The sequence below is a fragment of the Nitrosospira sp. Nsp11 genome (assembly GCF_900142705.1).
In the GTDB taxonomy this organism is placed as follows: domain Bacteria; phylum Pseudomonadota; class Gammaproteobacteria; order Burkholderiales; family Nitrosomonadaceae; genus Nitrosospira.
In genome coordinates, this window is the sequence record NZ_FRBV01000001.1 from 517262 (window position 1) to 631898 (window position 114637).

General features: G+C 52.3%; 95 protein-coding genes, 3 tRNA genes and 3 rRNA genes (1 of these 101 only partly in view). 56 read left to right on the forward strand and 45 right to left on the reverse strand.

The window, feature by feature from the left end:
• The 8 genes from BUA28_RS15315 to BUA28_RS02595 all read left to right on the forward strand — a co-directional run.
• Positions 1-116, forward strand: the 3' portion of a protein-coding gene (locus tag BUA28_RS15315; RefSeq protein ID WP_256598208.1) for a YezD family protein. It extends 112 nt beyond the left edge of the window; only the last 116 of its 228 coding nucleotides appear in the window; the start codon falls outside the window, past its left edge; the stop codon is at positions 114-116.
• Between the two features lie 189 nt (positions 117-305).
• Positions 306-1910: an alginate export family protein gene (locus BUA28_RS02565; protein ID WP_072766554.1), complete on the forward strand. Its 1605-nt coding sequence runs from the start codon at positions 306-308 to the stop codon at positions 1908-1910.
• 50 nt (positions 1911-1960) lie between these two features.
• A complete protein-coding gene (locus tag BUA28_RS02570; protein ID WP_072766555.1) occupies positions 1961-2962 on the forward strand; it encodes a sulfate ABC transporter substrate-binding protein in 1002 nt (333 codons plus the stop codon).
• Positions 2963-3006: 44 nt separating this feature from the next.
• Positions 3007-3393 carry a DUF2325 domain-containing protein gene (locus BUA28_RS02575; protein ID WP_083569850.1) on the forward strand — a complete coding sequence of 129 codons (387 nt, stop codon included), beginning with the start codon at positions 3007-3009 and terminating at the stop codon, positions 3391-3393.
• Positions 3394-3413: 20 nt separating this feature from the next.
• A complete protein-coding gene (locus BUA28_RS02580) occupies positions 3414-4268 on the forward strand; it encodes an EAL domain-containing protein (RefSeq protein ID WP_072766556.1) in 855 nt (284 codons plus the stop codon).
• 27 nt (positions 4269-4295) lie between these two features.
• Positions 4296-5123, forward strand: a complete 828-nt coding sequence (gene cysT / locus BUA28_RS02585; RefSeq protein WP_072766557.1) for a sulfate ABC transporter permease subunit CysT — start codon at positions 4296-4298, stop codon at positions 5121-5123.
• A gap of 10 nt (positions 5124-5133) precedes the next feature.
• The gene (gene cysW, locus BUA28_RS02590) at positions 5134-6018 is read left to right on the forward strand and encodes a sulfate ABC transporter permease subunit CysW (protein ID WP_072766558.1); all 885 of its coding nucleotides are present in this window, start codon (positions 5134-5136) and stop codon (positions 6016-6018) included.
• Positions 5999-7078 (forward strand): sulfate/molybdate ABC transporter ATP-binding protein, encoded by a 1080-nt coding sequence (locus tag BUA28_RS02595; RefSeq protein ID WP_072766559.1) that lies wholly within the window; start codon positions 5999-6001, stop codon positions 7076-7078. The genes cysW and BUA28_RS02595 overlap by 20 nt, the downstream gene beginning before the upstream one ends.
• Before the next feature lie 154 nt (positions 7079-7232).
• Here the strand turns inward: BUA28_RS02595 and BUA28_RS02600 are convergent, their stop codons facing one another.
• From BUA28_RS02600 to BUA28_RS02730, 27 genes are all read right to left on the reverse strand, one after another.
• A complete protein-coding gene (locus BUA28_RS02600) occupies positions 7233-7667 on the reverse strand; it encodes a cupredoxin domain-containing protein (RefSeq protein ID WP_143148418.1) in 435 nt (144 codons plus the stop codon).
• A 406-nt stretch (positions 7668-8073) separates the two neighbouring features.
• Positions 8074-8186, reverse strand: a 5S ribosomal RNA gene (gene rrf / locus BUA28_RS02605).
• 179 nt (positions 8187-8365) lie between these two features.
• Positions 8366-11255 (reverse strand): 23S ribosomal RNA (locus BUA28_RS02610).
• Positions 11256-11650: 395 nt separating this feature from the next.
• Positions 11651-11726, reverse strand: a tRNA-Ala gene (locus BUA28_RS02615).
• Between the two features lie 6 nt (positions 11727-11732).
• A tRNA-Ile gene (locus BUA28_RS02620) sits at positions 11733-11809 on the reverse strand.
• Between the two features lie 125 nt (positions 11810-11934).
• Positions 11935-13470: ribosomal RNA gene (locus BUA28_RS02625) — 16S ribosomal RNA — on the reverse strand.
• The 16S, 23S and 5S rRNA genes sit together here with 2 tRNA genes alongside, the layout of an rRNA operon.
• A gap of 294 nt (positions 13471-13764) precedes the next feature.
• Positions 13765-14970, reverse strand: coding sequence for a tyrosine--tRNA ligase (tyrS, locus tag BUA28_RS02630; protein ID WP_072766560.1), 1206 nt, complete (start codon positions 14968-14970; stop codon positions 13765-13767).
• 18 nt (positions 14971-14988) lie between these two features.
• Positions 14989-15606: a superoxide dismutase gene (locus tag BUA28_RS02635; protein ID WP_072766561.1), complete on the reverse strand. Its 618-nt coding sequence runs from the start codon at positions 15604-15606 to the stop codon at positions 14989-14991.
• A 716-nt stretch (positions 15607-16322) separates the two neighbouring features.
• Positions 16323-16754: a group III truncated hemoglobin gene (locus BUA28_RS02640; protein WP_072766562.1), complete on the reverse strand. Its 432-nt coding sequence runs from the start codon at positions 16752-16754 to the stop codon at positions 16323-16325.
• A 233-nt stretch (positions 16755-16987) separates the two neighbouring features.
• On the reverse strand, positions 16988-17941 hold the full coding sequence (gene rpoS, locus BUA28_RS02645; protein ID WP_072766679.1) for an RNA polymerase sigma factor RpoS: 954 nt from the start codon (positions 17939-17941) through the stop codon (positions 16988-16990).
• Between the two features lie 7 nt (positions 17942-17948).
• The gene (locus BUA28_RS02650) at positions 17949-18917 is read right to left on the reverse strand and encodes a peptidoglycan DD-metalloendopeptidase family protein (RefSeq protein ID WP_256598209.1); all 969 of its coding nucleotides are present in this window, start codon (positions 18915-18917) and stop codon (positions 17949-17951) included.
• Positions 18918-19024: 107 nt separating this feature from the next.
• Complete coding sequence (locus tag BUA28_RS02655) at positions 19025-19660, reverse strand: protein-L-isoaspartate(D-aspartate) O-methyltransferase (protein ID WP_371130253.1); 636 nt, start codon at positions 19658-19660, stop codon at positions 19025-19027.
• A gap of 87 nt (positions 19661-19747) precedes the next feature.
• The gene (gene surE / locus BUA28_RS02660) at positions 19748-20488 is read right to left on the reverse strand and encodes a 5'/3'-nucleotidase SurE (protein ID WP_072766565.1); all 741 of its coding nucleotides are present in this window, start codon (positions 20486-20488) and stop codon (positions 19748-19750) included.
• 107 nt (positions 20489-20595) lie between these two features.
• Positions 20596-20672: transfer RNA gene (locus BUA28_RS02665), tRNA-Pro, on the reverse strand.
• A 101-nt stretch (positions 20673-20773) separates the two neighbouring features.
• A complete protein-coding gene (locus BUA28_RS02670; RefSeq protein ID WP_072766566.1) occupies positions 20774-21154 on the reverse strand; it encodes a MerR family transcriptional regulator in 381 nt (126 codons plus the stop codon).
• The gene (locus BUA28_RS02675) at positions 21132-21440 is read right to left on the reverse strand and encodes an integration host factor subunit alpha (protein WP_072766567.1); all 309 of its coding nucleotides are present in this window, start codon (positions 21438-21440) and stop codon (positions 21132-21134) included. The genes BUA28_RS02670 and BUA28_RS02675 overlap by 23 nt, the downstream gene beginning before the upstream one ends.
• 342 nt (positions 21441-21782) lie before the next feature.
• Positions 21783-24161, reverse strand: coding sequence for a phenylalanine--tRNA ligase subunit beta (gene pheT / locus BUA28_RS02680; protein WP_072766568.1), 2379 nt, complete (start codon positions 24159-24161; stop codon positions 21783-21785).
• A gap of 273 nt (positions 24162-24434) precedes the next feature.
• Positions 24435-25460 carry a phenylalanine--tRNA ligase subunit alpha gene (gene pheS, locus BUA28_RS02685; RefSeq protein ID WP_072766569.1) on the reverse strand — a complete coding sequence of 342 codons (1026 nt, stop codon included), beginning with the start codon at positions 25458-25460 and terminating at the stop codon, positions 24435-24437.
• Between the two features lie 99 nt (positions 25461-25559).
• Positions 25560-25919 (reverse strand): 50S ribosomal protein L20, encoded by a 360-nt coding sequence (gene rplT / locus BUA28_RS02690; protein WP_072766570.1) that lies wholly within the window; start codon positions 25917-25919, stop codon positions 25560-25562.
• A gap of 11 nt (positions 25920-25930) precedes the next feature.
• A complete protein-coding gene (gene rpmI, locus BUA28_RS02695) occupies positions 25931-26128 on the reverse strand; it encodes a 50S ribosomal protein L35 (protein WP_072766571.1) in 198 nt (65 codons plus the stop codon).
• Positions 26129-26329: 201 nt separating this feature from the next.
• Positions 26330-26920, reverse strand: a complete 591-nt coding sequence (gene infC / locus BUA28_RS02700; protein ID WP_371130291.1) for a translation initiation factor IF-3 — start codon at positions 26918-26920, stop codon at positions 26330-26332.
• A gap of 20 nt (positions 26921-26940) precedes the next feature.
• A complete protein-coding gene (gene thrS / locus BUA28_RS02705) occupies positions 26941-28857 on the reverse strand; it encodes a threonine--tRNA ligase (RefSeq protein ID WP_072766573.1) in 1917 nt (638 codons plus the stop codon).
• A gap of 384 nt (positions 28858-29241) precedes the next feature.
• Complete coding sequence (locus tag BUA28_RS02710) at positions 29242-30213, reverse strand: PstS family phosphate ABC transporter substrate-binding protein (protein ID WP_256325421.1); 972 nt, start codon at positions 30211-30213, stop codon at positions 29242-29244.
• Positions 30214-30397: 184 nt separating this feature from the next.
• Positions 30398-31759, reverse strand: a complete 1362-nt coding sequence (gene glmM / locus BUA28_RS02715) for a phosphoglucosamine mutase (RefSeq protein WP_072766575.1) — start codon at positions 31757-31759, stop codon at positions 30398-30400.
• Between the two features lie 54 nt (positions 31760-31813).
• Positions 31814-32590, reverse strand: coding sequence for a dihydropteroate synthase (folP, locus tag BUA28_RS02720; protein ID WP_072766576.1), 777 nt, complete (start codon positions 32588-32590; stop codon positions 31814-31816).
• A gap of 145 nt (positions 32591-32735) precedes the next feature.
• Positions 32736-34631 carry an ATP-dependent zinc metalloprotease FtsH gene (ftsH, locus tag BUA28_RS02725; RefSeq protein ID WP_072766577.1) on the reverse strand — a complete coding sequence of 632 codons (1896 nt, stop codon included), beginning with the start codon at positions 34629-34631 and terminating at the stop codon, positions 32736-32738.
• A 161-nt stretch (positions 34632-34792) separates the two neighbouring features.
• Positions 34793-35413, reverse strand: a complete 621-nt coding sequence (locus BUA28_RS02730; protein WP_072766578.1) for an RlmE family RNA methyltransferase — start codon at positions 35411-35413, stop codon at positions 34793-34795.
• 30 nt (positions 35414-35443) lie between these two features.
• Between BUA28_RS02730 and yhbY the strand changes: the two genes are divergently transcribed.
• Positions 35444-35815, forward strand: a complete 372-nt coding sequence (gene yhbY, locus BUA28_RS02735) for a ribosome assembly RNA-binding protein YhbY (RefSeq protein ID WP_083569851.1) — start codon at positions 35444-35446, stop codon at positions 35813-35815.
• Between the two features lie 47 nt (positions 35816-35862).
• On the opposite strand, the gene greA is transcribed toward yhbY, so the two are convergent.
• The 5 genes from greA to BUA28_RS02760 form a co-directional block, all read right to left on the reverse strand.
• Entirely contained in the window at positions 35863-36339 is a 477-nt protein-coding gene (greA, locus tag BUA28_RS02740; RefSeq protein ID WP_072766580.1) for a transcription elongation factor GreA, read from the reverse strand.
• A 53-nt stretch (positions 36340-36392) separates the two neighbouring features.
• Positions 36393-39677, reverse strand: a complete 3285-nt coding sequence (carB, locus tag BUA28_RS02745) for a carbamoyl-phosphate synthase large subunit (RefSeq protein WP_256598210.1) — start codon at positions 39675-39677, stop codon at positions 36393-36395.
• 209 nt (positions 39678-39886) lie between these two features.
• Positions 39887-41026, reverse strand: coding sequence for a glutamine-hydrolyzing carbamoyl-phosphate synthase small subunit (gene carA, locus BUA28_RS02750; protein ID WP_072766581.1), 1140 nt, complete (start codon positions 41024-41026; stop codon positions 39887-39889).
• A gap of 160 nt (positions 41027-41186) precedes the next feature.
• On the reverse strand, positions 41187-42002 hold the full coding sequence (dapB, locus tag BUA28_RS02755) for a 4-hydroxy-tetrahydrodipicolinate reductase (protein ID WP_072766582.1): 816 nt from the start codon (positions 42000-42002) through the stop codon (positions 41187-41189).
• Between the two features lie 171 nt (positions 42003-42173).
• Positions 42174-42920 (reverse strand): outer membrane protein assembly factor BamE, encoded by a 747-nt coding sequence (locus BUA28_RS02760; protein WP_256598211.1) that lies wholly within the window; start codon positions 42918-42920, stop codon positions 42174-42176.
• 53 nt (positions 42921-42973) lie between these two features.
• Between BUA28_RS02760 and fur the strand changes: the two genes are divergently transcribed.
• The 20 genes from fur (at position 42974) to BUA28_RS02865 (ending at position 68879) form a co-directional block, all read left to right on the forward strand.
• A complete protein-coding gene (gene fur / locus BUA28_RS02765; RefSeq protein WP_072766584.1) occupies positions 42974-43429 on the forward strand; it encodes a ferric iron uptake transcriptional regulator in 456 nt (151 codons plus the stop codon).
• A 302-nt stretch (positions 43430-43731) separates the two neighbouring features.
• A complete protein-coding gene (locus tag BUA28_RS02770; RefSeq protein ID WP_256325418.1) occupies positions 43732-45453 on the forward strand; it encodes an acetolactate synthase 3 catalytic subunit in 1722 nt (573 codons plus the stop codon).
• A gap of 3 nt (positions 45454-45456) precedes the next feature.
• On the forward strand, positions 45457-45948 hold the full coding sequence (gene ilvN, locus BUA28_RS02775) for an acetolactate synthase small subunit (protein ID WP_072766586.1): 492 nt from the start codon (positions 45457-45459) through the stop codon (positions 45946-45948).
• 79 nt (positions 45949-46027) lie between these two features.
• On the forward strand, positions 46028-47044 hold the full coding sequence (ilvC, locus tag BUA28_RS02780; RefSeq protein WP_072766587.1) for a ketol-acid reductoisomerase: 1017 nt from the start codon (positions 46028-46030) through the stop codon (positions 47042-47044).
• Between the two features lie 267 nt (positions 47045-47311).
• Positions 47312-48085, forward strand: a complete 774-nt coding sequence (gene pssA, locus BUA28_RS02785; RefSeq protein ID WP_371915201.1) for a CDP-diacylglycerol--serine O-phosphatidyltransferase — start codon at positions 47312-47314, stop codon at positions 48083-48085.
• Entirely contained in the window at positions 48082-49722 is a 1641-nt protein-coding gene (gene pgi, locus BUA28_RS02790; protein ID WP_218587210.1) for a glucose-6-phosphate isomerase, read from the forward strand. Before pssA ends, pgi begins: the two co-directional genes overlap by 4 nt.
• Positions 49723-49969: 247 nt before the next feature.
• Positions 49970-52063, forward strand: coding sequence for a transketolase (gene tkt / locus BUA28_RS02795; protein ID WP_072766588.1), 2094 nt, complete (start codon positions 49970-49972; stop codon positions 52061-52063).
• Positions 52064-52137: 74 nt separating this feature from the next.
• Positions 52138-53823, forward strand: coding sequence for a phosphoglucomutase (alpha-D-glucose-1,6-bisphosphate-dependent) (gene pgm / locus BUA28_RS02800; RefSeq protein ID WP_072766589.1), 1686 nt, complete (start codon positions 52138-52140; stop codon positions 53821-53823).
• 204 nt (positions 53824-54027) lie between these two features.
• Positions 54028-54945, forward strand: coding sequence for a cation diffusion facilitator family transporter (locus tag BUA28_RS02805; RefSeq protein ID WP_072766590.1), 918 nt, complete (start codon positions 54028-54030; stop codon positions 54943-54945).
• Positions 54946-55037: 92 nt separating this feature from the next.
• A complete protein-coding gene (gene gnd / locus BUA28_RS02810; protein ID WP_072766591.1) occupies positions 55038-56057 on the forward strand; it encodes a phosphogluconate dehydrogenase (NAD(+)-dependent, decarboxylating) in 1020 nt (339 codons plus the stop codon).
• Positions 56032-57477: a glucose-6-phosphate dehydrogenase gene (zwf, locus tag BUA28_RS02815; protein WP_178297859.1), complete on the forward strand. Its 1446-nt coding sequence runs from the start codon at positions 56032-56034 to the stop codon at positions 57475-57477. The genes gnd and zwf overlap by 26 nt, the downstream gene beginning before the upstream one ends.
• A 181-nt stretch (positions 57478-57658) precedes the next feature.
• Positions 57659-58498 (forward strand): carbonic anhydrase family protein, encoded by an 840-nt coding sequence (locus BUA28_RS02820; RefSeq protein WP_072766593.1) that lies wholly within the window; start codon positions 57659-57661, stop codon positions 58496-58498.
• A 390-nt stretch (positions 58499-58888) separates the two neighbouring features.
• On the forward strand, positions 58889-59314 hold the full coding sequence (locus tag BUA28_RS02825; RefSeq protein ID WP_072766594.1) for a hypothetical protein: 426 nt from the start codon (positions 58889-58891) through the stop codon (positions 59312-59314).
• A 115-nt stretch (positions 59315-59429) separates the two neighbouring features.
• Positions 59430-59750, forward strand: a complete 321-nt coding sequence (locus BUA28_RS02830; RefSeq protein ID WP_143148419.1) for a hypothetical protein — start codon at positions 59430-59432, stop codon at positions 59748-59750.
• Between the two features lie 1023 nt (positions 59751-60773).
• Positions 60774-62363 carry a porin gene (locus BUA28_RS02840; RefSeq protein ID WP_072766596.1) on the forward strand — a complete coding sequence of 530 codons (1590 nt, stop codon included), beginning with the start codon at positions 60774-60776 and terminating at the stop codon, positions 62361-62363.
• Positions 62364-63125: 762 nt separating this feature from the next.
• Positions 63126-64193: a cytochrome c oxidase subunit II gene (coxB, locus tag BUA28_RS02845; protein WP_072766597.1), complete on the forward strand. Its 1068-nt coding sequence runs from the start codon at positions 63126-63128 to the stop codon at positions 64191-64193.
• 248 nt (positions 64194-64441) lie between these two features.
• Positions 64442-66463 (forward strand): cytochrome c oxidase subunit I, encoded by a 2022-nt coding sequence (ctaD, locus tag BUA28_RS02850; RefSeq protein ID WP_072766598.1) that lies wholly within the window; start codon positions 64442-64444, stop codon positions 66461-66463.
• Complete coding sequence (locus BUA28_RS02855; RefSeq protein WP_072766599.1) at positions 66456-67055, forward strand: cytochrome c oxidase subunit 3; 600 nt, start codon at positions 66456-66458, stop codon at positions 67053-67055. Before ctaD ends, BUA28_RS02855 begins: the two co-directional genes overlap by 8 nt.
• 67 nt (positions 67056-67122) lie before the next feature.
• Positions 67123-67521 (forward strand): hypothetical protein, encoded by a 399-nt coding sequence (locus tag BUA28_RS02860; protein WP_256598212.1) that lies wholly within the window; start codon positions 67123-67125, stop codon positions 67519-67521.
• 5 nt (positions 67522-67526) lie between these two features.
• Positions 67527-68879 carry a c-type cytochrome gene (locus BUA28_RS02865; protein ID WP_083569834.1) on the forward strand — a complete coding sequence of 451 codons (1353 nt, stop codon included), beginning with the start codon at positions 67527-67529 and terminating at the stop codon, positions 68877-68879.
• Between the two features lie 294 nt (positions 68880-69173).
• On the opposite strand, the gene BUA28_RS16165 is transcribed toward BUA28_RS02865, so the two are convergent.
• Together BUA28_RS16165 and BUA28_RS16170 are read right to left on the reverse strand one after the other, a co-directional pair.
• On the reverse strand, positions 69174-69896 hold the full coding sequence (locus tag BUA28_RS16165) for a sensor histidine kinase (RefSeq protein WP_256598213.1): 723 nt from the start codon (positions 69894-69896) through the stop codon (positions 69174-69176).
• Between the two features lie 17 nt (positions 69897-69913).
• Entirely contained in the window at positions 69914-70363 is a 450-nt protein-coding gene (locus tag BUA28_RS16170) for a hypothetical protein (RefSeq protein WP_256598214.1), read from the reverse strand.
• 71 nt (positions 70364-70434) lie between these two features.
• Here BUA28_RS16170 and BUA28_RS16175 point away from each other — a divergent pair, with 71 nt between their 5' ends.
• Positions 70435-70560 (forward strand): hypothetical protein, encoded by a 126-nt coding sequence (locus BUA28_RS16175; RefSeq protein WP_256325414.1) that lies wholly within the window; start codon positions 70435-70437, stop codon positions 70558-70560.
• A gap of 643 nt (positions 70561-71203) precedes the next feature.
• Here BUA28_RS16175 and BUA28_RS02875 read toward each other — a convergent pair.
• Positions 71204-71470, reverse strand: a complete 267-nt coding sequence (locus BUA28_RS02875) for a hypothetical protein (protein ID WP_072766602.1) — start codon at positions 71468-71470, stop codon at positions 71204-71206.
• 1232 nt (positions 71471-72702) lie between these two features.
• On the opposite strand from BUA28_RS02875, the gene BUA28_RS02880 reads away from it, so the two are divergent.
• A complete protein-coding gene (locus tag BUA28_RS02880) occupies positions 72703-74598 on the forward strand; it encodes an EAL domain-containing protein (protein ID WP_256598215.1) in 1896 nt (631 codons plus the stop codon).
• Positions 74599-74692: 94 nt separating this feature from the next.
• On the opposite strand, the gene BUA28_RS02885 is transcribed toward BUA28_RS02880, so the two are convergent.
• A complete protein-coding gene (locus tag BUA28_RS02885; RefSeq protein WP_072766604.1) occupies positions 74693-75493 on the reverse strand; it encodes a cytochrome c oxidase assembly protein in 801 nt (266 codons plus the stop codon).
• Positions 75494-75614: 121 nt separating this feature from the next.
• Positions 75615-76241, reverse strand: a complete 627-nt coding sequence (locus BUA28_RS02890; RefSeq protein ID WP_083569835.1) for an SCO family protein — start codon at positions 76239-76241, stop codon at positions 75615-75617.
• A 284-nt stretch (positions 76242-76525) separates the two neighbouring features.
• Between BUA28_RS02890 and BUA28_RS02895 the strand changes: the two genes are divergently transcribed.
• The 3 genes from BUA28_RS02895 to BUA28_RS02905 all read left to right on the forward strand — a co-directional run bounded on the left by BUA28_RS02895 (position 76526) and on the right by BUA28_RS02905 (position 79980).
• Entirely contained in the window at positions 76526-78058 is a 1533-nt protein-coding gene (locus tag BUA28_RS02895; RefSeq protein WP_072766683.1) for a 2-isopropylmalate synthase, read from the forward strand.
• A 118-nt stretch (positions 78059-78176) separates the two neighbouring features.
• Entirely contained in the window at positions 78177-79412 is a 1236-nt protein-coding gene (locus BUA28_RS02900) for a YihY family inner membrane protein (RefSeq protein ID WP_072766605.1), read from the forward strand.
• A gap of 31 nt (positions 79413-79443) precedes the next feature.
• Positions 79444-79980, forward strand: coding sequence for a TlpA family protein disulfide reductase (locus BUA28_RS02905; protein WP_072766606.1), 537 nt, complete (start codon positions 79444-79446; stop codon positions 79978-79980).
• Positions 79981-80106: 126 nt separating this feature from the next.
• On the opposite strand, the gene BUA28_RS02910 is transcribed toward BUA28_RS02905, so the two are convergent.
• Positions 80107-81816, reverse strand: a complete 1710-nt coding sequence (locus BUA28_RS02910) for a proline--tRNA ligase (RefSeq protein ID WP_072766607.1) — start codon at positions 81814-81816, stop codon at positions 80107-80109.
• 440 nt (positions 81817-82256) lie between these two features.
• Between BUA28_RS02910 and BUA28_RS02915 the strand changes: the two genes are divergently transcribed.
• The 10 genes from BUA28_RS02915 (at position 82257) to BUA28_RS02960 (ending at position 91602) form a co-directional block, all read left to right on the forward strand.
• Complete coding sequence (locus BUA28_RS02915) at positions 82257-82829, forward strand: RNA pyrophosphohydrolase (protein WP_072766684.1); 573 nt, start codon at positions 82257-82259, stop codon at positions 82827-82829.
• Between the two features lie 290 nt (positions 82830-83119).
• A complete protein-coding gene (locus BUA28_RS02920; protein WP_072766608.1) occupies positions 83120-84115 on the forward strand; it encodes a cytochrome-c peroxidase in 996 nt (331 codons plus the stop codon).
• A 365-nt stretch (positions 84116-84480) separates the two neighbouring features.
• The gene (gene hfq, locus BUA28_RS02925) at positions 84481-84726 is read left to right on the forward strand and encodes an RNA chaperone Hfq (RefSeq protein ID WP_072766609.1); all 246 of its coding nucleotides are present in this window, start codon (positions 84481-84483) and stop codon (positions 84724-84726) included.
• Positions 84719-85885 (forward strand): GTPase HflX, encoded by a 1167-nt coding sequence (hflX, locus tag BUA28_RS02930; RefSeq protein ID WP_072766610.1) that lies wholly within the window; start codon positions 84719-84721, stop codon positions 85883-85885. Before hfq ends, hflX begins: the two co-directional genes overlap by 8 nt.
• Positions 85886-86013: 128 nt before the next feature.
• The gene (gene hflK / locus BUA28_RS02935; RefSeq protein WP_072766611.1) at positions 86014-87204 is read left to right on the forward strand and encodes an FtsH protease activity modulator HflK; all 1191 of its coding nucleotides are present in this window, start codon (positions 86014-86016) and stop codon (positions 87202-87204) included.
• An 18-nt stretch (positions 87205-87222) separates the two neighbouring features.
• Complete coding sequence (hflC, locus tag BUA28_RS02940) at positions 87223-88083, forward strand: protease modulator HflC (RefSeq protein ID WP_371915203.1); 861 nt, start codon at positions 87223-87225, stop codon at positions 88081-88083.
• Between the two features lie 193 nt (positions 88084-88276).
• Positions 88277-88462: a DUF2065 domain-containing protein gene (locus tag BUA28_RS02945; protein WP_072766613.1), complete on the forward strand. Its 186-nt coding sequence runs from the start codon at positions 88277-88279 to the stop codon at positions 88460-88462.
• 46 nt (positions 88463-88508) lie between these two features.
• The gene (locus BUA28_RS02950) at positions 88509-89678 is read left to right on the forward strand and encodes an ATP phosphoribosyltransferase regulatory subunit (RefSeq protein WP_072766614.1); all 1170 of its coding nucleotides are present in this window, start codon (positions 88509-88511) and stop codon (positions 89676-89678) included.
• Positions 89679-89781: 103 nt separating this feature from the next.
• Positions 89782-91089 (forward strand): adenylosuccinate synthase, encoded by a 1308-nt coding sequence (locus tag BUA28_RS02955; RefSeq protein ID WP_072766615.1) that lies wholly within the window; start codon positions 89782-89784, stop codon positions 91087-91089.
• A gap of 66 nt (positions 91090-91155) precedes the next feature.
• Positions 91156-91602, forward strand: coding sequence for a GNAT family N-acetyltransferase (locus BUA28_RS02960; protein ID WP_178297862.1), 447 nt, complete (start codon positions 91156-91158; stop codon positions 91600-91602).
• A 65-nt stretch (positions 91603-91667) separates the two neighbouring features.
• On the opposite strand, the gene BUA28_RS02965 is transcribed toward BUA28_RS02960, so the two are convergent.
• From BUA28_RS02965 to ilvA, 3 genes are all read right to left on the reverse strand, one after another.
• Positions 91668-93020 carry a porin gene (locus BUA28_RS02965; protein WP_072766616.1) on the reverse strand — a complete coding sequence of 451 codons (1353 nt, stop codon included), beginning with the start codon at positions 93018-93020 and terminating at the stop codon, positions 91668-91670.
• Positions 93021-93703: 683 nt separating this feature from the next.
• Positions 93704-95029 carry a porin gene (locus BUA28_RS02975; RefSeq protein ID WP_072766617.1) on the reverse strand — a complete coding sequence of 442 codons (1326 nt, stop codon included), beginning with the start codon at positions 95027-95029 and terminating at the stop codon, positions 93704-93706.
• A 274-nt stretch (positions 95030-95303) separates the two neighbouring features.
• Positions 95304-96815, reverse strand: a complete 1512-nt coding sequence (gene ilvA / locus BUA28_RS02980; protein WP_083569853.1) for a threonine ammonia-lyase, biosynthetic — start codon at positions 96813-96815, stop codon at positions 95304-95306.
• A gap of 143 nt (positions 96816-96958) precedes the next feature.
• On the opposite strand from ilvA, the gene rpiA reads away from it, so the two are divergent.
• The 4 genes from rpiA to corA all read left to right on the forward strand — a co-directional run bounded on the left by rpiA (position 96959) and on the right by corA (position 101074).
• Positions 96959-97624: a ribose-5-phosphate isomerase RpiA gene (gene rpiA / locus BUA28_RS02985; RefSeq protein WP_072766618.1), complete on the forward strand. Its 666-nt coding sequence runs from the start codon at positions 96959-96961 to the stop codon at positions 97622-97624.
• 75 nt (positions 97625-97699) lie between these two features.
• Positions 97700-98407 (forward strand): phosphate signaling complex protein PhoU, encoded by a 708-nt coding sequence (phoU, locus tag BUA28_RS02990; RefSeq protein ID WP_072766619.1) that lies wholly within the window; start codon positions 97700-97702, stop codon positions 98405-98407.
• A 30-nt stretch (positions 98408-98437) separates the two neighbouring features.
• Positions 98438-99988, forward strand: a complete 1551-nt coding sequence (ppx, locus tag BUA28_RS02995) for an exopolyphosphatase (protein WP_072766620.1) — start codon at positions 98438-98440, stop codon at positions 99986-99988.
• Positions 99989-100003: 15 nt separating this feature from the next.
• The gene (gene corA / locus BUA28_RS03000; protein ID WP_072766621.1) at positions 100004-101074 is read left to right on the forward strand and encodes a magnesium/cobalt transporter CorA; all 1071 of its coding nucleotides are present in this window, start codon (positions 100004-100006) and stop codon (positions 101072-101074) included.
• A gap of 237 nt (positions 101075-101311) precedes the next feature.
• Here corA and BUA28_RS03005 read toward each other — a convergent pair whose 3' ends face one another.
• From BUA28_RS03005 to BUA28_RS03015, 3 genes are all read right to left on the reverse strand, one after another.
• Positions 101312-102076, reverse strand: coding sequence for a 3',5'-cyclic-nucleotide phosphodiesterase (locus BUA28_RS03005; protein ID WP_072766622.1), 765 nt, complete (start codon positions 102074-102076; stop codon positions 101312-101314).
• Positions 102077-102236: 160 nt separating this feature from the next.
• Positions 102237-103289, reverse strand: a complete 1053-nt coding sequence (locus tag BUA28_RS03010; RefSeq protein WP_072766623.1) for a glycosyltransferase family 2 protein — start codon at positions 103287-103289, stop codon at positions 102237-102239.
• Between the two features lie 43 nt (positions 103290-103332).
• Positions 103333-104652 carry a hypothetical protein gene (locus BUA28_RS03015; protein ID WP_072766624.1) on the reverse strand — a complete coding sequence of 440 codons (1320 nt, stop codon included), beginning with the start codon at positions 104650-104652 and terminating at the stop codon, positions 103333-103335.
• Between the two features lie 365 nt (positions 104653-105017).
• On the opposite strand from BUA28_RS03015, the gene BUA28_RS03020 reads away from it, so the two are divergent.
• The 6 genes from BUA28_RS03020 to BUA28_RS03045 all read left to right on the forward strand — a co-directional run bounded on the left by BUA28_RS03020 (position 105018) and on the right by BUA28_RS03045 (position 110439).
• Positions 105018-105776, forward strand: coding sequence for a 3-deoxy-manno-octulosonate cytidylyltransferase (locus BUA28_RS03020; RefSeq protein ID WP_072766625.1), 759 nt, complete (start codon positions 105018-105020; stop codon positions 105774-105776).
• 52 nt (positions 105777-105828) lie between these two features.
• Positions 105829-106590, forward strand: a complete 762-nt coding sequence (locus BUA28_RS03025) for an HpcH/HpaI aldolase family protein (protein WP_072766626.1) — start codon at positions 105829-105831, stop codon at positions 106588-106590.
• Positions 106587-107540 (forward strand): phosphoglycerate dehydrogenase, encoded by a 954-nt coding sequence (locus BUA28_RS03030; protein WP_072766627.1) that lies wholly within the window; start codon positions 106587-106589, stop codon positions 107538-107540. The genes BUA28_RS03025 and BUA28_RS03030 overlap by 4 nt, the downstream gene beginning before the upstream one ends.
• Positions 107533-108462 carry an NAD-dependent epimerase/dehydratase family protein gene (locus tag BUA28_RS03035; protein ID WP_072766628.1) on the forward strand — a complete coding sequence of 310 codons (930 nt, stop codon included), beginning with the start codon at positions 107533-107535 and terminating at the stop codon, positions 108460-108462. The genes BUA28_RS03030 and BUA28_RS03035 overlap by 8 nt, the downstream gene beginning before the upstream one ends.
• Complete coding sequence (locus BUA28_RS03040) at positions 108459-109100, forward strand: HAD family hydrolase (RefSeq protein ID WP_072766629.1); 642 nt, start codon at positions 108459-108461, stop codon at positions 109098-109100. Before BUA28_RS03035 ends, BUA28_RS03040 begins: the two co-directional genes overlap by 4 nt.
• Positions 109101-109650: 550 nt before the next feature.
• Positions 109651-110439, forward strand: a complete 789-nt coding sequence (locus tag BUA28_RS03045; protein ID WP_256598216.1) for a phosphocholine cytidylyltransferase family protein — start codon at positions 109651-109653, stop codon at positions 110437-110439.
• A 116-nt stretch (positions 110440-110555) separates the two neighbouring features.
• Here BUA28_RS03045 and BUA28_RS03050 read toward each other — a convergent pair whose 3' ends face one another.
• A complete protein-coding gene (locus BUA28_RS03050) occupies positions 110556-111878 on the reverse strand; it encodes a sugar-transfer associated ATP-grasp domain-containing protein (protein WP_072766688.1) in 1323 nt (440 codons plus the stop codon).
• A 406-nt stretch (positions 111879-112284) separates the two neighbouring features.
• Between BUA28_RS03050 and BUA28_RS03055 the strand changes: the two genes are divergently transcribed.
• Together BUA28_RS03055 and BUA28_RS03060 are read left to right on the forward strand one after the other, a co-directional pair.
• Positions 112285-112749 carry an HIT family protein gene (locus tag BUA28_RS03055; protein ID WP_072766689.1) on the forward strand — a complete coding sequence of 155 codons (465 nt, stop codon included), beginning with the start codon at positions 112285-112287 and terminating at the stop codon, positions 112747-112749.
• Between the two features lie 437 nt (positions 112750-113186).
• Positions 113187-113897, forward strand: a complete 711-nt coding sequence (locus BUA28_RS03060) for a 2,3-bisphosphoglycerate-dependent phosphoglycerate mutase (RefSeq protein ID WP_072766630.1) — start codon at positions 113187-113189, stop codon at positions 113895-113897.
• The last annotated feature ends 740 nt before the right edge of the window (positions 113898-114637 follow it).

Here is a 114637-nt window from a genome sequence, read left to right on the forward strand (position 1 = left end):
TCAAACAGCGGGTTCTGTTCGCGATCGCCAATATCGAATATGGCTCGGTAGAGGTAATCATTCACGGCGGCAAGGTGGTGCAGATAGAGTGTCGCGAGAAAATTCGCATAAGTTAAGGCGCGGGTCAGGGAAGAGGGCCGGCTTGGCCACGGTAGCGTAATTCCATGACCCCAGCCGTTGAATCGACCGGTAAAAATCAAGGCTCTGCAAGCAAAAAAACGCCGACCAAATGACTGGAGGCGATACACGACAAAACTAAAGCGGCACCTGACCGGAATACCGGAAGGGCGACTCAGGAGAGAGGAATGAAACTTTATTGGCGAATCATGCTCGCATCTGCAATTTCAATATTGCCGGTCGGTGTGATTCAAGCGGATGTGAATACCGGGAAATTTGAGGCGCCGGGAATGAGTAAAGAAGACGCCCGAATTGGCCGGAAAGATGAAGGCAAGGCTTTAGAGTCGCAACTTACTGAAACTATTAATAAAGCGGATGCGAAAAAACCATCCTCGCCGAAAGCGGAAAAGAAATCGACAAGCTACTTCAAGCCTTCCAGCAGCTATTCCACCCAACCGGAATCCGATCCGCCTCGATACGTGCAGACTCTCAGCAAAACCGGTATTGAAGCATTCAAGGATATCTACTGGCTGGATATCGGCCTGGACCACCGGACGCGTTACGAATTTCGCAGCAACGATATTCGGCGTACCGACATGAGACTCGACCAGCCTTTTCTGCTGCGCTCGCGCGCATATGTCGGGATAAGGGAAATTCTAGATCCATTTCGGGGCGCTGTCGAGTTTCAGGATTCGCGCCGCTACAACGGCAATTTTCCGCATGACGACCGTGATTTCAACGACTATGAACTGATTCAGGCATATGGCGAGCTCTACTTCAAAAGCGCATTGGGTGAAGACGACCGGAAACAACAGCGCCCCATCAGGTTTCGCGTTGGCCGCATGGCATATGAGGCATTGGATCGACGTCTGATCGGCCGGAACGAATGGCGTAATACCACGAACACGTTCGAGGGTTTTCGACTCAATCTGGGCCAGGAAGCAAACGACTGGGAAGTTGATTTATGGGCTTACCAACCTGTCAAGCGCCTGCTGACCGAGTTTGACGAGCGCATCGAGAATCAGTGGTTCTATGGTGCAATCGGCCATTGGCGGAAGTGGTCTGACATTATCACACTCCAGCCGTATTACATGGGCCTTACGCAGGATGGAAGCAAGACAGGGCAGATCGACCGGCATATTCACGCGCCTGCCCTGAGAGGTTACGGCAAAATAGGGAATACCGGTCTGGACTTCGATTTCAACCTGATCTATCAGTTCGGACGGAATGGCACAGAAGAACATGAGGCGCATGCTTATATCACTGAGGTGGGATATAACCTCGAGTACGGTTGGAAACCCCGTATCAGCGCGTTTTATGGGTATGCAAGCGGTGATCGGCATCCCAATGATGGTGTAAACAATCGCTTTGAGCGGTTCTTTGGTTTTGCGCGGCCCTGGTCGGCGGACGATTACATCGTTTTCGAAAACATCAAGGCGCCCAAAGTCAAGCTTGAGTTTCAGCCGACAGCGGACTTGCGTATAGATGGCGGTTACAGTTGGTTCTGGCTAGCCAGCAGTACGGATCGCTTTAACAATCTCCTTGATGGCAATACGAGTGCGCGCCCCAACCCCGGTTTTAATCGGGATATTACCGGAAGAAGCGGTGATTTCATTGGCCACTCCTTTGATATTCGTGCACGCTACAAGATTGCGAAACATATCAGCACAACTGTGGGTTACTCACATTTTACAAGTGGTGAGTTCACGCGTAACAGACAGGTAGCGGCACTTGGCAAAAGCCCCGGCAGTTCCGACTTTTTTTATGTTGAAGTGGTAGTCAGTGCTTTTTAAGCTTCTCAACCAAATTTTGGCTTATCCCTACTAACTCATTAGAGGAATTTATGAAACTCAAACCATGGCTGACAACAGGTCTGCTGATTGGAGGTCTCCTCACTGGCGGAAGCGCGTCAGCGGACAGAACGCTATTGAATGTTTCCTATGATCCAACGCGTGAACTTTATCAGGAGTTCAACGCGGCATTCGTGAAGCACTGGGAGACAAAGACCGGGGAAAAGGTCGCCATCAAGCAGTCCCACGGTGGCTCCGGCAAGCAGGCACGGTCCGTCATCGATGGCCTTGATGCTGATGTGGTGACACTGGCCCTGGCCAATGATATCAACGAAATTGCAGAGAAGGCAAAGCTGATTCCAGGAGATTGGCAGAAGCGTTTGCCACATAACGGCACACCCTATACATCGACCATCGTACTGCTGGTACGTAAAGGCAATCCCAAGAATATCAAGGACTGGAACGACCTTGCCAGACCAGGCATATCCGTAATTACCCCCAACCCCAAAACTTCGGGAGGCGCGCGCTGGAATTATCTGGCGGCCTGGGAGTATGGGAAGCGGAGCTATGGTAATGACGCCAAGGCAAAGGAGTTTGTGGCCAGGATTTACAGGAATGTTCCCGTGCTGGATTCCGGGGCACGAGGTTCTACCACGACTTTCGTGGAGCGGGGCATTGGTGATGTCTTCATCTCCTGGGAAAACGAGGCCTTCCTGGCCATCAAGGAGCTCGGTGTCGGTAAATTCGAGATTGTCGCGCCGTCGATCAGCATCCTGGCTGAGCCGCCCGTCACCGTGATAGACAAGGTCATCGACAGGAAGGGCACGCGCGATGTGGCGGAAGCTTATCTAACGTATCTCTACTCGGAACAGGGCCAGGAAATCGCCGCGAGAAACTTCTACCGGCCCACCGATTCGAAGGTTGCGGCGAAATATGCAGATCGATTCCCCGCCATCAAGCTGTTCAAGATTGATGACACGTTTGGCGGCTGGAAGAACGCGCATAAGCTGCATTTTGCGGATGGGGGCACGTTCGACCAGATTTATCAGCAATGAAAACTTTGGCTGGCTGGAGTAAATCGTATATCGGGGGCCCTGACATGACAGCATTAATCATCGGCGGAGATTACATTGAAATGTTAAAGCGGGAACTTCTCGCGCACGGCTTGAGGCGCGTCGAACACTGGGATGGCCGACAACCAAGAGTTACCAAGCGCGCGATTCCTGTTAGCGCCAGGCTAGTGGTGATACTGCATGATTATGTCAGCCATGGTGTGTCGAACGCTTTAAAGCAGCAAGCGTATAGAAAAGACATACCGCTGGTGTTCTGCCGCAGCTCGACGCATGACCTGCGCGAAAAGCTGAGGAGTCTCGACTTGGCGGAGAATTCCTGTCGCAGCTGCGACGCACTCGGGTCCGGATTCATGAACGGATTGACACGCTGGCATCCAGGCAACTTTACCGGGATGAACCGGATTCATGCCTGAAGAAGGAGAGGCACGTGAATATGGAAGCGACAAATAAACATTATGAATTTGAGCAAATCCAGGCAGTTACCGATCATCTTTTACAGCGCGCGGAAGATGGCGGGGTAGCTGGCTATTTTTTCAACAATGAGCTATCCAGCGTCTTTCAGCCAGTATTCGATGCAATTAGACGCCGTGTGGTGGGGCATTCTGCTTACATCCGTTCCAAGCCGGACCGCGATGCTGTGTTGTCGCCCTGGGGAGTTTTCGCACTGGCTTCCGAGGACACTTTACTGGTCAGCCTGGATCGCCTCTGCCGTACGCTACATGCGATCAATTATTTCAGGGTTGCCTCAGGGCAGGGCAGTCTTTTTGTCAGCGTACAGCCTCGCCTTCTGGAGAGCGTCAAGGACGATCACGGACTAGCGTTTGAGAACATACTGAATCTCATCGGAATCAGAACCTCGCGCGTGGTGATCGAGATTCCGAGCGAGGTGAATCGCGACTTGAGGTTGCTCAAGCACGTCATCGGAAACTATCGTTCGCGTGGGTATCGCGTCGCAGCGAATCACAGCGGCGCAAATGACGAGAGCATGACGGAGCTGGGAAGCCTATATCCGGACATCGTAAGGCTGAATGCTTCCACGCTGCTGCAACATGATGGAACAGATACGCTGCTGGACACAGCCCATCGCTTGGGGGCTGCCATCCTGGTAACTGGTATCGAAACCAGGCAGCAGGTGATTTCCGCGGTTCGCACGGGTGCTGATTTATTGCAAGGTCGCTTTCTTGGGGAACCAGCCCGGATGCTCGAAGTGGATGAGCCAGACGCTGCCGGGAATGTGCATCAACCTGCAGAAGGCCGATCGACGGATGCGGGTATAAATTTCAGCTAACCGGAAAACCGGAGTGCAAGGTTGAGTATGTTCAAACGACATAGCGTTCTGCCGGGGTTCAACCTGGCACTTGGATTTACCCTGGTTTATCTGAGCCTGATCGTGCTTATCCCACTGTCGGCTGCATTCATCCGTACGTCTGCGCTCACATGGCCGGAATTTTGGGCCATGGTCACGACTCCACGGGTAATGGCATCGTACCGATTGACGTTCGGCGCTTCATTTGCAGCGGCGCTGGTCAATGCCGTATTCGGTTTTCTGGTGGCGTGGATACTGGTACGTTATCGCTTTCGGGGCAAGAAACTGGTGGATGCATTGGTAGACCTTCCGTTTGCGTTGCCGACAGCGGTGGCGGGCATTGTACTGACTGCACTCTATTCCGGAAATGGCTGGATCGGCCAATATTTCGAACCGCTTGGAATCAAGATTGCTTTTACGCCAATTGGTATTTTTATCGCACTGACCTTCATCGGTTTGCCTTTCGTCGTAAGAACGGTACAGCCGGTACTCGAAGACATCGAATGGGAATTGGAGGAAGCAGCCGCTACACTGGGTGCATCCCGGCTGCAAACTTTCGTTAAAGTCATTTTTCCCACGATTTTTCCGGCCCTGACAACCGGCTTTGCGCTCGCCTTCGCCCGCGCCATCGGTGAATACGGTTCGGTAATTTTTATTGCCGGCAATATGCCGATGATATCGGAGATCACGCCTCTCCTGATCGTTACCAAGCTTGAGCAATACGATTATGCGGGCGCCACGGCATTGGCAGTGGTAATGCTCGTAATTTCGTTTGTGATGCTGCTGATCATCAATCTGCTGCAGTGGTGGAGCAGACGCCGGAGCGCCGCCATATGAGGATGCGCCGATGAGTGCAACCGCCCTTCCAATTCCCACCGGCAAGCGTCGGGTGGCCACGGACGAACCTGGCTGGGTACGGTGGGTTTTGATTGGGCTGGCGCTCGCCTTCCTGGCGCTGTTCCTCTTCATCCCCCTGATCCTGGTCTTCTACGAAGCCCTGAAAAAAGGCGTGGATGTCTACGTGGCCGCCATCACCGAACCTGATGCAGTAGCGGCGATCGAGCTTACCCTGACCGCGGCGGCGATCGCCGTACCACTCAACTTGATATTCGGCGTAGCGGCCGCTTGGGCTATTGCCAAGTTCGAGTTCCGCGGCAAGAGCCTGCTGATAACGCTTATCGATTTGCCTTTCTCGGTTTCGCCAGTGGTAGCGGGACTGATCTATGTGCTTATCTTCGGCCTGCAAGGCTGGTTGGGACCCTGGCTGGCGGAAAACGACATCAAGATAATTTTTGCGATACCCGGCATCGTCCTCGCCACTATCTTCGTAACTGTCCCCTTTATCGCCCGTGAGCTTATCCCATTGATGCAGGCACAGGGCACCGAAGAGGAGGAAGCGGCGGTGGTACTGGGCGCCAACGGCTGGCAGATATTCTTCCGTGTGACGCTCCCGAACATCAAATGGGGTTTGTTGTATGGCGTCATCCTCTGCAATGCCCGGGCAATGGGCGAATTCGGCGCGGTATCCGTGGTATCGGGCCACATTCGCGGCAGTACCAATACCCTGCCGCTTCATGTCGAGATCCTCTACAACGAATATAACTTTGCTGCTGCCTTTGCGGTCGCGTCGCTGCTGGCGTTGCTTGCATTGGTGACGCTTGCGCTGAAGGCGTTCGTTGAATCCAGAAACAAGCAGCAAACGGAGAATGCCAATGAGCATCGAAGTACGTAATCTTTCTAAGCAATTTGGAAATTTCGCTGCATTACGAGACGTCAGCCTTGAGGTCCGCACGGGTGAATTGCTTGCATTGCTCGGGCCGTCGGGCTCCGGAAAGACAACATTACTGCGTGTAATTGCGGGGCTGGAGGCTGCCGATGCCGGCCATGTTCTGTTCCAGGGCGAAGACGCAACCGGACAGCATGTGCGTGAGCGCCGGGTAGGTTTCGTATTTCAGCACTATGCGCTGTTCCGGAATATGACCATCTTCGAGAATGTCGCATTCGGCTTGCGCGTCCGTGCGAAAAACGTCCGCCCGACCAATACAGAGATCAGCGACCGCGTGCATAATTTGCTGAAGCTGGTACAACTCGACTGGCTGGCCGACCGCCACCCGCACCAGCTTTCTGGGGGCCAGCGCCAGCGCGTCGCCCTTGCGCGGGCTTTGGCCGTCGAACCTAAAGTATTGTTATTGGACGAGCCTTTTGGAGCGCTCGACGCCAAGGTACGTAAGGAACTCCGCGCCTGGTTGCGAAGGCTACACGACGAAATGCATATCACCAGCGTGTTCGTTACCCATGATCAGGAGGAAGCGCTGGAAGTGGCTGACCGGGTAGTGGTTATGAATGAGGGCCGCATCGAGCAGATCGGCACGCCGGATGAGGTGTATGAGCAGCCGGCAAGTCCGTTTGTGTACGAATTTCTAGGCAAGGTGAATCTGTTCCACGGCCGGTTACATAAGGGGCGAGCCTGGATAGACGGGATCGAGGTTGACGCGCCCGAGCACATAGAAGCAGAGGAACTGGCGGCGATAGCTTACGTGCGTCCTCATGATATCCACGTGGACCGGGTGGTTAACGGTAGCGGCGCGCTTGAGGCGCGCGTATCTCATATTCTCTCGGTCGGCCCCGTAGTGCGTCTTGAGCTGATCCGCGACGGCGACGGCAACAATAGCAAGGAACTGATTCAGGTCGAAATCAGCAAGGAGCGCTTTCGCGAATTACAATTAATCCCGGGTGATCAGGTTTTCATCAAACCTTCACGCTTCGATCTATTCCCGGCTCGGATACACTGAGAGGTTTGCCAGCATCGATGTTTTAGTAGCAGAAAAGGAAAACGAGAGTTCGTTCGAAACACTATCTGAGTTTTTGAGAAGGAATATCGCCACATTTAGACCCTTCCGGGCCAAAAAAAGCAAAACAAGAACGCCAAGTCGCGATCAGTGCCAGCTACTCAACAACTTCTAGAATGCCCTCCATCCCGTGTTCCCTGTGGCTTTTGAGAAAGAGCAGCTTTTCGGGGCAATAGAAAGCATACGTGCCAGGCGCGCTTGGGGTGAAGGTGAATATTTTGGACTCCCGGCTCAGATTTTCATCGATCGAGATATTCGCTCTGGGCGCCCTGAGTACAAAGCCATGAGGAATGATCCCCGGTTCCACGCGAACCACGAACATTACAGGCATATTAACTTTGACGATGATGTGCTTGGGCCTGAAAAAATAGTCTCCCGCCAGGATATTCACGTGTTGCACCCCATCGACGCCAACTACTGCCCGATAAGGTTCATTGCCCGGTTGCGCGACGGCACGTCCCGTTGCGAAGCAGAAGACCAACGCCAGCATCAGGGACAAAAAACAGGGGGATAAAAACCGCTGTGGGTTCATAATGAATCTCCTTACCATTCGCCTTGAAATCCAGCCTGGCGCAAGATTGGCTTAGTCCCCTCCAAATAGCGTTAAGGGAGCGAGCGCAGACGTCTAGCACGTAGCATTCAATAACGAGGTCCTTGAATATTTCCCGTGGTTCAGCCCTTCTCCCTTGTATCGGCAGCTACTATAGCTTCTTTTAACTTCTCGCCCAGGCTCTGCTTGACAGCACCTTCTATCCGATTCTGTTCCTCGAGTCATTGCTTCCCTCCACGCTTCCGCCCCCGCATTCGGCTAGCCTCATGCAGTTGCGCTTTGCTTCGCTCGCTGTGAACAACATACGGCGGGACTTGCACCACAGGAGTGCGCCCATGCTGGGCGAAAAAAAAAAGCCCCGTTCCAAGAACGGGGCTTTTTATAAGGTGCCTGGCAGTGACCTACTTTCGCATGTGAAAACACACTATCATCGGCGCGACTTCGTTTCACGACCCTGTTCGAGATGGGAAGGGGTGGGTCCAAAGCGCTATGACCGCCAAGCGTAACTTTTAATGACAAACAATGGAAGCCATGACTATAAGTCTTGGGCTTCTATCGAAAGCCACTGATCTGGAAGAAGTAAATCTGGATTAGTTTGTATTGGCGAAACAACTTACACGACATGAAAATGTATGAATTGATTTTTTATTCTTCATATTTCATGCCTTGCTTAAGGTTATAGGATCAAGCCTCACGGTCAATTAGTATCGGTTAGCTTAACACATTACTGCGCTTCCACACCCGACCTATCAACGTCGTGGTCTTCGACGAACCTTTAGGGGGGTTTTACCCCCGGGAAGTCTTATCTTGAGGCGAGTTTCCCGCTTAGATGCTTTCAGCGGTTATCTCTTCCGCACTTAGCTACCCGGCGATACGACTGGCGTCATAACCGGTACACCAGAGGTGCGTCCACTCCGGTCCTCTCGTACTAGGAGCAGGTCCCCTCAAACTTCCAACGCCCACGGCAGATAGGGACCAAACTGTCTCACGACGTTTTAAACCCAGCTCACGTACCACTTTAAATGGCGAACAGCCATACCCTTGGGACCGGCTACAGCCCCAGGATGTGATGAGCCGACATCGAGGTGCCAAACTCCCCCGTCGATATGAACTCTTGGGAGGAATCAGCCTGTTATCCCCGGCGTACCTTTTATCCGTTGAGCGATGGCCCTTCCATACAGAACCACCGGATCACTATGACCTGCTTTCGCATCTGCTCGACTTGTCAGTCTCGCAGTCAAGCACGCTTTTGCCATTGCACTATCAGCACGATTTCCGACCGTACCTAGCGTACCTTCGTACTCCTCCGTTACACTTTGGGAGGAGACCGCCCCAGTCAAACTGCCTACCATACACGGTCCCCGATCCAGATAATGGACCCAGGTTAGAACCTCAACAATACCAGGGTGGTATTTCAACGTCGGCTCCATGAACTCTAGCGAGTCCACTTCAACGCCTCCCACCTATCCTACACAGATATTGTCAAAGTCCAATGTAAAGCTACAGTAAAGGTGCACGGGGTCTTTCCGTCTAGCCGCGGGGAGATTGCATCTTCACAAACATTTCAACTTCGCTGAGTCTCAGGAGGAGACAGTGTGGCCATCGTTACGCCATTCGTGCAGGTCGGAACTTACCCGACAAGGAATTTCGCTACCTTAGGACCGTTATAGTTACGGCCGCCGTTTACCGGGGCTTCGATCAAGAGCTTGCACCCCATCAATTAACCTTCCGGCACCGGGCAGGCGTCACACTCTATACGTCCACTTTCGTGTTTGCAGAGTGCTGTGTTTTTATTAAACAGTCGCAGCCACCATTTCTTTGCAACCCCCATCCGCTTCACGCGCAAGGCGCTACACGTACCGGGGGCACACCTTATCCCGAAGTTACGGTGTCAATTTGCCGAGTTCCTTCTCCTGAGTTCTCTCAAGCGCCTTGGAATTTTCATCCCGCCCACCTGTGTCGGTTTTCGGTACGGTCTTCATTCAACTGAAGCTTAGTGGCTTTTCCTGGAAGCAGGGTATCACTCACTTGGCGCCCCGAAGGGCGTTTCGTTATCACGCCTCAACTAAGCCGCCCGGATTTGCCTGGGCAGCACGTCTACACGCTTCAACCGGGACGTCCAACACCCGGCCGAGCTAACCTTCTCCGTCCCCACATCGCATTGAATAAAGGTACTGGAATATTAAACAGTTTCCCATCAGCTACGCATTTCTGCCTCACCTTAGGGGCCGACTCACCCTGCGCCGATGAACGTTGCGCAGGAAACCTTGGGCTTACGGCGAGGGAGCTTTTCACTCCCTTTATCGCTACTCATGTCAGCATTCGCACTTCCGATACCTCCAGCAGCCTTCTCAAGCCACCTTCGCAGGCCTACGGAACGCTCTCCTACCATCTACACTTGCGTGTAAATCCCTAGCTTCGGTGCACAGTTTGAGCCCCGTTACATCTTCCGCGCAGGACGACTCGATCAGTGAGCTATTACGCTTTCTTTAAAGGATGGCTGCTTCTAAGCCAACCTCCTGACTGTTTTAGCCTTCCCACTTCGTTTACCACTTAACTGTGTCTTTGGGACCTTAGCTGAGGGTCTGGGTTGTTTCCCTTTCGACACCGGACGTTAGCACCCGATGTCTGACTCCCACGCTCGCACTCTTCGGTATTCGGAGTTTGCCATGGTTTGGTAGGCCTAAACGGCCCCCTAGCCATAACAGTGCTCTACCCCCGAAGGTGATACGTGAGGCACTACCTAAATAGTTTTCGGAGAGAACCAGCTATTTCCAGATTTGTTTAGCCTTTCACCCCTACCCACAGCTCATCCCCTAATTTTTCAACATTAGTGGGTTCGGACCTCCACGAGGTGTTACCCCCGCTTCATCCTGGCCATGAGTAGATCATCTGGTTTCGGGTCTACACCCAGCAACTAATCGCCCTATTAAGACTCGCTTTCGCTATGCCTCCCCTATTCGGTTAAGCTCGCTACTGAATGTAAGTCGCTGACCCATTATACAAAAGGTACGCAGTCACGGAACAAGTCCGCTCCCACTGTTTGTATGCATGCGGTTTCAGGATCTATTTCACTCCCCTCCCGGGGTTCTTTTCGCCTTTCCCTCACGGTACTGGTTCACTATCGGTCGATTACGAGTATTTAGCCTTGGAGGATGGTCCCCCCATATTCAGACAGGATTTCTCGTGTCCCGCCCTACTTGTCCCAATCCTAGTTCCACATTCAAACTTTCGCCTACGGGGCTATCACCCACTATGGCCCGACTTTCCAGACGGTTCGGCTAGTTCAGATGCTAAAGATTGGAGGCTCCTCCCATTTCGCTCGCCACTACTCTGGGAATCTCGGTTGATTTCTGTTCCTCTGGCTACTTAGATGTTTCAGTTCGCCAGGTTCGCCACGATTGGCCTATATATTCAGCCAACGTTGACCCTTGCGGGCCGGGTTTCCCCATTCGGACATCTCCGGATCAATGCTTGTTTGCCAGCTCCCCGGAGCTTTTCGCAGGCTACCACGCCCTTCATCGCCTGTAATCGCCAAGGCATCCACCACATGCACTTATTCGCTTGATCCTATAACCTTAAGGGCTTAGGAAGCAGTCGGAAGCCGGCCTGAAACCCGGAGTCTTCGTTTTATCTTCCAAACCATCTGGTTATAGTTGTTTGCTCACATCGCGTCCGACTAAAAACGCGATGAGTCGATACAATCTAACCCATTATTTCGTATCCTCGGAATACAAGCTCCAATTAAGGGCGCACGTATTCATCGGATATGAAATACTTTACTTCTTCCAAATTTTTAAAGAACGTCGAGAAACAGTTTGGTAAAGAATCAGGGAGTGATAATATAACTACCCGGATACTTTCCGCGCTATTCCCGAAATACAGCCGCTGGTAAAAACCAGAAGTAAACGTTGTCGTTTACTTCTACTTTCTAAGTAGATTCACGTGAGTTCCGATTTCTGAACTGGTGGAGGTGAACGGGATCGAACCGATGACCCCCTGCTTGCAAAGCAGGTGCTCTCCCATCTGAGCTACACCCCCTTTAGTTGGTGGGTCTGGGTGGATTTGAACCACCGACCCCACGCTTATCAAGCGTGTGCTCTAACCAACTGAGCTACAGACCCTGAACAGAGCCTGGAAACAAAGAGATGGGCTTTTGTCGTCACTAGCCTATGGCTCCTTAGCCCCCTAGCTTTGCTTTTTTAGACAACCGATAGGTTGTGAGCGCTTGAAACAGGAATTTCTCTAGAAAGGAGGTGATCCAGCCGCAGGTTCCCCTACGGCTACCTTGTTACGACTTCACCCCAGTCATGAATCTCACCGTGGCAGGCGCCCTCCTTGCGGTTAGACTACCTGCTTCTGGTGGAACCCACTCCCATGGTGTGACGGGCGGTGTGTACAAGACCCGGGAACGTATTCACCGCGACATGCTGATCCGCGATTACTAGCGATTCCGACTTCACGGAGTCGAGTTGCAGACTCCGATCCGGACTACGACGCGCTTTCTGAGATTGGCTCCCCCTCGCGGGTTGGCAACCCTCTGTACGCGCCATTGTATTACGTGTGAAGCCCTACCCATAAGGGCCATGAGGACTTGACGTCATCCCCACCTTCCTCCGGTTTGTCACCGGCAGTCTCATTAAAGTGCCCAACTGAATGATGGCAATTAATGACAAGGGTTGCGCTCGTTGCGGGACTTAACCCAACATCTCACGACACGAGCTGACGACAGCCATGCAGCACCTGTGTTACCGCTCCCTTTCGGGCACACCCACCTCTCAGCGGGCTTCGGTACATGTCAAGGGTAGGTAAGGTTTTTCGCGTTGCATCGAATTAATCCACATAATCCACCGCTTGTGCGGGTCCCCGTCAATTCCTTTGAGTTTTAATCTTGCGACCGTACTCCCCAGGCGGTCAACTTCACGCGTTAGCTGCGTTACCAAGCCCGTTAAGACCCGACAACTAGTTGACATCGTTTAGGGCGTGGACTACCAGGGTATCTAATCCTGTTTGCTCCCCACGCTTTCGTGCCTGAGCGTCAGTGTTAACCCAGGGGGCTGCCTTCGCCATCGGTGTTCCTCCACATCTCTACGCATTTCACTGCTACACGTGGAATTCCACCCCCCTCTGCTACACTCTAGCCTTGTAGTTTCAAACGCAGTTCCCAGGTTGAGCCCGGGGATTTCACATCTGACTTACAAAACCGCCTGCGCACGCTTTACGCCCAGTAATTCCGATTAACGCTCGCACCCTACGTATTACCGCGGCTGCTGGCACGTAGTTAGCCGGTGCTTCTTCTTCCGGTACCGTCAGTGATCACAGGTATTAGCCGTGACCGTTTCGTTCCGGCTGAAAGAGCTTTACAACCCGAAGGCCTTCTTCACTCACGCGGCATGGCTGGATCAGGGTTTCCCCCATTGTCCAAAATTCCCCACTGCTGCCTCCCGTAGGAGTCTGGGCCGTGTCTCAGTCCCAGTGTGGCTGGTCGTCCTCTCAGACCAGCTACTGATCGAAGCCTTGGTAAGCCTTTACCTCACCAACTAGCTAATCAGACATCGGCCGCTCCAAAAGCGCAAGGTCTTGCGATCCCCTGCTTTTCTCCGTAGAGATTATGCGGTATTAGCACACCTTTCGGTGCGTTATCCCCCACTTGAAGATACGTTCCGATGCATTACTCACCCGTTCGCCACTCGCCACCAGGGTTGCCCCCGTGCTGCCGTTCGACTTGCATGTGTAAAGCATGCCGCCAGCGTTCAATCTGAGCCAGGATCAAACTCTTCAGTTTAATACTGGTAAAACTCTCGCTTGACGTATTTCATGATTCCAGTTTTTATTCCTGGTTAGAGGAATATTTGCCAGAATCTTATTACATTGTGCGAGCACTCTGAATCTTGAATTTCCGGCTATTTCGCCTTAAAGACGAAGATAACCGGATGTCCCGATTCAAGCGCCCACACCTATCGGCTGTAAATTTTTAAAGAGCGGTCTGTTTAGCGAACTTAAAGCTTCACAGGGAAAGGCGGCATTATACGGATACTAAAAACAGAGTCAAGGGTTTTTTTCAAACTTCTTATTTTTACTAAGAGGAGATCGTTACCCTGGCGAATTTTCGCTTGCCTACTTGCACTACTGCGGTTTCACCACGACCTAATTTGACGGTCTTGTCGCTGACTTTTTCGCCATTCAACCTTACGCCACCCTGTTCGATCAAGCGTAGCGCCTCTGTCGTACTGGCGGTTAGTCCGGCTTGCTTAAGTAACTGTGTAATTTGCAACCCTTCAGCGTCAGTATACAACATCTTTTGAGGCATGTCATCTGGTACGCCACCGCGCCTGAATCGCGCCTCAAAGTCGACTAACGCAGATTCTGCGTCGTGTGTGCTGTGGAAGCGGGCAACGAGCTCTTGCGCGAACATCACTTTGACATCGCGCGGGTTGCGGCCGCCTCTCACTTCCTGCTGCCACTGACGAATGATGCTGACAGGCTCAAATGATAATAGCTCGATATATCGCCACATCAACTCATCGGAAATCGACATGAGCTTGCCAAACATATCAGTGGGATTCTCGGTAATGCCAATATAGTTGCCAGCTGACTTGGACATTTTGTTGACGCCATCCAACCCCTCAAGAAGCGGCATGGTAATAATACACTGCGGTAATTGTCCGAAGTGCTTCTGCAATTCCCGCCCCATCAGCAAATTGAATTTCTGATCGGTGCCGCCCAGTTCGATATCTGCCTTAAGCGCAACTGAATCGTAGCCCTGAATTAGCGGATACAAAAATTCGTGGATAGCGATGGCCTTATTACTTCGGTAGCGTTTGCCAAAGTCTTCACGCTCCAGCATGCGTGCAACAGTATGCGTCGCCGCCAGTTTGATCAGATCGGCTGCATTGAGCTTATCCATCCAGCTGGAATTGAATACCACCTCGGTCTGCTCGGGCCTGAGTATGCGAAAGACCTGGTTCTGGTAGGATTTGGCATTCTCAGCCACTTGCTCGCGAGAAAGAACGGGGCGCGTCGTATTCTTTCCGCTGGGATCGCCGATCATGCCGGTAAAATCACCAATCAGGAATAGGGCGCGATGCCCTAAATCCTGTAAATGGCGAATCTTGTTGAGCAGAACGGTATGACCCAGGTGCAGGTCGGGTGCCGTGGGGTCAAACCCGGCCTTGACCCTGAGCGGGCGATTTAAAGCAAGCTTTTGCTCCAGTTCGTCTTCGGGCAGAGTCTCGCTGCAACCATGTTTGATGATTTCCAGCTGTTCTGAAATTGGTATGGTCACAGGAACGCCGGGAGTATATTACCTACAATTATCCGCTGCAAAACCCCAATTGATCAGCTTGTCCAGCACAGCATTGACATAATCCACACGACGATTCTGATAATCCAGATAGTAGGCGTGTTCCCACACGTCAATCGTCAATATTGGCTTTATCCCTTTGGTCAACGGCAGATCCGCATTGCCGGTCTTGCTGACCTGAAGCTTATCGCCATCTTGTACCAGCCATGCCCAACCGCTGCCAAACTGGGTTGTCGCCGCAGTCGCCAATTCCTTTTTGCAAGCTTCGACGCTACCAAAAGAGGCTTCTATTTTTTGCTTCAGCGCTGCCGGAGGCTCGCCGCCGCCTTTAGGCGTCAGGGAATTCCAGTAGAAAGTGTGATTCCAGACCTGGGCTGCGTTATTGAAAATTCCGGTTTTGTCCGCTTTGCCGGCTACCGAAGCAATGATCTCCTCCAGGGATAAATCCTCGAGCTCCGTCCCGGCTATCAGTTTGTTGAGGTTGTCGACATAAGTCTTGTGATGCTTGCCATAATGAAAACTCAGCGTATTTGCGGAAATGACGGGGTCCAGCGCATTATCCGAATAGGGTAAAGGCGGCAGAACATGCGGCGCACTTTCAGTCTTTTGGTTGCTCATGATTTTTGCTCCTGTGTGGTGACATAAAATCCGATCCCTTCCCGTTTGCGAAATACGAGTAGTAAGTTATTTCCGGGGAAATAAATAAAACCGATCGATACGCTGTTACCAAGATCACTCAAGAACAACGTATTCCGATTCAGTTACGGGACCACTTGAACGACGACCGATCGAAAAGAGAAGTCGAGGTTGGCTCCGGTATAGCTGGATCAGGCGATAACACTTATAAGCAGTATATCCGAAATAAGCGGAAAATAGCGCACTGCTGTTGGGCGGCATACGGAGTTGGAGCGCAGACGGATCAGTCCGCCATCTCACTTTCCGGTCTGTTGACCCGATGGTCAACACTTGCTGAGAGCAGGTAGCGATCTAATGCTTCGCGCAAACAATACTGCCCCAATCCGCTATCGCGCGCCAGAGGCGAAATCAAATACACTGAGAGAAGCCCAAATCAGATCAGGAGCGCATCACGCATGGACGCATGGTCGATGGACGCAACAGAAGATATGTGTGGTGTGGAGATTTGGAAAGATGAATCATTCGAAGGCTTGAGATCAAGCCGAGAATGGAAAAGTCTAAGCTTGAACCATGAGAACTTTAATCAATACGCTGTGGTGAAAGCCGTCCCGAAATCACATCGTCACATCGCAATGAGAGGTCATTGCGATTACCTCACCCGTGCCGGATGTGCGTCAAAAATCCAACCCTATCAAGCGCTATGCGCCATCGAGTTCAACCAGTTGCTTGTCGGGGTAGCGCTCCATCTGATATCTCAACCACAGCCTGCTACCGATATGCAGTGCCAGCGTATCGGCATTGAACTGCAGATCCCGATTTTCCATCTCACTTGTGGTTTCGCGAAAAAGTTGGATCCACCGCTCAAATAATTTGGAAGTGAGGCCGGGCAGGGCCACATGCTTGGGCATGGGGGCACCGCGAAAATGGCTCGTTCCGCGCAGCTTCATCGACCAGAAATTGATCATCTGCACAAAATGTGCGTCCCAATTGGTAACATGCGCTTCAAAAATCGGGCCTAGCAACGGATCTTTTCTGGCTCTTGCATAAAAAGTATGAACCAGCCGAGAAATTTCCTCTTCAGTACACAAGTCAGGATAGGGTGCTATAAACTCTGGTTGTGGCGTAGTCATAGTTAGTCAGAAAATAATAAAGTTATTACCGCAGCGATATGGCAGGGGTTGCTGGCTTAGGGCGCCCGGAAAAACTAGCGCAATGGCTGAAATTGCAATTTTCGTACTTTAGGCAGTATTCTATGTGACAAGTTTGCCTGAGTAAAGAGTCAATGCAGGTTTACCACATCTTTAAAAAGATCCTGGTCCTTCAATCTAAAAAATACCAGAACTGGAAAAACTGAAATCTAGAACTAGAACACCCCATCCCTGGATACCCCATCGCACCTTAGCATTACCCGTAATGTCTGCAGTGCTTCCAACTGAATCTGGCGCACGCGTTCCCGCGTGAGATCGAGATTCGTCGCCAGTTGTTCCAGTGTCTGGATTTCGTATCCGTTAAGGCCGTAGCGCTTTTCAATGATGAGTCTTTGCTTGTCATTCAGCCGGTTCAGCCATTCCTGGATGCGACATTTGATCTCGGATTGTTCCATCATATGGTCGGGGCCGGGATTATTATCGTCGGCGATGGCATCACCAATGGACAATGATGGATCGACATCAAGAGGCGCATCCAATGACATCATGCTCATGTTCAAGGACAACATTCTTTGCACTTCCTTGATCGGCCGTCCTAGTAAATGCGCTATATCCTCCGGTTTGGGTTCCTTTCCCGTATGCGCTTCCAGATGACGAGCGGCGTGTAAAATGATATTCAAGTCTTTGATGACATGCACCGGCAAACGGATAGTTCGCGACTGATTCATAATGCACCGTTCGATGTTCTGCCGTATCCACCACGTCGCGTATGTCGAAAAACGAAATCCACGCTCCGGGTCGAACTTGTCCAGTGCATGCATCATGCCCATATTTCCTTCTTCGATCAGGTCCAGTAACGCGACGCCATGCTTGGTATAGTGTTTTGCTATATTGACCACCAAGCGCAGGTTGCATTCGATCATTTTCTGACGCGCATCAAAATCATTCTGCCTGACCAGGCGTGTCAATTTCGCCTCTTCCTTCGCACTCAACAGCGCGTTGTGGCCGATATCATTGAAGTAGATCTGGGTGACATCAGTCAGGAGGAAGTCGCTGGGAGGCTCGGCGGCAGCGCTGGAGGGCGCTTCGGAAATCTCAAGGGCATCATCGGGGTCCGCAACATCTGTCTTGTCATAGGACTCCTCGTCGGGATACTGTAGCTGATTCATCATGGGCTCATCCTGATATTCCGGGTAAATGCTTCAAGGGGTCAACCGGTTTTCCATTCTTGCGAATTTCAAAATGAAGTTTCACCAGACTCGCATCGCTATTTCCCATCTCGGCGATTTTCTCGCCTTTTACTACTGTTTGTCCTTCTTTCACCAGGATTTTGCTGTTGTGAGCATAGGCGCTGAGATAAGTATTGTTATGCTTGATAATGATAAGCTTGCCGTAACCGCGCAACCCGGCGCCGCTATAGACCACCTTGCCATTAGCAGATGCGGTTACCGCTTGTCCGGCAGTGCCTGAAATATCGATCCCTTTGGAACTTTCCGAGAAAACGCCCAATATCTTGCCCCTGGTTGGCCAGATCCAGTCGACGCGATCGCCGTCATTGAGTTCTTCTGAAGCTGGAGGTATCGGATTAATTTCGGTACCGGTATTCTTCTCGGTCATCGGATCGGCTTTTACCGGCGCCACCAAGGGAGGTGCGCCCGGTAAGCCTTTCAATTGCGCGACGGCCTGATCCGAATAAGGTAGTTTGAACGCCCTGGGTTCTGTTTTCAGCTTATCCGTGTTGGCCTGAGGTTTTGCTCCGATTGGGGAGACGATGAAAGGTGTGGTTACGGCCCGGGATGGCAGCGTGGTTTCCCGGATGGGAAATAACGATGGCTGTGCCAGCAGGGAAGGCGAGGATAAGTAAAGTTGCTGTCCAACATGAATGGCGCCCGGATCCGTAATGTCATTCCATTCCGCCAAACTCTTCTGGTCGATGCCATGGCTCAGCGCGATGCTGTATAGCGTGTCACCTTTTTTTATGATATATGCATCGGGTCGACGAACGGACACCTCGGGCTTGGCATTTTCCGCTTCTACCGTGGCGCTATCGACTACCGGCGCGCGATAAGGCGTGGATTCACAACCCGTCATTAAAAGGCATAAAACGAGAAGCGAGCAATAGGCTGAAGAAAAAAAACTGCTCATACAAAATGAACGACATCCCCTGAAAATTTCGCGGCATGATGAATCACTGTTCAAATGCTTCTGCCTGATCCTGGCATGCCTCATTCCCGTCTCTTATTTTGCATCGTTTAACGTTTCCAGATTCCGGGTAATATCGGGACAAACCTGACCTCGTCAAGCATTGTCTCAGTATAACCCTGCAAATTACGTTCGATAACGCACAGATACTGATCCTGGCTTCCCTTGGGAAAAACTATTCTGCCGCGAATCGCTAATTGTTCAAGTAACGTTGCTGGAATATGCGTAGCCGCAGCGGTAAAAATAATGCCATCGAACGGTGCGGACTCGGGCAACCCGAGCAAACCGTCAGCATGCTTCAGGCGGACATTGTTGAGGCGCAATTGCCGTAAACGTGTGCGGGTGCGGGTAAGCAAGGGCCCGACTCTCTCGATCGAATAAACCTCGCGGGCAAACTGCGCCAGCACAGCCGTCTGGTAGCCGCAGCCCGAGCCAATCTCAAGCACCTTGTCTATGCCCGAACCCGCGCGCAGCAGCTCACTCATGCGCGCTACGGTAAATGGACTCGAAATGGTCTGACCAAAATTGATAGGCAATGCCACATCGTCATAAGCACGGTTTGCCAGGACCTCCTCGACAAAGATGTGGCGGGGGACGACGTTCATTGCCGCCAGCACCACTTCATCAACGATGCCTCGCGCTCTCAGACGCTCGATCATGCGCGCACGAGTACGCGCCGACGTCATGCCGATACCGGAGTAGTGGATGTTCAAATTAGCTATACCTTGAACAGGCGGTGTTCAACCATGCACAATAACCAAAACGCTGCGCTGCTATTTCAACCACTCTTTTACTGCATCCAACTGCCCATATCGTGTCAAGTCGATTTGCAGCGGAGTCACCGATACACGGTTACGCTGAATGGCAAGAAAATCCGTGCCCTCTCCCGCATCCTGAGCAGGCCCGGCTGCGCCTACCCAGTAGACTGTATTCCCGCGCGGGCTCTGCGATTTGATTACGGGCTCCGCCTTATGCCGGCGGCCAAGCCGGGTAACCTCGATGCCTTGCAATTCATCGTACGGTATGTCGGGTACATTGATGTTAAGCAATACTGTCCCGTGAAGCTTGTCGTTTTGGAAACGTTGTACTACTTCAGTCGCTATACGTGCGGCGGTGGAGAAATTACCGGTGGAAAAGCTGGCAAGAGAAATGGCAATAGAAGGAATGCCCAGCAAGAACCCCTCCGTGGCAGCAGCTACGGTACCGGAATAAATCGTATCGTCACCCATGTTGGCGCCATCATTTATCCCCGACACCACCATGTCCGGCAATGTGTCGAGCATGCCGGTGACCGCCAGATGCACGCAATCCGTTGGCGTACCGTTGACATAAAAAAACCCATTATGGGACTTGCGGAGACTCAGGGGCCGATCGAGCGTAAGAGAGTTGCTGGCGCCACTCCGGTCGCGTTCCGGCGCAACTACGATGATATCTGCAATAACGGAAAGCGCTTCGGCGAGACAGGCGAGGCCTGGCGCAAAATACCCATCGTCGTTACTGAGCAATATGCGCATTCGAACAGTTACCCAAGTGATTTTTTAGCTTATCGGGAGAAAAACATTCGCAAACGGTGCTGATAAGCCCGTAATATCCGACAGAATCAATCAATCCGTAACTTGATTGGTCGGGGCGAGAGGATTTGAACCTCCGACCACTTGCACCCCATGCAAGTACGCTACCAGGCTGCGCTACGCCCCGAACGTGGAATTATAACAACAAGCCACGAGGTAAGGAACCTTAGAAATTGCTATTGCTGTTTTGTGAACCGTAGAGCGAGAGAGCGGGACTACGGAAATGGATCAAGATCGAAGTAAAGACACAACACTTTTGATTTCGTCTCTCAATAGCGCCAGATCGACTGATGAGGAATGCGGAGCAACCGAATCGGGAACAGAAAGGGCTGCCTCGACCATATTTTGCCCCAAACGGCTGCGAGCCCCATGAATGGTGAAGCCGTGCTCGTAGAGCAACTCCCGGATGCGGCGAATCAGCAACACCTCATGGCGCTGATAATAGCGGCGGTTGCCGCGCCGCTTGACGGGCTTCAGCTGTGTAAATTCCTGTTCCCAATACCGCAATACATGTGGCTTGACGCCACATAACTCGCTAACCTCGCCAATGGTGAAATAACGCTTAGCCGGAATGGGCGGCAAAGCGTTACTCGGCGTTACGTTTTCCATCCTGATTCTTTTCCACCATTGCCTTCAATTTCTGGCTGGCGTGAAAAGTGACGACTCTTCTGGCGGTAATAGGAATCTCTTCACCTGTCTTGGGGTTGCGACCAGGACGTTGCGGTTTGTCGCGCAGCTGGAAATTGCCAAAACCGGAAAGTTTGACGCCATCGCCGTTTTGCAGGGCGACGCGAACCTCCTCGTAAAAGGATTCCACCATGTCTTTGGCTTCGCGCTTGTTGAATCCAACTTTTTCAAAAAGCAAATCCGCCAGCTCGGCCTTTGTTAAGGTCATAGTCTCCCTCACCTGTTTAGTTACTTTCAAACCTGGTAGCCTCTGAATAATTTCCGGGGAGCACTCAGTTGCCAGCTGAGTTGGCAAAAAGAAGATCACAAGACGCCATGATGGCCTATGGCCTGCAAGCATAACAGCGAGTATTCGCTTCACTGACGCAGGCTCGGACGGCTCGGCCTTATATGGCTGTGGTGAAGCCGAATCATTCGCACACTCCGCCTTCGGCCATCGTCTCTCCACCTCGGGATCTCTACGAATTCGGCACCACTGCGGATCACTACCGTCTCGCTGGCGCCGCAGTCGCCGGCTGATACATAGCCCCTGATAATTCTCCTGCTTTTATCAGCTGCGGAGCTTTGCCCCGAACTGATTCTGCAAAACATTTATCAACTGTGCGACAACCCGATCTGCTTCCGCATCGGTTAACGTTTTTTGAGTATCTTGTAATAACATACGGAATGCAAGACTTTTTTTGCCGTTTTCCATACCTTTGCCATGATACACATCAAACAGGGAAATTTCCGAAATAACGGCCAATTTCTCGGCGTACATGCAGTTCAGCATTGCCTGAACGCGAACATCCTCCGGTACCACCACGGCAATATCCCGCCGTATGGGTGGATATTTCGAAATCTCTGCCGCGTTCGGCAGGGTTCGTGCCATTATGCTTGCCGCCTCCAACTCGAACAGCACAACCGATTTGGGCAAGCCAAATTTTTGCTGCCAGCGAGGGTGAAGCTCTCCCACATAGCCGGCGATTTTGCTATCCACGCGGATCAGAGCGGATTTCCCGGGATGCAGCGCCGGGTGGGGCGCCGCTTCGACTTCAACTGCTGCTGGGAAAAATAGCGCTTCGATATCTGCTTTTACATCATAAAAATCCACCGCGCGCGCGCGCTCGCCCCACTGCTCAGTCATTGCATCTCCGTAGCAAAGGCCGGCTAATTTTTCATGTTGCGCGTAGACCTCGCCGCTTTTTTCGAAGCAACCTCCAATTTCAAATAGACGTATTCTTGTCTGCTTACGGTTGAGGTTGAATTGCAGGTTCGATATAAGGCCGCCGATCAGGCTGCTGCGCATTACCGCTAACTGATTGGAAAGGGGGTTTTTCAATGCTACCGGCGCGGTGTTGCCTGCCAGCTCCAACTCCCAGGAGGCATCTACAAAAGCATAATTGATGACTTCCTGGTAATCCCGCCCTGTCATGCTTTCCCTCAACCGTGCGAGGGATTTTAACATTTCAGGCGCAGGCAGCATGCCCAGTTTCATCTGGGGCAAGGTAGCGGGTATAAAATTGTAACCGTGTATGCGCGCCAGTTCTTCGATCAGGTCTTCCTCGATGGCAAGATCGAAGCGGTAAGTCGGGGGCGTAACCTGGAAGACATCGCCCACCACGGAAAAGCTGAATTGCAGGCGGCGAAATAATTCGGCGATTCTGGCTTCACCAAGATCTATGCCCAGAACTCTTCGGGTCCGTTCCACGCGAAGGCGGATGGGGTCGCGTTGCGGCAACTTGCCTCTGATCTCGGTAATCGGCCCCGTCTCACCGCCGCAAATATCCAGGATCAAACCCGTTGCGCGCTCCATCGCGTCGCGTGTCGCGCCAAAATCGACGCCCCGCTCAAAGCGATACGCTGAATCCGAACTAAACCCGAGGGAAAATGATTTGCCGGAGATCACCTCAGGGCTGAAAAAAGCGCTTTCCAGAAATATATCGGTTGCCCCTTGAACCACTCCACTTTCATCCCCACCCATGATACCGGCGAGCGCCAACGGCTTGACCTCATCCGCTATGACCAGCATGCCGGGTTGCAGCATAAGGTCTTCGCCGTTCAATAATTTGAGCCTTTCGCCGGGCTTGGCATAACGTACATGAATTGAGCCCCTGAGGGCACCCGCAATCTTTGCGAGATCGAAAGCATGGAGAGGCTGACCGATCTCCAGCATTACGTAATTGGTTATGTCCACCACAGCGTTGATCGAACGCAGGCCGCTACGTTCCAGGCGACGAAGTATCCACTGAGGAGTGGGAACATCGAGAGAAACGCCACGTACCACTCTGCCACAATAAAGCGGGCAAGCGTCCGGGGCGTCGACTTGTATCGTCAGGGCGTCATTCAACTGACCTTTAATCGGCTTGATCGTTAACGGCTTGAGATCTTCGGAAGTAATGGCGGCCACTTCCCGAGCAACACCACCTAACCCAAGGCAATCTCCGCGATTGGGTGTCAGCTTGAGTGTAAGGAGTTTGTCCTCGAGTTCGTAATGATGCCGAAAATCCATACCGGTTGGCGCACTATCCGGAAGCAGCAATAAACCGGCAGAGACTTCTTCCAAGCCCAGTTCCTTCGCTGAACATAACATTCCGGCGGATTCAATTCCACGTATCCTCGTCCGTTTAATGGTAAGACCCGGCAGTTCCGCGCCCTCCAGCGCACATGGCACCTTTACTCCGGAATGGACATTCACTGCACCACAGACAATCTGTAGCGGCTCAGCCGATTCCATCGAATCCGTGTTGACCTTGCAAACATAAAGATGATCTGCATCCGGATGTCTATGCACGGATAGCACTTCAGCCACCACTACCTTGCTAAAGGCCGGCGCGACCGGTTCAATAGCCTCAACTTCCAGGCCGGCCATGGTTAGCGCCTGAGCAAGGTTGCCTGTCGATAACGGCGGGTTAACGAAAGTGCGAAGCCAATTTTCTGAAAATTTCATTTGAATTTATTCTCTTTGCGGAAGAGGCAGATCCGATGTCCTTGAGGTTGTCTTTCCTGAATCAAGGACCACGAGATATCCTGTTGGGCGATTATCGCTTATCCGCTTTCGCGCTGTTCATGCTTTGCGCCCAAGGGCTCGCGTAACTTTCCCGCTATTCAGTATATTCGCAGGGGTATTCGCGCCGTAAAGCGGGGTTCGCTTTCGTGCCTCTCAGATTGGATTACTAATTTGAGGCGTGCAAAACGCTATTTCGGTATTCCCGTTGTTCTTTTAATTAAACTGTTTCAAAAATCGTAAATCATTTTCGAAAAACAACCGTAAATCGCTCACACCATACCGCAGCATTGCCAATCGCTCGACCCCCAACCCAAATGCGAAACCAATATATTTTTCGCTGTTTATGCCAACATGCTCGAGAACGTTAGGATGCACCATTCCGCACCCCAGCACTTCCAGCCATCCGGTATGACCGCATATGCGGCAACCGTTTTCGCATTTCACGCAGCGGATATCCATTTCAGCCGAAGGCTCGGTAAACGGAAAAAAAGAAGCACGGAAGCGCACCGGCAAATCGTCCCGTTCAAAAAATTGTTGCATGAAATCGGCCAGCACTCCTTTTAACGCCGAAAAGTTGGCATTTTCATCCACCCATAGGCCTTCCACCTGATGGAACATGGGAGTATGAGTCAAATCAGAGTCGCAACGATATACTCTTCCTGGCGCGATCACCTTTAGGGGCGGCTGCTTTTTTTCCATATAGCGGATTTGAACCGGCGAAGTATGTGTACGCAGCAAATGCCTGCCGGCCCCATCATCGACGTAAAAGGTATCGTGCATGGCACGCGCCGGATGATTCTCCGGAATATTAAGCGCGGTGAAATTGTAAAAATCGGTTTCGATCTCGGGACCCGTTGCTACGGTAAACCCGATGGAATGGAATAGTGACTGGATGCGTTCCAGGGTCCGCGTTATCGGATGCAGACCACCCATTCCCAAACCGCGCCCTGGCAGCGTCACATCCAGCGCTTCTTCAAGTAACTGCGCCTCAAGTTTTTTTTCTTGTATCGTATCCCGGCGAAAATTAAGTGCCGCTTCCAATGTTTCCTTCGCCTGGTTTATGCGATGTCCCACGGCAGGACGCTCTTCCGGCGGGAGCTTGCCCAATCCCTTCAGTAATTCCGTCAGGCGGCCATTCCGGCCCAAATAGCGTGCCTTGGCTTGCTCCAGCTCGACAATTTCATCCGTACCATTGAAGAGATCAACGGCTTCACTGATAAGGTGATCCAGATTAGTCATAAGCAATCGAAATGGGATGGGTTACCGAATCCAAACAAGAAAAAAGGAGGCAAGGCGTCTCTGCCTTTAACCTCCTCGCAGCGGTTTTTGCTACTATTGTTATACGGTCAGGCTGGCTTTGGCCTGCTCAACTATTTTCGCAAAAGCCGGCTTATCAAATACAGCAATATCAGCCAGAACCTTGCGGTCCACTTCAATCGCGGCTTTCCTCAAACCGTTCATGAAAACGCTGTAGGATAACCCGCATTCCCTGGCAGCAGCGTTGATACGAGCAATCCACAAAGCCCGAAACTGGCGTTTCTTCTGGCGGCGGTCGCGGTATGCATATTGCCCCGCTTTCATCACCGCTTCCTTGGCAATACGATAAACGTTTTTTCGGCGGCCCCGATAGCCTTTCGCCAGATCGAGGACTTTTTTGTGACGAGCGTGAGCCGTTACACCACGTTTTACTCTTGGCATCTCAGTCTCTCCTAGGCGTAAGGCAACATGGCACGCACGGATGGCGCATCACTGCAATGAACGCCCACGGTTCCCCGCAACTGACGTTTGCTTTTCGTGCTTTTCTTGGTAAGTATATGACGTTTGAACGCTTGCGCACGCTTGACGCTGCCGCCCGCTCGCACCGTGAAGCGCTTTGCGGCCCCACTTTTTGTTTTCATCTTTGGCATTGCATTACTCCTGCTTTAACATGACGCCGGGTGTTTCCTGATCGGAACACTTTAAACCCGGAGATCACTTGTTTTTCGAATGGCGCAATATCACACCGGTGCCCACTTTTGCGTTATCTGATTCACGCTTGGATAAGCGGTCCTGCTATCCTCTCTCCAACTTCCTGCTGCTGCGCTATACAGTCAGGCGAGTTTCTGCCCTTAATCGGGGGCTACATCAGTTTCCGTAGCCACCTTTGGCTTTGCTTCCTTTGGCTTGACTGCTACTTCTTTCTTTCGGGGAGACAGCACCATCACCATTTGCCGTCCTTCCATCCGGGGAAACTGCTCAACCACCGCATGCGGCTCCAGATCATCTCTGACGCGCTCAAGCAGACGCACACCAAATTCCTGATGCGCCATTTCACGTCCGCGAAACCGTAACGTGATCTTGGCCTTATCGCCTTCTTCAAGAAAACTGATCAGGTTACGCAGCTTGATGTTGTAATCGCCCTCGTCCGTGTTGGGCCGGAACTTGACTTCCTTGATCTGGATTTGCTTCTGCTTGAGCTTGGCTTCGTGTTTTTTCTTGCTCTCCTGATAACGAAACTTGCCATAATCCATCAGCCGGCACACGGGGGGACGAGCGGTGGGGGCGATTTCAACCAAATCGACCTCGGCTTCCTCCGCCAAAGTGTTAGCGGCCGCCAACGCGACTATACCTATTTGCTCTCCATCTACACCAATCAAGCGCACTTCGGGCGCGTTAATCTCCTGATTGATACGGGCTGCTTTTTCTTGAACTATAGTAATTCCCCAAATGTGTTAATAAATTAAACCTCACCCGCTCTCAGGCATATCTCTGCTTTAAGCCGTTCTATCAGCATCGGCAAAGACATCTGACCGAGATCGGAGCCTACCCGTGTTCGTACTGAAACCGTTTGTGCAGCCACTTCCTTCTCCCCCACGATGATTTGGTAGGGTAACTTTTGTAAACTATGTTCTCGTATTTTATAAGTTATTTTCTCATTTCTCAAGTCCGCACACGCCCGTATGCCATTATGCTTGAGCTCGTCGGCTACTTTCCGGGCATATTCTGCTTGTCCCTGAGAAATATTCAATACTACCGCCTGGTCCGGCGCAAGCCAAAGTGGCAAGGCGCCTGCATAATTTTCCAGAATAATGCCAATGAAACGCTCCAATGATCCGAGAATCGCCCGGTGAAGCATGACTGGAACCCGACGGGAGTTATCCTCGGCCACAAATTCGGCATCTAATCGCCCCGGCATTGAAAAATCAAGCTGGAGAGTACCGCACTGCCACAAACGGCCGATGCTATCCTTGAGCGAAAACTCGATTTTAGGTCCGTAGAAGGCGCCTTCGCCAGGTTGCAGCTCCCATATGAGCTTCTTGTGATCCAATGCAGCTTGCAATGCGGCTTCCGCCTTATCCCACTGCGCCTCCGATCCCACGCGTTTTTGAGGACGGGTTGAAAGCTTGACCAGAATCTCATCAAAGCCGAAATCGGTATAAACCTTTTGCAACAGGTCAATAAATTGGATCACCTCATCCTGTACCTGGGCCTCGGTACAGAAAATGTGCGCGTCGTCCTGAGTAAACGCTCGCACTCGCATAATGCCATGCAAAGCGCCGGATGGTTCATTCCGATGACACGAACCAAATTCCGCCAGACGCAACGGCAGGTCCCGATAGCTTTTCAGTCCCTGCTTGAACACTTGGACATGCCCAGGGCAGTTCATGGGCTTGACCGAAAATTCACGCTCTTCCGATTGGGTGATAAACATATTTTCGCGGAAATTTTCCCAGTGCCCTGATCGCTCCCATAGACCTTTATCCAATACTGAGGGCGTGCGGATTTCCTGATAACCGTTATTGCGGAATATTTCCCGCATGTACTGCTCTATCTCCTGCCATATGATCCAGCCCTTGGGATGCCAGAATACCATACCCGGTGCTTCTTCCTGAATATGAAACAAATCCAGTTGCTTGCCGAGTTTACGGTGATCACGCTTTTCCGCTTCCTCAAGGCGACGCAGATAGGTGTCCTGATCTTCCTTTTTGGCCCAGGCGGTGCCATAAATTCGCTGTAACATCTCATTGTGCGAGTCGCCGCGCCAATAAGCTCCCGCAAGCTTCATCAGCTTGAAAACCTTGAGCCTTGATGTGGCAGGCACATGCGGGCCCCGGCATAGATCGGTAAAGTTTCCCTGGGAATAGAGCGAAACTTCCTCATTGCCGGGAATGCTCTCGATGATCTGCGCCTTGTAGTGCTCGCCCTGTTTCTTGAAAAAATTGATTGCCTGGGGACGCTCCCAAACTTTACGCTCAACTTTCAGGTTGCGTGCGCTGATTTCCCCCATACGTTTTTCAATTGCTGCCAGATCATCCGGCGTGAATGGACGGTGAAAGGAAAAATCATAATAAAAGCCGTCGTCAATCACGGGTCCAATGGTTACCTGCGCTTCCGGAAACAACTCTTTCACTGCATGCGCCAGCAGGTGGGCGCTGGAGTGACGGATAATTTCCAGCCCTTCCGCGTCCTTTTCAGTGATGATCGTCAAGTCGCTATCAGTTTCGATGGTGCTGGACATATCCACCAGCTTGCCATTCACTTTGCCGGCCAGCGCGGCTCGAGCCAGTCCTGCACCAATCGATGCCGCGACGTCGCCAACCGTCACCGGGTGGTCATACCTGCGTTCCGATCCATCCGGTAAACGAATGACAGTCACGACTTATTCCTTTTTAAAAGATATGAAATTACACAAACGATAAAAATTTTACAGGAATCAAAGTTCTTTCACTGCTTATGGCTCCAAGAGCCTATTTTCCCATATATTTGCGTCCGCGCCCAATTTGCCTCATGCAATAAGACAAAGTCGTAACGAGTGGAATAAGTGAGCTCCAGCCCTGGACGCAGGGCAATTTCCGTAGAGGAACTGCTCCAGTTCCAGAGCTTGGGAAAACCGGGAAAGAGGGGAAAACGAAACGCTAGGACAGGTGCGGTTGGGCGGGTACCAGTGATGTTCAGCAAATCCGTTTGTTTCTACCGAATCTGCCGCGGGTCTTACATCACCTCAACCCATCCGCGATCTGATGCTCCACTATATGTGGAATTATAGACTGGTCTCGCGATTGAGTACTTCTTCAATTCTGAGATTCACTTCGGGTTTGCCCCCAAACACAGTTCCTACCTTCTTTTCGGCAAAATGCTTCAGGTTGGTGGCATAGGCCTGAGCCGGCAGGGAAAAGAATTTAACTTCCTGCACCAGCGCAGGCGCATTTTTCATGTAAAACTCAATAAGCTGTCTGACTTCAGGCCGCTCTGCCGACTTGATGTTCACATAGATGAAAACAGGGCGGGACAGCGGCTGATAAGTTCCGTCCTCCACGGTCTGGGCGGATGGAACGACAGCGCCCTTACCTGCGTCAATGGCGACTACCTTGAGTTTTTTCTTATTTTCGGCGTAGTAGGCAAAACCAAAAAATCCGAGGCCGTTCTTGTCGCTAGCTACTCCTTGCACTAACACATTGTCATCCTCGGATGCGGTAAAATCCCCACGGCTCGACTTGGCTTTACCAACAATGGCTTCCGTAAAATAGTCGAAAGTACCCGAATCGGCGCCCGCACCGTAGAGCTTTATCGTTTCATCGGGCCATGTTGGATTCACCTGGCTCCACTTGGTGATTTTGCCCTGCGCCGCAGGCTCCCAAATCTTCTTTAACTCTGCGACAGTAATCGTTTTACTCCAGTCGTTCTTGGGATTCACTACTACAGTCAGCGCATCAAATGCGATCGGCATTTCGACATATTGGATGCCCATTTTTTTGCAGTCGTCCATTTCCTTTTTCAGAATTGGGCGCGACGCGTTGACGATGTCCGTTTCACCACGGCAGAATTTCTTGAAGCCCCCACCAGTCCCTGAAATGCCCACCGTCACTTTAACCGCACCTTTTCTTTCCTTCTGAAAATCTTCGGCCACTGCTTCAGTAATGGGATAGACAGTGCTGGAACCATCGATTTTCACGATTGCATCGGCCCCCGCAATACCGTTGATACTGATCAATCCGGCAAATACGACAGACATTCCCAGTTTATTACTATTCGGTAAGTTCAACATTTCCCCCGTTCACTTGTCGGATGATCAGATATTAGTCTTGAAGTATCGTCATGCTAGATCATTAGTATTACGGTCTTGTGACATTCCTTGTAAACCTCTGGATAAGTCCGTGCATGTCCGCGGGAATGTCTTGCACTGATTTATCAGCTTTTCATTCCGCTGCAGCGTTTCGCACAATATCCGCTATTTTTTCTGCCCAATGCTTAACCTTCTGCTTAGACTCACCCTCCACCATCACTCGTACCAGGGGTTCTGTGCCTGATGGGCGCAACAGCACGCGGCCGCTATCGTCAAGATCGCGCTCGGCATCCGCCTGGGCCGCCCTGATCGCGAGGTTGGCGCGCGAATCGAAGCCCTTGGGGACCTTGACGTTAATCAACCGTTGAGGATAAAGCGTGACGCCATGCGCAAGCTCCGGCAGCGTTTTGGCGGAGTCTCTCATGGCATATAGCACTTGCAACGCGGAAATAATGCCATCACCGGTGGTATGCTTGTCGATGCAAAGAATATGGCCAGAGCCTTCGCCGCCCAGTTGCCAGCCTTCTTTCTGCAAGAGCTCCAATACATGGCGGTCGCCGACGTTAGCGCGAGCAAACGGAATATTTAGTTTCCTTAAACCGTTTTCTACCGCCAGATTAGTCATTAATGTTCCCGCTACCCCACCCTTGAGCAACCCCTTCTGCTGGCGATGCTTGGCGATGATATAGATCAGCCGGTCACCATCGTAAAGCACGCCTTTTTTGTCGGCCATGATTACGCGATCACCGTCTCCATCAAGCGCAATGCCAATATCAGCTCGATGCAGCCGGACCGCTTCCTGCAGGGCGGCACTATGCGTCGCGCCGCATTCAAGATTGATATTGAGACCGTCGGGCTGCGCACCGATGGCAACAACATCCGCGCCCAGCTCATGCAGCACTGGGCCAGCAATTTGATATGTCGCACCATGAGCACAGTCAACTACGATGCGCAAACCACGCAAATCGAGATGATTCGGAAAGGTGCTCTTGCAGAATTCGATGTAACGCCCTCTGGCGTCATTGACCCTGCGCGCTTTCCCAAGCTGCGCTGACGGCATCGATTTGATGGGCGCCTTCAGTCCTGCCTCTATCGCATGCTCGGTCACATCGGGCAACTTCGTGCCCGCTGCGGAAAAAAATTTGATGCCGTTGTCTTCGAACGGGTTATGTGAAGCGGAAATGACTATGCCCGCCTGCAGTCGCAGTGCGCGAGTGAGGTAGGCTACCGCCGGCGTCGGCATAGGCCCGGAAAGCAGCACATCCACTCCTGCGGCGGAAAGCCCCGCTTGTAAAGCTGATTCAAGCATATACCCTGATATGCGAGTATCCTTACCGATCAGTACCGCTGGACGTTCGCCCTTGGATAGATGCCATTCCGACGACGCCAGGACGTTACCGGCAGAATAACCGAGGTGCATAACGAATTCGGGCGTAATAGGCATCTCTCCTACACGCCCGCGTATGCCGTCAGTGCCAAAATATTTTTTTGTCAATTGAATGTTCCGTGGATAGTTACTATAGTGGCAGCGCAAGCGCCACCCTGCAGTTTATTGTCGTTGTTCGATAATATTATAAACCGCTAGCGCATCCCTGGTTGCTTTCACATCGTGCACCCGCACAATTGCCGCACCCCTCGCCACTGCCAGCAAAGCGGCGGAAATACTGGCGTGAACGCGGTCATCCACCTGGTTGCCGGTTATTTTCCCCAACATTGCCTTGCGCGACAATCCTACCATTACCGGTACATCAAGATCGGTGAAGCGGTCGAGGTAGCGCAGCAACTGGATATTATGGTCGTGGGTTTTGCCAAAGCCAAAGCCAGGATCTATCACCAACCGCTCACGCGGGATACCTGCGGCTTGCGCCGCATTGAGGCGCTGCTGCAGAAAGACTTTCACTTCCGCCACCACATCATCGTATCGAGGGTTGATTTGCATGCTCTGCGGAGCGCCGCGCATGTGCATGAGGCATGCTGCCACGCCTCCGGCGGCAACCGCTTCAAGCGCGCCTGCTGCCTGTAGCGCATTGACATCGTTAATCATGGTGGCGCCCGCCTTTATCGACGCACGCATAACCTCCGGCTTGGATGTATCGACCGAAACAGATACATTCATGCCAGCCAAAGCCTCCACTACCGGAATGACGCGGCGCAATTCTTCTTCCACACTGATGGAGGTGCTGCCGGGACGAGTAGACTCGCCGCCCACGTCCAGCCAGTCCGCCCCCTGTTCAATCAGGCGTGCCGCATGGCGGAGCGCATGCTCGGTCGAGCCGCACAAACCTCCGTCAGAAAAGGAATCTGGCGTTACATTGAGGATCCCCATCACGAGGGCGGCGCGAGGATGATGCGCGTTAAATTGCGGGAATGGGGGCACGGAAATTTGGCGGTGTAGCCGTCAATTGGAAAAAGAAAAAGGCGGGACGAGCCCGCCTAATTCATTTTGTTCAGCTCGGAAATACCTTCAACGCTTAAACTTCCTGAGCTGGCGTCGCTGTTGGTGCTGGCGCCGTCGGCGGCGTATTGTCCCTGGGCGGCGTCGGCGTGGATTTGCTAGGCTTCGGGGCCCGGGGTGGACGGCCTTCCATTATATCGCCGATCTGATCAGAGTCTATGGTTTCCCATTCCAGCAGGGCTTTGGCCATCACCTCGATTTTGTCGCGATTTTCCTCGATGAGCCCTCGCGCCAGTGTGTACTGCATATCAATGATACGGCGAATTTCTACGTCCACCTTCTGCATGGTGGCTTCGCTGACGTTCTTGTGGGTGGTAACGGAGCGGCCGAGAAAAACTTCTCCCTCATTCTCCCCATACACCATCGGACCGAGGGAATCCGACATGCCCCATTGCGTGACCATGCGCCTTGCCATTTCCGTAGCACGCTCAAAGTCGTTGGATGCGCCCGTGGTCATCTGCCCCATGAATACTTCCTCGGCAATACGTCCACCAAACAAGACTGCAATGTTCTGCAGAATTTCCTCGCGATCCATGCTGAAACGGTCTTCCGTCGGTAACTGCATCGTCACGCCTAGCGCACGTCCTCGCGGAATGATGGAAACCTTGTGCACCGGATCGGTTTTGGGCAGCAACTGCGCCACTACCGCATGTCCGGATTCGTGATAGGCAGTATTGCGCCGTTCGCGCTCCGGCATCACAACGGAGCGTCGTTCCGCACCCATGAAGATCTTGTCCTTCGCACGCTCGAAGTCGTCCATATCCACAAGTCGCTTATTGCTACGTGCCGCAAACAGTGCTGCCTCGTTCACCAGATTGGCCAGGTCGGCACCGGACATCCCCGGCGTACCTCGCGCAATGATTTCCGCATGCACATCGGGCGCGATCGGTACCTTGCGCATATGTACGTGCAGTATTTGCTCGCGGCCACGAATGTCGGGGAGCGGTACCGTCACCTGCCGGTCGAAACGGCCAGGACGTAATAGCGCCGGGTCAAGCACATCAGGCCGGTTGGTAGCTGCAATCACAATAACGCCGGCGGTTCCCTCGAAGCCATCCATCTCGACCAGCAGCTGATTCAATGTTTGTTCCCGCTCGTCGTTCCCGCCGCCGAGGCCCGCGCCGCGTTGACGGCCGACCGCGTCGATTTCATCGATGAAAATAATGCAGGGTGCGTGCTTCTTGGCTTGCTCGAACATGTCACGCACTCTTGCCGCACCGACACCGACGAACATTTCCACAAAATCAGAGCCGGAAATACTGAAAAACGGAACTTTGGCCTCGCCCGCAATTGCACGAGCCAGAAGAGTTTTACCCGTACCCGGACTTCCCACCATTAATACACCGCGGGGAATCCGCCCGCCCAACTTCTGGAACTTGCTGGGATCACGCAAGAATTCGACCAGCTCGAAAACCTCCTCTTTGGCCTCCTCGCAACCCGCCACGTCAGCAAACGTTACCTGATTGGTGGACTCGTCAAGCATGCGTGCCTTGCTCTTTCCGAAAGAGAATGCACCACCACCCCGGCCGCCACCCTGCATTTGGCGCATAAAGAAAATCCATACGCCTATCAGTAGAAGCATCGGAAACCATGAAACGAAAATGTTCATCAGCAGCGAAGGCTCTTCTTCCGGCTTGGCATCAATGATGACGCCGGCCTTCAGCAGGTCGCTTACCATCCAGGGATCCGAAGGCGTGTAAGTGGTAAAACGCCGACCATCGGATTTGGTGCCTTTCAGCGTTCGTCCTTCAATGGTCACCTTGGCAATCCTGCCCTGCTTCACTTCGTCGATGAACTGCGAGTATTCCATCGGCGCCTGTGCCGCCTGTCGGGTGCTGAACTGATTGAACACCGTCATCAGCACCAAAGCAATCACAAGCCAGATGGCCATGTTTTTAATGAGATTGTTCAAGATAGCTCCTTGGCTTGCGCCGTCAAAATCCTTGAATGCTTCATTCTAAACCCATTTCGAGATTTATAATAGCCAGCATGCCCGCCATGGCTCTTATAGTGTTTCGTAAACTTGGTGTTTCGTAAACTCGCCTGCATATCACTTGCTTTCGGTTCAAGTACTCATTTCCGCTTCCCCATCCCCAGCAAATAGATTTCACTGCTGCGACCCCGGGATGCCTCAGGTTTACGTGTTATCACCCGACTGAATGCAGCACGCATTGCGCGTAAAAATTCCTCAAAACCGGAACCTTGAAATACTTTGACGAGAAAGTTACCATCAGAGTTCAATCGCTCCACGGAAAACTCCAAAGCAAGCTCCGCCAGATACATGCCGCGCGCTTGATCCGTTACTCCTATGCCCGTTATATTAGGTGACATATCCGAGATTACAAGGTCAAGAGGACATTTCCCGAGATGTATTTTCAATTCCGCCAAAATGGACGCTTCGGTGAAATCGCCTTGAATGAATGTGACGCCGGGCAAAGCCGCCATTTCCAGCAGATCCAGCGCAATCACCCTGCCTTTTCCAGCCAGTTTTTCTGCTGCCACCTGCGACCACCCACCCGGTGCCGCACCAAGGTCTACCACTGTCATGCCTGGCCGAAGCAGATGATCACGCTCGGCAATCTCGATCAGCTTATAGGCAGCACGTGAACGGTAACCTTCTTTTTTTGCCTGCTTTACAAAAAAATCATTCACATGCTCTTTCATCCAGGCTTTGCTGGTTTTGGAGGATTTCATCGCGTAAAATGGATGCTTTTCGGAAAACTTATGCTAGAACTCGCACTCGCGCGACGGCGAGCACTCAAGGCGCTTGCACATGCCATCAAGCCAATTGTCTGGATAGGCGGAGCAGGTTTGTCGGAAAGCGTTATCCATGAGCTGGATCAGGGGCTCAAAAGTCACGAGCTGATCAAAGTCAAAGTGTCCGGGGATGAGCGCGAAACAAGAAACGCCTTGCTGGTTGAAATCTGCGAGCGCCTCGGAGCCGCCCCTATACAGCATATCGGCAAGATATTGGTAATCTATCGTCCCAGGCCGGAAAAGATAAGTTCGCCCGGCATTACCCCTGGTCGCAATGACAAGAAGTCACGCCGGACCAGACCTGCCAGACATGGTTTACCGGGCGGCGCCCCGAGCTGATACGTTACTGCACATAGCTTATCGGAAAGATATAGATATAGCGATGCTCAAACATATCTCACGTCAAGAATCTCATACTCCCGCAATCCACCCGGCGCCATGACTTCGGCCACATCCCCGGGATACTTGCCGATCAGCGCGCGAGAAATGGGGGAGCTGATGGAGATTTTTCCCTCCTTGATGTCGGCTTCGTCGTCCCCGACAATCTGATAAGTTACCGTCGTCGCGTTGGCCATGTCCTCCAAATCGATAGTTGCGCCGAATACACAGGCGCCATCCGCATCGAGCAAAGCGGGATCGATGATCTGAGCATTGGAAAGCTTACTCTCTAATTCGGCGATGCGTCCCTCGATAAAACCCTGTCGTTCCTTGGCGGCTTCGTATTCCGCATTTTCGGAAAGATCACCGTGAGCGCGGGCTTCCGCAATCGCCGCGATAACGGCGGGACGCTGCACGGTTTTCATTTCTTGCAATTCGGCGCGCAGTTTTCCGGCGCCGACTACTGTTAAGGGAATTGTGCTCATAAGACTTTTATCACCACCTGTTTTGTTTTCGATTCGTTGACCGATCTATTTCGCTAAATTTGCGGCAAGTCCGTTCCCTGCGCCTCAAACCGGACATCCCCATCTCCATCTGCATGAAAGGATGCCGGCATCGCTCCTCGCAATCCGTGGAGTGTTTGCAAACTGTAGGCCTGCAACTCCTGCATACTTGCCATGCCGATGCAGGCAGCGCGTGCGCCTGCCAGCGTAGTGTAATATGTTACCCTTGCCTGCAACACTGCATGACGGATCGAGTAAGAGTCGTGAATCGCGCTCCGCTTGTCTTCCACGGTATTGATAATCAAAGACATCTCACCGTTTTTGATCATGTCCACTATGTGCGGACGCCCTTCCGCCATCTTGTTTACCGGCGTTACGGCCAGTCCGGCCAAGCTCAGGACCGCTGCAGTACCACGGGTAGCATAAAGCGTGAATCCCAGTTGTGCAAGATTGCGCGCGATTTCCACCACACGGGGCTTGTCCGCCTGGCGGACGCTGATGAAGACTTTACCCGAGAGCGGAAGTTTTACTCCCGCGGCCAGTTGCGACTTCACAAACGCTTCGGCAAACGTTTGCCCCACTCCCATCACTTCGCCGGTCGACTTCATTTCGGGTCCGAGTATGGTGTCTACGCCAGGAAATTTTATAAAAGGAAAGACAGCTTCCTTTACGGAATAATAGTAGGGAATGAATTCCTTGACTACACCCTGGCGTGCAAGCGTTATTCCCGTCATACAGCGCGCAGCAATTTTTGCCAACTGCAATCCGGTGGCTTTGGATACGAAAGGGACGGTACGAGAGGCTCTCGGATTTACTTCGAGTACGTAAACGGTACTACCCTGAATGGCAAATTGCACATTCATCAATCCTACAACCTTGAGCGCGCGCGCCATTGCCGAAGTCTGACGACGCAGCTCATCCTGGATTGGCGCTGGCAGGTTGAACGGCGGCAATGAACATGCCGAATCCCCTGAATGCACACCGGCCTGCTCGATGTGTTCCATGATTCCCCCAATCAGCACGGCTTCGCCATCGCAGATCGCATCCACATCCACTTCCACGGCGTCGTTCAGAAAATGGTCCAGCAGCACGGGGGAGTCGTGCGAAACCTTTACCGCCTGGTGCATATACCGTTCGAGATGCGCTTGCTCATGGATGATTTCCATGGCTCGCCCTCCCAATACGTAACTGGGACGAACCACCAGGGGATAACCGATTTCGCTGGCAGCGGCAATCGCTGCTTCCGCATTTCTCGCGATGCGGTTTGGCGGTTGTTTCAGCCCAAGCTGATGCAGCATTTTCTGAAAACGCTCACGATCTTCGGCACAGTCGATCATGTCCGGGCTGGTACCGATAATCGGGACGCCATTAGCCTCGAGATCGCGTGCAAGCTTCAGCGGCGTCTGCCCGCCATATTGCACGATTACACCCAGCGGCCTCTCCACCGCGACGATTTCGAGTACGTCCTCCAAAGTCACGGGCTCGAAATAAAGCCGATCCGAAGTATCGTAATCGGTCGAAACCGTCTCCGGATTGCAGTTGACCATGATAGTCTCGAAACCATCCTCACTTAAGGCCAGCGCTGCGTGAACACAGCAGTAATCGAACTCGATACCCTGGCCGATACGGTTGGGCCCACCTCCCAGTACCATTATCTTTTTCCTGTCGCTCGGCAGCGCTTCACATTCCTCTTCGTAAGTGGAATACATATACGCAGTACGCGTAGCGAACTCGGCGGCGCAAGTATCAACCCGTTTGTACACCGGGCGCAGGCCGAGATGATGCCGCCGTGCGCGGACCGCCTCCTGTGTAGCATTCATCAGCTTCGCCAGGCGCCGATCTGAAAAACCGCTGCGTTTCAATTTACGCAATGCATGCAAATCAAATGTATCCAGAGATTTTCCGACAACGGACTGCTCCTGCCTTACCAGATCTTCGATCTGAACCAGGAACCAGGGATCGATATGCGTATGCTCTTGAATTTCATCAAAAGCCATGCCGCAACGAAACGCATCGGCAACGTACCAGATCCGATCCGGACCCGGATCAGCCAGTTCGGCCGCGATCGTTTCGATATCTGCTGTTTTCTCATCCAATCCGTCTACGCCGATCTCCAGCCCGCGCAACGCCTTTTGAAGAGATTCCTGAAAAGTTCGTCCAATCGCCATCACCTCGCCCACCGACTTCATCTGTGTGGTGAGGCGATCATCGGCCTGTGGAAATTTCTCGAAAGCGAAGCGCGGTATTTTGGTGACGATATAATCTATGGATGGCTCGAATGACGCCGGCATTGCCCCGCCAGAAATATCGTTCCTGAGTTCATCCAATGTATAACCTACCGCGAGCTTGGCCGCCACCTTGGCGATGGGAAATCCAGTCGCTTTCGAAGCCAGCGCGGAGGAGCGCGATACCCGAGGGTTCATCTCGATTACGAGCATGCGCCCGTCCTGCGGGTTGATAGCAAACTGTACATTGGAACCGCCTGTTTCCACCCCTATTTCGCGCAACACCGCTATTGATGCGTTACGCATGATCTGGTATTCCCTGTCTGTCAGGGTCTGTGCCGGGGCTACGGTGATGGAGTCCCCAGTGTGCACTCCCATGGGATCGAGGTTTTCAATGGCGCAGATGATGATGCAATTGTCTTTCTTGTCGCGTATCACCTCCATCTCGAATTCTTTCCAACCGATGACCGATTCCTCGATCAGCAATTCCCGCGTAGGCGAAGCTTCCAGGCCGCGTTCGCAGATATCCAGAAATTCCACGCGGTTGTATGCAATACCGCCGCCGCTGCCACCCATGGTAAATGACGGCCGAATAATAGCTGGATAACCCACCATTGCCTGTACTTGCAGCGCTTCCTCCAGACTATGGGCAATGGCGGAACGTGCCGAACTCAACCCGATACGGGTCATTGCCTGTTTGAATTTCTCGCGATCCTCAGCCTTGTCGATAGCCTCGCGCGACGCGCCAATTAGCTCGACGCCGTATTTTTGAAGCACGCCATTCTTGGCGAGGTCGAGCGCACAATTCAACGCCGTCTGTCCGCCCATCGTCGGCAATAGCGCATCCGGGCGCTCAATGGCAATAATTTTTTCCACCATAGACCAGATAATGGGCTCTATATAGGTGGCGTCCGCCATTTCCGGATCGGTCATGATGGTTGCGGGATTGGAATTTACCAGGATGATACGATAGCCTTCCTCCCGCAACGCCTTGCACGCCTGGGTACCGGAATAATCGAACTCGCATGCCTGCCCGATAATAATGGGCCCCGCACCGATAATGAGGATGGATTTTATGTCGTTACGTTTAGGCATGGATGCAGTGAAATTTTTGGCGTGATATCGGTACGCTGCTTCAGGAAATTCTGGCTAAATTCCGTAAGAAGCACGTTCAGAAAAATCGGGATAATCACACGGGCATTGCAGGCCGCAGCCGCATCATTCTTCCTTTGGCGATGCCAGGGAATTCTATGCAGTGAGCGCCCGTGCCGGACCTATTCCGGAGTCCCTTTCATATTTGTATTTCAACCGTTTCTTTCCATCAATCCGATAAATTTATCGAATAAATAATCCAGATCGTGAGGTCCCGGACTCGCCTCAGGGTGTCCCTGAAAGCAGAATGCGCGCTGACCGGTCAGTTCGAATCCCTGCAAGCTACCATCAAATAACGACAGATGCGTAATGCGTGCATTCTTTGGCAGGGTATCGATATCCACCGCGAAGCCGTGGTTCTGGCTGGTAATCGCTACCGTTCCGCTGTCCAGATCCTTCACAGGGTGATTGGCGCCGTGGTGGCCGAATTTCATCTTTATGGTTTTGGCCCCACTTGCCAACCCCAGCAGTTGATGCCCCATGCAAACACCAAAAATGGGTACTTTTTCTTCAAGTAATCTTCTGATTGTGGCAATTGCATAATCGCAAGGCTCCGGATCGCCAGGTCCATTGGAAAGAAATACGCCGTCGGGCCGTAATGCCAGAATCTCGTCAGCGGTAGTTTGAGCAGGAAATACCGTAACCTTGCAGCGGCGGTGCGCCAGTTTGCGCAGCATGTTGCGCTTAATACCAAAATCCACCGCGACAACATGAAAGCGAGGGTTCTTATCGACCTGGTAATCGCACCCCAACCTCCATTCGCCTTCGTTCCATTCGTAAGGCTGAGTGCAACTCACCACTTTAGCCAGATCCATTCCCATCAGTCCGGGAAATTCCCGAGCGCATTTCAGCGCTTCAGCCTCATCGGGAAAACCTGCCATGATACAGCCTGACTGCGCACCTTTTTCGCGCAAGATACGCGTAAGCTTGCGCGTGTCAATATCTGCAATCGCCACTACCCCATGTTGCCTGAGGTATTCCGGTAAGGTCTGGGTCTGCCTCCAATTACTTGAGACGAGGGAAAGGTCCCGGATCACAAGGCCGGCGGCATATACGCGATCGATACAGCCGGATTCTGCGTCCTCCGGATTAGTACCTGTATTGCCGATGTGTGGATAAGTCAACGTAATGATTTGCCGGCAATAGGAAGGATCAGTAAGTATTTCCTGATAGCCGGTCATGGAAGTGTTGAATACGACTTCGCCCGTACTGACGCCTTCGAGGCCGATAGATGTGCCGCGGAAAACTGTGCCGTCGGCGAGTGCGAGAACGGCATACGGGCGTTGTGACACGGGAGACTCCTGCGAACGAGACAAGACATGAAAATGGGACAAGCTTCCCATTGTCCCATTTTATAAGTGCGAGATTATACTTCGAAAAGCTGCCTGCTTCAATGAAACCCCGGCAGTAACCCCCGATCGCGGAGGTGTGAACGGCATACCTGATACATGATTACTCGCGCAATCCCAGCACGTCCTGCATATCGAACAATCCGCTTTGCCTATCGGCAAGAAATCGCGCAGCACGCAGCGCTCCCTCGGCGAAAGTTGCGCGACTGCCAGCCTTGTGTGAAATCTCGATGCGCTCGCCTGTCCCTGCAAACATCACGATGTGATCACCGACGATGTCTCCGCCGCGCACAGTGGCAAAACCAATGGTGCCGGGCGCGCGTTCTCCGGTATTGCCTTCGCGTGCGTAAATTGCGATTTCGGAGAGCTCTTTGCCGAGCGCTCCCGCGATCACCTCGCCCATCTGCAACGCAGTGCCGGACGGTGCATCAACCTTGTGCCGGTGGTGCGCCTCAATAATTTCTATGTCGTAACCCGTGTTCACGTTTAATGCCTTGGCCGCCATTTCCAGCAATTTGAAGGTAACGTTCACACCCACGCTCATATTGGGAGCAAATACCATTGATATGTCTTTTGATGCAGCCTTGAGCTCTTCTTTTTGTTGGGTCGAAAAACCGGTTGTGCCGATTACCATTTTCACCCCTGCCGCACGGCACGCCGCCAGATGCGCGAGCGTTCCTTCAGGCCGGGTGAAATCAATCAGTACATCGGTTGCCCGCAACCCGGAAGCAACATCATCGGTAATATTAACGCCGCACGGCGCACCCGCCAATTCCCCCGCATCCCTTCCGAGAAATGGGCTACCGGTACGCTCCAGTGCAGCGCTCAATTGCATGTCCGGGGCTTGGGCGATAGCCTCGAGCAAAGCGCGCCCCATCCGGCCCGAGCTTCCAGCGATGGCAATATTCAATGTCGTCATTTATCCTAAATCCGCCCTTGTAGCGAGCGCGCCCCGGAAGGTGAAGCTCATGGAGCATGAGAAATCTTTTTTAGTTATAGCGCTTAATTGAAAAGAGCTGAAAAATGAGTGGTCAGCTGCCGGATTCAGGTTTATCCAAGCAATATCTTTTTCGGATCGCCCAAGGTGATCCTATTCTTTCTGCAGGTCTGCTTCCTTATTGCCCAAATCCGCCGATGGAGATGGCACCAGCTTGGGGCCGCGTTTTTCCGGCTCCGGCAAACCTGAAGCCTCACTCACATATGGAATTCCACTTGAGGCAGCCATACTGGCGGCAGCCGGCGTTTCGCGCTGGGCGGCGATATCGCTGGAAGCTGGAACACCGGATACTTCTTTATTGGAAGCGGGAATATCGGTCACGGCATGAGTCTCGGGGTAAGAAAGGCCTTCCTCTCTACTCGACGCAGGGATATCGGCGGGTATTTGATCAGCGCCCTCTTTCTTGGTAATTTGAGTGCTGCTTTCGTCCTTTACCATGGGCCTGGTTGACTCACCCGGCATGGAAGGCTCGACTGACGGCGGCTGAACAAAAGCAAGCGAAGGCGTAAAAGTGCCATTCGTGCGCACCAGTTTATCGCCTTCAAAAAAAACTGCCAGATGTCTTTGCTCGACCAGCTTGCCCTTCTGCTCAAGGCGATATACATAATCCCAGCGGTTTTCATGGAAAGCGTCACTAATCATGGGGGAACCCAGCGCGAAGCGTACCTGCGACCGAGTCATGCCGGGCTTTAGTTTGTTCACCATTTCCTGGGTAATGACATTACCCTGCTGGATTTCGATTTTGTAGAGCAAGGATGGAATAGACGAACATCCGGCGAGCAATAGCAAACCGACCAACGTGAGTATTCTTGCGCGCATCGCGACGACGTAGGTTTCCAAAGCGAACTCAACGTTATATGATACAGCAAATAACCTTACGGATGAATATAGCTATGAGCAAGCCAAACAATCTCAAAACCATGGGCTTGAAGGCCACGCTGCCCCGCCTTAGAATACTCAGCTTGTTTGAAAGCAGCGCGGTACGCCATCTCTCGGCCGAGGATGTTTACAGAACCCTCATCGGAGAAGGGGAGGACATCGGCCTTGCCACCGTATACCGGGTGTTGACCCAATTCGAGCAGGCAGGATTGCTCGAACGCCACCACTTCGAAGGCGGCAAGGCAGTGTTTGAACTTGCCAGCGACAGTCACCACGACCATCTGGTTTGCCTGCAATGCGGCAGAGTGGAAGAATTTTACGACGCTGAAATCGAGAAGCGTCAAATTAAAATTGCCAAAGATCGAGGCTTTGCCATACATGAACACTCGCTTTCACTTTACGCGGATTGTATTAAACATGCTTGTCCCTATCGAAAAACCGACGAAAAGGGCGGGAACGTGAAAAGCTGAGCTTAATTTTTTTCTGAAGCGTGCAGATTCAGGCTATAGTTATGCACTTGAATGCTCCGGATATCGATTCTTTAACCCGGAAAACGCTTAGATTCGGCTTGCACCATTTACGGTCCGCCGAATTTACCGTGCTCCTCGTTCTCAACTGATTGGGGCAATCTGTTCGATAAATCGACTTCCCGGGCATACGCGGCTATCAACCTGCCATGTCCCCGCTGACCCCTTATCAAAGCAGTTGACCAAAGACCACCTAAACATTACTGTTCAGCTTTTATTCATATATTTTTTGCTGTCACTCAACATTGGAAATTCAAGGAAGCATGAGCACGGAATTGACGGGCGCTGAGATTGCAGTGCGTTGCTTGCAAAAGGAAGGGGTAGACTATATTTTTGGTTACCCTGGCGGCGCCGTGCTGTTCATTTATGACGAATTGTTCAAGCAGGACAAGGTCAAGCACGTGCTGGTGCGGCACGAGCAAGCGGCGGTGCATGCAGCGGATGGCTACGCTCGCTCCAGTAATAAGGTAGGGGTGGCGCTGGTGACATCCGGACCCGGCGTGACGAACGCCGTAACCGGTATCGCCACCGCCTATATGGACTCGATTCCCCTGGTCATCATCAGCGGGCAAGTGCCAACCCATGCTATCGGATTGGATGCATTTCAGGAAGTGGATACCGTAGGCATCACACGTCCCTGCGTTAAACATAATTTTCTGGTTAAAGATATCACTGAACTGGCTGCCACTATCAAAAAGGCGTTCTATATTGCTTCCACCGGCCGCCCGGGGCCGGTGCTGGTGGATATTCCAAAGGATGTGAGCCAGCAGAAAACAGAATTTGATTATCCCGCGAGTGTCACCATGCGCTCCTACAACCCGGTCACCAGGGGGCACGCCGGACAAATCAGGAAAGCGGTACAGCTGATACTGGAAGCCAAGCGTCCGATGATCTACGCGGGCGGCGGCGTCATCCTGAGCGACGCGGCGGCGCAACTGACCGATCTGGTACGAATGCTTGGGTTCCCATGCACCAACACACTGATGGGATTGGGCGGTTATCCGGCAACCGACAAGCAGTTTGTCGGCATGCTGGGCATGCACGGCACCTACGAAGCCAACATGGCGATGCAGCATTGCGACGTATTGGTGGCGGTGGGCGCCCGCTTTGATGATCGAGTCATAGGCAACCCCAAGCATTTTTCCAATGAAGACCGAAAAATAATACACATAGATATCGATCCTTCCTCCATTTCAAAACGGGTGAAGGTGGATATTCCCATTGTCGGCAACGTCTCCGATGTCCTGGACGAGCTGATAAAATTAATCAGGGCGCGCAAGGAAAAGCCCGATCGGGTTGCTCTTGATGCGTGGTGGACGCAGATTGATTTATGGCGCGCACGCGATTGCCTCAAGTATGACCGCGCAAGCTCGATTATCAAGCCGCAGATGGTGGTGGAAAAGCTATACGAGGTGACCGGAGGTAACGCATTCATTACTTCGGATGTCGGCCAGCATCAAATGTGGGCAGCCCAGTTCTATAAGTTCGACCTGCCGAGGCGGTGGATCAATTCCGGCGGTTTGGGCACCATGGGTTTTGGTCTTCCGGCAGCGATGGGCGTGCAGTTTGCCAATCCGGGGGAAATGGTGGCTTGTGTCACTGGCGAGGCCAGCATCCAGATGTGTATTCAGGAACTGTCCACCTGCAAGCAGTACAACCTGCCGTTGAAGATCATTAATTTGAACAACCGTTACATGGGGATGGTGCGGCAGTGGCAACAATTTTTCCATGGGAATCGTTATGCTGAATCCTATATGGATGCGCTGCCCAATTTCGTCAAACTGGCGGAGAGCTACGGCCATGTAGGCATGCAGATCGACCAACCCGGTGACGTGGAAAGCGCGTTGCAAGAGGCCTTCAAACTCAAGGACCGGTTGGTATTCATGGATTTCATAACGGACCAGACCGAGAACGTTTTCCCCATGGTGCCCGGTGGAAAAGGTCTCTCCGAGATGATTCTGGTATAAACAATGCGACATATCATTTCTCTTTTGATGGAAAACGAAGCGGGCGCGCTGTCTCGCGTAGCCGGCCTGTTCTCGTCACGTGGCTACAATATTGAATCGCTGACCGTCGCTGCCACCGAAGACCCGACCCTGTCTCGCATGACGCTGGTTACCGCAGGATCGGATGACGTGGTCGAGCAGATAACCAAGCAACTGAACAAACTCATTGAAGTGGTCAAAGTGGTGGATTTGAGCGAAGGCGACCATATCGAACGCGAACTTATGTTGATGAAGGTGCGCGCGGTAGGAAAGGACCGTGATGAGATAAAGCGCATGGCTGATATTTTTCGTGGCCGTATCATTGATGTGACTGATAAATCATACACGATCGAACTGACCGGTACCGGTTCCAAGCTTGATGCATTTCTTGAGGCAATGGAACGGGGCGCCATCCTGGAGACCGTGCGGACGGGGGCCTCCGGCATCGGTCGTGGTGAAAGGATATTGAAGGTGTAGCAGCGCTCTGCGGAATGGCGAAATATTTCCGCTATCGCCTGACCCTGGTGTATTTCTATTTTTGTGCAGAAAGGAAACTATGAACGTTTATTACGATAAAGATGCCGACTTGGCGCTCATCAAAGACAAGAAGGTTACTATTGTGGGCTACGGCTCGCAGGGCCACGCCCACGCCAATAATCTAAGCGATTCCGGCGTAACGGTGACGGTCGGCTTGCGCAAAGGGGGAGCCTCCTGGAGCAAAGCGGAGAAGGCAGGTCTTACTGTAAAAGAAGTGGCGGAAGCCGTGAAGGCGGCCGATGTAGTAATGGTGCTGTTGCCCGATGAGCAGATCGCCGCCGTTTACGCATCGGAAATCGAGCCCAATCTCAAGGAAGGCGCCACGCTTGCGTTTGCTCATGGCTTCAATATTCATTATGGCCAGGTCTCGCCAAGAGAAGATCTCGACGTCATCATGATCGCTCCCAAAGGTCCGGGCCACCTGGTGCGATCGACCTACACACAGGGTGGCGGCGTACCGTCACTCATTGCCGTGCATCAGGACAAGTCAGGCAGGGCGCGAGATCTGGCGCTATCCTATGCCGCAGCCAACGGGGGCACACGCGGGGGAGTAATAGAAACCAATTTCCGCGAGGAGACCGAAACCGATCTCTTCGGCGAGCAGGTCGTGCTGTGCGGAGGCCTTACCGCTTTGATCCAGGCTGGCTTCGAAACCCTGGTTGAAGCAGGATACGCGCCGGAGATGGCCTATTTTGAATGCCTTCACGAGGTGAAGCTGATCGTCGATTTAATCTACGAAGGCGGCATTGCCAATATGCGCTACTCCATCTCCAACAACGCCGAGTACGGAGACATTTCGCGCGGCCCACGCATCGTTACCGATGCCACCCGGGATGAAATGCGCAAGATTTTGCATGAAATTCAGACGGGTGAATATGCGCGTGAATTCATTCTGGAAAATCGTGCCGGAGCGCCCATGCTAAAAGCCAGCCGCCGCCTTGCGTCAGCTCATCAGATTGAAACGGTTGGAGCGAAATTACGCGGCATGATGCCATGGATCAATAAGAACAAGCTCGTTGATCAGGCAAAAAACTAGGGAACGAAGAAACAACGGGTAGATCAATACGGATTTTTGACAGCTTCCGCTTTGCTTGAGGCTTGCAAAGCGGAAGCTGTCAGTAAAGCGGCTGTCGCCTAGCTGTCGAATTCGGGGGAAACTCATGAAAAGCTGCCGGATTGGTTGTAATGCGGATAGCCGGGCGCTTAACGTTGGGAATCTCCCGATTTCGGGTCCCGCGCAGCGACTGTTTACCAAAGGCTCATAAGCGCCTAACATGCATCAGTCTCCTATGGGATTGCACACATGATGCATGATCCTCATTCACGCCTCATACTCAAATCCAAACTGCGCCGTCGCGGCATTTATTTACTGCCCAACCTGTTTACCACTGCGGCCTTGTTTGCGGGATTTTATGCCATCGTGCAGGCGATGAACGGCCGTTTTGAACATTCCGCGGTCTCCATTTTCATTGCAATGGTGCTGGATGGGCTGGACGGGCGGGTAGCCCGGTTGACTCATACTCAAAGTGAATTTGGAGCGGAGTACGACAGCCTGTCCGACATGGTGTCATTCGGCGCTGCACCCGCGCTGGTCATATACGAATGGGCCTTGAAAGGCATGGGCAAACTGGGATGGATTGCAGCATTTATTTATTGCGTCTGTGCCGCGCTTCGCCTGGCGCGTTTCAATACTAACATAGAGGTCGTCGATAAGCGTTTTTTTCAGGGGCTGCCCAGCCCCGCCGCGGCTGCGCTGATTGCAGGACTGGTCTGGGTAATGCTAGACTTTGGCATAGCGGGTACGGATATCAGATGGCTCGCCTGGTGTATCACCCTATTCGCGGGCCTCACAATGGTCAGTAATATCCCCTATTACAGCGGCAAGGAAATCAATTTACGCAAAACCGTGCCATTCGTCACCGTTTTGCTACTGGCGCTGTTTTTTTTCGTTTTGATCCCGAGTCATCCACCGGTTGTGCTGTTCTGTCTCTTTTTACTTTATGCCTTGTCGGGCTATGTCATGTGGATGTGGCGGTTCACCAAGAGAAAAAGAATACCTGATGGGCCGCAACCGTGATTTCATTCGCGACACCGACTCTGACCGGGCGTCCCGCCTGGAAAGCGCTGGAAGTGCACTATCAGTCAATCAAAGCCCTGCATCTGCGCCAGCTTTTCGCGAATGATCCTACCCGCGGCGAACGATTTACAGCCGAAGCCGCCGGAATTTATCTGGACTATTCAAAGAATCGGATAACCGACGAAACGCTCCGGCTACTTGTCCAGCTTGCCGAGGAATGCAACTTGCGTGGTCGCATTGACGCAATGTTCAGGGGCGATCCAATTAATTTATCCGAGCAGCGTCCCGCATTACATATTGCCCTACGCGCCCCGAAGGGCGAACGAATTTGCGTCAATGACATTGACGTTGTACCCGAGGTGCAGGCGGTTCTGGACCGAATGGGCGATTTCGCTGACGGTTTGCGCACTGGGCAATGGCGTGGATATACCGGCAAACGAATTCGCAATATTGTCAACATCGGCATAGGCGGCTCGGATCTTGGTCCGGTGATGGCCTATGAAGCGCTACGTTATTACAGCTTGCGCGACATGAACTTTCGCTTCATATCCAACGTGGACGGCACGGATTTCAAAGAAGCCACGAGGGATATCGATCCCGAAGAAACGTTATTCATCGTCTGCTCGAAGACTTTTACTACGAAAGAAACGCTCGCGAACGCCAACTCGGCGCGTGAATGGGTTCTGGATAAGGTAAAAGACGTGCGCGCGGTGGCCACGCACTTCGTCGCTGTTTCGACAAACGCGGATGAAGTGGCCAAGTTCGGTATCGATACGGGCAACATGTTCGGTTTTTGGGATTGGGTAGGTGGCCGCTACTCGATGGATTCTGCAGTCGGCCTCTCGACGATGATCGCCATCGGGCCCGAGAATTTCCGTGCCATGCTGGCAGGCTTTCACGCCATGGATCAGCACTTCCTCACCACCCCGATCGAGAAAAACTTGCCCGCTCTCATGGGGCTGCTTGCCATCTGGTACAACAATTTCTTCCAGGCGCAGACAATTGCTGTGCTGCCGTATGAGCAATACCTCAAGCGGTTCCCGGCTTATCTGCAGCAACTCGCAATGGAGAGCAACGGCAAGAGCGTTACGCTCGACGGCGCTCGCGTTAACTACCAGACATCGCCCATTGTCTGGGGCGAACCGGGCACTAATGGCCAGCATTCTTTCTATCAACTCATACACCAGGGCACCCGCCTGATCCCGTGTGACTTCATTGGTTTTTGCCAGACTTTGCAGCCGCTGGGTAATCATCACGACATGCTCATGGCCAATCTGTTCGCACAGACTGAAGCACTGGCATTTGGAAAGACCCCGGACGAAGTGAAAGCGGAGGGGGTCCCGGATTGGTTATGTCCCCACCGAAGCTTCGAAGGAAACAGTCCAACCAGCACCATCCTTATCGAGCGCCTCACGCCTTACGCGCTGGGCACATTGGTAGCCCTTTATGAACACAGTGTTTTTACACAGGGATCGATCTGGAACATAGACTCGTTCGACCAATGGGGCGTCGAATTGGGCAAGGCGTTGGCTAAGCGCATCATGCCGGAACTGGAGAGTATCAGCGAGTTACCGCTGAAGCATGACAGCTCAACCAATGCACTGATACGACGCTACAACCGGCAAAAACTGAAATAGTTGCACGTCGCCCGTCGCGCGACCCTTACCTTGCCCCGTTCTTTATATATGGAATAATATCCGTCTCAAACCTGTTTTTTAATAACTCTGCAATTCAGGGGACTGCAATACTTTCATAGAGGATAGCGATACGCCGGGGCCTGCAAACGACAGACACAAGGGCAGACACAAGAGCGGGAGATTAAAAGTTTAAAGGGGCAAATCTTTTTCAGGCAAGCGTAGTGGCTTGCTCCACTGGAACCATGCCATGACCCAACAAACGCAATCAGACCAGCTTTGTATCAATACGCTTCGCACGCTGTCGATCGACGCGGTGCAACAGGCAAACTCCGGTCATCCCGGAACACCGATGGGCGCGGCGCCCACAGCATATTGCCTCTGGCAGCGCTTTCTTCGCTACGATCCGAACGATCCCGAATGGCTGAATCGCGACCGCTTCGTGCTTTCGGCTGGCCATGCCTCGGCCTTACTCTACAGCCTTCTCTATCTGACCGGTGTAAAAGCGACCAGTCCTCGTTATGACAAAGCTGACAGGCTGGCTGTGATGCTTGATGACCTTAAGAGCTTCCGGCAGGCGGGAAGCCGCTGCACCGGCCACCCTGAATACGGCTGGACCTCCGGTGTCGAAACCACTACCGGCCCGCTCGGGCAGGGCGCGGCCACGAGTGTTGGCATGGCGATCGCGCGCCAATGGCTGGCGGCAACCTATAACCGGCCCGGTTTCCAACTGTTTAACAATAATGTTTATGCACTCTGCAGCGACGGCGACATGATGGAGGGCATAAGCAGCGAGGCCGCGTCCCTCGCGGGGCATCTCAAGCTGGCGGATCTTTGCTGGATTTATGACGATAACCGGATCACCATCGAGGGATCAACCGATCTCACGTTTTCGGAAGATGTGGCCGCCCGTTTTGCCGCCTATGGATGGCATGTTGCGCGTGTCGGAGACGCCAACGACCTGGGCCAGCTGTCTCATGCTTATGAGTCATTCCTGAATACATCGGATCGCCCCACGCTTATTATCGTGCGTAGCCACATTGGCTATGGCGCACCTCATAAGCATGATACAAAGGAAGCGCACGGCGAGGCGCTTGGCGCTGAGGAGGCACGGCTGGCGAAAGAATTTTACGGCTGCGACCCCAATAAGCAGTTCGATGTACCGGAAGGTGTTCGGGAACATTTTAAAGCACAGTTCGGCGAGCGCGGAACCGCGGCACATGCGGCCTGGAAGCTGCTGCTGGAGGCCTACCGGGCACAATATGCCGATCTGGCCGAACAGATAGATTGCATGCAACGGCGCGGCGTGCCGGTGGGCTGGGATAGCGCATTACCGACATTTCCGGCGGATGCAAAAGGCATCGCGACGCGTGATTCATCAGGTAAGACGCTGAATGCGATTGCAGAAAAAATGCCGTGGTTACTAGGCGGTGCGGCAGACCTGGCTCCTTCGACAAAAACGGAACTGAAAGGGAAGGACACGTTCTACGGCAATTTTCAAGCGCCGGGGCAGGACGGAAAACCGGATAACAGTTATTCAGGACGAAATTTTCATTTCGGACTTCGTGAGCACGCAATGTGCGCTATCGCCAACGGGATGAGCCTATCGAAGCTGCGCCCCTACGCTGCGAGCTTTCTGATCTTTTCCGATTATGCCCGCGCGGCGATCAGGCTAAGCGCAATGATGGAAATCCCGGTTATCTACATCTGGACTCACGACTCGATCAGCCTGGGAGAAGATGGCCCCACGCATCAGCCAATCGAGCAACTTGCGTCTTTACGGGCGATGCCGGGGATGACTGTGTTACGCCCGGCGGATGCGAATGAAGTCGTCGAGGCATGGCGCGTCATCATGCACTATACAGATCGGCCGGCTTGCCTGATATTGACGCGGCAGGCCATACCCACGCTGGATCGCTCACGGTATGCTTCTGCAAGCGGGCTTTCTCGTGGTGCATACATACTGGCCGACGCGGAAAATTGCAAACCTGAAGTGCTGCTGCTGGCTACCGGCAGTGAAGTCTCGCTGTGTGTTACGGCTTATGAACAACTCAAGTCGGCAGGAATCAAGGCCCGCGTCATCAGCATGCCATCGTGGGAACTATTTGAGAATCAGAGCCAGGAATATCGTGACAACGTTTTGCCGCCCGAAATTCCGGCGCGTGTTGCAGTTGAAGAAGCTTCCACCTTTGGTTGGGAGCGTTACACCGGTGTAGCGGGATGCACTCTCGGCATGCGCAGCTTCGGCTTGTCGGCGCCAGGCAAGGCCGTTGCACAGCACTTTGGATTCGAGCCTGGGCACGTTGTTGCCGCAGCCCGGGAACAAATTGCACGTCATGCGTAGAAGAGTAGTTTCAAGGAAAACTGAATTCCGGTTGACGCTCTTGCGTCGGTTACCGCACGGTGAAGAGAGGCAGCATGGCCGCTGAAAAAATTACCGAAAAGATCAGTCCGCTGGCAGGGAAACCTGCCCAGACGGCAATGCTGGTAGACGTGCCCAAGCTTGTTACTGCTTATTACGCACTGATTCCCGATTGGACGGTGCCGGTACAAAGGGTCGCATTCGGCACCTCGGGACATCGCGGGTCCTCACTGGACGCAAGCTTCAATGAATGGCACATCCTGTCTATGACCCAGGCGATCTGCCTCTATCGCCAACGGCAACACATCGATGGTCCACTATTCCTTGGAATTGACACGCACGCGCTTTCAGAGCCGGCATATACCAGCGCACTTGAAGTGCTGGCCGCGAATGGCGTTGAAGTCATGCTGGCAAAAAATGGCGAATATACGCCTACCCCCGCTGTTTCCCACGCCATATTGACGTATAACCGGGGACGGACGGACGGATTTGCCGATGGCATCGTCATTACGCCTTCTCACAATCCGCCGGAGAGTGGCGGCTTTAAGTACAACCCGCCACACGGTGGCCCGGCGGGCGTTGAAATCACTGGCTGGATCGAAATCAAATCCAATGAGTTCCTGGAAAAGAATCTGGCAGAAGTGAAAAGAATGCGTTTTCAAAACGCGTTGCGCGCCTCTACAACACATCGGCATGACTTTCTCAACACTTATGTGAATGATCTTCATAATGTAATCGATGTAGACGCCATACGCAGCACGAATATCAGCATGGGAGTCGATCCGCTTGGCGGCGCGGGGGTCCACTACTGGAGCGCGATTGCTGACCACTACCGGCTCAATCTCGCGGTGGTGAACAATGTTGTCGACCCAACCTTCCGCTTCATGACAGTCGATTGGGACGGCAAAATTCGCATGGACCCGTCGTCGCGCTACGCCATGCAAGGCTTGATCAATTTGAAGGATCGCTACGACATTGCCTTCGCTTGTGATACCGACCATGATCGGCATGGTATCGTAACCCGAAGCGCAGGCCTGCTGCCAGCGGACCATTATCTTTCGGTGGCTGTTTATTATTTGCTCCAGTATCGCCCAGAATGGGGTAGTGGCATTGCGATAGGCAAAACAGTGGTAAGCAGCCAGATAATCGATAGGGTGACCGCGAAACTGGGCCGGAAGCTTTACGAAGTGCCGGTCGGTTTCAAATGGTTCGCAAATGGGCTGTGCGACGGCTCGCTCGGTTTTTGCGGTGAGGAAAGCGCGGGAGCATCTTTCCTCCGCCGGGACGGCACGGTCTGGACGACGGACAAGGATGGGATCATCCCCGCGCTACTATCGGCCGAGATCACCTCGCGCATGGGTCGGGACCCCGGTGAGATATACCGCCAGCTCGAAGGGGAATTTGGCCATTCTGTCATTAAACGCATCGATGCGCCCGCCACCCGGGAGCAAAAAGGGCTGCTGGCTAAACTTTCTCCACAGCAGGTCCACTCCTCGGACCTGGCCGGTGAAAAGATAAAGAATATTCTCACCCAAGCGCCAGGGAATCATGCACCTATCGGCGGGATCAAGGTTATCGCTGAAAACGGATGGTTCGCAGCGCGCCCGTCCGGTACCGAAGATATCTTTAAAATTTATGCGGAAAGCTTTCGGGGAACCGATCACCTGCATCATATCGTGGAGGAAGCGCAGGCAATTGTCGGTGACGCGCTTGCCGCAGCGTCCGATTGCAGACCTGCCTGAGATTATTGATGAATGCCAGGTTCTACGGCGCCGCAGCGTCCGGATACGGCCGAAAGGAACTGAGTAGAAGATACTTATCGGTTTGGCAGGCGTACATTCAAGCAAGGGAGCGACCTGAAATGTTTGGCTGAAGCGCTGAATTCGAAAAAGCGATTATTCGCCTGCTCATCAGCATTGTAATACCCAATCGTGGGCGGCAACGATATGGCTACCAGTTCGCCAAAAACGAAACTCGTCATTTATGTGGCCATTGCTGGCAATCTTACGATTGCCCTCATGAAATTCCTGGCAGCTGCACATACCGGCAGTTCGGCCATGCTGTCTGAAGGCATTCATTCCATGGTCGACACAGGCAATCAACTATTGCTGCTCCTCGGCGTCAATCGCAGCCAACAGCCTGCGGATTCGGGGCATCCTTACGGATATGGCAAGGAGCTTTACTTCTGGAGTCTGATTGTCGCCATGGTGCTCTTCGGAGTCGGTGGGGGGATGGCAATTTATGAAGGGACTATTCATATCGCGCATCCAAAGCCTCTTGAAGAGCCATTTTGGGCATACGCGATACTCGGTATCTCCGTATTACTGGAAGGAATCTCGTGGTCTTTTGCATTACGTGCGCTTCTGGCGGAAAAAGGGAAACATACTTTATGGCAGACCTTGCGTCGCAGCTACGACCCTTCCGTGCTGACAGTATTGCTCGAGGATACAGCTGCGCTGATCGGCCTGACAGTCGCCTTTGTCGGCGTATATCTCGCCCATCGTTTCGGCAATCCCTATTTTGACGGCGCGGCATCGATACTGATTGGTATAACCTTGTGCATCGTATCCGCGATACTGATCCGCGAGAGCAAAGGACTCCTGGTAGGCGAAGCAGCAACACCGGAGGTTGTGGCAAGTGTAACCACATTGGCCCTCCGCGATCCTGCGGTAATAGCAGTGAACCAGGTTCTAACTCTGGTGTTCGGCCCGGAGGAAGTATTGTTGAATATTAAAGCCCAATTTGTTCCTTCGTTGTCAGTGAATGAACTGGCGGAGATTGTTTCCCGGCTGGAATTGGCAATCCAGCGTTACCACCCGAGCATCAAGAGAATATTCATCGAGGTGGCACCGACGACTCAATGACAATTGAGGGGGGCGCAGGCGGAAGATATGCCGTACGTTCGAACCAGCTTAGCGTGCACGAAATTCGATTCTTAACTGCAAGGAGGATCAAGATGCAAATCGGGATGATCGGACTAGGACGTATGGGTATCAACATGGCGGCTCGCCTGATACAAGCTGGAAGTGAATGCGTGGTTTACGACCCCCGCACCGAAGCTGTCCAGGAACTGGAGCAAAAAGGCGCCGTCGGAGCAGACTCACTGGAAGATTTGATCACTCGTCTGGCCAAGCCGCGCGTAGTGTGGTTGATGGTACCCGCGGCCGCGGTTGATGCAATTCTTTCAGAACTGGTACCTATTGTGGAGGAGAATGACATTATCATCGACGGCGGTAATTCCTATTACCACGACGATATCAGGCGTGGCGCCGAACTACAGTCCAAGGGGATTCATTACGTCGATGTGGGAACAAGCGGAGGCGTTGCCGGCCGTGAGCGCGGATACTGCCTGATGATTGGCGGGGAAAACCGGATTGTCGAGCACCTCGATCCGATCTTTGCCGCACTGGCGCCCGGAATCGCGGCAGCGCCACGTACCTTCGGCCGCAACAGAACCGGCAGTACTGCGGAGGAAGGCTACCTTCATTGTGGACCATACGGCGCGGGGCATTTCGTCAAAATGGTCCATAACGGAATTGAATATGGCCTCATGGCAGCTTATGCCGAGGGTTTGAATATTCTGCACAGCGCCAACGCCGGCAAAGCAGCACGCGACACGGATGCCGAAACGGCACCGATGCGCAATCCCGAATTCTACCAGTATGAACTGGATCTTCCGGAAATCGCGGAAGTCTGGCGTAGAGGCAGCGTTGTGGCGTCGTGGCTACTTGATCTGACAGCGGAGGCTTTGATTGAGGATGCAGATCTCACCAAATTTTCGGGACGCGTGTCGGATTCGGGCGAGGGACGCTGGACAACCCTGGCGGCCGTTGACGAGGGCGTGCCGGTACCGGTAATCAGCGCCGCGCTTTTCAGCCGTTTTGAGTCCCGGGGTAATGCCGATTACGCCGATCGGCTGCTCTCCGCAATGAGAAAGCGGTTTGGCGGACATGATGAGAAAAAAGGAACCAGCTGAGATGGCCGGGGGAAATAAGGCAAACGACGGAGAGACTGCATCCGATGCGCTCGTGCTGTTCGGCGTGACGGGCGACCTTGCTTATAAGAAGATCTTTCCGGCGCTTTATGCAATGGTGAAACAAGGCTCTCTGAATGTACCCGTAATCGGCGTGGCCTCGTCGTCATGGGATATCGCCCAGCTTCGCGACAGGGTAACGGATGCTGTAAAACGCTCCGGAAAAATCGATGACCAGCCAGCGCTTGACCGTCTTCTTTCGTTGTTCCGATACGTTTCCGGCGATTACAATAATCCGGAAACTTTCAAAGTACTCAAGCAGGCGCTGGGAAATGCACGGCGACCAACACATTACCTCGCCATACCCCCTGCTCTTTTCGCTACTGTTATAAAAAACCTGGATGCCGCCGGCCTGGCCGATGGTGCCAGAGTCATTGTCGAGAAGCCGTTTGGACGCGACCTAGCCTCTGCGCGCAAGCTCAACCGCACCGCGCGCGAGGCATTTCCGGAAAATTCCATTTTCCGTATCGACCATTTTCTGGGGAAGGAGGCGATAATGAACATCCTCTACTTCCGCTTCGCCAACTCATTCCTGGAACCAATCTGGAACCGGAACTATGTAGCCGGCGTCCAGATAACGCTGGCCGAGGATTTTGGCGTAGAGGGGCGCGGAGGATTTTACGAATCCGCGGGTTGCCTGCGCGACGTAGTTCAAAACCATATTTTTCAGATCGTTGCGCTGCTTGCCATGGAACCTCCAACCTACAGGGGCTTCGGTGCGGTACAGGGCGAAAAAGCTAACGTGTTCCGCGCAATGCGGCCGTTAAGCCCGGATGATCTGGTGCGAGGTCAATATGCCGGTTATCGTGAGGAACCAGACGTAGCAAAGAATTCCGACGTCGAAACATTTTGCGCCTTGCGTCTATTTATCGACTCCTGGCGCTGGGGCGGGGTGCCGTGGTATTTGCGCTCGGGCAAATTTCTCGCCGAAACAGTCACGGAAGTTCTTGTCCAGCTAAAACCCCCGCCGCAAAAGCTTTTCGCCGACTCGGTACCTGACCTTCAAACTTGCGGCGCCAACTACTTGCGCTTCCGGCTTTCCCCTATTTCCACCATCGCTATCGCCGCACGCGTTAAACGTACGGGAAAAGAGTTTATTGGCGACGAGCGAGAGCTCTGCCTGGTCGAAGAACATTTCGGACAGGAATTGCCTTACGAACGGCTGTTGCATGACGCGATGATAGGCGACGGAGCGTTGTTTACGCGGGAGGATACAGTAGAGGCCGCTTGGGCAACGCTCGATAATGTCCTGAAGACGCACCATCCGGTCCTTCCGTACGCACGCGGGAGCTGGGGACCCGAAGCCGCGGATACATTGATAGCACCCGATAATTGCTGGCACAATCCAAAGTCGGGAATCTGATATGAAAAAAGCAACCAAGCCCTTCTGCAGTGACAAGCGGCTTAATACCTAAGCAAGTAGGGTTAACACATTCTTAACATTTAGGCGATTGTTTTTTCACACCGGGCATGTTATTTTTAAATCGCATAACGTCATACCCATGCCCTTCATTTCGAGCATCACACTTTTGAGGATACCTACTATGATCACACCATCGACTCGGTTACTACCGCTGGCATCGATTGTTTCCGCCCTTTTCCTGTCCGGCATGCCTGCTGCGCAGGCGGCTCCCCAGCAAAGTCCTATTGATATCACTGCCCAGAATACAAAGTTCCAGCAGCTATCACCGATGCTATTTGACTTGAGCTCTGACACCACGCTAAGCGTTATCAATAATGGTTCGCCTGGTGTGTTCAAAACCGCTGCCAGAGCTAATGTCGACGCTGGTGCCGGATCGGTAACCGTTGATGGAGATACCTATCAATTGGCCCAGTTTCACTTCCATACCCCCGCGGAGCATCTGGAGAATGGCAAGGTGTTTCCGATGGAAATGCATATGGTATTTGAAGACCCAAGCAAGAACATTCTTGTCGTCGGGAGGTGGGTCGAGGAAGGCGCGTCCAATGCCGCGCTTGAGCCCATTTTCTCCGATTTGCCCAAGACCACAACGCAGACACATGTTTTCAACCACTTCGATTTGAACGCCCTCCTTCCGTCCAACCTGGAATCTTTCCGCTATGATGGCTCATTAACGACACCTGATTTCAACGAGGGTGTAAAATGGATCGATCTGGCTCAGCCGATGCAAATGTCCGCGGCTGAAATCAATGCGTATAGTTCGCTCTTCCCGAATGGCGATGCGCGGGAGATTCAGGACCTTAACGGGCGAATCGTGCTTACGGATGTACCGGGCTTCGCTTCAGCGGTTCCCGAGCCGGAAACCTATGCAATGTTGCTAGCCGGACTGGGCTTGATAGGTTTTGCCGCACGCCGCAAAAATGGGCGCTTGGGCAAGCCGGGGCTTGTCGGGTCTATAGCGTGAGCGCCAGAGTCAGTTAAATACTATATGCATCCGCCATCGCGAGATGGTGGATAGCCAGCCTTCTTCCAATCCAATTTCTTGCCGACAATCTGATTTTCGCACTAGCCCGGGACGAACGGCTCTGTTCGTCACTCAATCCCGCTCGTCTTCTTTTCCTGTTTATCTTTGAATCTTTCGCCCATACGAGGAAGCAGGAACGCATCAACCACTAATGATGGAACCCGCATGCTCCTCTTTTGTCCAAACCCCCGCATTCACCAGTTGTTCATTGTGGCGTAATGGAGCAAAATTTATGAACATGAAGCTGCCAGTTGGTCTACTTTGCGTTAACATTTGAGAAATGGGTGTAATTTCATTGTTGTCTTCTCCCGACCTGAATAAAAGGAGCATATGAAACATACTTTCATTCTGAAAAATTCAATCCAGTCTTTAATATTTGCCGGGACCCTTATTTTCGGCGCAGTCGGAGTATCCCATGCACAGCCTGGTATGGCCGCACAAGGTGGAGCCCATTTGCTCGCGCAGGCTGGTTCAGGCGCCGAGCAGCAGGCTTCCGGCTGGAAAGACCCTGTAACAGGCCGGTCTGCTGCTCCCGAGGATAACACCGGTGCGCTTACCCAGGCTGCGCCGAGCCAAACGGATCCCTCGTCAGGCTGGTCATCAGGTGGGCAGACATCGGGCTCATGCAAGCACGCCACTCCTGAGCAGGAAAGTTTTCTCTGTAAGGTTGTACGGATCCTGTATCGAGCTGAGACGCCACGCGGGCCGAACCGTGACATGGACGAAAACGTCTCGGCTGGCGGTGCTGGAGGTTGATTTTGCAGTCAGGGATATAATCAGACACGTCGGCGAATAAAGGAGAGCAGACATTAAACATACTTTTTGTGCTGAAAAAAACGCGGTGGTTCGCTTTATATTGTTTGTTGCTATCATGATTTTCCTTCCAATAGGCCCACTCCAGGCGCAGGCCGGCGGAGAGCCTCCCACCTCCCAAGACGAGAAAGGCAAGGTCATCTTTCAAGATATTCCCCCGTCGGGAAGCGGAAACTCGACATCCGCGAAGAACGCGCCTGATCAGGCAAGCGCAACAAGCAAGATATGTGAAGAACAGGCAGCCGCAAGTTGGGCTGCGCCTCCGAAGGAGAGCCTGTTAAGAAAAATTCTAAGGGTTCTCTACGGACCTAATACGCCCCCTGGACCCAATACCGAGGTGGATACGAATATTTCAGCCGGAGGAGCGGCGGGAGGGTAATTTCCGGGTAAGTTTACAACTTGAAAAAAACGAGCGGGATTGGCCTGCTTGACGTAGGGCAAGCAGGCATTACGAGGACGAGCGCCCGCGAAGACTTCGGTTAAATATTGCTATTAAAGTCATGCGACGATTCGTTGGGGGAATTCTCGGCACCGCGTCCCGTCTTGTCGCGTATTCAATGCTCGAGCTACCGAGCAAAGCTGGCTGACAGCAAAAGAGCAAAATGCCACTCCCTGTCGCGGCAGCGGAACAGATTTCCATTATTTTATTTCTTCAGCGTCGTGACCTCGTCGACCTTATTGTCCTGATCGTATGAAACCTCGTATGCCATCTCTTCGCCGCTGAAGATTGCTTCCGTGGGCGTTGCGACAACCTCCCACAGCCCGAATGTGGCTACATCAGCAGCGCCATGAACTAGCGCCTGTCAGCTTTTGCTCCCGTGCTGTAACCTTGAATGAACTTGAAAATTTCGTATTTCCTTCCACTTCGCGTTTCTGACACGGCCGGCGCGCCAAACTCACCAAGAAGCACGCTTCCAGGGGTTCCTACCCTGAACAAATCCACATTCTTCTTGCCTGGCTGATCAATCGCCATGAACACGGAACAACCTGAGCTAAAAAACAGTATTGCCGTAAAAAGAAATCTTGCCTGATGATTGCATATCATGGTTTCAAATTCTCATGGCCGATCCGCGTTCTGCATTCGCCGATGACGACGATCGTATCAGGTAGATCTATCCGTGACGCGCTATACCCACCGCAACATGATAACCCCTTATGCATAGTGGTTTTGCATAACGCCTTGACTAACTCGTCACTTCTATTTAATATTCCTCACGCTTTTTTCACATTCCCGTAACGTTTTTTTCATGGGCACAGTGTTACTTTTCAACTCAGGCATAAATCCTAACAACAGCATCAACTGAGCGATTCCCATCTGACGGAGATAGTTTTACAAATAAAACATGGACATTTTTTGAATCTTCAAGTCTTTGCCGTTCAACTTTGATATCGGGAGTAACTGATGAAGTTTCGCTTTCCCCTAAGTCTTTTGTCCTGCTGCCTGTTTCCAGCTTCTCTATATGCCCAAGCCATTGATCTGTATGTAGATACCAAGACCAAGCAGATCTATGCCGAACCAGGAGTCGATCGCGTCCGCATGGGCTCTTTCGAAAGGGTTTCAGATAAACCCGCAAAACCCGCCTCCAGCGCAGAAGCGGGTCCATTACCTCCCGGTGTACAGATGGGCCCGGGAGCTGGCCAAGCCATTCCCATGGGGCCGGGGGCGACGGTAGCAGGCGTGAAAAAGCCGGAGGGCGGTTTTGGCTTCGCAAACTGGAAGGATAAAGATCCGTTCAAATGGAACCTGAACGGCGATGGAAGCCAGTACATCAAATTCGGCCTTCTTAACCAGGTTCAGTTACGGTACGAACAGAATAATCCAGGCTCCTTGATACAAGACCAACCTGTGGATGATTCAACGGATATTGGCCTGCGCCGGACCCGTCTTGTCGTACAAGGACAGCTTACCGATAGGGTGTACTTTTACACCCAATACGGGATGAATAATCAAAACTTCCTGACTCAACAGAACGGTAATCGACACATCGCCGCTTATTTTCATGACGCCTTCGCTGAACTGCGATTGACCGAGGGAAATCAAATGACCATAGGGGGGGGACTTGGCATGTTTAACGGCCTGTCCCGCTTCAGTGCGCCCAGCGTCAGCACCATCATGACACTGGATGTTCCGCTTCTTGCTCAATACACGACGGAACGGACATCCTCGTTCAACAGGCAATATGGCGTCTATCTTCGCGGTCAGATCAGCAAATTTCGCTATATGATAGCCGCGAACGATTCGTTTCCGATAACAACCGACGGAATAACGAATGACGGAGCCATCAACGCGTCGGTGGCCAATTTTGCCCAGGTTGGTCATAAGAAAAATTACACCGGGATGTTCTACTGGAATTTCTGGGATACGGAACCAAATACCAACCCCTACATGCAAGGAACTTATCTCGGCAAGAAGAGCATACTGAATCTTGAAGCAGGTTTTGCCACACAGAAAGCCGCCATGTGGACGGGCACTTTGGATAATCCGCAGTTTCATGACATGACCCACTGGTCGGTTGCCGGTTACCTGGATGCACCGTTGGACAAGGAAAAGGAAACCGCCATATCCGCTTACGTTGGGTACTTCCACATGAACTACGGGCCCAATTATCTTCGCATGAATGGAAATGGCCAGAATTCGGCTAACGGATCAGGCCTTGGCGTCAGTCGAAACGGTCCCGGCAATACTTACCCAATGTTTGGCACGGGCGACATGTGGTACGCGCAGGCGGGATATCTGTTGCCTAAAAGCTTGCTTGGGTCAAATAATGGCCAACTGCAGGTCTACACGTCGATAACAAGCGCAGGCTGGGACGCACTCCATGATCAGATGAACGTGTTTAACGGTGGCGTCAACTGGCTGCTACACGGTCATAATAGTAAAATCACCTTTGATTACCAGAACAGGCCAATATTCCGCGCCAACTCTGCCGGCGATATCGTCAAAACTTCCAGCAGAGGACAGTTCGTATTGCAATATCAGGTCGCCTTCTAAGTTAGTTAATTTTTCCCTCCTTCACTCAGCCCCAAGTGCAGCCATGATGGTTCAGGCTCGCTTGGGGTCATCCTTTCAGTATATTTCTTCTGGTACTTTTCCCGATGCTTAAAAAGCAGACTCCACCGAACGCTGCTCACTCACACCCGTAATTTTTTCGCTGCTTAGAGTAAAGACAAAGCACCCGCCCGTTTATTCTCCCACTTTGCCCTCGATTCGAAACTCACCTGAATCGGTCCTGCAACTCCGCTTCTCTTCTCGCTCTTTGTTCTGATTCACTCGCTTGTAATAAGTTCAATAATCAAAAACCGCTTACTCACTCGTCCAACTGCCGGGTTCACGATTATGAATAGCAAAATTGAGTCGTGAGTGCGATGGCGAACAGAAACATTGCGTGCAGAGCGTAGCATTTAACCATTCTCCTCGGCTCGGCCGAAAGGTTGCAGCAAGACGACGAAATCAGCGATGGGGTCGCCTATCCAGACCACAAGATCAAACAGGACATTGCGAAATGAAGGGAAATGTCAGCGAACCTACCCGTCTCGATTCCCGCCAGCCATCGCTGGCACTGATGAGTACAACAGCCTATCCACTAGGCACTACATGATGAGCCGCAACGCATGTCTGCCAACTTCAGCTGCAATCTGACCACCCCGACGACTGGGCTGCCACACTGCTGGGAGCACACCGTCGGAGGTCCGTTCCCATAAGCCTTATAGCCATTAGCTGGAGAATGATCGTTTTTTGTTGCCTAGCCTGAAAATGAAAATTATCAAGTCAGGATTTTATTCTCATGCGGCCTTAAAACAGGCATCAGGCCTGGCTGCACGGCTGGCTGTGATATCCGCCACAGTGGTAATAATGACACCTGCGGCCGACGCAGTGGAGGCGCCGCTAAATTATTTCCTGCACAGTTATGGGCCCGCATCCAGGCCGACAATGTATCTCGGATGGGTGCTGGCCGGGCTATCGGGGCTGGTATTCCTCGTTATCACGCTACTGCTGCTGGGAGCTTTGCTCCGCAAACGTCCAGCCATGGACCCTCGCACAATTGGGCGCGAAGGCGAAGGGCTTCGATGGATATATATCGGAACGGGAATTTCCACCTGCATATTATTCGGCCTCGTTATTTACGCGATGATGGTGCTGAACGCGGTCGCCAAGCCGGCGCAAACCCCGACCGTTACGCTGACTGTTACGGGGCATGACTGGTGGTGGAAAATCGAATATGACCATGACGATCCTTCGCAACGCTTCATCACTGCTAACGAGCTGCATGTTCCTGTAGGCCAACCTGTCCTGATCAAGTTGAAAAGCGCCGATGTTATCCACGCCTTCTGGATACCGAAGCTCGCCGGAAAAACGCAGATGATCCCGGGACTGACGAATCAGCAATGGATCCAGGCTGATGTGCCCGGTGTATATACCGGGCAATGTGCCCAGTTTTGCGGCGCCGGTCATGCTCACATGGGTTTCGAGATCGTTGCGGAAAGTGCCGGCGATTTTAAAAAATGGCAGGATGCCCAGCGACAAACCGTTTCGCTCGCGCCGGCGGCGAATGTAATTCCTGGCCACAAACTGTTCATGGATCGTTGCGCTGGCTGCCACACGGTCCGGGGAACCCATGCTTCCGGCCAGCACGCTCCCGATCTGACCCATTTGAACTCACGGCGTCGGCTTGCGGGAGGACTACTAACGAATACGCCTGAACATGTGATGAAGTGGGTTGTTAACGCACAACAACTCAAACCGGGATCGCGTATGCCCAGCATGGTGTTATCGGAATCTGAAAAGTCCGCACTCGCGTTATTTTTGTCGAAACTGGATTAAACCTAAATCCAGTAGTTGGACGGGGTGAAGTGTATGGTTTTTGGGGTGCAGGGCAAGGCGCAACGACGCGGAATGGTCGTTCCATTCCAAGGAGTTGCAACGCAGCCATGTGCCGCAAAAACTGTGCAATTCTTCCAGTAGCGCCCTCACCCGGAAGGTGAGCGTCAAATAAATTGAAATATTGTTATTAATCATAATGTTGATCTATCAAATGAGCGGTCAACTACCGGATTTAGGTTAAAATATTTATGGCTATCTCTGACTTGACCCATAGCCCAGCGGATGTCAGCCCAAGCGACCCTCCTGGCGACGATCGCCTGAGCCGCGTGCCGGACTTTGGCCGTGCACCGGTTGGTTCGGCCGCCGAAACGCACCTCGTCCATATCTGGGAAGCGGCCCCAGGCTGGCGCGGCTCGCTCTCCACGGTCGACCATAAGACGATCGGCCTCCGATATATCGTCACGGCATTTATTTTCCTACTGATTGGCGGCATCGAGGCGCTGATCATGCGCTTGCAGCTCGCTGGACCAAGCCTTACGCTGCTGACGCCGGAACAATATAGCCAATTGTTCACGATGCACGGCGTAACGATGATCTTCCTGTATGCCTTGCCGATATTGTCCGGATTCTCCAACTATCTCTGGCCGCTGCTGCTGGGCTCGCGCGATATGGCATTTCCCCGCTTGAATGCACTCTCGTACTGGATATTTTTATTTGCGGGCATATTCATGTATGCGAGCTTCCCCATCGGCCAGGCACCGAATGCCGGCTGGTTCAACTATGTTCCCTTTGCGGGACCCATCTATAACACCGGTCCCAATATCGATGTTTTCGCGCTCGGCATGGTGCTGCTGGGAATATCGACAACCGTCGGATCGGTCAATTTTGTGGTTACGCTATTCCGGATGCGGGCGCCGGGCATGACAATCAATCGCGTACCCATTCTGGTCTGGGGCACGCTCACTGCATCCGTAGCCAATCTCCTGGTTATCCCCGCAGTCAGCCTGGCGTTTTTTCTTCTGTGGCTTGACCGTCAGATGGGCACCTACTTCTTTGACGTGGCCAATGGCGGTAAGCCGCTGCTGTGGCAACATCTATTCTGGATTTTTGGCCACCCATGGGTTTACGCGATAGTGCTTCCCGCCATGGGCATTGTTTCGGATGCTTTACCCACGTTTTGCCGCCGCCCCCTGGTGGGTTACGCAGCCATGGCCCTTGCTACGATGGCGACCATGCTGATTGGATTCGAGGTATGGATTCACCATATGTTCGCTACTGGCTTGCCGACTGTCGCCCTATCCATTTTCGGTGCCGCCAGCATGGTGATTTCAATCCCGAGCTCAGTCGCCGTGTTTTCGTGGATTGCAACTATCTGGCTTGGAAGGCCGGTGTTCAAGACGCCATTTCTGTTTTTTGCCGGGTTTGTCATTCTGTTTGTAATCGGCGGCTTATCGGGTGTGATGACGGCAGCCGTATCGCTCGATTGGCAGCTTAACGACACCTACTTCATCGTCGCACACCTGCATTATGTGCTGCTGGGAATCAACGTATTTCCGGTCATAGGCGGCATCTATTACTGGTTCCCCAAATTCACGGGACGCATGATGGATGAGAAAATGGGCAAATGGAGCTTTTGGGTCATGTTCATTGGTTTCAATGCAGGATTTTTTCCGATGCACATATCGGGTCTACTGGGCATGCCGCGCCGTGTCTACACCTATTCATCGCGGATGGGATGGGATACGGTCAATATGATCACCTCCATCGGATCTTTCGTATTTGCCATTGGTGTCCTGATTTTTCTCGTCAATGTCGCGATCAGCCTTAAGCGTGGGGCTCGGGCAGGCGCAAACCCATGGGATGCCGCCACGCTGGAATGGTCCGTACCCTCGCCGCCCCCCGCTTATAACTTTGCCGTTATTCCCGTTGTCGCAAGCCGGCATCCGCTATGGGAGGATCGCATTGGCGAAAGCGGGAATCGTTCGAGTCTTGAAGAAGGCTACCTTCTGATGGAAGGCCGGGAAACGATTGGCACCTCTCCGATCGATGCGGTACCGGAAATCATCCTGAAGATGCCCGATGACTCCTATACGCCCTTCTTTGTCGGGCTGTTCGTTTCACTGGTGTTCGTCGGTATGCTGCTTCACTGGTGGAATTTCACCGGGCTGATGATTATATTGACCATTGTCGCGCTTATCGTCTGGATGTGGCCCAGAAAAACGCTTGTTCAACGCTTGCCTGACGCACCACAGCGAGAAGCCCATGGTTAACGCCGATCAATTGCTGGTACAGCCACTACCCGTAGGGAGCAAGGACAAACTATCGGGGGGGTGGTGGGGCGTTCTGGCGCTGATCGTGACGGAGGGATCCCTATTTGGATATCTGCTGTTTGCTTACTTCTATCTGGCATCTCAAGCCGAGCAGCATTGGCCACCGGCAGGTTTGCCTGATTTGCTCCTGCCCAGCATAAATACAGCGATTTTGCTTGCGAGCAGTGTCTGCGTTTGGGCAAGCGAACGCTGCATCCGGAAAAAACAAACCCAGTGGGCCATTGCGGCGATGGCGCTCGCAATCGTGCTGGGCGCTTTTTTCGTCGGAATTCAGCTCAACGAATGGGATAAAAAGACTTATGGCATGAGTTCGGATCTGTATGGGTCGCTGTATTTTACGATCACGGGATTTCATTTGCTTCACGTCGTCATCGGATTGGCCATCCTGTCGCTCCTATTGGTATGGATATCGTTCAGCTACTTTAACGAGAAGCGCCATGTCGCCATCACCATCGGGGGAGTTTATTGGCACTTTGTCGACGTTGTCTGGCTGTTCGTTTTCGCTACCTTGTACCTATTTCCTTACCTCTAAAATTCAAATGAGCTCTACCGGCAAACAGGACATGGCGAAAGAACATCGTGCTCCTCCTGATAGTTCGGTGAGTACATATAGAACATTGCTGGCACTTTTTGGTGCGCCTACCTCTTGGGTAGGCCAGATGTCTTTAAGCGAACCGCTTGCCGCCTATGCTTGCTATCCACATCAGGTTCCGCTCCCCGCCCCATTGTGGGCGGACCTGTCGGTAATTCTGGCAATGATCAGCCTGATTTGTCTGGCGGGTGGCTTGCTTTCGGGATACGTTGCGTGGAATCTATGGCGACAAGCGAGCCCTCGGCCAGTCGTGACAGGAGCAGGAGAACACGCCTTCGAAGCAGATGGGGGACAGACACGCTTTCTCGCAAGGCTGGGGACAATGTCGAGCTTCGTGTTTATCGTCGCAATTTTATTTACCGGGTGCGCTGTTTTATTGGTGCCACCTTGTAGCGCATGGATTTAACAGGGATGAAGATATCAGGAAGGGTATTCAGGGATTGGATAAGCCGGGTTTTAGCTGCAGGTCGTTCATGGGTTGCATGGATTGCCCGGGTTGCCGTAGGGGGAATGATTGTCGCAAACGCCCAGGCTGCCGATCCCGAAACCATCGCCCTCGGCGAATATCTTGCGAAGGTGGCTGATTGCGCCGGTTGCCACACGGCCGGACCGCATCATCCGCCTTTTGTGGGCGGCTTACCGATCAATTCACCTTTCGGGGTTATTTATTCAACTAATATCACGCCAGATCCGGCCACCGGCATTGGTCAATACAGTTATGCTGATTTTAGCCGCGCCGTTCGCGAAGGCATCGCCAAGGACGGCAGACGCCTCTATCCGGCAATGCCTTATGCCTCGTTCGCGGCGATATCGGATAGCGATATACAGGCGTTATATGCCTACTTCATGAAAGGAGTGAAGCCGGTTCGCCACACGCCACCCCAGACCAGACTTGTTTTTCCTTTCAGCCAGCGCTGGGGCCTGATGTTCTGGAGCGCGGCATTTGCCAATCAGAAAACGTACCAGCCGCGCGCCGATCGTGATACGCAGTGGAATCGCGGCGCTTACCTGGTGCAATCATTGGGCCACTGCGGCGCCTGCCACACGCCTCGCGGCCTGGCTTTCCAGGAAAAAGCATATTCGGAATCATCGCCGGACTACTTGACCGGCTCAGTGATAGATAACTGGTTTGCCGGGAACCTGACTGGAACGGATGCATCGGGTCTGGGCAGATGGTCCGAGTCGGAAATTTCCACATTCCTGGAAACAGGCCATAGCGGACATAGTGTCGCCTTCGGCAGTATGGTCACCGTTATCGAAAACAGCACCCAGCATTTACGTAAGGCTGATCTGGATGCCATTGCGCGCTATCTAAAATCCCTACCGGCGAAGAAGGGAAAGACGTCCTACAAACCACCCGCCATGCAAGGCCAGTTCGTCCTGACCGGAACCGTTGCGAGCAAATTTGAACGTCCCGGCGCGGGCCTCTACTCAGGGTTTTGCGCCAAATGCCATCGAGATAATGGCACAGGCAAGTCACCGCAAATTCCACGGCTCGGCGGTAGCGCGATGGTTCTCTCCGAAAACGCATCCTCCCTCGTTCGCCTCATGCTGGAAGGAGGAAAAGCGCCGCTAACGAAAAATGGGCCGAAACCGAAAAAGATGCCGGCTTATGAAAAAAAGTTTTCTGACCGCGAGATAGCGGACGTCCTTACCTTCGTACGCAATAGCTGGGGGAACGCGGCGCCCGCAGTGACACTGCGCGATGTATCCTTATTGCGAAAAGCGCTGCGCGATGATCGGCTCCCGCAATCCGCACTGTGACGGGGTTCCATCGCTTTTTCGATGGACGCAACGAGGATAAGTTGGTGATACGAGCGCAGGAAATCGATTGCTGTAATTGCTTATCCAATGATCATTTGGTCCTCCCACGGATTAAAGATGCTGTGATAGACGATCAATCAAAAATCAGATCGGTATCTATTGAGAGGATTGTGGGAGGTTTAAACTATCTATCACTAGGGCTAGCCCTAAAGAAAGATAGGTGCGGACAGACCCTTCCTACCTTTCATGCAACCACCGGGGAGTAAAAAAGACTTCAAGCCTGAAGTCGAAAAGTTATTCAACTTTACGTCTGACTCTGCTATGCAGGATCACTCCCGTTTTCCCTCGAGTGTTGGGGCATGCTGATAGGGCCTTGCATCCGCTGGCATGCTTATCAGGAAAGTTGTTCCACGCTGTTCTGCAATCAACTTCAATACTTCCGCCATGGCTTTCCGCAACACTGCGGACGTACGGCAGGCCTATGCCCCAGCCGTCCCTGTTCCCCTCTTTTGCAGCGGCTGCTCTTTGGAATACCTGGAATAGGCTTTCGATCTGTTCCGGAGGAATGGGCTCTCCTTCGTTATGCACGGTCAGCATCACACGCCCATGCACTGGATCAATTTTGATCCTTACAGGAGCGTCAGGAGTGCCATATTTAAGGGCATTGCCAAGAAGGTTTTCCATTGCCCTTTTGACGGCCTCCCGGTCCCACCAGACTCTGGCCGATTGGGCAATGAGTTGAAAACGCGGTCCATGCGCGAAGGTGAATTGTTCACACACTTCCTTCGCAAGCTCCTGCATGTCGAATTCCTCGAGACGAAGTTTTAGCCGTTCTCCGCTCTGGAATTTGGCAGCATCGAGCAAATCCTGAATCATTCCATCCATACGCTCGAGGCTTGCAACAATTTGTCCCGCAAATTCCTTTATCCTGTCGGGATCTGATGACCGTTCAATCAATTGGGCAGCAAGTTTTGCATTTGATAATGAGTTTCTCAGATCATGCGTCAGGGCGGCCATGAATCTTTCGCGCAGTGCTAATGCGCAAGAGCGAAAGCATTTACGGCCTCACGCACTGATCCATCGATGGAAGCATTGATCCGATAAATTTCGTTGTCGTTAAGCTGAACATCATTCGCCTTTAAAACATCAAAGATCGTCCATCGCAGTATTTGATATTCAAATATGACTGAATGGACGTTGTAGTTCGTCAGCCTCGCGCGCTCGCCGCCATGCTCACTCGCTACCGTGTTGCTTTCATTACCTGTTGCCCTAGGGTAGCCCGGTGTAATCGCTTCTGCGATGTTGTCGTATAGGGACGGGAAGGTATTGATCAGGATCGGGTGGGGCAGCTGTTCAGCTTTCTTGAGGGATTGCCGAACCCTTTCTGCCCATTCCCAAAGGACATCATCCCGGAGCTCCAGCATTCTTCTGGCAGTTGGAGAAAGCCTATGGGGATCGAGATTCTGGTCGGTTGCTAAAGTCATAAATGATTGCTCTTGTCTGTAGGGATTTAAAAAACAGCATCTGACAGGTAAGGTCTTTCAAGGGCTGTCTTATGTCGTTTCCAAATGTGCAATTCGAGGTGTGGCCGCTGCGGCTGCCATGTCTGCCTGTGGATATCAAGGGGAAACAAATTGGGCTTTACCACGTGCTGGATCAGGGGTACGGGGTGGGTGACTGATGGAACGGCGCGCATTTTAGCGTCCCGTCAGGGGCTTGGTCTAGGAGATTGTGAGATTGCCAAGGACATTCGTGAGCCGGCGCGCGATGCTTCTGCAAAAGAAAATGTTCTCCCAATAGTATGGCACTTACTTTATCTGGTAGTGGGCGACATTCAGTGTAGGTAAATCAGCCATAAGGTTCCTGTAATGAAAATACCGCGCCGAGCCCTGGCCTTGAAATTCGCAGCCGGCGCAAGTAAAGGGAATGAAGTGTTTACAGCAAACCTAATTCCATTTTTACCCCTTGCCCCTTCCAATAAACGGTCTTTTTGTGGAGATATAAACAAAAGGGCCGAAGGTAACTTCTGCTTTCCATCTGTTGAGCCAAGGTTCCCCAGCTGTTTGCTCCGCCTATCGGGAGCAGATCAATGGGCTAAATATCGACCTTTTATCGCATCTTATTCTCGGTTTGACACTCAAGGAGACCAACTAAACTCAGTCAACTCTTAAGATCCAAAAAGTGATCAAGTGCCCCAGAGAGGAAATAAAAAACATTAACAAAAACGAAAGGAAGAGCTGGGAAAACGCAGCAACCTCCAGCGTCAACGCTTCGGGAAGCGTCGAGTACATCATTACCGACACAGAAGTAGGGACATTTGGTATTCAAGACGAGAATCTCAAGAATGCCACCCGCCGCCTGGATTTCGTGCATTGATCCTTCAGCGCACAGTCACCACAGGCCTTGGTGGTGTAATCCTTCTTCTGCGCGGTCAATGAAACGCTGGATCGGGTCAAGGTTGCGCCGGCCGGGCAGCGCCAGCTGTCCGTTTTGGCATCGTAGGCGAACTCATCGCGGCTAAAGTGTACCTTGCCGCGCTTGTTGACGATCCTTGGCCGCGGCACGATGGCCGTAATGCGCCCTGCTCGCATTGGCTGCCTTGTTCCCCATTTGAATAACCGGAATCTGCAACGACTGTCGCACTCTTGACTGCAGGAGTGCGTGGTCCAAACTGTATGAGCTAGCAAAAAGTATTAATCTGATTTCCCGGACGCGACAAGCTTTAAGCAGCTTTCCGATATTTTCCATCTCAAACCCGCTTCGGCTGGTCTTTTGTTTTGCTGGTCTTTTGTTTTATTGGCTCCTTTTTAGCCTTGTTCTTTTTCTACTTTGACCTGTTTCAAATACACTCTGCCCTTGGCACCCGTTGGTACAAATGTAGGCGCCTTTAATCAAGAGGGACCAATATTCGTGGCAATAAGGTAAGGAAGGCGCCATTTCTTGAGTAGTAGGCGACTTTCTTTCCCTCCGGTGTTGGTGTTGCCGCACCCAGCCCATCGATTTACTGTTCGCGCGAAAATTGCTTAGGAGCCCCTCTTCTATTCTGCTTTACAAAAGATCTTATAGCTATCAAAGCTCGAGCATGTAATCGCACCTAGGTTGAGCTTTTTTTTGCCGCTATGTTACTTTGCCATGCAAACAAGCGGTAAGGAGCAATAAGCGTTTTTTGCTTAAATTGGATTTGTTCGAGAGCGTCAAATGAGTATTTCATAGAGTACCTAGACTCTGTGCCTACCTAAATTCGAATCTTGAGCGCCTACATTCTGGCTCAAGAAGCCTTCTTAAGGAAAATCAAATGAGCAGTCAAATGGATGATCTTTTCGGTCATGACGGGTTTTACTATGGGCATGACCATCTTTGGGGGTCTGACGTTTGGCTGCACATTATCTCCAACGCGATTTCTGCTCTGGCATATTTTTCCATTGTTTTTTTGCTAGCTTGTTTCCTAAGACGCCGCCCTGATTTAGGATTCAAATCTGCGTTTATGATGTTCGGGCTATTTATTATGTTGGGTGGGGTTAGCCATTCAGCAAATATCGTAACGCTTTGGACGCCGACATATTGGCTGGGAAGCGTCATCAAGGTTTTAAGCGCCTTTACCTCACTTGCCACCGCGGTAATGTTATGGCCATTAATAATCAGGGCCCTAGCTCTTCCCAAGCCGAGCGAGCTGTTGAGGCATGCTTCGGAGATACAAACAGAACTCCGCCGTAATACTGCCGAGGGCAATGCAATAGAAATTGGGCTCCGTCTGAACATTAAGAACGGCCATGAAATACAAATTGGGCTCCGTCGGAACATTACGGAAGGCAACGAAACACAGATGGGGCTTCGGCGCGATATTACCGAGGGGAACGAAATACAGGCAGGGCTCCGCCGAAACATTACGGAAGGCAACGAAACACAGATGGGGCTCCGTCGCGATATTACCGAGGGGGATGAAATACAGGCGGGACTCCGCCGGAACATTGCGGAAGGTAATGAAATACAGACAGGACTCCGTCGGAAAATTACTGCCGGCCAGTTTGCAGAAAAGGTGCTATTTGAAGAAAAGGAGCTCTTGCGCATTACATTAAACTGCATTGGGGACGCGGTTATAACAACGGACACTTCCGGCACAGTTACTTATCTAAACCCGGTCGCCGAATGCATGACCGGCTGGACTTCAGCAGAAGCTAATGGCCTTCCGCTGCGCGATATTTTTCATATCATAGACGCATACACACGTGAACTCGCTCCGAGCCCGGTCGAGTTGGTTCTTCAGCAAGAGCAGTCTGTGCGTCTGGCAATTAATACGGTCCTGATACAACGCGGCGGCACGACTTATCCTATTGAAGACTCGGCGGCGCCGATACGGGACCAAAATGGAAGAATCGTAGGCACAATTCTTGTGTTCCATGACGTAACGGAAGCGAAAGAAATGGCGGCCCAGGTAACTTATCAGGCATCGCATGATGCGTTGACCGGCCTTCTTAACCGGCGCGAGTTTGAACGACGCGTGGAGCACGCATTGCTGACGGGCAAACAGGACTCTAAGCAGCATACGTTGCTGTATCTCGATCTTGATCAGTTCAAGATCGTGAACGATACCTCCGGCCACGTGGCTGGCGATGAATTATTGAGACAACTAACCGGCATACTGCAAGCCAAGCTCCGCAAAAGCGATACGCTGGCTCGTCTAGGTGGCGATGAGTTTGGCGTGTTGCTGGAATCTTGCCCCACGGAAGCTGCCTTTAGGGTGGCGGAGCTACTGCGAAAAACGGTGCGAGAATTTCGTTTTGTTTGGGAAGAGAAGGTGTTCCAGCTCGGTTTAAGTGTCGGACTGGTTACTTTCAGCGACGGCAAAGAGACACTCGGGGATGTCCTACGTATGGCTGATGCGGCCTGCTATCTTGCCAAGGACAAGGGCCGCAATCGCGTGCAGATCTATTCACCGGAAGACACAGGACTCGCGCTACGTCATGGAGAAATGGGATGGGTAGTGCGGATTCAGAAAGCACTGGAAGAGAATCGTTTCGTCCTGTACTCGCAAAAAATATTGGGATTGAATAGTTTAGAGGATGGCGATCACTATGAACTACTACTTCGAATGCAAGGCGAGGACGGAACACTAATACCGCCGATGGCATTCATCCCGGCAGCGGAGCGCTACGGCTTGATGCCTCAACTCGATCGTTGGGTGGTCACTACCGCTTTTTCGCAATACGAGGGCCGGCATCCGCCGGGTACTTCTGTCGGCACATGCTCTATCAACCTTTCCGGCGCATCAGTCTGCGATGAAAATTTTTATGAATTCGTAATCGAGCAATTCGCCCTGTATAAGGTTCCGCCTGAGGGGATCTGTTTCGAAATCACGGAAACCTCGGCAATTGCAAATCTGACTCAAGCGGTTATTTTGATGGGAAAATTAAAAAAAATTGGCTGCCGGTTTTCCCTTGATGATTTTGGGAGCGGGATGTCTTCATTTACTTATCTCAAGCGTTTGCCAGTCGATTATTTAAAAATCGACGGCGGGTTCGTAAAGGGCATGGTGGATGATCCCATTGACAAGGCAATGGTCGAGGCAATCAATTCCATAGGGCATGTCATGCATATCAAAACGATCGCTGAATTTGTGGAGAACAGTGCAATTTTGGATCTGTTACGACGTATGGGCGTGGATTATGCCCAGGGATATGGAATCGAAAAGCCGCGTTTGAATTGTCTTTCAGAAACCTAATGGAAATTTGACGCTGGCTTTCCGACGGATTTGTTTTCCCCGCCTCGCTCGGATGGCAGGAACCACTGTTCTCATCTCATATCTTCTCGTGCCATCAGTGTTTTTGCTGCATCAATTCCCCGCGCACCACAATCAAAATACCAATCGCGCTCATCATCGCTCCATGAATCCATAGAATTATTCCGCCGATCTGCTGATCCGCTATCGCGCCCAATCCCCCGATCGCGCGGCCGCAAATCGTGTATATCGGGTAGAGTTCGCTGGAAGCGAAGAATATCATTGCGCCTATCACGATTTGTGGCGGAATGACTGCGAGCATCATGGCAATGCGCGAACCTGGCGATAGCCGGACCGAAAATATGGGCCCACGATGGAGAACGATCCCCCAGAAGAATAAACCGTTTATAAACATGCTCCAGTTCATCAGGCGATACAAGCGCCAGTCGATCATTGCGGTAAAGTGGACGGAAGGCAATAACCAGAAACCGATGAGCCCACAGAACAGGGTGACGGCTACAACGGGATTACATAAGGCAGACAAGAGATATTGAACCGGTTTCCACTCCGCGATGAGACGGCACGCTCGCTGCCCAGCCTCAGGCATGCCCGCCCGGAGCGTAGCCACGGGACTGCTCAGCACGACGAGAAACGGTCCAAGGTGGTGCAATACGAGATGCTGAAGCCGATGAATGAAGAATTGATGTTCGGCGTAATAATCGAACTGCGTGTGAGAAACCAGATAGATAAAGGCAAGTCCCGTCCAGAAATATAGTTTCTGTTGAAATCGTGGATTGCTTCTGGCGCGACCTCTCAAAAACAGCGCCGCCACAACAACCGTGGCAATAAAAACGGGCGCTGACTCTTCCCAAGGTGTGAACCAATACAACAAATCCATTACCGGAGAGGTTCCAAAGGTGGCGTTCGGCGCACTCTCGCAATAAAACCGAGCCTTATTCCAGCGTCAGTCTTATTTCAAGCCGGTGCAGTTATTTGGCGTTACTTGGTTTGGGTTTTACCTAATGAGCAGTTTCAAGCAAGCGCCGCACGTCTTGCGCCAAGTGCTCGTCGGAATCGGCGGACGTAGCAAGCAAGCGCGCTCGACCTTGTGAATCAAAAATATATACCGCATCACCATGATCGATACCGCCGGCTTCGCCAATCTTTGACCGAGGACGATAAGCTGCTCGATATTGTTTCGTAAGACGTTCGATATCGCTTGTTGTCCCGGTTAGTCCGATTGCACGGTCAGGATCAAATTGCGTGACATAACGGTGGAGGACTTGCGGCGTATCGCGTCCCGGATCAAGTGTGACAAACAGGATGCGCACTCGGTTCGCATCGTTTCCCAACAACTGCATTACGCGCGCGAGGCGAGCCATTGAAACCGGACACTCGGAATCGCAATTTGTAAACCCGAAGTACATCAATAGTAAATGCCCTTCATAAGTCGTTGGAGTTACAAGCCTGCCGTTATCGGCAGTCAGGGAAAACTTCAGGTCCGGCAGATGTCCGGTCACCTCTTCCACATGCCAGGGCTTCTGGGAAATGCATGCATTCAGGGCAAATGCGGCAAACGCTATCATCAGCGCCAAAATAAACCGGCCTGATACGAAACATTCCATTCTGATTACACTCTTGTTCATCGATAATTTTTTCAGGAATTATTCGTGGTGGAGTTGGCGCGCCTGATTTAATATAGCATTCAATATCGCTATTGCACGAATCGAGGAAACCCTTTATATTTCTCGCATGAAGCAAACAAACTACATTTCCCCGCTCCGCCTTTTACACCGCCCGCAGCTTCTCGCACGGCCGCTGCTGCGCTTCGCGCGCTAATATTATTCCCCCTCTCTAGTTTTTATCCTGCGGAATCGGTTCCTGGATTCTGTATCGCACTTCAAGTATGCTTCCAGAAACGGAGAAGTCATTGAAAGATCATTTAATTATTTTCGACACCACGCTGCGTGATGGTGAGCAGAGTCCCGGTGCGTCCATGACCAGAGAGGAAAAGGTGCGTATCGCACGGCAACTGGAGCGCATGCGCGTGGACGTAATTGAAGCAGGCTTCCCGGCCGCGTCCAACGGTGACTTCGAGGCGGTGAAAGCGGTAGCGGATTCGATCAAGGACAGCATTGTTTGTGGCCTCGCCCGCGCGACTGAAGCCGATATCAACCGCGCTGGTGAAGCTTTGCGGGGTGCGAGTTCGGCACGTATTCATACTTTTATTGCCACCTCACCCATTCATATGGAGAAGAAATTGCGCATGTCTCCAGACCAAGTGGTGGAACAGGCCGTAAAAGCAGTGAAATGGGCACGTCAATATACGGATGATGTGGAATTCTCACCCGAAGATGCAGGCCGCTCGGACATCACGTTCCTCTGCCGTATTCTGGAGTCCGTTATTAATGCGGGCGCCACCACCGTGAATATACCGGACACCGTTGGCTACACGATGCCGGAGCAATTTGGAAAGCTCATTCATACTCTGCGCGAGCGTATACCCGATTCCGATAAGGTGGTGTTTTCGGTGCATTGCCATAACGACCTCGGGTTGGCGGTAGCAAATTCCTTGTCGGCAGTCATGAACGGAGCGCGACAAGTTGAATGCACTATAAATGGCCTGGGTGAGCGTGCCGGCAACGCTGCGCTGGAGGAAATTGTGTTGGCGGTACGGACTCGCCAGGATTTTTTCCCCTGCGATACACGCATAGATACGGTTCATATTGTACCCGCAAGCAAACTGGTATCAGGCATTACCGGTTTTCCGGTTCAGCCGAACAAGGCCATCGTCGGCGCCAACGCGTTTGCTCATGAATCCGGCATACATCAGGATGGTGTACTCAAGCACCGCGAAACGTACGAAATCATGCGGGCCGAGGATGTTGGCTGGGGCGCCAACAAATTGCTGCTCGGCAAACATTCCGGACGCAACGCATTTCGCCGCCGTTTGGCGGAGCTCGGGATCGAATTGGAATCAGAAGAGGTGCTCAACGCCACATTTATGCGTTTTAAGGAGTTAGCGGATAAGAAGCACGACATCTTTGACGAAGATCTGCATGCGCTGGTTTCGGACGATGCCATGGCCTTACATGAACACTATAAGCTTCTGTCGCTCACGGCTCACAGCGAAACGGGAGAAACGCCCCATGCGAGTATCGTGATTGCGGAAGAAGGCAGGGAATCACGCGCCGAATCGGACGGAAGTGGGCCAGTCGACGCCACCTTCCGGGCGATTGAAAAAATCCTGGCCAGCGGCGCCGAGCTGCAGTTATTCTCTGTCAATGCCATAACGAGCGGTACCGATTCACAAGGGGAGGTCACGGTACGATTGCAGAAATCCGGCCGCATCGTCAATGGCAACGGGGCGGATACGGATATTGTCGTGGCCTCTGCCAAAGCCTATCTCAGCGCACTTAACAAACTTCACAGCAAGCTCGAGCGGGCCCACCCACAAGTGTAATCGGGGACTAGAAGGGCAGCATCATGGATCAGATGCAAGACCCGTTGTCTTGCTTCAAAAGCATAGGATACGCATTGGGTTTTTCTCTCAATCCTGTCGACTGGTCTCACAACTACTCATGAAATCCTCGCGGTCGCTGGATTTTATACGCTATGTTCTTGTGCGCTTTTTTCAACATAACTGCACACAGATCGCCGCAAGCCTCACCTTTACGACACTGCTCTCATTGGTGCCGTTGATCGCTATCGCACTGTCCGTAGTGGCGGCATTTCCCGCTTTCGGAGAAATGTCGGATCAGATAAAAACATTTATCCTCACTACGATGATGCCGGAAGCGGCAAACAAGGTGATCGCAGTATATATGCAACAGTTCGCTGATAATGCGGTAAAACTTACTGCCATTGGCACTGCTTTTCTGGGCGTGACTGCACTTGCCCTGATGTTGACGATCGATAAAGCGTTGAATTCCATTTGGCGCGTGGCGCGGTTGCGTCCGCTCTTGCATCGGCTGCTCATCTATTGGGCTGTGCTGACCATCGGCCCGTTGTTGATTGGCGCAAGCTTGTCGCTTACTTCCTGGTTGATCGGGATATCCATGGGCCTGACCCGGGATATTCCAGGCATTGATGTCGCACTTCTGCAGCTGGGGCCCCTAATGCTGACGAGTATCGCATTTTCGGTTCCCTATCTTATCGTGCCCAATCGTCAAATTTCCTTGCGTCATGCTGTAGCCGGCGGCTTGGCCGCAGCGGTGGGATTTGAGATAATGAAACAGGGATTCGCGTTTTACATCACCCGGTTTCCCACGTATCAGGCAGTATATGGAGCATTTGCCACTATACCTATATTTCTGATGTGGATTTATCTCTCATGGCTGATGGTGCTGCTCGGCGCTGTCATTGCCGCTTCCCTGTCAAGCTGGCGTTTTGGTGATTGGCGGCACGACGCGGCGGTTCAGGGTAAGCAATTCCTGGACGCATTACGCCTGTTGCAGATATTGGGCGAAGCCCTCAGGAAAGGTACGGTTGAAACCTATTCCAGTTTGCAACGACAACTAAAGCTGAATATGGAAGAAATGGAGCCGATACTGGCGCTCTTGACCCAGGCGAACCTGGTTCAGCAGGTAAAAACAGGAGGATGGGTTCAAATAATCGAACCCGAGCAGGTTACGGTGGCGGATATTTATCGCCTCTTTACATTTCGCCCCGAGGCGCTGCGGTCGACAGCGGCAGGTAGTGTAGAGCTGGAGCGTCTGCTGGAGAACATTACGACGGGTATGAATGAAAAAATGAATGTATCGCTAGCGCAACTTTTTGCGCCAAAACCCAATAATGAAGGGCATGTTTTCGCGTGAGTATTCCTTATAAAAGCGGATTCGGCAAGAAATGATTCGCTGCCTTTCTCAAGCCTCGTACCTGGTGCTGTGCCTGTTGATTTCGCTGCCGGTCAACGCGCAAGCGGTTAACGCCCAGACAACGGGCTTTACGTTCACGGATCATACCGGGAAAAAGCTCACGCTCTCCGACTATAAGGGCAAGTGGGTACTGATAAACTTCTGGGCGACGTGGTGTCCGCCGTGTCTGAAAGAAATTCCGGATCTCGTGTCGCTCTACGAGAGTCGAAAAAAAGATGTCATGATAATTGGCGTAGCAATGGATTATCGCGATCCGAAAACCGTGTTGAAATTCGTAAAATCCCTGTCCATTTCCTATCCAATCGTACTTGGCAATAGAAAAATTGCCGCGCAAATCGGCCCGGTGTCCATGCTGCCCACCACTTACTTGTTTAATCCGGATGGCAAGCCGGCAGCCTATAAGGTAGGGTTGATTTCCCGCGAAGACCTGGAAGAATTCATGCGGGAAGATTCCCGTGATTCAAAGGATGCGCGCTCAGGCAGGGTACCAAAACGAAAAGACCGGTAATTTCCGCGCTTGATTCTTATGCTTGAGAGTCGTCCGCTTGCCACACCATCATCGCACCTGAATCAACGCCGGGATCGCAACTGAGTAACGGCAAGCGCAGGTGAAAGCGAGAAGGGAACGTTTGCATCACGCCCCACATATTTGTAATTTTAAAAAATCACTCACATCCGTCAGAGGGACAATCTGCGATTTTTCATCCCGCCGTCCTTGATACTCGATATTTCCGGCCTTCAGGCTCCGGTCGCCGATGACAACACGATGCGGAATGCCGATCAACTCCATGTCCGCAAACATTACGCCGGGCCGTTCATCACGGTCATCAAGCAAAACATCGATACCAGCGCCGAGTATATTGGCATACAACCTCTCTGTTTCGATCCTGATCTGTGCGTTTTTCTTTAAGCCAATAGGAATGATGACGACTTGGAAGGGTGCGATCGCTGCCGGAAAAATAATACCGCGCTCATCATGGCTCTGCTCGATGGCCGCCGCTACGATACGCGATACGCCTATTCCGTAGCACCCCATTTCCATGGGCCGGGCTTGCCCGGATTCATCAAGGTAGGTGGCTTTCATCGCTTCGGAATACTTGGTGTGTAATTTGAAAATATGCCCCACCTCTATGCCACGGCAGATATCCAGCTTTCCCAGGCCATCCGGGGAGGGGTCGCCGGCAACCACGTCGCGGATGTCGAAAATATGGTCAGGCTCTTGCACGTCCCGGCCAAAATTAACATTGACAAGATGGTAATCCTCTTCATTCGCCCCGCAGACGAAATCGCTCATTGCAACTACCGCACGGTCCGCGATAAGCGGAAGGCGCAGGCCGACCGGCCCTATATACCCGGGAAGACAACCGGTTTGCACGCGGATTTCTTCTTCGCTAGCCAACCTGAAATCGGAAAGGAAAGGAATTTTGCGAGTTTTAGTCTCATTGAGATGATGATCGCCGCGTAGCAACAATAGATACATTTTTCCATCCGCAACGACCGCCAGCGTTTTTACGGCCTGCTCGACAGGAACGTTCAGCGCTGCCGCGACCTCTTCGCAGGTTTTTTTTGACGTTGTTTCGACTTTACGCATCAAGCCGTTTGCAGCCCCGCGGGGCTTTACCGGCTGTAGCGACTCGGCCATTTCAATGTTGGCGGCGTAATCAGAATCGGGGCAGAAAGCGATGGTATCTTCGCCCGAATCCGCCAAAACATGAAACTCATGCGAGCCACTTCCTCCTATCGGCCCGGTATCCGCCGTCACGGCGCGAAATCTCAATCCCAGGCGGGTAAATATGCGGCAATAGGCGTCATGCATTGCGCGATAGGTTTGCTCCAGGCTATCAATACCAGCGTGAAATGAATAAGCGTCTTTCATTACGAATTCGCGCGCGCGCATGACACCGAAGCGGGGCCGGATCTCGTCGCGAAATTTGGTCTGAACCTGGTAGAAAACGATGGGCAACTGGCGATAACTCTTGATTTCTCGCCGCGCTATGTCGGTAACAACTTCCTCGTGCGTGGGGCCAAAGCAGAAGTCGCGCTGGTGCCTATCCTTTATTTTCAACATTTGTGGACCGAATACATCCCAGCGACCGGTTTCTCGCCATAATTCGGCAGGTTGAACCGCGGGCATCAGAAGTTCCAGTGCGCCATTCGACTCCATCTCCTCCCGCACAATATTTTCAACCTTGCGCAATATTTTCAGGCCCAGCGGCATCCAGGTGTAAAGTCCGCTCCCTAGACGCTTGATGAGGCCTGCGCGCAGCATCAGCTTGTGGCTGACCAGCTCTGCTTCGGCAGGCGCTTCCTTAAGCGTGGAAATGAAAAAACTCGATAAGCGCATACGTGGTCCATCGTAACGATCAATGTGCAATTCTACTCTGAAAAGCGCTAACGTATTTTATCCGATCAGCATGTAATTGAATTTCATCGGGAAAATAGGAGCTATAATAAAAAGCCTGGCGCGATCTCTTCCTGAAAGATGTTATTCAGGCCCTTGCTACGCCAACTGGTGACATACTTGGGGCTGCCTTTTATTAAACCGTATGCCCGACATACCGTCACTCGTGAGTGACAAGCGCCTTTAAAATCCACCGGTGGAAACGGCGGTTTGAACGGATCCTCGTCATCCTTGGCATTGGGATAACGCGTTAAATAGCCCACTACCGGTCCCGCATAGCTTATTTGTACCTTACTTGTTTTATTAAACTCTGCACGCTTTCAATCTGGGACAAAGTGTGGAAAAATCGAATCCTATTGTAATGGATCAAACGGGTGAATCGCATGATCGACCGTAACGGATATCGCTCGAATGTCGGTATCATTTTACTGAACTCGAAAAACGAAGTATTTTGGGGTAAACGCATCAAGCAGGATTCCTGGCAATTTCCACAAGGGGGCATCAAACCGGGCGAGAGCCCGGAACAGGCAATGTATCGGGAATTGACGGAAGAAGTGGGTTTGCATCCTTGGCATGTGGAAATTATCGGCCGCACGCGGCACTGGTTGCGCTACGAGGTGCCCGATCAATGGATAAGACGCGATTGGCGGGGAAACTATAAAGGGCAAAAACAAATCTGGTATCTGTTGCGTCTCGTTGGGCGTGATTGCGACGTATCGCTGCGCACGAGTGTCCGCCCTGAATTTGATGCGTGGCGATGGAACCAGTATTGGGTCGAACTGGAATCCGTGGTGGAATTCAAAAGGCAAGTCTATCGCCAGGCTTTGACCGAATTGGCGCGCTTGCTTAACCGCCCTCTCCCGCCATTTGGTGGCGATAATAATAACGGTCGGTCCGGTTATGATGCCAGAGAACAGATTGTGTCCGCGCCTGCGAAACAGGGTGACCAACAGTGACTAAACCAGGAACTGGAGTTTTTATCGCGCAGCGTGAAATAAGTTGCGCTGTCACGGTTTTTTCGGCACCTTTGCACCTCACCGGTTGGTGGATGAGCCGGGCGTTCACTATTGCTCATGGTATTGCTGGAAGGCCTTGCTTTCCGGATACACCCCTTTTTTAAAGAGTATATTGTTGTGTCGGATATTTTTATTCTCGTCTTCGATCGGCAGATAAGCTTGCCCATGCTGCGATTTTATTAGGCGTAATCGGCTGCGCCATTACAGCCGCGTTTTTTAGGAGATTACCGATGATAATGCGGGCATTGATCATATCGCTGCTATCTGTTGGAACCATTGCCGCGCCCCCCGGGATGGCCGCTGATGAGCCCATCCAGCCGATTCAGGCCGCTGCGCCGAAGAATCAAAACATGGTAGAGCTGGGCAAGATGCTTTTTTTTGACCCACGTTTATCGAAGTCTGGATTCATTTCCTGTAACTCCTGCCACAACCTGAGCATGGGCGGCACGGACAATCTACCAACATCCATCGGCCACAACTGGCACGAAGGACCGATCAATTCACCGACGGTATTGAACTCGAGCATGAGTCTGGCGCAGTTTTGGGATGGCCGCGCCAAAACCTTGAAAGAACAGGCTGGAGGCCCCATTGCGAATCCCGGGGAAATGGGGTTCACCCACGAATTGGCGGTGGGTGTAGTACAGTCCATTCCCCAGTACCGGGCTCGCTTCAAAGAGGTGTTCGGTTCCGACAAAATTGACATTGGAATGGTGACTGATGCAATCGCCGCATTTGAAGAAACCCTGGTCACACCTGATTCTCGCTTCGATAAGTGGCTGAAGGGCGACAAGACCGCGCTCAATCAAAATGAACTGGAAGGATACAAGCTGTTCAAGGAGAGTGGATGTACCGGTTGTCACAACGGTCCTGCCGTGGGTGGGGCTTCCTATCAAAAAATGGGGGTGGTTGAACCTTATAAAACAAAGAGCAAGGCTGAAGGCCGGTTTGGCGTAACCGGCGCAGATGCTGACCGCATGATGTTCAAGGTGCCGACCTTGCGAAATGTGGAACTGACTTATCCCTATTTTCACGATGGCGCTGCTGCGACGCTGGAAGAAGCAGTAGATACCATGGGAAGACTGCAATTGGGCCGCAAATTCAGCAAGGACGAAAACGCAAAGATTGTGGCGTTCCTGAAGACACTGACCGGGAAGCAACCGGAATTCAAGCTACCGATCCTGCCTCCCTCAATCAACGAAACGCCAAAACCTAAACCATTTGGTTAATTACAGGATGTGTGATCTGGCAAACACAGGGCTGAAGTTTCATTGGATGTCCTGAACGCTTGCCCGGGCTGAATGATGGCCTGGGCAAGCGTTCGACCGCGGGGGGACTTATCATTCATTGCAGATTCAAGCCCACCGAGCGTCGCCCACGACTGTGCCCGCAAAAGTAGCAAATACTTTCTTATTGCTCTTTTTATTTCCTCCGATTTCATTTTCTGAAGGATCGGGATCGATCAGATTATCGATCACCGATGTGATCGGATATACAGGAATGACTTCCTGCGGCCTTAGCCTTCAGAAATATGGATTTACTCTTGAAAATCAAGTAGAGTTACTTCTTGAATAATTACAATACGGAGTCCCCGATGAGCGCTAAAGGGCAATTGTTACAAGACCCGTTTTTAAATACCTTACGGAAGGAACATATTCCGGTATCGATCTACCTGGTGAACGGAATCAAGCTACAAGGGCATATCGACTCATTTGATCAGTATGTGGTACTGCTGAAGAATACCGTAACTCAGATGGTGTACAAGCACGCCATTTCTACCGTGGTTCCCGCAAGGGCCGTAAACATTCCATTTGAGGCGCCCCCTATACCTGATGCTTGACCAACCTGTCGGGAATACGCTTAAAACCGACTCTGCTGCTGATTCCGCTGTATTGGTCAGCCTCGATCTTGGCGGCGGCGACTCGGCTGAAAATCTGGAAGAATTACGTCGGTTGGCGGCAAGTGACCAGCTTGCGGTTTCTGCAGTGATTAAAGGTAAACGCGCCAGGCCCGATCCAGCCACCTTTGCAGGTAGCGGAAAGGTGGCTGAAATTTTGCTTGCCCTCGAGCAAACCAACGCCTCGCTGGTTGTCTTCAATCATGATCTGTCTCCTGCCCAGCAGCGCAATCTGGAGCGTAACCTGGGGCGTCGCGTTGTAGATCGTACCAGCCTGATCCTCGATATCTTCGCACAGCGTGCCAAAAGCCATGAGGGTAAGTTGCAGGTGGAACTGGCGCAACTTGAGCATCTCGCCACTCGCTTGGTACGTGGCTGGACGCATCTGGAACGCCAAAAAGGGGGTATTGGCCTGCGCGGCCCCGGCGAGACCCAGTTGGAGACCGACCGGCGCTTGATCGGGAAGCGCGTAAAGCTTCTTAAAGAAAAACTCGTTAAATTTCAGCGCCAACGCACATTACAGCGTCGTTCCAGGCAGCGGGCTCAGGTGACGGCTGTTTCCATTGTAGGCTATACCAACGCCGGAAAATCCACGCTATTCAATAGCCTGACTCATGCCCAGGCCTACGTCGCCGATCAGTTATTCGCCACGCTGGATGCCACCACCCGCAAAATGTTTATCCCTGATCGGGGACCGCTTGTGCTTTCAGATACGGTGGGCTTTATCCGGGACTTGCCTCATACGCTCGTTGCTGCGTTCCAGGCCACACTTGAAGAAACCGTACAGGCCGATTTATTGCTACATGTGGTGGATGCGGGGAGCCCTAATCGCGCTGAGCAGATCGATGAAGTAAATAAGGTGCTGAAGGAAATCGGCGCTGACAGGATTCCCCAGATACTGGTGCTGAACAAGGTAGACCTGATCAATTTATCCGTGGGGCGCGCGGGTTATCGGCGTGATGAGTATGGTAGAATCGAACAAATTCGGCTGAGCGCGAAAACGGCCGAGGGGCTGGAGTTTATCAAGTTGGCATTATCGGAAGCAATCGAGGCGCGCACTTTACAAGAAGTCGATAAGCGACTGGGAAGTGGCGGTGCTTGATTGGCGAATAATGATTAAACTATTGGGCAAATAATACGATTTGTATTTCTACGATAGGCTGAAGTTTAGCGTTTTTCACCGTATCGTTTGATGGTTTTATCTACATTAAACAGAAAATAGGAATCATCATGGGATTAAACGATCCTCAGTGGGGAAGAAAAAAAGGTAATTCCGGTCCACCTGATCTGGATCAAATGTGGCGCAACTTCAACAAGAAGCTCAATAATCTTCTAAAACGCAAAGGTGGGAGCGGCGGCGGATCGAGCGGTGAAGGGGGCGGCGATAATCCCCGGCGATATGGCGGCGGTATAGGACTGCTTCTTGGATTGCTTCTGCTGCTGTGGGTAGCCAGTGGATTCTATATCGTGAACGAGGGCCAGCGAGGCATCGTATTACGTTTTGGTAAATATGTGGAAAGTACCCAGGCAGGCCTGCGGTGGCACTTGCCATATCCGGTGGAAGTAGTGGAAGCCGTTAACGTGAGCGGGGTGCGTACGGTAGAAATTGGCTATCGGAACAATGTAAGAAGCAAGGTATTGAAGGAATCGCTGATGCTGACCGATGATGAGAATATCATTGATATTCAATTTGCCGTGCAATACATCCTCAAGAATCCTGAAGAATTCTTGTTTAACAATCGCGAGCCCGAAAATGCGGTGCTACAGGCAGCAGAAACGGCAATACGTGAAATTATCGGTAAAAGCAAAATGGATTTCGTGCTCTATGAGGGACGCGAACAAGTAGCGGCGAAAGCGACCGAGCTGATGCAGGGTATTCTCGATCGTTACAAGATAGGAATTGCCATTAGCAAAGTGACTATGCAAAATGCGCAACCGCCGGAGCAGGTTCAGGCGGCCTTCGACGACGCTGTTAAAGCGGGCCAGGATAGGGAGCGGCAGAAAAATGAAGGCCAGGCCTACGCTAATGATGTCATTCCCAAGGCCAAGGGTAACGCCGCGCGTCTGCTGGAAGAGTCCGAAGGATACAAGCAACGGGTGATCGCAAGTTCAGAGGGTGAAGCCAACCGGTTTAAACAGGTTCTTGTTGAATATAACAAAGCGCCCGTTGTAACGCGTGACCGGCTTTATCTGGATATGATGGAACAGGTGTTGTCCAACACCAGCAAAATTCTTGTGGATCAGAAAGGTGGCAACAATCTGCTTTATCTGCCGCTTGATAAACTGATTCAAGCGAGTGGTCCCTCGTCCTCATCCGCGGTAGCGCCCGAGGTGGCATCCGCCTCGGCGCAAGAGGTTGTGCCTGACAGTGCCGCACGCACCCGCGAGGCGTTTCGTGGCCGTGAACGGGAGACAAGATAAGTGAAAAAGTATACTTCAATGCTGCTGGGCACTCTTGTCGCCCTGATTGTTCTCGCTGCATCTTCACTGTATATCGTGGATCAGCGCCAGCTGGCGATCTTATTTCAGCTGGGTGAGGTGGTTGACGTAAAAACATCGCCTGGTCTGTATTTCAAGATTCCTTTGGCGCAAAACGTGCGTTACTTTGATTCGCGTATCCTGACCATGGATACGGCCGAGCCGGAGCGTTTCATCACTTCCGAAAAGAAGAACGTGCTGGTAGATCTGTTCGTAAAATGGCGAATCGTCGACGTCAAGCAGTATTACGTCAGTGTTCGGGGAGACGAAATGCTGGCGCAAACCCGGCTTGCGCAAACCGTGAATTCCAGCCTGCGTGATGAGTTCGGCAATCGCACGGTACATGATGTTGTTTCGGGAGAGCGCGACAAGATCATGGAAATCATGCGCCAGAAAGCTGATGCCGACGCACGCAAAATTGGCGTGGAAGTCGTGGACGTGCGGCTGAAGCGGGTGGATTTGCCGCAGGAAGTGAGTGAATCGGTCTACCGCCGTATGGAAGCAGAGCGGAAGCGCGTGGCTAATGAATTGCGCTCCACCGGGTCGGCGGAGTCCGAAAAAATTCGTGCCGACGCTGACCGCCAGCGCGAAGTCATTCTCGCTGAAGCTTATCGGAAGGCCCAAGAGGCAAAGGGTGAGGGCGATGCGAAGGCCTCGGCGATCTATGCCGCCGCTTTTCAGCCAAATCCGGAATTTTATGCTTTTTATCGTAGCCTGGAAGCCTATAAGCAGAGCTTCAAGAACAAGAGCGACATGCTGGTTCTTGAGCCCAGCTCCGAATTCTTCAAGTATTTGAGAAACTCCGGTCGCGGCGCTAAGTGAACTGCGAATATTGATGACTCGCCCGAAGGCGGTTGCTTGCAAAACTTGACCTGCTGATGGGCCGCAAGCGTGGAGAATATCGCAAACACGGGCTGGCATGCGAATGCTGGCTGTTTCTTACGTGTTTTCCCATCGAAAGATGAGTTCGCTTACGCTACAAATTATCGGACGCGTATAGCGAGGTTATGCCGGCATGTGGGATACTTTATTAATGGCCTTCGCGCTGGTGCTGGTGTTGGAAGGGCTTTTTCCGTTTCTGATACCTGGCATCTGGCGCGAGACCTTCAAGAAATTGACCGACGTTGACGACAATCACCTACGTTTTATCGGCCTCACCTCTATGCTGGCAGGGCTTCTTCTACTTTACCTCGTAAATTAGACCTGCGCTGTCGCGCTTCTCTTCAGAATGCAATTGGAACATAAACATGCGCGCATGGGTTCTCCCCGAATATATTGAGGATATCCTGCCTGCCGAGGCGCTTCGCATAGAGATGATGCGCCGGCGCATCATGGATTGGCTATTCGTACACGGGTATGAACTGGTGGGCCCGCCTTTGCTGGAGTATGTGGAATCCTTGCTTAAGGGCAGTGGTGGCGGCACGAATTTACGCATGTTCAAGGTGGTGGATCAATTGAGCGGACGCATGATGGGACTACGTGCCGACATGACGCCTCAGGTTGCCCGTATCGATGCGCACCTGCTTAACCGCAAGGGCATTACCCGCCTCTGCTATGCGGGTAGCGTATTGCATACCGTGCCATCGGGTTTGACTCGTACCCGGGAGCCGCTCCAGGTGGGTGCGGAACTTTACGGCCATGCCGGCTTGGAAAGCGACCTGGAAGTCCAGCGCCTTATGCTGCAATCTCTGGCAATCGCCGGGATAGGCAAAATTCATCTCGATCTCGGCCATGTTGCCGTATTCCGCGGGCTGGTGAGAGGCGCCGGCATCCCATCCGAGCTGGAGGCAGAGTTATTTGGCGTATTGCAGGCCAAGGATGTTTGTGGGCTGGAGAACCTTTGCGCTGGTCTGGATAAACACGTCGATGCGGGTGCTCAGCGGGCGTTGCTACTGCTACCCGAGCTGTACGGCGGCAAGGAAATACTGTCGCTTGCGCGTAAGCAGCTTCCGGCTTATCCGGAAATCATGACAGCGCTGGATGAACTGGAAACGATAGCCGTGGAACTGGAACCCCTGGTCGATACCCTGGCGTTTGATCTGGCTGATCTACGCGGCTATCACTACCACAGTGGCATGGTCTTTTCCGCCTATACCCGCGATAGTCCCAACCCGATCGCCTTGGGTGGACGTTACGATGAGGTCGGCAAGGCGTTCGGAAGAGCCCGTCCAGCCACCGGATTCAGCATGGACTTGCGGGAATTGTCCGGTTTGGTGCGGCCTGATCTCTACCCCAGGGGGATTCTGGCTCCGTACGTTAAGGGGGACAAAATCCTGGAAAAAAAAATTGAGCAGCTTCGTAGCGAAGGCAAAATCGTGGTGGTTGAATTGCCCGGGCATGGGGATGAGCAAGACACTTTCAACTGTGACAGAAAGTTGACACTGAAAGGCAACGTTTGGTCAGTAGTCGAAATCTGAACTCGAAGCCTGACGATGCGGCACAAGAAAACTTTTCTGAAACTCTTTCCTTTTTTCCCTGCATTGCCAAGGTTCGGCAGTGTACTAATTAAAGATTACTGACATGGTTAAAAATGTAGTTGTCGTTGGAACCCAGTGGGGCGATGAGGGCAAGGGCAAGATCGTAGATTGGCTGACTGATCACGCTCAGGGTGTCGTTCGGTTCCAGGGCGGCCACAACGCCGGGCACACGCTGGTCATTGGCGGCAAGCAAACTGTACTGCACCTGATTCCTTCGGGAATTCTGCGTGATGATGTTGCTTGTTATATCGGCAACGGCGTAGTTGTATCTCCCCAGGCACTGCTCGATGAGGTGGATATGCTGAGGCACGCGGGAGTCGATGTAGAAGGAAGGCTACGCATAAGTGAAGCCTGTCCACTTATTCTCCCTTGCCACGTCGCCCTTGACAGCGCCCGGGAAACCGCCAAAGGCCTGGATAAAATTGGCACGACAGGACGGGGCATCGGGCCCGCGTATGAGGATAAGGTAGCCCGGCGAGCGGTGCGACTGCAGGATTTGTTTCATCGTGACCGCTTTGCGGCGAAGCTGGGAGAGATGCTGGACTATCATAACTTCGTGCTGAAAAATTATTTCCACGCTCCGGTGGTCGATTTTCAGCAAACGGTGGATGACACCCTATCCCTGGCTGAACGTATCAAGCCAATGATGGCGGATGTGCCGCGGCTTTTGTTCGAAGCCAACAGGGCCGGTAGCAATCTTTTATTCGAGGGGGCACAGGGCACGCTGCTTGATATCGATCATGGCACCTACCCGTTCGTTACCTCGAGCAATTGCATTGCCGGCGCGGCGACAACAGGGAGCGGAGTCGGTCCGCAAATGCTGCATTATGTTCTCGGCATTACCAAGGCTTATACCACGCGCGTGGGCGCAGGGCCTTTCCCTACTGAGCTGGTTGATGATGTCGGGAGGCATCTCGCCAAGCGAGGCAACGAGTTTGGCGCAACTACCGGACGTCCGCGCCGTTGTGGCTGGTTCGACGCTGCCGCATTGAAGCGCTCCATCCAGATAAATGGCATTTCGGGTTTATGCGTTACAAAACTTGATGTATTGGATGGCGTCGAAACCTTGCGCCTGGGCGTGGGCTACAAATGGACCGGCAATGGTGAAGGAGAGCAATTCAGGGAGATCCTGCCGGTAGGCGCGGAAGAGCTCGCTTGCTGCGATCCGGTTTATGAGGAAATGCCAGGATGGACCGACAGCACGGTGGGGATCAAGAATTTCAATCAGCTACCTTTGGCAGCGCGCAGGTATTTGAAGCGCATGGAGGAGGTCTGCGAGGTGCCGGTAGACATGATATCGACCGGACCGGATCGCGAACAAACGATTGTGCTACGGCATCCATTTGCCTGACCTGACAATCAGTACCTTAAAGGCGGGGCTGTTTGGAAAACCCGAGTATTTCCGGATCGGCGCGCGATGACACTATTCGTCAAAAAAGACTTGAGCGCCTACGCCGTGCGCGCCGCAAGCTGGCATGAGGATATTCAGGCGCTACGCGGAATACGCGAAGCAGTTTTTATCCGCGAACAAGGTGTTCCCCCCGAACTGGAATGGGACGAATTTGACATGAATTGCATTCACGCACTGGCGTCAAACTCAGCGGCTAATCCTGTCGGCACGGCACGATTATTACTGGATGGTTCTATCGGACGGATGGCAGTGTTAAGGGAATTCCGAGGAAAACGGGTCGGCACCGCATTGATGCACTGGTTATTAAGAGAAGCAGAGAGTCGTCAGATGCAGCACGTCACCTTGAATGCACAGGTACAGGCTATCGAATTTTATAAGAAATTCGGTTTTCAGGTGACGGGGAAAGCGTTCCTCGATGCGGGGATCTCACACGTCAGAATGGTTTTGCGATAGCTTATTCGACAACCGCGGTTCTTATCCGCTACCTGTACCTGATGCTTTCTTTAAAGCCACTTTAATTAAAAGGGAACCATAAAATCGAGGGATAGCACAACCTGATCTTTCTTTCCGCCAAAGGGCCGATAAGTTGCACCGTGCAGCGCATCCACGTTGTCATACCGTACGTTTGGACGAACGTTAAACTGTTGCATCGGCTTCCAGTCAAGCTTCAGCGCCTTTGCCGCTTTCCAGTTCGCACCGACCGTGACCGCGTAGTAGTCGGCAGGCATACTTGTGCTGTTGCCGGGAAGGCCATGTCCTAACGCGTAGCTGATACCCCGGTTATTCGTGGCGGCGCTCACCCGACCGGGCGAGAAAACACGAAACCCGTCTCTATCACGGAACCACTCGCCACGTATGCCCACAGACAATTCGGACGTAAGATCATAGTACAAATGGGTGTTGATGCCATACCACTCGGCGTTCTTGTTGACGCCGTTCAATAAAACGCCGCCGGCATAACCATGGTCATGTTGCAAAACAAAATGAGTTTTGCTCGTGATCCTGTGCTTCAGCACAACGCTATACATTCCCCAAGGCTCGTTGCTTCGCGTGGAGGTTTCACCGTAGGTGCCGCTTATGTTGGCCGAACTGCCCATATCGTCGCTGGTCCAGGTGATACCGGCTATCCCGCCCCAGTTGCCTAATTGCTTATCAAAACCGCCGTCCCAGCCACCGGTGGCGCTACCGGTGGTAACCGCGCCTATAGTCGACCAGTTCCCGTTGATCTTGTAATTACCCAGAACCCCCGTATGGGTGAAGGGTTCGCCATACTGCATCGTGTAGGCATGGGTGTAAAAGAAATTGTCGGGGGCTGGAACAGACTCATAACCGATAGGCGTATAAAAATGGCCAGCCTTGACGTTCAGGCCATTGCCGACCGGAACATACACCTCCGCGTACGCTTGGGGGATCGCGATACCGTAATACCGCGTCGAAGCACAGCACAAGTCGAGATCCCAATTGCTTCTGCTCAAAGGCTGCCCGGAATTCACGTCGAATGCCGGAACACCATAAGCTTGGGTAAAAATGGCGTCCGTACCGAACATGAAATCAAAGCGCCCGCCAATATCCCACGTGCTGCCCTCAGCCACTACGGGGCGTTCTATAAATATATTGAACTGGTTCAGTTGGAATCGATTGGAACGATCAGCAAAAGTCACCGGACCATTAAAGCCGCTGGCCTGGCCGGGATTGAAAGTGGCTCCACCATTGATCCAGCCACCCATCCTTATCCCGCTGTCTTTTACCCATTCAATCGCGGAATCAACACTGGCATCGGCGTGCGCATTGGTTGAGCTATCAACCGCTGCGAACAGGCTAACCGCAGAGGCAAATATCATCCGGCTTCGACGTTTGGGCACGCATGACATAAGTGATTCCCCTTAGGTAAAGACACCACAACTATAGTTGTTATTTTTTTGTCAACTTAACATAACAAATATCAATTAAATGTTGGTTTATTGTGAAATAGTTGTGAACATTCAAGGAAATTGCGTACAGGGGTGAGTTAGGCCCTATTAGGAAACGGACTAATCTTTGAAAAAAATCAGCTTTTTCCCTTGGTATATTAGCTTCCTCTGCGCAGATGAGCCCTCATGTCGCCGTTCATAACACTAATTTCGTAAGATGGTTCAGAACGCGCACATACGCAGCGATCATGACGTCTTGGCTAAGTTCTTTGAAGAGGCGGCAGAGAAATGGAGACGAAGGCAGCCGAACAAAAGAAGTGCTGGAGCATTATGAAGAAAAAAGCATCTATATGGTAGGGAAGCACAAGATTTAAAATCACATGCTCCCGCTTCGGTGCGCAAATACCACGAAAGCGCTGAGGAGAATGTAAAGGAAGCGGCTGCTCACCGACTAATGGCAGTAGAGCAGGCCCAGCATGACTCTAACGGACACGACGGTAAAATGGCGGGTACCGCAGTAGAAAAGGAAAGGCGGGGAAGCAATTAAACACAACACGAACGACGACGTGATGGCCTGTTGTCAACGGCAAGTGCTAACTCCCAGTATGATTTTGAGGTATGTTGCAACCCAGTCAAATTCAGCATCAGAAAGGAATAGTCGCATCGAGAGAAAACAGCACTTGGTCCTTTCGACTATTGAAAGGCCGATACGATTGATGAATGCCATCCGCTCTATCATAACGAATATTAGGGCGAATGTTCAGCTTTTGCATGGGTTTCCAGTCTAACTTCAACCTTTTGGCCGGTTTCCAGTTCATGCCTACTGTGACTGCATAATAATCGGCCGGGGCGCTGATGGGGATGAAGTTTCCCGCAGAACTGTGTCCCATGTTGTCGGTAGCAGCAAGCACACGAAAGGGCGAAAAGACGCGAAAACCATCTCTATCGCGAAACCATTCACCTCTTATCCCGATTGACAGGTCATTCAGGAGATCGTAATACAGGTGCGAGCTGAGACTATACCATTCGACGTTCTTGGGGGCACCGTTCAGCAAAACGCCACCGACGTAGCCATGAACGTGGTGCAGAACCAAATGGGTTTTAGGGGTAACCCTGTGCTGCAATACCACGTTGTACATACCCCAGGGTCTGGTGCTTCGCGCGGAAGTCTCGCTGTATGTACCGGTGACATTGATTGAACTTCTCTTGTCATTACTAACCCAGGTAATACCGCCTAACCCTCCCCAATTGCCTAACTGCTTGTCAAAACCCCCGTCCCACCCTCCCGTGGCACTGCCCGTGATCGCGCCGGCCATGACGGACCAGTTTGCATTGACTGCGTAGTTGCCCATCAGTCCTGTATGGGTAAACGGTTCGCCGTTATTAAATGTATAGGCATGGGTGTAGAAAAAATTGTCGGGCGACGGAACAGTCTCATAGCCGGTAGGCGAATAAAAATGACCCGCTTTGATGTTGATGCCGTTGCCAATCGGCAAGTAGGCTTCCGCATATGCCTGCGGGAGTGCAATGCCGTAGGTACGGGTGGAAGAGCAGCATAAATCCAGATCCCAGTGCCCCCTGTCCCGCGGTTGGCCGGTATTAACATCAAAAGAAGGGACGCCGAAAGCCTGAGTATAGATAGCGTCTGTGCCGAACATGAAATCGAAGCGTCCACCCAGATCAAACGCGTTGCCTTCCGTCACTACAGTTCGCTGTATATATATATTGAATTGATTTAATTGAAATCGGTTCGCCCGATCGGCAAACGTAACGGAGCCATTGTATCCATTGCCGGGATTGCTCGGGTTGTAAGTTGCTCCACCGTTAATCCATCCGCCCACTCTTACGCCACTATCCTTGAACAGGTCTACTATTTTAAAAGCATGCACATTACTCGAGTTCATGAGAACTGACAACAACACACTTATGGCGAATAGAAACCTGCCTTTGCATCTTCGCACACATTTCATTTATAATTTTCCTTAGTTCCCCAGACATAAGGATTTTGAAAAACATCCGAAAATGAAGCGTTTCGGCTTTATAAGACAAAAATCTTTCTACTGGCGGTCCTCTTTAAACTCGCGCCATACTCATAAGCGAAATGTCATCTGCGCTGTTCGTCCCTCTGTTATCAAGCGCGGGAAATTCCGGGAGAGGCGAAAAAGTTCCTCCTCTTCTCTATCCTCATCAAGGCACTCGCTCCGATCAGTGATACCGATGCCATATGAAACACTCAGGTCGCGCCTAACCCAAAAACAATTTATAAGCAGGATTTTCGCTTTCATCCCAGTAATGATTATCAAGCTGTCTTAGAAACGCCTCGAACTCGTCCTTCTCTTCAGGCGGCACTTCCATGCCCACCAGCACCCTTCCGTAATCTGCGCCATGGTTGCGGTAGTGGAACAGGCTTATATTCCAGTGAAGGCTCATGCTGTTCAGGAATTTCACGAGGGCACCTGGGCGATCTGGAAATTCAAAGCGGTAGAGAAGCTCATTCTTTATCTCAAGGGCGCGTCCTCCCACCAGATGGCGAACATGGAGCTTTGCCATTTCGTTGTCGCTCAAATCCTCTGTGCGCAAGCCGCTTTTCTCCAGGCTTCTGATCAGTTTTGCCGCTTCCTCGCGATTGCGCACCGACACGGCGACGAACACATGCGCTTCTTTCGGATCAGCATAGCGATAATTGAATTCAGTAATGCTTTTCGTTCCAAGCATGGCGCAAAACTTCCTGAAACTGCCAGGCTCTTCGGGAATGGTAACGGCCATCACCGCTTCACGCTGCTCGCCCAGTTCCGCTCGTTCGGAAACATGACGCAATCGGTCAAAATTCATGTTGGCGCCAGAGGCTATCGCAATCAAATCCTTATCACGAATTTTCTCTCTCTTGGCATAAGCCTTTGCTCCGGCGACAGACAGCGCCCCGGACGGCTCCAGAATCGCACGAGTATCCTCGAACACATCCTTGATCGCAGCACAGATAGCGTCGGTATCGACCAGGATGATTTCGTCTACCAGCTCGCGGCACAAACGAAAAGTTTCTCCTCCAACTTGCTTCACTGCCACGCCATCCGCAAACAATCCCACCTGCGCGAGCTTGACTCGGCGTTTTTTTTTCAGGGACTGATACATGGAATCGGCATCCGTTGGCTCGACACCGATGATTTTGATTTCCGGATAAAGCCTCTTTACGTACGAGGCGATACCGGAAATAAGGCCACCACCGCCTATCGGGACAAATATGGCGTAGATTGCTCCGGCGTGCTGGCGAAGGATCTCCATCCCGATTGTACCCTGCCCCGCAATGACGTCGGGGTCGTCGTAGGGATGCACAAAAGTGGCATGCTCCTCTCTGGAAAATTTCAACGCGTAGGCATACGCCTCGTCATAGGAATCTCCATGTGTTATTACCGTCGCACCGCGCGCCTCGACCGCCTGCATTTTGATTTGCGGCGTAGTGACCGGCATCACGATGGTCGCGCGGCAATTCAGCCGTTGCGCCGCAAGCGCCACCCCCTGCGCATGATTCCCTGCTGACGCCGTCACCACGCCGCGTCTAAGCACAGCGGGGGAAAGCTTGACCATTTTGTTGTAAGCTCCACGCAGCTTGAATGAAAAAACCTCTTGCATATCCTCCCGCTTCAGCAATAGCCGGTTATGCATGCGTGCAGACAAATTTGGTGCAAGCTCCAACGGAGTCTCTATCGCGACATCATAAACCCGAGCGGTGAGAATTCTTTCGAGATAATTGTTTTTCATTAAAGCCGGATTTCCTGATTTCAGGGCTATGCATTTTAGCATGCCGGGAAAGGCTAAATGCCCAGCTTCATTGTTAAAATCAGCGGATAGTATTATCCTCATAAATAATTAAACGTTTACTCCCAAAACCAAAAAATAACACCATGAACCAAGACGAGCAAAAACGTGCGGTCGCCCGGGCCGCCATCCAATATGTCCCGGCGGGCAGCATAGTCGGGGTGGGCACCGGTACGACTGCAAATTACTTCATAGATGAGTTGGCCGCAGTCAAGTATAAAATTGAAGGAGCGGTAGCCAGCTCAGAGGCAACAGCGCGGCGGCTCAGCAGCCATGGTATCGAGGTCATGGATTTGAACAGCGTTGATGTGCTTCCGGTATATGTGGATGGAACGGACGAAATTACCAAACACCTGCACATGATAAAAGGGGGTGGTGGGGCATTGACACGAGAAAAAATCGTCGCTGCGGTGGCAAAAAAATTCGTCTGTATCGCCGACCAAAGCAAACTGGTTGATGTGCTCGGTAAATTTCCGCTACCTGTGGAAGTTGTCCCGATGGCACGTAGTTATGTATCGAGAGAAATAGTACGGCTGGGTGGCCAGCCCAGGCTGCGCGAAAATTTCATCACGGACAATGGCAATATCATTCTTGACGTACAGGGACTGCAAATCCTTAACCCGGTTGAACTGGAGGCAGCGCTCAATCAGATTACCGGGGTCGTTACCAACGGGTTATTCGCAAAGCGCGGCGCGGACGTGCTATTGCTTAGCAGCGATAGCGGCGTCCAAACAATTGGCTATACGGGGTGAGGAACATAAAATTGTCACAACCGGCGAGTAACATTTCTTGTCATTCTTTGCTTTCAATCGATCAGCAGGTGTGCGATGGTGAGTAGCGAACATATATCCAAGCAGTTTGACGCCGATCTCGAGGCCGTAAGGACCCGCGTGTTGCATATGGGTGGATTTGTGGAAGAGCAGATCGAGAAAGCCATTGAGGCGTTAACGAGCGGAAACGAGTGCCTGATAGAAAGTATCATTGCCGATGATCATCGCGTCAATGCCATGGAAGTTTCGATCGACGAAATTTGTAGCCAGATCATTGCCCGCCGGCAGCCGGCAGCCGGCGATTTACGCATGATCATGACGGTCATCAAGACCATTACCGATCTGGAGCGTATCGGTGACGAAGCCGAGAAGATTGCACGCATGGCCAAGCTGATATACCAGACCGACCGGATGCATATGCCGCGATTCGTCGAGATCAGGCATGTTGCGCACATCGCGCTGGACATGCTGCGGAAATCACTTGATGCATTTGCCCGTCTGGATCTGACAGCAGCGGCTCAGGTCGTGCGCCAGGATGAGTTGGTAGATGAGGAATTCCGTTCTATCATGCGCCAGCTCATCACTTTCATGATGGAAGACCCGCGCAAAATTTCTACCGCTCTCGAAATCCTGTTTATAGCAAAAGCCATCGAGCGAATCGGCGACCACGCCAAGAATATGTCGGAATACGTGGTATATATGGTCAAGGGCAGGGATGTACGCCATGTTACCGTTGAAGAAATTGAACGGGAAGTAAGGGAATAAATCCCGCGATATTTGCACACCCGAAAATCCATGCTCGAATACTCCACTCTCGCGGCGGTAGACCTCGGCTCAAACAGCTTTCGTCTGCAAGTCGCGCGCGTAGTGGGTAAGCAGCTATATCCGCTGGACAGTTTACGCGAGATGGTACGACTTGCCGCCGGCCTTACCCCCCAGGGGCAATTGGATGAGGATTCTCAGGAACGCGCTTTAGGTTGTCTAAAACGTTTTGGCGAGCGTTTGCGGGGTTTTCCGCCGCACACGGTACGTGCAGTCGGTACGAATACGCTTAGAGTAGCCAGGAACGCCCCCGCATTTCTAAAAAAAGCGGAGGCGGCCGTGGGATTCCCCATCGAAATTATCGCGGGGTATGAGGAAGCGCGGCTCATATATCTGGGAGTCGCGCACTGTCTTCCCGCCTCAAGCAACGCTCGCCTGGTTGTGGATATTGGCGGCGGCTCTACCGAGTTGATCATTGGCAATCGCCTGAAACCGGTCAAACTGGAAAGCCTGTATATGGGTTGCGTCAGTTATAGCCTGCGTTTTTTTCCAGATGGAAAGATTACCAAGGGTGCGATGAGGCGAGCCGAACTCTCAGCGCGCAGTGAAGTGCAAGCCATCGCCGCAGAGTTCTCCAGTATCCACTGGCAGGACGCGTTTGGCTCATCCGGTACGGCGCGCGCGCTGGGCGACATCATCAAGCTGAACAATCTCGCTAAAGAAGGCGACGACGGGGACCTCACCTTGGAAGGGCTGGAAAATTTTCGCGAATGCCTGCTCAAGGTTGGCGATATCAGAAAGCTGGAATTTGCGGGACTCCGTGCTGACCGGGCGCCCGTTATTGTTGGCGGCTTCGCCATCATGTCGGCAGTATTTTCCGAGCTGGGAATACGCCGAATGTCTCAGGCCATGGGAGCACTGCGGCAGGGCGTGCTCTACGATATGCTCGGGCGCTTCCATAATCGCGATATGCGCGAAGTTACGGTAAGACAATTTATGCAGCGCTATCGAGTGGATTCCGCCCAGGCGAAGCGGGTGGAATCGCTGGCCCTTTTGCTTGGTAAACAACTGTTGACGGATTTTCCTGATGAAGCAACGGAATTGCTGCTAATTCTCTCGTGGGCGGCGCGGCTGCATGAAGTGGGAATTTCAGTAGCCCATTCCGGCTATCACAAACATTCGGCCTATATTCTCGGTAACGCTGATATGCCGGGTTTCTCAAGAAAAGAACAAGAACGCTTGAGCGCGCTTGCCCTCGCCCATAGGGGGGTTGCAAGCAAAATGCGGGAATTTATTACCGACCCCCCGGACTTCGCTCTGCTCCTGGCACTTCGTCTGGCTGCGCTGTTCCATCGCAGTCGTAGTGATATCCAGTTGCCGGATTTGGAAGTTCGCCTCAGCGGCAAAGAATTCGATTTACACATCGAACGGAAATGGCTGGAACGCAATCCCTTGACTGATACAGCGCTGTCCGCCGAAATTGAGCAATGGTCCGCGCTCGGTTTCAATTTTCGTATAAAGCCGCTGGAGGGAAGCAAGGCGCGCATAGCCGATAAAGCCGCCCCGAACGCAGCCGGTACCTAACCCATATCATCCACGATGGCGTCACACTCCAGAAAGAGATCGACAAAAGCGGGCCTTGCTCCAGGCACGCTGGTGCATATCGGCATAAAAAAAAATGTCGCGCCTCGCATCACCCTGCTGAATTACGATACGAATAGTACGCGCGAATATGAGGTAACCACTGCTGAGCTGGCCGACAAGATTAAGCTCGCGCCGGGCATCAAATGGATCGACGTCCGTGGATTGGGCGACATCGGTATGATGGAACAAATCGGTGCGTGTTTTAATCTTCATCCGCTGGTGCTGGAGGATATATTCAATACCGAGCAGCGTTCGAAACTGGAGGACTACGGCGACTATATTTATGTGGTACTCAAAACCTTCGGCTATGAGCGCAAAAGTGAAGAAGAAATGATAACCTCTGACCAGATCAGCCTGGTGCTGGGAAAAGATTTCGTGCTCTCATTCCTGGAAACGGATGGGGTTCAATTCGGGTCGCTGCGTGAGCGCTTACACTCGGGAAAAGGCCAGATACGAAACCTGGGTCCGGACTTTCTGATGTATAGCTTGATTGATGCCATCGTGGATAGCTATTTTGTCATTCTTGAGCGACTCGATGAAAAAATCGAAGTACTCGAAACGGAACTGATAGCCCGTCCTCAACCTACCACTCTGCATTCGATTTATCACCTGAAGCGGGAAAATGCTTTTTTACGCAAATCGCTGTGGCCATTACGCGAAGTGATCAGTTCCATGCAACGAGGGGATTCGCCGCTGTTCACCCGCAATACTTTGCTTTACCTGCGTGATGTCTATGATCACACTATTCACATCATCGAGTCGGTTGAGTCTCTACGCGACGTGACAGGTGGCATGCTCGACATCTATATGTCCAGCGTGAGCTACCGCATCAGTACGGTTATGAAGGTTCTCACCGTTATTACAACCATATTCATGCCACTGAGCCTGATAGCCGGCATTTATGGGATGAATTTCCAACACTTGCCTGGGCTTGACTGGTACTGGGGATTCTTCGCGGTTCTGGGAGCAATGGCTGTGATCAGTGTGGGGATGCTGGCGCTATTCCGCTGGAAAAAGTGGTTGTAGTCCACTTTAGTAGCTCAGCCGTCCACTCATCGGCGAACCGGGCGGCTTCGCCGAAAATCTTTTCGAGAGTCTCTAGCGGCCTGTCGGACCTTAAAGGAAACCGGCTGCAAAAGCGTCTGGCTAGTTCATATTTCGCCGCTTTTTCGGCCAATAGAATAACTATTGGCCCTCAAAATTCTCAAAATCTGCCCTCAACCATTCATTTTTTCGCTGTGATTCCTTAAGTCCGACAGGCTGTTAGAACTCGAATATTTGCCCGCGCTTCAATCTCTCGGGTTTGAATTCTCCTGCTGCTGCCTGAATTTCCGCCATAGTCGCGTCCTCATTGCCCGGTTCCATGTGAGTGATCAGAAGCCGGACCGGCTTGTTGAGCTGCTTTAACCCCTGGGCCAGCAGTTCAGGGCGCATATGGCCAGAAGCCTCGGCACCCACAACGTTGTGGTTGAGAAAGGTCGTTTCAATCATCAGAAAGCGCAGGTTGCTGATTGAGTTCAATGTATTCCAGAACGGCTCATGGTAAGTTGTGTCGCCACTGAATACGAAACTTGCCTTGCCGCTATCAAGCTGATAGCCCACACCCGGCACAGCATGCCGCGCCGGGAGCGGAGTGATCATCCTTCCCGACGATTCGACGCTCTGTCCCACTGTCACGGGCCGGAATACCACATAGGGATTGTCGGGTGAAGGCAATGCGGTGTAATCGGGCCAAAGGCGAAAATTGAACATATCCTGCTTCAGGATGGCAATAGTTTCAGCCAATGCGTAAACCGTAAGCGGCCTCTCACGACGCGGCCCCACCATATCCGCCACCATGGGAAGCAAGCCCGCATGATCGAGATGCGAATGAGTAAGAAATACCGTATTGATACGCAGCATCTCGGCCAGCGTTAAATCCCCCGCGCCGGTACCCACATCAACCAGAATGTCGTCATCCAGCATCAGGCAAGTGGTTCTTAAATTCGCCGCCACGCCACCGGTGCATCCGAGTATGGTTACCCGCATCTCATCCTCGCATAACGACCTCAAAAATATGCGCTAAATCCATGACTTGGTATGTGACTTGGCAATGGAATGATGTGGGAGATACCGGGAATAAAGTTCGAAACACACGCTTCGTAGATATCCTTTCCATCCCATTCAATCTTTCACCGAGGCAGACGAGTTATTTAGACATTAACTTCGGGGTGACGCTCTGCGCTGCCGAAGCCCACTCCCACGATAAAACCTCGAGGCCGCAGATACGCGCCCACGGCATGATCAACATACGTAGCAGACGCGAAGTATCGGGCAGCATCCATATTTGGGAGATGCGCTTTTCTTCGCGCCAGCTGCGCAGCAGGAGCCTTACCACCACCTCCAGGCCCATGGCGTAGCTGCGCATCTGCAAGCAAAGAAGCAGTCGCGCCGGCTCCGGCGTTACCCAATAAACGTAACCTCCTTCCCGAAACACGTAATCAAGCGCATCAAGAAGATCCGGAGGAAGATGTGTCGGCGGGCAATTGGCCGACAGAAGCAGGATATTAAGTGAAGCGTTAGGATAGCGCGCGAAATAAAGGCTGCGGTTGTGCTTTACCAGCGCCTTGTAAGATCTGCCACGGCCGAAAGACCCCCCACCCTCGTGCTGTATCCTGGCGCCAGGGTGTACGCCAAGGCGCCAACCGCGTAGGTCAAGGCGGCGGCCAAGATCGATATCTTCATAATATCCGCGGCCGAATGCCGGATCGAAACCGCCGATTTCCTGGAAAACGTGACGTCGGATCAGGAATGCATGGCCCCGCAGGCGGTGGGTACGAATATAACCGCCGGGCTCGCGCACATACCGGTCCAGATTGTCTCTGGCATAGTCGTTGCCGGCGGGAATAATGACCGCTAGCTGCGGGTCTGCCGCCATCGCTGCGCACAGCGTCGGCAGAAAATCCTCGCTTGACGTCGTGTCCGAGTTGAGTATCAATACGAAAGACGCGTCGGAGCGACCGACTGCCTCGTTTACCGACGCACCGAAGCCCTGATTTTTCTGTGCGTGATGAACGTAGACCTGTTCATACGGCAATTGATCGAGCATCATGCGCGTCTCGACATCGGACGCATCATCCTGCACATAAATATGCCGGATCGATTCACTGAGACATGCAACGACAGAATCGATGCAATGCCGCGTCAGCGCTGGCGCATTATAGACCGGGATTACCACGTCAATGGATGGCTGTGCCGACATACGGGTCAGTAATCTCCTTGGAACGTCGGCCGGCAGAGGCTAATCAAGCGAAAGCGAGTTTAGCGGCACGATCATGCGGATGATCCCGGTTCTGGCTGGTTTTTGACCGCACCTGCCCTTCCAGCAGTGCAACATAACGGGACAATACGTCGGGACCACCAACATCGATCATTTCCCTCACGAAGCGTTGGCGATGCTCTTCTATATAAAAAGAATCGCAGCCGTGGGAAAGAAACCTTTCGATATTTCTATATACGTCATCCCGGCAGCGCAACTCTGCCTCAGGTATGAATTCAGCCAGTGCGGAACGCCCAGCATGAAGATAGTCCGCAGCCAATACTGGCTTCTTCCTTTTGACCGCCTCAAATACAACCGAGGTAGCCAGGTCAATTATTACATCCGCCCAATTCATGAGATAAATGGAATGAATATCTCCCGCCACGCTCACGTTAGGCAAACGCCGCAGGGACATGTCCTTCGTAAGGGATTGCTGCCACCCACCGCGGGTATGGGGCTTGATTATCAGCTCCACCCCCGGAAAGCCGGCAACGATGCGCACGACCTCGCCTACTTCCTCCCAGAACGTTGAAAAATTACTCTTTCTCAAAAACATCACCACTTTGAGCTTGCTATCAGAACGGGTCAGTGGCGAAGGCGGCATCAATTCGGCCACTTTGGCAAGCCATTCGTCGCAATAGCGTGGTGAACCCAGTACGGCAAGCTTCTGGTTATCCATAAACGGACGAAAGCGCACCGAGCATAATTCGTTAGGCACCACCACTTTTTCGAAAATTCCTGCATTGGCAAACGTGGTGTCGGGTTCCAGGGTCAGTTCGCGGCGCCTGATCAACTGACTCGCATGAGGACTATCCCCATGCGGCAACGAAACCGTGCCCAGACCCATGGCGCGCGCCGTCGATAACACCACCTTGACCCACTCCACGCAGATGGATGAATTTCTTTCTATCCAGTCGAATACTACTACCCCCTCGCTACTTTCGCCAAAGCTGCGCCTCAACAGTCGGTTGGCGGTACTCTGCCAGATCGGCTCACGTCTCTTGGCATTGAAAACCTCCGCCAGCACCTTCATGATTGGACCGATGAATGGGCGGCGCAAGCTGCGGATCAATATCAGTGTCTGAAAAAACCACCCCAAAAATTCGATAGGGGTCAACACGTCAGCGATGTACGCCATGCGAACACCATTGAGTCCCTTCAGGAATTTGATACGATAGTCATTACGAAACCGCGAGTTGCCTATCAGAACAATGTCACAGGTATGACCAGAACCGACCCACCTGGAAATTACAGGTGTAATATGATCTATATCGTTATAATGGCGTAGAAAAAAAAGAGCCTTCATACTCGCGCTTTCATTCTTTGCGTGCTGATGGCAAAAAGCAGTATATCCGTCATTTCATTGATTATTCCCATTTGTTTCTTGCGACGAAAATGCGCGTAATTGTACACGGGGCGATATTCGTTTACTAGCACAGCCGGTATTTTTACTCCACAAACTTCTGTTACTATAGAAAGCTGGTTCCGGTTCAGGTTCAAGTTCCGGCAGGGTATTTTTCCTGGCGACAGGAATGGACACGATAAAAACGAGCTTCAAAAAAGCCATTCGTAAGCCGATTGGTTCCGATACTAATGTATAGGGCCGATAATTGACGGCGAATAATAAAATGCACCTATTATCTGATAGACATTAATTAACATGATTTACCAATGAGAACAATTGCTGTAATCCCAGCCCGCATGGGTTCATCGCGTTTTCCCGGAAAACCGGTTGCAAAACTGTTGGGGCGTTCAATGCTGGAACATGTCTACAAGCGCGTTGCCCTTAGCAGATCCCTTGATGCTACTTACATAGCAACTTGCGACGAGGAAATCCGGCGAGTGGCGGAGGATTTTGGCGCTGCCGTAATAATGACTGCCGACACTCATGAGCGTGCGAGCGATCGGGTTGCCGAGGCCGTGGCCGGCCTTGATGCTGAACTTATTGTGATGGTACAAGGCGACGAACCGATGACCCACCCGGAAATGATCGATGCCGCGGTAGAGCCATTCCGGCAAGATCCCCGGTTGGGCTGCGTTAATCTCGTGCGCGCCATTGAAAATAAAGCTGACTTCCATGACTTCAACACAATCAAGGTAGTGATGAATCAGCAGGGTGACGCTCTCTATATGTCGCGCCAGCCGATACCGACGGTGCCGGCCTCATCCCAGTTGGATTCCCCGCATACTTTCGCCTATAAGCAGGTATGCATTATCCCCTTCCGCCGTGAAACATTGCTTGATTTCGCCCGGTTACCGCCAACTCCATTAGAGCAACTGGAGTCCGTAGACATGCTGCGGTTGCTGGAGCACGGTTATCGGGTGAAGATGGTGAGAACCCAGTTCAATACGCAGGCGGTAGATACTCAGGCCGATCTGGAGCGTGTCGCCAGGTTGATGGAGGCTGACCCACTGCTGACCTCATATTGAATCAAATACTCACAAACACAGGCCTGTTCTTGCGGCCTTCTAAGGCATAGCTATGCAATTAAAATCGAAACTTGCCAGAAATGCGCTGACCATTGGTTCATGGATCACCCTGGGGCATCCAACAATCGCAGAGATCATGGCTGCGGCCGGTTTTGACTGGCTCGTCCTGGATACAGAGCACAGCGTCCTGGAGCTAAGCGACGTTCAAATGCTGATCCAGGTGCTCGACGGCCAGCGATGCCCAGCGATCGTGCGGTTGACTTCAAATCATCCTGACCAGATCAAGCGTGTCATGGATGCCGGCGCAACCGGCGTGATGGTTCCCATGGTCAAAACCGCGGCGGATGCGGAAGCAGCGGTACAAGCCGTCTATTACCCGCCGCGGGGTCAGCGGGGCGTGGGTCTGGCCCGCGCGCAAGGCTACGGTGCACGATTTCAGGAATATCGGCGTTGGCTGGAGGATAATGCGATTGTGGTCGTTATGATTGAGCATATCGATGCAGTCAATGCCATCGATTCCATACTTTCGGTTCCCGGAGTTGACGCTTATATCATTGGCCCGTACGATCTATCCGGGTCCATGGGGCATCCAGGCGAACTGGATTACCCCGAAGTCCAGTCGGCGATAAAACGGGTACATGAAGCCGGGCGTCGCCTCGGCAAATCGGGAGGTATTCACGTCGTTGAGCCGGATCTGGACCAACTGCGTCATTACATCCAGGCCGGCTTCAGTTTTCTTGGCTATGGTCTGGATATTCGTATTTTGGACACCCTTTGCCGAAGCCATATGCAGAATATAAGAGAAGGTTTATGAATAAACTCGTTATCTCCACTTCATCGTTTGACGTGGACAACAATCCCGCTCTCCAGAATTTGCTAAAAGACGGCATGCATATCACCAAGAACAGCCATGGTCGCAAACTTACGGAAGACGAAACCATCGCTTTGCTGGGTTCGGATACCGTGGGGATGATTGCGGGCATCGAACCCCTGACAGAACGCGTCTTTGCCTCCGCCAGAAGCCTGAAAGTGGTGTCTCGCTGCGGAAGCGGCGTGGACAGTGTAGATCTTGTGGCTGCAGAACGTCACGGTATCACTGTGCTTAACACGCCAGAGGCCCCGGCGCAGGCAGTTGCTGAACTCACCCTGGGCCTGATACTGGACGCCTTGAGGCAGATATCCCAGACTGATCGATTGCTTCATGCGGGCAAATGGCCGCGGACGCAGGGACGTCTGCTCGCTGCCCAGCGGGTAGGCATCATCGGACTAGGACGCGTCGGGCGGCGTGTCGCGCGGCTGTGCCAGGCATTTGAGGCCAAGATTGTGGCGTATGATTCATACGTGGAGCAGGCACCGCTAGGAGTACGATTGGTACCATTGGAAGATCTTCTGGCGGAAGCGGATATCATCAGCCTGCACGTGCCTTATGGGGCCGACACGCACCACTTGCTTGACAAGGCGGCGCTCGCGCGCATGAAGCCAGGTGCTGTAGTGATAAATACGGCCCGAGGAGGCCTTATCGATGAAGCCGAGCTTGCGGAGGTCTTGATTTCCGGTCGCCTGGCTGCTGCCGCACTCGATGTTTTCGAGCAGGAACCGTATCACGGCCCGCTACTAAAATGTGAAACGGCAATTCTTACCTCCCATATTGGTTCCCACGCCAAGGAAGCACGTCAGCGAATGGAGGTGGAAGCCGCGGAGAATCTGCTTCAGGGGCTGGCTAAAGCGGATGTGATGAAAGACAGGCAACACGGAAATGCCTAACGAAATTGCGATCGTGTATGGCGCCAGCGGCTTCTTGGGAAGCCATGTGGCCGATGCGTTATCCAACGCCGGCTATCGCGTGCGCTTGTTTGATCGCCGCCCATCGATTTATCAGCGTCCCGATCAGGAGATGATCATCGGTGACATCATGAATCTGGATGAAGTGACGAAAGCGGCTCAGGGTGCTCATGTTGTTTATAATTTTGCTGCCATTGCGGATATTGATGAAGCCAACGATAAGCCACTGGCGACCGCAACAATTAATGTATTAGGTAATATGCACGCCCTGGAAGCAGCGCGTCTTGCCGGGGCGCGCCGATTTGTTTTTGCCAGCACTATTTATGTCTATTCCGAGTCTGGCTCTTTTTATCGTGCCAGCAAGCAGGCGGCAGAACGCTTTATTGAGACTTATCATGAGCGCTACGGGCTGGACTATAGTATTTTACGGTATGGATCATTGTACGGCAGGCGTGCTGACGCACGTAATGGAATCTACCGTATGCTGCATGAAGCGGTGGACCGTCATTCGATAACGTACCACGGTAGCGGTGAGGCAATCCGCGAATACATCCATGTTGAGGATGCGGCGCGCATGAGTGTTCAGGTGCTCGCGCCAGAGTTTGCCAATCGTCATTTGATCTTGACCGGCCAGGAGCGGTTACGCATCAAGGACGTCATGACCATGATTTCTGAAATCATGCCCTGGAAGATCGAATTACATTTCGACGAGGCGCGTGCGGGGCACCATTACGAGGTTACTCCTTATGCATTTCAACCCCGTATTGGCCGCAAATTGGTACTTAACGAACATGTCGATCTGGGTCAGGGATTACTGGATTGTCTGCGGGATATCCACAGGACCATGCACCACTCAGGTGAAGATGACGAGGCGACGCCCTTGGCGTCCGACAATAAAGCATGAACACAGCGGCGTGGCAAGCCATCATTTTCGATTTCGATGGCGTGGTGGTCGAATCTGGTGAAATCAAGACACAAGCTTTCGGCGATCTCTATCGAAGCTACGGGGAAACAGTGATGACTGCGGTGATGCAGTATCACAGCTTGCACGGAGGCATGTCGCGCTACCACAAATTTCGTCATTTCCAGGAGCATCTTTTAGAAAAACCACCACTGACTCCGGATGAAGAACGGGAGTTGGATCGTCGTTTTTCCGAACTGGTCGTTGAGGCCGTGATTGCCAGTGACGCGGTACCTGGTGCGACGGAGCTGATCCGTAAAGAAGCAACACGCATTCCTTTATTTGTCGCTTCCGGCACACCGGAAGCGGAACTCAAAACGATTGTCGTTCGCCGGGGTCTGGCCTCCTATTTTACCGCTGTGTGCGGCTCCCCCACGCCAAAACAGAAGCTGATCGCGGATATTTTATCGAATCACACGCTCTTGCCTGAGCGTGTGCTGATGATAGGCGACGCGTTGATCGACTATCAAAGCGCACAGCTTAACAATGTCGCATTCCTGGGCCGCGTGCGTCCCGGGGATAAAAATCCCTTTCCTGCGCACGTAGACATATTGCCCGATCTGAGCCTGCTGCTCACCTGATATCCTGACCCAACGGTTTAATCAGCGAACCGTCCAAGGTCAGAATGTCCTCTAACGACAAAGAAATAGCCGCCGCAATGGCTGGCGGAAGTCTCGAAGCCTCATAATCCGGAATCGGACAGTTGACCGTTCATTTTCCAGATTATTTGTCAGCTCATTTGTCAACCGAGCGCTATGACCGAAAAGATTTTTCATACCCCGTGAGCTTCACCTTCTTTGTGAGTTCGCTACGAGGCCAACCGCCTGATTCAGGATAATACGAAAGATCCTCACGAGAGGGTGGCAGCCCGCGATGCGAATTCCGCGAAGAGCTTATCGAGATACTCCCTAAGCTTAACGGGACGAGTACAATATGGACAGTTCCCAAGGAGTACTTGAGGTTCCTATCGCAATATCCACTCTAGCGCGCTCAGCAGCCTGCGAAGCGGGCTCGGTTCCCCTCCCTCTGAATTTGAGTGGATGAATGGCGATAATTACTTAGAAGCATCAAACTTTAACGACATTTTTGAAGCGTCAAAAACCAGCGGATATGATGGGCAGTAAAGAAAAAATGCCTAAAACGATTATTCTCGGCGCTGGCCAGGGACGGCGGCTGCTGTCGCTAACTGAAAACATGCCAAAGTGTCTTTTGCCCGTTTCGGGTAAACCAATCATTGAGCGGCAGATCGATACCTTGCTGGCAGCAGGCATAGACGAAATCACTGTCGTGACCGGTTTTCATTCCAGCTTGGTCGAAACTCGATTGCAACAGCGTTATGCAAATCACGCTCCGATCAGTACGATTTTTAATCCGTTCTTTGAGGTTGCCGATAACCTGGCTAGTTGCTGGATTGCGCGTTCTGTAATGGATAGCGATTTTCTGCTTCTGAACGGGGATACCGTTTTTGATGCGGCTGTGCTGGCGAAGATGCTGAACTCGGATCCCGCCCCTATTACCCTGGGGGTAGATTACAAGTCCACTTATGACACGGACGACATGAAAGTCCAGCTGGATGAAAAAGGATGGGTCAAGCACGTAAGCAAAACTTTATCCGCGGCTCAAACCGATGCCGAGTCTATCGGTCTTATTTTTTTCCGGGATCGCGGACCGCAATTGTTCCGCGGCGCAGTCGAGAATGCACTTCGACATCAAGCTGCGCTTAAATTCTGGTATCTAAGCATCATTGACGGCCTGGCTGATAAACAAGTGGTCAATGCTTGTTCCGTATCCGGGCATGTTTGGTGTGAAATTGATTTCGCCGCGGATCTGGCACGGGCTGAAGCGCTTTTCGCCGAAACGAAGGGGAATGGAATCCTGCAAAGCCCATCTATACAAGCTGAACTTATTACGGATGAATAGCCAGGCACGACCGTTGGCGCCTGGGAAGAACGACAACTCACGCGCGTGAGTTTTCTCTGCGTCATTCGATGCGGAAAGCGATACGGTGGTAGTCCTCGCCACACTTAAGGCGAATGTCAGCATACTTCTGCGCGGGCATACTTGGTCTCAACAGTTCGTCTCAAATTAAACGCCAAAAGTTTCCCAAGCCGTTCGTTACCTACGGGGCCATTACCGATCCGTTGGATAATGTCCAGGTCCGGTGCTTTGTTAGCTTCGATAAGGCACGGACCGCTATCGAGCAGGGCGACGTCCCAACCAATCACTACCTGATCGGAAAAGGCGCTGGCGTGGGCATATTGCACCAGCTCTATCAGCTCAGGCCAGCACGGAAGCTTGCGCTGCAGTATCTGAGCGTGCGTTTCGTAATGCCGCTCATACCAGCCATCCGCAGTTGCTCCCCATGCCCCGCAAGCTCCTCTTCCTAGTTCACCGGTGTGGATATCCACGTTGGCAGCGATTCCTCCGGCATGGAAATTGTCGACAATGACGGCGCTATTCCGCGCCATGCGAAAAACCGCGTTGGTAACTTCGAATCCGCCTTGCTCGTTACGACAGCTCATCACACGAACAGTCGCCAGCGTACCATTGGCGAGGTCGGCAATCTCATGGTGATTTACGAGGCGCGGCTGCACCAGAAAAATATTCTGCCAAGAGGCCTTCCGCAGACCCTCAAGTACTTGATCCTCAGTAGCGACTTCGCCATCGTTGCGCCGGAACTTCCCCGAGCCCAGGTAATCCCAGCGCGTGGCATTTTTTCCCCCTTGTCCATACAGCGGTTTCACGAAGAGATCGATCTCGGGCAACCCCGGTCCGTTCCAATCGACTGCGGTGACCTCTCCTTTCTCCACGCTCAGGAGGATGGGCGCAGTCTTGATTCCGAACTCGCGGCAGCGGGCCATGAAACGTGCTTTGTCTTTTATACATATTGTGCTCCGCTCGGTGGGGATGGAAAGTCCACCATTGTAGTCGCGCAAAAAAAGATACAGCCCGGCTTTTGTTTCAAGCCGATTCAGGTACTCACCAGCATGCTTTCTCTTGTCGTCGTCGTGCAGTTCGAAGATATAGTACCAGGGAGACAGGATCGCAAACCGGGCTGCAAGACCGATCTGCTCCCACATTTGCCGAGTGATTCCCTTTCCTGTCCGCTTCTTTATGGCGCTTCCGTTGAGCGTGGTAAACACCATTACCAGCGCAGCAACCACGAATGGGACGAACGGCAGAGCCGCATAAGCTATAAGACGCTCGCGGGGGCTGATTTCACGCCAGACCTCGCGCTGGAAGCACCGGTGGATGGCCGTCGCCGCCGAGTTATCTTCCGGTAGTCGCGCAAGAATCCACATCGCGCCACTCAAGTCCCGGGTAATCCTGTCAATGCTGAAACCATTAATAATCTTCATGAACCCTCGCATTCGCTGCAGCATGTCAGGAAAGATAGCAGATAAAAACATCCGTCCGCGCTTTTATTATTTTTCCAGCTTGTTGATCAGTTACCGCATGTTGTCAAGAAGCCTTCTTAAGTTTCAACTACAAAATGTCGCCCCATCGATAACCTCAAAATAATAAAATAGCGCCTCGCTACGGCGGCGCAAATAGTCCCTTCGGACTATACATTGAAAAACGCCGCCTCCTCGATAACAGCTCCTAAACTTTCCCTGTATAACAGCTCCTTAACGTTCCCTGCACCAGGCGCAAGACAGGCGATTGTGCCGAAATGTTTTGCATAGTATCCTGCGAGCAATACTCAATATTGGCTCCAGCCTCGCAAGACAAACTCATCAGCTGCCAAATCTCATGGATTCTTCGATGACCAATGTCTCGCCGGATATCCCCGCCTATAACGCAACCATGCGGAAGTTTGGCGCGCCACAGACAATAATTCATCAATACCAATACTGGAGCGTCATGTTGCGTCCCGCCCAGCTAACGCTTGGTTCCCTGATTCTGGCCGCTCATGAGCCAGCTCGCTCACTTTCGGAACTTGGCCAGGAAAGCTTTACTGAGCTTCATCAGGTGATAACGCAGCTAGAGTCCGCTTTGGCCAAGGCTTTCAATTACGATCGGCTGAATTACCTGATGTTGATGATGGTTGATCCGGATGTGCACTTCCATGTCATCCCTCGTTATGCGAAAACAAAGTATTTCAACGCCAGGGAATTTACGGATTCGGGCTGGCCGGGACCTCCGGACTTCAAGCGGACTTATGAGATCGATGCTGAAACCAACCGTCTTATCATCGATCATATCGCTTCCTACTGGGGCATAAAGTAATACGCGGCTCCGGCTTTCATCGCTTTGTCCAGGTTACCGGCCATCCTGAACACCTGTCACACACCATTCTTTCAGTATCGCCTTCCTGCGAAGATACTCTGTTTGTCGACGCTCATCTTGCCTGAACCGTAAGCTACTCACGCTCCCTGTACCAACCGGTATCAGTGTTATCTGCTACCGGATATTCTACCTGCTGGCGAGCTGGCAGAACGTCCGGACCTTTGACTCGACGGTTCGATTTTTTTATCAATATTTCATGTGGGATTGGCTTTTTGACCGCGTTTTATCTATGGTTGTCTATACTGAGATTGTATATACTCAGCGGCGGCTTCAGACCGGACGTCCAAGAACGAAAAAATAGAGAGCATGTGCCCTTTTGATACTCAAAGCCCGAGCGTCAATTACCACTTATCTCGCTTAGGCAGGTAAGTCAGCACATGACACAACTCGTCCTATTGCGCCACGGGGAAAGTATCTCGAACCGGGATGGATGTTTTACCGGCTGGAATGATGTTGCCCTGACACCACGAGGTGAGCAGGAGGCCGAGCAAGCTGGCCGCCTGCTCAGGGAGACGGGATATAAGTTCGATGTATGCTTTACCTCGGAACTCCAACGGGCTACTGAAACGCTGCGTATCGTATTAAAAGCGATGGGAGTCGATCAATCGGCCGTACGGCGGAGTTGGCGTTTGAACGAACGCCACTATGGTGCCCTGGAAGGGATCGATCCCCTGAAGGCAATCAGGAAATTCGGCGTCTGGCCCATCCTTGGCTCCCAGTTGCGATTTGATGCGCGGCCGCCGCCGCTCGACCCCTGTGACGCGCGATTCCCGGGAAATCAGCTGCGCTACTCGAATATCGACAGGCAGGAATTGCCCCTTACTGAGAGCATGCAAGAAGCCCTCTTGCGGGTGCTGCCCTACTGGGAGGAGGTAATCCTGCCAGAAATTCGACAGGGAAAGCGCGTTCTCATCGTAGCCCATAAGCATATCTTGCGTGCACTGGTGATGCAACTGGACGATTTGTCCATTGTCCAGCTAATAAAGCTATCCATAGCCACAGGGCGGCCGCTGGTATACGAACTTGACGATAAGCTGAGCCCCGTCCGGCATTATTACGCTGATCACCAGGCCGGCCTTGTAAAATAACTTATATCAAGGAAGGTGCGATAAGAGCTTAAGGCGACCACAATCAAAACGCCAGCCGGCTGGTGAAATCGTATGGCAAATTGGCATGATGGGCATGACAAGATGCATTTTGTGGCCTCTATGATGACCCCGATACCAGTCTGTTGACATAACGCGACTTGTTTCGCGCAAAATGGGAGCGGACTCGGGTTTAATGGACAAACCGTCTGTTTTCCTGGTTCGCAAAGCTCTTGCCAAATAGTCGATAGTCTACCCTTCGCATCGCCTCTCTCATCCTGTTGCTGCCCCTTTCATCTTGTGCCCACTCTTGAGACTTTTAATTTCAAAAAAGTGCTGCGAAGCGGACGTCAAGCTACTCCGGCAAGAAGTAGAGAGCTCCAAAGCTTACTCGTCATGAATTCACTTCACCCTGACCGTGGGAAGATCCTCAAATTGGATTGATGAGCCTGGAGTAAAATCTGCAGGCTCACAAGTTGGCATGAGAAAGCGGTTGCCTGGTTCGACCATCAAAGGATGCAGCGCAGTAAAGCCCCGATTGAGGCACGTCATATTTTCATCGAATATTAACGATATTGGGTATCGGATTGTGGATAAGATCAATCTGCTAATCAATTTTTAGAGATGCCCTTGACGCAAGTTTCCATAGTGATCCCCACGCTCAACGAGGCCGACAACATCGACCCCCTGCTGGCGCGCCTGTGCGAGCTTGGCCTGCCGCCAGAAAGTTTCGAGATTATCTT

Coding starts and splice junctions, on each gene's coding strand:
- BUA28_RS02635 (WP_072766561.1), bottom strand. CDS start 15,606: ATGAGCAACCAAAAGACTGAAAGTGCGCCGCATGTTCTGCCGCCTTTA.
- BUA28_RS02570 (WP_072766555.1), top strand. CDS start 1,961: ATGAAACTCAAACCATGGCTGACAACAGGTCTGCTGATTGGAGGTCTC.
- ilvC (WP_072766587.1), top strand. CDS start 46,028: ATGAACGTTTATTACGATAAAGATGCCGACTTGGCGCTCATCAAAGAC.
- ilvA (WP_083569853.1), bottom strand. CDS start 96,815: ATGAAAAACAATTATCTCGAAAGAATTCTCACCGCTCGGGTTTATGAT.
- BUA28_RS03040 (WP_072766629.1), top strand. CDS start 108,459: ATGAACACAGCGGCGTGGCAAGCCATCATTTTCGATTTCGATGGCGTG.
- BUA28_RS02710 (WP_256325421.1), bottom strand. CDS start 30,213: ATGTCTGTCGTATTTGCCGGATTGATCAGTATCAACGGTATTGCGGGG.
- hfq (WP_072766609.1), top strand. CDS start 84,481: ATGAGCGCTAAAGGGCAATTGTTACAAGACCCGTTTTTAAATACCTTA.
- ppx (WP_072766620.1), top strand. CDS start 98,438: ATGCTCGAATACTCCACTCTCGCGGCGGTAGACCTCGGCTCAAACAGC.
- dapB (WP_072766582.1), bottom strand. CDS start 42,002: ATGACGACATTGAATATTGCCATCGCTGGAAGCTCGGGCCGGATGGGG.
- BUA28_RS03045 (WP_256598216.1), top strand. CDS start 109,651: ATGCCTAAAACGATTATTCTCGGCGCTGGCCAGGGACGGCGGCTGCTG.
- BUA28_RS02905 (WP_072766606.1), top strand. CDS start 79,444: ATGATTCGCTGCCTTTCTCAAGCCTCGTACCTGGTGCTGTGCCTGTTG.
- BUA28_RS02955 (WP_072766615.1), top strand. CDS start 89,782: ATGGTTAAAAATGTAGTTGTCGTTGGAACCCAGTGGGGCGATGAGGGC.
- BUA28_RS02730 (WP_072766578.1), bottom strand. CDS start 35,413: ATGAAATCCTCCAAAACCAGCAAAGCCTGGATGAAAGAGCATGTGAAT.
- cysT (WP_072766557.1), top strand. CDS start 4,296: ATGTTCAAACGACATAGCGTTCTGCCGGGGTTCAACCTGGCACTTGGA.
- BUA28_RS03025 (WP_072766626.1), top strand. CDS start 105,829: ATGCAATTAAAATCGAAACTTGCCAGAAATGCGCTGACCATTGGTTCA.
- BUA28_RS02825 (WP_072766594.1), top strand. CDS start 58,889: ATGAAACATACTTTCATTCTGAAAAATTCAATCCAGTCTTTAATATTT.
- hflK (WP_072766611.1), top strand. CDS start 86,014: ATGGGATTAAACGATCCTCAGTGGGGAAGAAAAAAAGGTAATTCCGGT.
- BUA28_RS02960 (WP_178297862.1), top strand. CDS start 91,156: ATGACACTATTCGTCAAAAAAGACTTGAGCGCCTACGCCGTGCGCGCC.
- carB (WP_256598210.1), bottom strand. CDS start 39,677: ATGCCTAAACGTAACGACATAAAATCCATCCTCATTATCGGTGCGGGG.
- BUA28_RS16175 (WP_256325414.1), top strand. CDS start 70,435: ATGTCGTTTCCAAATGTGCAATTCGAGGTGTGGCCGCTGCGGCTGCCA.
- BUA28_RS02900 (WP_072766605.1), top strand. CDS start 78,177: ATGAAATCCTCGCGGTCGCTGGATTTTATACGCTATGTTCTTGTGCGC.
- BUA28_RS02655 (WP_371130253.1), bottom strand. CDS start 19,660: ATGACGTCGGCGCGTACTCGTGCGCGCATGATCGAGCGTCTGAGAGCG.
- tkt (WP_072766588.1), top strand. CDS start 49,970: ATGACCCAACAAACGCAATCAGACCAGCTTTGTATCAATACGCTTCGC.
- BUA28_RS02915 (WP_072766684.1), top strand. CDS start 82,257: ATGATCGACCGTAACGGATATCGCTCGAATGTCGGTATCATTTTACTG.
- BUA28_RS02880 (WP_256598215.1), top strand. CDS start 72,703: ATGGGGCTTCGGCGCGATATTACCGAGGGGAACGAAATACAGGCAGGG.
- BUA28_RS02820 (WP_072766593.1), top strand. CDS start 57,659: ATGATCACACCATCGACTCGGTTACTACCGCTGGCATCGATTGTTTCC.
- BUA28_RS02885 (WP_072766604.1), bottom strand. CDS start 75,493: ATGGATTTGTTGTATTGGTTCACACCTTGGGAAGAGTCAGCGCCCGTT.
- BUA28_RS02675 (WP_072766567.1), bottom strand. CDS start 21,440: ATGACCTTAACAAAGGCCGAGCTGGCGGATTTGCTTTTTGAAAAAGTT.
- BUA28_RS02950 (WP_072766614.1), top strand. CDS start 88,509: ATGCGCGCATGGGTTCTCCCCGAATATATTGAGGATATCCTGCCTGCC.
- surE (WP_072766565.1), bottom strand. CDS start 20,488: ATGCGCATATTGCTCAGTAACGACGATGGGTATTTTGCGCCAGGCCTC.
- folP (WP_072766576.1), bottom strand. CDS start 32,590: ATGGGGATCCTCAATGTAACGCCAGATTCCTTTTCTGACGGAGGTTTG.
- BUA28_RS03055 (WP_072766689.1), top strand. CDS start 112,285: ATGACCAATGTCTCGCCGGATATCCCCGCCTATAACGCAACCATGCGG.
- BUA28_RS02910 (WP_072766607.1), bottom strand. CDS start 81,816: ATGCGCTTATCGAGTTTTTTCATTTCCACGCTTAAGGAAGCGCCTGCC.
- BUA28_RS02865 (WP_083569834.1), top strand. CDS start 67,527: ATGAAGATATCAGGAAGGGTATTCAGGGATTGGATAAGCCGGGTTTTA.
- BUA28_RS02945 (WP_072766613.1), top strand. CDS start 88,277: ATGTGGGATACTTTATTAATGGCCTTCGCGCTGGTGCTGGTGTTGGAA.
- BUA28_RS16170 (WP_256598214.1), bottom strand. CDS start 70,363: ATGACTTTAGCAACCGACCAGAATCTCGATCCCCATAGGCTTTCTCCA.
- BUA28_RS02565 (WP_072766554.1), top strand. CDS start 306: ATGAAACTTTATTGGCGAATCATGCTCGCATCTGCAATTTCAATATTG.
- hflX (WP_072766610.1), top strand. CDS start 84,719: ATGCTTGACCAACCTGTCGGGAATACGCTTAAAACCGACTCTGCTGCT.
- BUA28_RS03015 (WP_072766624.1), bottom strand. CDS start 104,652: ATGAAGGCTCTTTTTTTTCTACGCCATTATAACGATATAGATCATATT.
- pheS (WP_072766569.1), bottom strand. CDS start 25,460: ATGACTAATCTGGATCACCTTATCAGTGAAGCCGTTGATCTCTTCAAT.
- BUA28_RS02920 (WP_072766608.1), top strand. CDS start 83,120: ATGATAATGCGGGCATTGATCATATCGCTGCTATCTGTTGGAACCATT.
- greA (WP_072766580.1), bottom strand. CDS start 36,339: ATGAGCACAATTCCCTTAACAGTAGTCGGCGCCGGAAAACTGCGCGCC.
- BUA28_RS02890 (WP_083569835.1), bottom strand. CDS start 76,241: ATGAACAAGAGTGTAATCAGAATGGAATGTTTCGTATCAGGCCGGTTT.
- BUA28_RS03030 (WP_072766627.1), top strand. CDS start 106,587: ATGAATAAACTCGTTATCTCCACTTCATCGTTTGACGTGGACAACAAT.
- BUA28_RS16165 (WP_256598213.1), bottom strand. CDS start 69,896: ATGGCCGCCCTGACGCATGATCTGAGAAACTCATTATCAAATGCAAAA.
- BUA28_RS02640 (WP_072766562.1), bottom strand. CDS start 16,754: ATGACTACGCCACAACCAGAGTTTATAGCACCCTATCCTGACTTGTGT.
- BUA28_RS02600 (WP_143148418.1), bottom strand. CDS start 7,667: ATGAACCCACAGCGGTTTTTATCCCCCTGTTTTTTGTCCCTGATGCTG.
- BUA28_RS02595 (WP_072766559.1), top strand. CDS start 5,999: ATGAGCATCGAAGTACGTAATCTTTCTAAGCAATTTGGAAATTTCGCT.
- phoU (WP_072766619.1), top strand. CDS start 97,700: ATGGTGAGTAGCGAACATATATCCAAGCAGTTTGACGCCGATCTCGAG.
- BUA28_RS03050 (WP_072766688.1), bottom strand. CDS start 111,878: ATGAAGATTATTAATGGTTTCAGCATTGACAGGATTACCCGGGACTTG.
- BUA28_RS02580 (WP_072766556.1), top strand. CDS start 3,414: ATGGAAGCGACAAATAAACATTATGAATTTGAGCAAATCCAGGCAGTT.
- BUA28_RS03010 (WP_072766623.1), bottom strand. CDS start 103,289: ATGTCGGCACAGCCATCCATTGACGTGGTAATCCCGGTCTATAATGCG.
- BUA28_RS02965 (WP_072766616.1), bottom strand. CDS start 93,020: ATGTCATGCGTGCCCAAACGTCGAAGCCGGATGATATTTGCCTCTGCG.
- BUA28_RS03060 (WP_072766630.1), top strand. CDS start 113,187: ATGACACAACTCGTCCTATTGCGCCACGGGGAAAGTATCTCGAACCGG.
- cysW (WP_072766558.1), top strand. CDS start 5,134: ATGAGTGCAACCGCCCTTCCAATTCCCACCGGCAAGCGTCGGGTGGCC.
- BUA28_RS02805 (WP_072766590.1), top strand. CDS start 54,028: ATGGCTACCAGTTCGCCAAAAACGAAACTCGTCATTTATGTGGCCATT.
- hflC (WP_371915203.1), top strand. CDS start 87,223: ATGCTGCTGGGCACTCTTGTCGCCCTGATTGTTCTCGCTGCATCTTCA.
- pheT (WP_072766568.1), bottom strand. CDS start 24,161: ATGAAATTTTCAGAAAATTGGCTTCGCACTTTCGTTAACCCGCCGTTA.
- BUA28_RS02840 (WP_072766596.1), top strand. CDS start 60,774: ATGAAGTTTCGCTTTCCCCTAAGTCTTTTGTCCTGCTGCCTGTTTCCA.
- BUA28_RS02975 (WP_072766617.1), bottom strand. CDS start 95,029: ATGAAATGTGTGCGAAGATGCAAAGGCAGGTTTCTATTCGCCATAAGT.
- rplT (WP_072766570.1), bottom strand. CDS start 25,919: ATGCCAAGAGTAAAACGTGGTGTAACGGCTCACGCTCGTCACAAAAAA.
- rpmI (WP_072766571.1), bottom strand. CDS start 26,128: ATGCCAAAGATGAAAACAAAAAGTGGGGCCGCAAAGCGCTTCACGGTG.
- BUA28_RS03020 (WP_072766625.1), top strand. CDS start 105,018: ATGAGAACAATTGCTGTAATCCCAGCCCGCATGGGTTCATCGCGTTTT.
- BUA28_RS02830 (WP_143148419.1), top strand. CDS start 59,430: ATGATTTTCCTTCCAATAGGCCCACTCCAGGCGCAGGCCGGCGGAGAG.
- ilvN (WP_072766586.1), top strand. CDS start 45,457: ATGCGACATATCATTTCTCTTTTGATGGAAAACGAAGCGGGCGCGCTG.
- BUA28_RS02650 (WP_256598209.1), bottom strand. CDS start 18,917: ATGAGCAGTTTTTTTTCTTCAGCCTATTGCTCGCTTCTCGTTTTATGC.
- ctaD (WP_072766598.1), top strand. CDS start 64,442: ATGGCTATCTCTGACTTGACCCATAGCCCAGCGGATGTCAGCCCAAGC.
- rpiA (WP_072766618.1), top strand. CDS start 96,959: ATGAACCAAGACGAGCAAAAACGTGCGGTCGCCCGGGCCGCCATCCAA.
- zwf (WP_178297859.1), top strand. CDS start 56,032: ATGATGAGAAAAAAGGAACCAGCTGAGATGGCCGGGGGAAATAAGGCA.
- rpoS (WP_072766679.1), bottom strand. CDS start 17,941: ATGAATCAGCTACAGTATCCCGACGAGGAGTCCTATGACAAGACAGAT.
- BUA28_RS02670 (WP_072766566.1), bottom strand. CDS start 21,154: ATGGAAAACGTAACGCCGAGTAACGCTTTGCCGCCCATTCCGGCTAAG.
- BUA28_RS02875 (WP_072766602.1), bottom strand. CDS start 71,470: ATGCGAGCAGGGCGCATTACGGCCATCGTGCCGCGGCCAAGGATCGTC.
- pssA (WP_371915201.1), top strand. CDS start 47,312: ATGATGCATGATCCTCATTCACGCCTCATACTCAAATCCAAACTGCGC.
- corA (WP_072766621.1), top strand. CDS start 100,004: ATGGCGTCACACTCCAGAAAGAGATCGACAAAAGCGGGCCTTGCTCCA.
- BUA28_RS03005 (WP_072766622.1), bottom strand. CDS start 102,076: ATGCGGGTAACCATACTCGGATGCACCGGTGGCGTGGCGGCGAATTTA.
- yhbY (WP_083569851.1), top strand. CDS start 35,444: ATGCTAGAACTCGCACTCGCGCGACGGCGAGCACTCAAGGCGCTTGCA.
- pgm (WP_072766589.1), top strand. CDS start 52,138: ATGGCCGCTGAAAAAATTACCGAAAAGATCAGTCCGCTGGCAGGGAAA.
- BUA28_RS02575 (WP_083569850.1), top strand. CDS start 3,007: ATGACAGCATTAATCATCGGCGGAGATTACATTGAAATGTTAAAGCGG.
- coxB (WP_072766597.1), top strand. CDS start 63,126: ATGAAAATTATCAAGTCAGGATTTTATTCTCATGCGGCCTTAAAACAG.
- gnd (WP_072766591.1), top strand. CDS start 55,038: ATGCAAATCGGGATGATCGGACTAGGACGTATGGGTATCAACATGGCG.
- BUA28_RS03035 (WP_072766628.1), top strand. CDS start 107,533: ATGCCTAACGAAATTGCGATCGTGTATGGCGCCAGCGGCTTCTTGGGA.
- BUA28_RS02855 (WP_072766599.1), top strand. CDS start 66,456: ATGGTTAACGCCGATCAATTGCTGGTACAGCCACTACCCGTAGGGAGC.
- fur (WP_072766584.1), top strand. CDS start 42,974: ATGAGCAAGCCAAACAATCTCAAAACCATGGGCTTGAAGGCCACGCTG.